At 37.1% G+C, this 96,484-nt stretch carries 95 protein-coding genes and 1 pseudogene (1 of these 96 running past the window's edge); 57 read left to right on the top strand and 39 right to left on the bottom strand.

Going from position 1 to position 96,484, the window contains the following annotated elements:
* Nucleotides 1-258: 258 nt before the first annotated feature.
* The 15 genes from AC59HC_RS13435 (at nucleotide 259) to AC59HC_RS13365 (ending at nucleotide 14,940) form a co-directional block, all read left to right on the top strand.
* Nucleotides 259-867 (top strand): methyltransferase family protein, encoded by a 609-nt coding sequence (locus AC59HC_RS13435; RefSeq protein WP_496558794.1) that lies wholly within the window; start codon nucleotides 259-261, stop codon nucleotides 865-867.
* A 72-nt stretch (nucleotides 868-939) separates the two neighbouring features.
* A complete protein-coding gene (locus AC59HC_RS13430; RefSeq protein WP_089691708.1) occupies nucleotides 940-1,752 on the top strand; it encodes a 2,3,4,5-tetrahydropyridine-2,6-dicarboxylate N-succinyltransferase in 813 nt (270 codons plus the stop codon).
* A 29-nt stretch (nucleotides 1,753-1,781) separates the two neighbouring features.
* Complete coding sequence (locus AC59HC_RS13425) at nucleotides 1,782-2,951, top strand: glycosyltransferase family 87 protein (RefSeq protein ID WP_496558793.1); 1,170 nt, start codon at nucleotides 1,782-1,784, stop codon at nucleotides 2,949-2,951.
* A 5-nt stretch (nucleotides 2,952-2,956) separates the two neighbouring features.
* The gene (locus AC59HC_RS13420) at nucleotides 2,957-3,886 is read left to right on the top strand and encodes a glycosyltransferase family 2 protein (protein ID WP_496558792.1); all 930 of its coding nucleotides are present in this window, start codon (nucleotides 2,957-2,959) and stop codon (nucleotides 3,884-3,886) included.
* A 1-nt stretch (nucleotide 3,887) separates the two neighbouring features.
* Nucleotides 3,888-4,664: a polysaccharide deacetylase family protein gene (locus AC59HC_RS13415; RefSeq protein ID WP_496558791.1), complete on the top strand. Its 777-nt coding sequence runs from the start codon at nucleotides 3,888-3,890 to the stop codon at nucleotides 4,662-4,664.
* The gene (locus AC59HC_RS13410; RefSeq protein ID WP_496558790.1) at nucleotides 4,661-5,758 is read left to right on the top strand and encodes a glycosyltransferase family 4 protein; all 1,098 of its coding nucleotides are present in this window, start codon (nucleotides 4,661-4,663) and stop codon (nucleotides 5,756-5,758) included. Before AC59HC_RS13415 ends, AC59HC_RS13410 begins: the two co-directional genes overlap by 4 nt.
* 245 nt (nucleotides 5,759-6,003) lie before the next feature.
* The gene (hisG, locus tag AC59HC_RS13405) at nucleotides 6,004-6,861 is read left to right on the top strand and encodes an ATP phosphoribosyltransferase (RefSeq protein ID WP_202840133.1); all 858 of its coding nucleotides are present in this window, start codon (nucleotides 6,004-6,006) and stop codon (nucleotides 6,859-6,861) included.
* A gap of 212 nt (nucleotides 6,862-7,073) precedes the next feature.
* Nucleotides 7,074-8,348 carry a histidinol dehydrogenase gene (hisD, locus tag AC59HC_RS13400; RefSeq protein WP_496558789.1) on the top strand — a complete coding sequence of 425 codons (1,275 nt, stop codon included), beginning with the start codon at nucleotides 7,074-7,076 and terminating at the stop codon, nucleotides 8,346-8,348.
* A 406-nt stretch (nucleotides 8,349-8,754) separates the two neighbouring features.
* Nucleotides 8,755-9,780, top strand: a complete 1,026-nt coding sequence (gene hisC, locus AC59HC_RS13395; protein WP_202840136.1) for a histidinol-phosphate transaminase — start codon at nucleotides 8,755-8,757, stop codon at nucleotides 9,778-9,780.
* 2 nt (nucleotides 9,781-9,782) lie between these two features.
* Entirely contained in the window at nucleotides 9,783-10,877 is a 1,095-nt protein-coding gene (gene hisB, locus AC59HC_RS13390; protein ID WP_496558788.1) for a bifunctional histidinol-phosphatase/imidazoleglycerol-phosphate dehydratase HisB, read from the top strand.
* A gap of 2 nt (nucleotides 10,878-10,879) precedes the next feature.
* Complete coding sequence (gene hisH, locus AC59HC_RS13385) at nucleotides 10,880-11,458, top strand: imidazole glycerol phosphate synthase subunit HisH (RefSeq protein WP_496558787.1); 579 nt, start codon at nucleotides 10,880-10,882, stop codon at nucleotides 11,456-11,458.
* A 2-nt stretch (nucleotides 11,459-11,460) separates the two neighbouring features.
* Nucleotides 11,461-12,183: a 1-(5-phosphoribosyl)-5-[(5-phosphoribosylamino)methylideneamino]imidazole-4-carboxamide isomerase gene (hisA, locus tag AC59HC_RS13380; RefSeq protein ID WP_137904062.1), complete on the top strand. Its 723-nt coding sequence runs from the start codon at nucleotides 11,461-11,463 to the stop codon at nucleotides 12,181-12,183.
* Nucleotides 12,176-12,928 carry an imidazole glycerol phosphate synthase subunit HisF gene (hisF, locus tag AC59HC_RS13375; RefSeq protein WP_343638629.1) on the top strand — a complete coding sequence of 251 codons (753 nt, stop codon included), beginning with the start codon at nucleotides 12,176-12,178 and terminating at the stop codon, nucleotides 12,926-12,928. Before hisA ends, hisF begins: the two co-directional genes overlap by 8 nt.
* On the top strand, nucleotides 12,925-13,512 hold the full coding sequence (hisIE, locus tag AC59HC_RS13370) for a bifunctional phosphoribosyl-AMP cyclohydrolase/phosphoribosyl-ATP diphosphatase HisIE (protein WP_411413220.1): 588 nt from the start codon (nucleotides 12,925-12,927) through the stop codon (nucleotides 13,510-13,512). The genes hisF and hisIE overlap by 4 nt, the downstream gene beginning before the upstream one ends.
* A 63-nt stretch (nucleotides 13,513-13,575) precedes the next feature.
* Nucleotides 13,576-14,940, top strand: a complete 1,365-nt coding sequence (locus tag AC59HC_RS13365) for a S41 family peptidase (RefSeq protein ID WP_496558786.1) — start codon at nucleotides 13,576-13,578, stop codon at nucleotides 14,938-14,940.
* A gap of 89 nt (nucleotides 14,941-15,029) precedes the next feature.
* On the opposite strand, the gene AC59HC_RS13360 is transcribed toward AC59HC_RS13365, so the two are convergent.
* From AC59HC_RS13360 to AC59HC_RS13335, 6 genes are all read right to left on the bottom strand, one after another.
* Complete coding sequence (locus tag AC59HC_RS13360) at nucleotides 15,030-16,199, bottom strand: M28 family peptidase (protein ID WP_496558785.1); 1,170 nt, start codon at nucleotides 16,197-16,199, stop codon at nucleotides 15,030-15,032.
* Nucleotides 16,200-16,394: 195 nt separating this feature from the next.
* A complete protein-coding gene (locus AC59HC_RS13355) occupies nucleotides 16,395-17,630 on the bottom strand; it encodes a M28 family peptidase (protein ID WP_496558784.1) in 1,236 nt (411 codons plus the stop codon).
* On the bottom strand, nucleotides 17,630-18,808 hold the full coding sequence (locus AC59HC_RS13350) for a M28 family peptidase (RefSeq protein ID WP_496558783.1): 1,179 nt from the start codon (nucleotides 18,806-18,808) through the stop codon (nucleotides 17,630-17,632). Before AC59HC_RS13350 ends, AC59HC_RS13355 begins: the two co-directional genes overlap by 1 nt.
* 350 nt (nucleotides 18,809-19,158) lie before the next feature.
* Entirely contained in the window at nucleotides 19,159-19,503 is a 345-nt protein-coding gene (rplT, locus tag AC59HC_RS13345) for a 50S ribosomal protein L20 (RefSeq protein ID WP_002979659.1), read from the bottom strand.
* Nucleotides 19,504-19,620: 117 nt separating this feature from the next.
* Nucleotides 19,621-19,818 (bottom strand): 50S ribosomal protein L35, encoded by a 198-nt coding sequence (gene rpmI / locus AC59HC_RS13340; protein ID WP_034694453.1) that lies wholly within the window; start codon nucleotides 19,816-19,818, stop codon nucleotides 19,621-19,623.
* A gap of 230 nt (nucleotides 19,819-20,048) precedes the next feature.
* Nucleotides 20,049-20,870 (bottom strand): alpha/beta fold hydrolase, encoded by an 822-nt coding sequence (locus tag AC59HC_RS13335; RefSeq protein WP_496558782.1) that lies wholly within the window; start codon nucleotides 20,868-20,870, stop codon nucleotides 20,049-20,051.
* Nucleotides 20,871-21,841: 971 nt separating this feature from the next.
* Here AC59HC_RS13335 and AC59HC_RS13330 point away from each other — a divergent pair.
* The 3 genes from AC59HC_RS13330 (at nucleotide 21,842) to AC59HC_RS13320 (ending at nucleotide 27,211) form a co-directional block, all read left to right on the top strand.
* Nucleotides 21,842-24,310: a tetratricopeptide repeat protein gene (locus AC59HC_RS13330; protein ID WP_496558781.1), complete on the top strand. Its 2,469-nt coding sequence runs from the start codon at nucleotides 21,842-21,844 to the stop codon at nucleotides 24,308-24,310.
* Between the two features lie 61 nt (nucleotides 24,311-24,371).
* A complete protein-coding gene (locus AC59HC_RS13325) occupies nucleotides 24,372-26,579 on the top strand; it encodes a tetratricopeptide repeat-containing sensor histidine kinase (protein ID WP_496558780.1) in 2,208 nt (735 codons plus the stop codon).
* Between the two features lie 2 nt (nucleotides 26,580-26,581).
* The gene (locus AC59HC_RS13320) at nucleotides 26,582-27,211 is read left to right on the top strand and encodes a response regulator (protein ID WP_411413214.1); all 630 of its coding nucleotides are present in this window, start codon (nucleotides 26,582-26,584) and stop codon (nucleotides 27,209-27,211) included.
* A gap of 81 nt (nucleotides 27,212-27,292) precedes the next feature.
* On the opposite strand, the gene AC59HC_RS13315 is transcribed toward AC59HC_RS13320, so the two are convergent.
* Nucleotides 27,293-27,859 carry a hypothetical protein gene (locus AC59HC_RS13315; RefSeq protein ID WP_120231060.1) on the bottom strand — a complete coding sequence of 189 codons (567 nt, stop codon included), beginning with the start codon at nucleotides 27,857-27,859 and terminating at the stop codon, nucleotides 27,293-27,295.
* 85 nt (nucleotides 27,860-27,944) lie between these two features.
* Nucleotides 27,945-29,018, bottom strand: a complete 1,074-nt coding sequence (locus AC59HC_RS13310; RefSeq protein ID WP_496558779.1) for a resolvase — start codon at nucleotides 29,016-29,018, stop codon at nucleotides 27,945-27,947.
* 157 nt (nucleotides 29,019-29,175) lie between these two features.
* Here AC59HC_RS13310 and AC59HC_RS13305 point away from each other — a divergent pair, with 157 nt between their 5' ends.
* Nucleotides 29,176-29,739 carry a hypothetical protein gene (locus tag AC59HC_RS13305; protein ID WP_496558778.1) on the top strand — a complete coding sequence of 188 codons (564 nt, stop codon included), beginning with the start codon at nucleotides 29,176-29,178 and terminating at the stop codon, nucleotides 29,737-29,739.
* 101 nt (nucleotides 29,740-29,840) lie between these two features.
* Here the strand turns inward: AC59HC_RS13305 and infC are convergent, their stop codons facing one another.
* Entirely contained in the window at nucleotides 29,841-30,341 is a 501-nt protein-coding gene (gene infC, locus AC59HC_RS13300) for a translation initiation factor IF-3 (RefSeq protein WP_027372223.1), read from the bottom strand.
* Nucleotides 30,342-30,505: 164 nt separating this feature from the next.
* Nucleotides 30,506-32,425: a threonine--tRNA ligase gene (gene thrS / locus AC59HC_RS13295; protein ID WP_227942696.1), complete on the bottom strand. Its 1,920-nt coding sequence runs from the start codon at nucleotides 32,423-32,425 to the stop codon at nucleotides 30,506-30,508.
* A 242-nt stretch (nucleotides 32,426-32,667) separates the two neighbouring features.
* Here thrS and AC59HC_RS13290 point away from each other — a divergent pair, with 242 nt between their 5' ends.
* On the top strand, nucleotides 32,668-33,642 hold the full coding sequence (locus tag AC59HC_RS13290) for a dipeptidase (RefSeq protein WP_496558777.1): 975 nt from the start codon (nucleotides 32,668-32,670) through the stop codon (nucleotides 33,640-33,642).
* A gap of 287 nt (nucleotides 33,643-33,929) precedes the next feature.
* Here the strand turns inward: AC59HC_RS13290 and AC59HC_RS13285 are convergent, their stop codons facing one another.
* Nucleotides 33,930-35,474 (bottom strand): hypothetical protein, encoded by a 1,545-nt coding sequence (locus tag AC59HC_RS13285; protein ID WP_343638591.1) that lies wholly within the window; start codon nucleotides 35,472-35,474, stop codon nucleotides 33,930-33,932.
* Nucleotides 35,475-35,622: 148 nt separating this feature from the next.
* Here AC59HC_RS13285 and AC59HC_RS13280 point away from each other — a divergent pair, with 148 nt between their 5' ends.
* The 4 genes from AC59HC_RS13280 to leuB are packed head-to-tail and all read left to right on the top strand — an operon-like array spanning nucleotide 35,623 to nucleotide 39,933.
* Complete coding sequence (locus AC59HC_RS13280) at nucleotides 35,623-36,786, top strand: 2-isopropylmalate synthase (protein WP_110008824.1); 1,164 nt, start codon at nucleotides 35,623-35,625, stop codon at nucleotides 36,784-36,786.
* A 29-nt stretch (nucleotides 36,787-36,815) separates the two neighbouring features.
* Complete coding sequence (gene leuC, locus AC59HC_RS13275) at nucleotides 36,816-38,204, top strand: 3-isopropylmalate dehydratase large subunit (RefSeq protein WP_496558776.1); 1,389 nt, start codon at nucleotides 36,816-36,818, stop codon at nucleotides 38,202-38,204.
* Nucleotides 38,205-38,219: 15 nt separating this feature from the next.
* Nucleotides 38,220-38,828 (top strand): 3-isopropylmalate dehydratase small subunit, encoded by a 609-nt coding sequence (leuD, locus tag AC59HC_RS13270; protein WP_062669734.1) that lies wholly within the window; start codon nucleotides 38,220-38,222, stop codon nucleotides 38,826-38,828.
* On the top strand, nucleotides 38,809-39,933 hold the full coding sequence (gene leuB / locus AC59HC_RS13265; protein ID WP_496558775.1) for a 3-isopropylmalate dehydrogenase: 1,125 nt from the start codon (nucleotides 38,809-38,811) through the stop codon (nucleotides 39,931-39,933). Before leuD ends, leuB begins: the two co-directional genes overlap by 20 nt.
* Nucleotides 39,934-40,029: 96 nt before the next feature.
* On the opposite strand, the gene AC59HC_RS13260 is transcribed toward leuB, so the two are convergent.
* The 10 genes from AC59HC_RS13260 to AC59HC_RS13215 all read right to left on the bottom strand — a co-directional run bounded on the left by AC59HC_RS13260 (nucleotide 40,030) and on the right by AC59HC_RS13215 (nucleotide 51,136).
* Complete coding sequence (locus AC59HC_RS13260) at nucleotides 40,030-40,215, bottom strand: hypothetical protein (RefSeq protein WP_062669731.1); 186 nt, start codon at nucleotides 40,213-40,215, stop codon at nucleotides 40,030-40,032.
* 72 nt (nucleotides 40,216-40,287) lie between these two features.
* Complete coding sequence (locus AC59HC_RS13255; RefSeq protein ID WP_227944270.1) at nucleotides 40,288-40,893, bottom strand: DUF4230 domain-containing protein; 606 nt, start codon at nucleotides 40,891-40,893, stop codon at nucleotides 40,288-40,290.
* Between the two features lie 3 nt (nucleotides 40,894-40,896).
* Nucleotides 40,897-41,460, bottom strand: a complete 564-nt coding sequence (locus tag AC59HC_RS13250) for a TlpA family protein disulfide reductase (protein WP_202840171.1) — start codon at nucleotides 41,458-41,460, stop codon at nucleotides 40,897-40,899.
* A 3-nt stretch (nucleotides 41,461-41,463) separates the two neighbouring features.
* Nucleotides 41,464-41,931 carry a pyrophosphohydrolase domain-containing protein gene (locus tag AC59HC_RS13245; protein ID WP_110008830.1) on the bottom strand — a complete coding sequence of 156 codons (468 nt, stop codon included), beginning with the start codon at nucleotides 41,929-41,931 and terminating at the stop codon, nucleotides 41,464-41,466.
* 231 nt (nucleotides 41,932-42,162) lie between these two features.
* Nucleotides 42,163-42,582: a hypothetical protein gene (locus tag AC59HC_RS13240; protein WP_343638573.1), complete on the bottom strand. Its 420-nt coding sequence runs from the start codon at nucleotides 42,580-42,582 to the stop codon at nucleotides 42,163-42,165.
* 10 nt (nucleotides 42,583-42,592) lie between these two features.
* A complete protein-coding gene (locus tag AC59HC_RS13235) occupies nucleotides 42,593-43,306 on the bottom strand; it encodes a glycohydrolase toxin TNT-related protein (RefSeq protein WP_202840180.1) in 714 nt (237 codons plus the stop codon).
* Between the two features lie 456 nt (nucleotides 43,307-43,762).
* Nucleotides 43,763-45,982, bottom strand: a complete 2,220-nt coding sequence (locus tag AC59HC_RS13230; RefSeq protein WP_496558774.1) for a zinc-dependent metalloprotease — start codon at nucleotides 45,980-45,982, stop codon at nucleotides 43,763-43,765.
* Nucleotides 45,983-46,171: 189 nt separating this feature from the next.
* Complete coding sequence (locus AC59HC_RS13225) at nucleotides 46,172-49,102, bottom strand: reprolysin-like metallopeptidase (RefSeq protein ID WP_496558773.1); 2,931 nt, start codon at nucleotides 49,100-49,102, stop codon at nucleotides 46,172-46,174.
* A 373-nt stretch (nucleotides 49,103-49,475) separates the two neighbouring features.
* Nucleotides 49,476-49,973: a DinB family protein gene (locus AC59HC_RS13220; RefSeq protein ID WP_496558772.1), complete on the bottom strand. Its 498-nt coding sequence runs from the start codon at nucleotides 49,971-49,973 to the stop codon at nucleotides 49,476-49,478.
* Nucleotides 49,974-49,996: 23 nt separating this feature from the next.
* Nucleotides 49,997-51,136, bottom strand: a complete 1,140-nt coding sequence (locus tag AC59HC_RS13215) for an acyl-CoA dehydrogenase family protein (protein WP_110008837.1) — start codon at nucleotides 51,134-51,136, stop codon at nucleotides 49,997-49,999.
* Between the two features lie 192 nt (nucleotides 51,137-51,328).
* Here AC59HC_RS13215 and AC59HC_RS13210 point away from each other — a divergent pair, with 192 nt between their 5' ends.
* The 6 genes from AC59HC_RS13210 (at nucleotide 51,329) to AC59HC_RS13185 (ending at nucleotide 58,449) form a co-directional block, all read left to right on the top strand.
* The gene (locus tag AC59HC_RS13210) at nucleotides 51,329-53,242 is read left to right on the top strand and encodes an endonuclease (protein WP_496558771.1); all 1,914 of its coding nucleotides are present in this window, start codon (nucleotides 51,329-51,331) and stop codon (nucleotides 53,240-53,242) included.
* Between the two features lie 461 nt (nucleotides 53,243-53,703).
* The gene (locus tag AC59HC_RS13205; protein ID WP_110008839.1) at nucleotides 53,704-54,309 is read left to right on the top strand and encodes a SatD family protein; all 606 of its coding nucleotides are present in this window, start codon (nucleotides 53,704-53,706) and stop codon (nucleotides 54,307-54,309) included.
* Between the two features lie 2 nt (nucleotides 54,310-54,311).
* Entirely contained in the window at nucleotides 54,312-55,007 is a 696-nt protein-coding gene (locus AC59HC_RS13200; RefSeq protein WP_202840186.1) for a DUF3307 domain-containing protein, read from the top strand.
* A 36-nt stretch (nucleotides 55,008-55,043) separates the two neighbouring features.
* Complete coding sequence (gene purC, locus AC59HC_RS13195) at nucleotides 55,044-55,766, top strand: phosphoribosylaminoimidazolesuccinocarboxamide synthase (protein ID WP_110008841.1); 723 nt, start codon at nucleotides 55,044-55,046, stop codon at nucleotides 55,764-55,766.
* A gap of 99 nt (nucleotides 55,767-55,865) precedes the next feature.
* Nucleotides 55,866-57,365, top strand: a complete 1,500-nt coding sequence (gene purF, locus AC59HC_RS13190; RefSeq protein ID WP_110008842.1) for an amidophosphoribosyltransferase — start codon at nucleotides 55,866-55,868, stop codon at nucleotides 57,363-57,365.
* Between the two features lie 136 nt (nucleotides 57,366-57,501).
* Entirely contained in the window at nucleotides 57,502-58,449 is a 948-nt protein-coding gene (locus AC59HC_RS13185; RefSeq protein WP_343638556.1) for a glycerophosphodiester phosphodiesterase family protein, read from the top strand.
* 89 nt (nucleotides 58,450-58,538) lie between these two features.
* Here AC59HC_RS13185 and AC59HC_RS13180 read toward each other — a convergent pair whose 3' ends face one another.
* The 6 genes and pseudogenes from AC59HC_RS13180 to aroB all read right to left on the bottom strand — a co-directional run bounded on the left by AC59HC_RS13180 (nucleotide 58,539) and on the right by aroB (nucleotide 64,124).
* Nucleotides 58,539-59,258: a porin family protein gene (locus tag AC59HC_RS13180; RefSeq protein WP_137904080.1), complete on the bottom strand. Its 720-nt coding sequence runs from the start codon at nucleotides 59,256-59,258 to the stop codon at nucleotides 58,539-58,541.
* A gap of 364 nt (nucleotides 59,259-59,622) precedes the next feature.
* Nucleotides 59,623-60,318 (bottom strand): porin family protein, encoded by a 696-nt coding sequence (locus AC59HC_RS13175; RefSeq protein WP_202840190.1) that lies wholly within the window; start codon nucleotides 60,316-60,318, stop codon nucleotides 59,623-59,625.
* A gap of 446 nt (nucleotides 60,319-60,764) precedes the next feature.
* Nucleotides 60,765-61,358: a porin family protein gene (locus tag AC59HC_RS13170; protein ID WP_110008846.1), complete on the bottom strand. Its 594-nt coding sequence runs from the start codon at nucleotides 61,356-61,358 to the stop codon at nucleotides 60,765-60,767.
* Between the two features lie 194 nt (nucleotides 61,359-61,552).
* Nucleotides 61,553-61,924: pseudogene (locus AC59HC_RS13165) on the bottom strand (porin family protein); the annotation flags it as partial.
* A 230-nt stretch (nucleotides 61,925-62,154) separates the two neighbouring features.
* A complete protein-coding gene (locus tag AC59HC_RS13160; protein WP_202840194.1) occupies nucleotides 62,155-62,802 on the bottom strand; it encodes a porin family protein in 648 nt (215 codons plus the stop codon).
* Nucleotides 62,803-63,077: 275 nt separating this feature from the next.
* Entirely contained in the window at nucleotides 63,078-64,124 is a 1,047-nt protein-coding gene (gene aroB, locus AC59HC_RS13155; protein ID WP_202840196.1) for a 3-dehydroquinate synthase, read from the bottom strand.
* 102 nt (nucleotides 64,125-64,226) lie between these two features.
* Here aroB and AC59HC_RS13150 point away from each other — a divergent pair, with 102 nt between their 5' ends.
* A complete protein-coding gene (locus AC59HC_RS13150; RefSeq protein WP_228449368.1) occupies nucleotides 64,227-65,408 on the top strand; it encodes a pseudouridine synthase in 1,182 nt (393 codons plus the stop codon).
* An 84-nt stretch (nucleotides 65,409-65,492) separates the two neighbouring features.
* On the opposite strand, the gene pncA is transcribed toward AC59HC_RS13150, so the two are convergent.
* The gene (gene pncA / locus AC59HC_RS13145; RefSeq protein ID WP_202840198.1) at nucleotides 65,493-66,098 is read right to left on the bottom strand and encodes a bifunctional nicotinamidase/pyrazinamidase; all 606 of its coding nucleotides are present in this window, start codon (nucleotides 66,096-66,098) and stop codon (nucleotides 65,493-65,495) included.
* 214 nt (nucleotides 66,099-66,312) lie between these two features.
* Between pncA and AC59HC_RS13140 the strand changes: the two genes are divergently transcribed.
* From AC59HC_RS13140 to AC59HC_RS13120, 5 genes are all read left to right on the top strand, one after another.
* Nucleotides 66,313-67,455 (top strand): DEAD/DEAH box helicase, encoded by a 1,143-nt coding sequence (locus tag AC59HC_RS13140; protein WP_343638544.1) that lies wholly within the window; start codon nucleotides 66,313-66,315, stop codon nucleotides 67,453-67,455.
* A gap of 214 nt (nucleotides 67,456-67,669) precedes the next feature.
* A complete protein-coding gene (locus AC59HC_RS13135; RefSeq protein WP_202840202.1) occupies nucleotides 67,670-68,206 on the top strand; it encodes a YfiT family bacillithiol transferase in 537 nt (178 codons plus the stop codon).
* Nucleotides 68,200-68,661, top strand: coding sequence for a DUF1569 domain-containing protein (locus AC59HC_RS13130; RefSeq protein ID WP_262896820.1), 462 nt, complete (start codon nucleotides 68,200-68,202; stop codon nucleotides 68,659-68,661). The genes AC59HC_RS13135 and AC59HC_RS13130 overlap by 7 nt, the downstream gene beginning before the upstream one ends.
* Nucleotides 68,658-69,038 carry a bacillithiol system redox-active protein YtxJ gene (gene ytxJ, locus AC59HC_RS13125; RefSeq protein ID WP_110008852.1) on the top strand — a complete coding sequence of 127 codons (381 nt, stop codon included), beginning with the start codon at nucleotides 68,658-68,660 and terminating at the stop codon, nucleotides 69,036-69,038. Before AC59HC_RS13130 ends, ytxJ begins: the two co-directional genes overlap by 4 nt.
* A complete protein-coding gene (locus tag AC59HC_RS13120) occupies nucleotides 69,035-69,631 on the top strand; it encodes a Crp/Fnr family transcriptional regulator (protein ID WP_110008853.1) in 597 nt (198 codons plus the stop codon). Before ytxJ ends, AC59HC_RS13120 begins: the two co-directional genes overlap by 4 nt.
* A 136-nt stretch (nucleotides 69,632-69,767) precedes the next feature.
* On the opposite strand, the gene AC59HC_RS13115 is transcribed toward AC59HC_RS13120, so the two are convergent.
* Nucleotides 69,768-71,189 carry an aminotransferase-like domain-containing protein gene (locus AC59HC_RS13115; RefSeq protein ID WP_202840204.1) on the bottom strand — a complete coding sequence of 474 codons (1,422 nt, stop codon included), beginning with the start codon at nucleotides 71,187-71,189 and terminating at the stop codon, nucleotides 69,768-69,770.
* A gap of 97 nt (nucleotides 71,190-71,286) precedes the next feature.
* On the opposite strand from AC59HC_RS13115, the gene AC59HC_RS13110 reads away from it, so the two are divergent.
* The 16 genes from AC59HC_RS13110 to AC59HC_RS13035 all read left to right on the top strand — a co-directional run bounded on the left by AC59HC_RS13110 (nucleotide 71,287) and on the right by AC59HC_RS13035 (nucleotide 84,347).
* Nucleotides 71,287-72,171: a DMT family transporter gene (locus AC59HC_RS13110; protein WP_202840205.1), complete on the top strand. Its 885-nt coding sequence runs from the start codon at nucleotides 71,287-71,289 to the stop codon at nucleotides 72,169-72,171.
* A gap of 86 nt (nucleotides 72,172-72,257) precedes the next feature.
* Complete coding sequence (locus AC59HC_RS13105; RefSeq protein ID WP_202840206.1) at nucleotides 72,258-72,491, top strand: hypothetical protein; 234 nt, start codon at nucleotides 72,258-72,260, stop codon at nucleotides 72,489-72,491.
* A 318-nt stretch (nucleotides 72,492-72,809) separates the two neighbouring features.
* Nucleotides 72,810-73,406, top strand: coding sequence for a Crp/Fnr family transcriptional regulator (locus tag AC59HC_RS13100; RefSeq protein WP_202840207.1), 597 nt, complete (start codon nucleotides 72,810-72,812; stop codon nucleotides 73,404-73,406).
* Nucleotides 73,407-73,462: 56 nt separating this feature from the next.
* Nucleotides 73,463-73,861 carry a hypothetical protein gene (locus AC59HC_RS13095; RefSeq protein WP_411413206.1) on the top strand — a complete coding sequence of 133 codons (399 nt, stop codon included), beginning with the start codon at nucleotides 73,463-73,465 and terminating at the stop codon, nucleotides 73,859-73,861.
* 267 nt (nucleotides 73,862-74,128) lie between these two features.
* Entirely contained in the window at nucleotides 74,129-74,926 is a 798-nt protein-coding gene (locus tag AC59HC_RS13090) for a KGG domain-containing protein (protein WP_496558770.1), read from the top strand.
* Between the two features lie 72 nt (nucleotides 74,927-74,998).
* Entirely contained in the window at nucleotides 74,999-75,586 is a 588-nt protein-coding gene (locus tag AC59HC_RS13085; RefSeq protein WP_429814697.1) for a ferritin-like domain-containing protein, read from the top strand.
* A 48-nt stretch (nucleotides 75,587-75,634) separates the two neighbouring features.
* Nucleotides 75,635-75,952 carry a hypothetical protein gene (locus AC59HC_RS13080; RefSeq protein WP_202840211.1) on the top strand — a complete coding sequence of 106 codons (318 nt, stop codon included), beginning with the start codon at nucleotides 75,635-75,637 and terminating at the stop codon, nucleotides 75,950-75,952.
* Nucleotides 75,953-75,967: 15 nt separating this feature from the next.
* A complete protein-coding gene (locus AC59HC_RS13075) occupies nucleotides 75,968-76,345 on the top strand; it encodes a hypothetical protein (RefSeq protein ID WP_110008860.1) in 378 nt (125 codons plus the stop codon).
* Nucleotides 76,346-76,405: 60 nt separating this feature from the next.
* Entirely contained in the window at nucleotides 76,406-78,544 is a 2,139-nt protein-coding gene (locus tag AC59HC_RS13070; RefSeq protein WP_496558769.1) for a catalase, read from the top strand.
* A 49-nt stretch (nucleotides 78,545-78,593) separates the two neighbouring features.
* Nucleotides 78,594-79,772 carry a zinc-dependent alcohol dehydrogenase gene (locus AC59HC_RS13065; RefSeq protein ID WP_496558768.1) on the top strand — a complete coding sequence of 393 codons (1,179 nt, stop codon included), beginning with the start codon at nucleotides 78,594-78,596 and terminating at the stop codon, nucleotides 79,770-79,772.
* A 36-nt stretch (nucleotides 79,773-79,808) separates the two neighbouring features.
* Nucleotides 79,809-80,309: a CinA family protein gene (locus AC59HC_RS13060; protein WP_110008863.1), complete on the top strand. Its 501-nt coding sequence runs from the start codon at nucleotides 79,809-79,811 to the stop codon at nucleotides 80,307-80,309.
* 4 nt (nucleotides 80,310-80,313) lie between these two features.
* Nucleotides 80,314-81,111 (top strand): SDR family NAD(P)-dependent oxidoreductase, encoded by a 798-nt coding sequence (locus AC59HC_RS13055; protein WP_496558767.1) that lies wholly within the window; start codon nucleotides 80,314-80,316, stop codon nucleotides 81,109-81,111.
* A gap of 8 nt (nucleotides 81,112-81,119) precedes the next feature.
* Entirely contained in the window at nucleotides 81,120-81,869 is a 750-nt protein-coding gene (locus tag AC59HC_RS13050) for an SDR family oxidoreductase (protein WP_110008865.1), read from the top strand.
* A gap of 36 nt (nucleotides 81,870-81,905) precedes the next feature.
* Nucleotides 81,906-82,070, top strand: a complete 165-nt coding sequence (locus tag AC59HC_RS13045; protein ID WP_157885741.1) for a hypothetical protein — start codon at nucleotides 81,906-81,908, stop codon at nucleotides 82,068-82,070.
* A 24-nt stretch (nucleotides 82,071-82,094) separates the two neighbouring features.
* The gene (locus tag AC59HC_RS13040) at nucleotides 82,095-83,624 is read left to right on the top strand and encodes an FAD-dependent oxidoreductase (protein ID WP_496558766.1); all 1,530 of its coding nucleotides are present in this window, start codon (nucleotides 82,095-82,097) and stop codon (nucleotides 83,622-83,624) included.
* 66 nt (nucleotides 83,625-83,690) lie between these two features.
* The gene (locus tag AC59HC_RS13035) at nucleotides 83,691-84,347 is read left to right on the top strand and encodes a DUF6766 family protein (RefSeq protein ID WP_496558765.1); all 657 of its coding nucleotides are present in this window, start codon (nucleotides 83,691-83,693) and stop codon (nucleotides 84,345-84,347) included.
* Here AC59HC_RS13035 and AC59HC_RS13030 read toward each other — a convergent pair.
* Nucleotides 84,329-85,132 (bottom strand): AraC family transcriptional regulator, encoded by an 804-nt coding sequence (locus AC59HC_RS13030; RefSeq protein WP_496558764.1) that lies wholly within the window; start codon nucleotides 85,130-85,132, stop codon nucleotides 84,329-84,331. The genes AC59HC_RS13035 and AC59HC_RS13030 overlap by 19 nt on opposite strands.
* A gap of 115 nt (nucleotides 85,133-85,247) precedes the next feature.
* Here AC59HC_RS13030 and AC59HC_RS13025 point away from each other — a divergent pair, with 115 nt between their 5' ends.
* The gene (locus AC59HC_RS13025; RefSeq protein WP_496558763.1) at nucleotides 85,248-86,384 is read left to right on the top strand and encodes an Atu1372/SO_1960 family protein; all 1,137 of its coding nucleotides are present in this window, start codon (nucleotides 85,248-85,250) and stop codon (nucleotides 86,382-86,384) included.
* Nucleotides 86,385-86,608: 224 nt separating this feature from the next.
* Here the strand turns inward: AC59HC_RS13025 and pdxR are convergent, their stop codons facing one another.
* Nucleotides 86,609-88,036 carry a MocR-like pyridoxine biosynthesis transcription factor PdxR gene (gene pdxR / locus AC59HC_RS13020; protein ID WP_429814681.1) on the bottom strand — a complete coding sequence of 476 codons (1,428 nt, stop codon included), beginning with the start codon at nucleotides 88,034-88,036 and terminating at the stop codon, nucleotides 86,609-86,611.
* A gap of 100 nt (nucleotides 88,037-88,136) precedes the next feature.
* Between pdxR and AC59HC_RS13015 the strand changes: the two genes are divergently transcribed.
* The 3 genes from AC59HC_RS13015 (at nucleotide 88,137) to AC59HC_RS13005 (ending at nucleotide 89,873) form a co-directional block, all read left to right on the top strand.
* On the top strand, nucleotides 88,137-88,592 hold the full coding sequence (locus tag AC59HC_RS13015) for a cupin domain-containing protein (protein WP_496558762.1): 456 nt from the start codon (nucleotides 88,137-88,139) through the stop codon (nucleotides 88,590-88,592).
* A gap of 152 nt (nucleotides 88,593-88,744) precedes the next feature.
* The gene (locus tag AC59HC_RS13010) at nucleotides 88,745-89,635 is read left to right on the top strand and encodes a dihydrodipicolinate synthase family protein (protein WP_227942068.1); all 891 of its coding nucleotides are present in this window, start codon (nucleotides 88,745-88,747) and stop codon (nucleotides 89,633-89,635) included.
* A gap of 4 nt (nucleotides 89,636-89,639) precedes the next feature.
* Nucleotides 89,640-89,873: a thioredoxin family protein gene (locus AC59HC_RS13005; protein WP_496558761.1), complete on the top strand. Its 234-nt coding sequence runs from the start codon at nucleotides 89,640-89,642 to the stop codon at nucleotides 89,871-89,873.
* A 101-nt stretch (nucleotides 89,874-89,974) separates the two neighbouring features.
* On the opposite strand, the gene AC59HC_RS13000 is transcribed toward AC59HC_RS13005, so the two are convergent.
* The 5 genes from AC59HC_RS13000 to AC59HC_RS12980 form a co-directional block, all read right to left on the bottom strand.
* Nucleotides 89,975-90,481 (bottom strand): pyridoxamine 5'-phosphate oxidase family protein, encoded by a 507-nt coding sequence (locus AC59HC_RS13000; RefSeq protein WP_227942070.1) that lies wholly within the window; start codon nucleotides 90,479-90,481, stop codon nucleotides 89,975-89,977.
* Between the two features lie 178 nt (nucleotides 90,482-90,659).
* Nucleotides 90,660-91,022, bottom strand: coding sequence for a rhodanese-like domain-containing protein (locus AC59HC_RS12995; protein ID WP_227942071.1), 363 nt, complete (start codon nucleotides 91,020-91,022; stop codon nucleotides 90,660-90,662).
* Nucleotides 91,019-91,321 carry a DUF3817 domain-containing protein gene (locus AC59HC_RS12990; protein WP_227942072.1) on the bottom strand — a complete coding sequence of 101 codons (303 nt, stop codon included), beginning with the start codon at nucleotides 91,319-91,321 and terminating at the stop codon, nucleotides 91,019-91,021. The genes AC59HC_RS12995 and AC59HC_RS12990 overlap by 4 nt, the downstream gene beginning before the upstream one ends.
* A 2-nt stretch (nucleotides 91,322-91,323) precedes the next feature.
* The gene (locus AC59HC_RS12985) at nucleotides 91,324-91,782 is read right to left on the bottom strand and encodes a hypothetical protein (protein ID WP_496558760.1); all 459 of its coding nucleotides are present in this window, start codon (nucleotides 91,780-91,782) and stop codon (nucleotides 91,324-91,326) included.
* Between the two features lie 69 nt (nucleotides 91,783-91,851).
* Nucleotides 91,852-92,442: a TetR/AcrR family transcriptional regulator gene (locus tag AC59HC_RS12980; RefSeq protein ID WP_496558759.1), complete on the bottom strand. Its 591-nt coding sequence runs from the start codon at nucleotides 92,440-92,442 to the stop codon at nucleotides 91,852-91,854.
* A 151-nt stretch (nucleotides 92,443-92,593) separates the two neighbouring features.
* On the opposite strand from AC59HC_RS12980, the gene AC59HC_RS12975 reads away from it, so the two are divergent.
* Complete coding sequence (locus AC59HC_RS12975) at nucleotides 92,594-93,814, top strand: MFS transporter (RefSeq protein WP_496558758.1); 1,221 nt, start codon at nucleotides 92,594-92,596, stop codon at nucleotides 93,812-93,814.
* Between the two features lie 60 nt (nucleotides 93,815-93,874).
* Here the strand turns inward: AC59HC_RS12975 and pdeM are convergent, their stop codons facing one another.
* From pdeM to AC59HC_RS12960, 3 genes are all read right to left on the bottom strand, one after another.
* Nucleotides 93,875-94,519, bottom strand: coding sequence for a ligase-associated DNA damage response endonuclease PdeM (pdeM, locus tag AC59HC_RS12970; protein ID WP_496558757.1), 645 nt, complete (start codon nucleotides 94,517-94,519; stop codon nucleotides 93,875-93,877).
* A 48-nt stretch (nucleotides 94,520-94,567) separates the two neighbouring features.
* Nucleotides 94,568-95,170: a 2,3-bisphosphoglycerate-dependent phosphoglycerate mutase gene (locus tag AC59HC_RS12965; protein ID WP_496558756.1), complete on the bottom strand. Its 603-nt coding sequence runs from the start codon at nucleotides 95,168-95,170 to the stop codon at nucleotides 94,568-94,570.
* Between the two features lie 128 nt (nucleotides 95,171-95,298).
* Nucleotides 95,299-96,484 carry the end of a ligase-associated DNA damage response DEXH box helicase gene (locus AC59HC_RS12960; protein ID WP_496558755.1) on the bottom strand. It continues 1,268 nt past the right edge of the window, so the window shows 1,186 of its 2,454 coding nt (coding positions 1,269-2,454); the start codon falls outside the window, past its right edge; its stop codon occupies nucleotides 95,299-95,301.

Here is a 96,484-nt window from a genome sequence, read left to right as displayed (position 1 = left end):
TGAGTTATTTAGCCAAAACTGTTCTCTCACCCCTTTTGCTTTGTATGTAAATTTATTCTTTTGCAAACATAGGAGCCAAAACTTATAACTATATTCTTTAATCACCCCGTCAAAAATTCAGAGAATTTTTGACACCCCTCCGGTGGAGGCGAATTTCCAGGTTTACAATTTCGCATTTCTGCAAATCAATAATATTCTTGTCATTGCAATAGCATTGCATCCCAAAACTTATGAAATTTGTCCAAAACTATTATCATTATGACAGATTTCATCAGATTCTTCATTCCCTTTTATTTTACTATTTTTTTTACTGTTTCCTTTGTGGGAATAAGTTACAGAATCGCAAAACGGATTGGTAAAAGCCCTAACGTCCTTCCCAAAGATGATTCTGCCTACGGATTGGTAGGATTATACTTTAAGCTGATTTTGTTAGCCTTGTTTATCTATACAATACTTTTGTTACTCTTCCCGGAAGACATTTTTCCGGCTTTTAAAATCAATATTCCGGAACCTGAAGCTTTAAAATATATAGGGCTTGTTATCATGATTTCTGCTTTGATTTGGGTGATTACAGCACAACTGCAAATGAAAAACTCATGGCGTATTGGTATCGATAGTACAATGAAAACAGATTTGATCACTCATGGTTTATTCAGATTTTCAAGAAATCCCATTTTTTTGGGAATGACTGTGAGTTTGTTTGGTTTTTTCCTTGTTTTTCCTACTGTCATTACTTTTTCTTTTCTTCTGACGGGAAATATTTTAATGCAGATTCAAATCAGGCTTGAAGAAGAGTTCCTGCTAAAGGAACACGGAGAAATTTATGTGACCTATAAAAAGAGAGTGAAGCGTATGCTGGGCTATTAATTAAACTAATGTTAAAAACAGTTTTGCTGAACTTTTTTGTATCTTTGGCCGGTATAATTTTAAATAAGAAACATGTCGTTACAACAAACTATTGAAAATATCTGGGACAACAGAGATTTATTGCAGAATGAAGACAGCCAGAAGGCAATTAGAGAGGTTATTTCTTTGGTTGATAAGGGTGAACTTCGTACAGCAGAGCCTACTGAAAATGGATGGCAGGTAAATGAATGGGTGAAAAAAGCGGTAGTAATGTATTTTCCGATCCAGAAAATGGAAACTATTGAAGTAGGTCCGTTTGAATTTCATGACAAGATGCCTTTAAAGAGAAATTATGCTGAAAAAGGAGTGAGAGTTGTACCGCATGCGGTTGCCAGAGAAGGAGCTTATATTGCTCCCGGAGTAATTATGATGCCTTCTTATGTAAACATTGGAGCTTATGTAGATTCAGGAACAATGGTAGATACATGGGCAACAGTAGGAAGCTGTGCACAGATCGGTAAAAATGTTCACCTGAGTGGAGGTGTTGGGATCGGTGGAGTATTGGAGCCGTTACAGGCAGCTCCGGTAATCATTGAAGATGACTGCTTTATCGGTTCAAGATGTATCGTTGTGGAAGGAGTTCACGTAGAAAAAGAAGCTGTATTGGGTGCTAATGTAGTATTGACCGCTTCTACAAAAATTATCGACGTTACAGGAGATACACCTGTTGAAATCAAAGGAAGAGTTCCTGCACGTTCAGTAGTTATTCCAGGAAGCTATACAAAACAGTATCCGGCTGGAGAATATCAGGTTCCATGTGCTTTGATTATCGGTCAGAGAAAGGAATCTACAGATAAGAAAACATCTCTGAATGACGCATTGAGAGAGAATAATGTAGCCGTTTAAGATTAATATTTTAATCTAATACCACAATCTTGAAAGAAAAATTTCTTAAAATACTATTAAACCCTAAATATATATTTGGGGTTTATCTTATTATATCCGTTGTTACAGCAATTTCCAAATACCTGAGAGGAGATTATGCGATCAATAATTATCTGATTTTTAAAAATGTATTCTTTAATACCATTTATCAGAAAAACTTATTTATCCATTATCCTGATCTTTATTTTGATCTGAATCATTATGGTGTATTTTTCAGTGTATTGATCGCGCCGTTTGCCATGATGCCGGATTGGCTGGGAATCTCACTCTGGAATATTGCCAATACTTTCATCTTTATCTACGGAATTTATAAACTGCCGTTTTCAGACAGCAAGAAAGCGATTTTCGGGCTGCTTTGTCTTCAGGAATACATTACAGCAGCATTAAGCCTTCAGTTTAATGTAGCGTTGACAGGACTTTTGCTGTTATCCGCAGTATATATTTACGAAAGAAAAGAAGTAAAATCTGTAACCGCAATTTTAATTGGGGTATTTGTGAAAATCTACGGAATTGTAGGACTAACGCAGTTTTTCTTTATTAAAAACAAAACTAAATTTATTCTTTCAGGAGTTGCTATTGCCCTATTATTTTTCGTGCTTCCAATGGCGTATTCAAGTCCGCAGTTTGTGATTCAGTGCTACTCAGACTGGTTTCAGTCTATTGTAGAGAAGAATAATGAAAATCAGGTTCTTGGAAATATGCAGGACATCTCTTTAATGGGCTTTGTCAGAAGAATTTTAGGGGATGCATCTATTTCAAATCTTGTATTTTTAGCAGGCGGACTACCACTTTTTGTTTTGCCTTACATCAGAATTAAACAGTATAAACACTATGCATTCCAACTGATGATTCTGGCTTCAACATTACTGTTTTTGGTATTATTCAGTTCCAGTTCAGAGTCTCCAACCTATATTATTGCGGTGGTAGGAGTGCTGATCTGGTTTTTCCTTCAGAAAGAAAGAACACCATTGATTATTGGATTGCTTGTTTTTGTCATTATTTTTACCTGTTTCTCCACTTCGGATCTTTTCCCGAAATTTGTAAAAGAGAATTATATCATTAAATATTCATTAAAAGCCGTACCTTGTATTGTGATCTGGTTGAGAGTGACTTATGAACTTCTGACTAAAGATTTTGAGAAAAATTACAGCCTGAATTAATACATATGAAGAAAATTTCAATTGTAATTCCCGCCTATAACGAAGAAGGAAATGTCGTAATGATTCATCAGAAAATTAAAGAAGTTTTTGATGGCTTAAGAAATTACGACTTTGAAATCATATTTGTCAATGATGGCAGCAGAGATAATACCCAGCAAAAATTAGAAGAACTTTCCAGTCAGTATGATGAAGTGAAATTCATCGAATTTTCCCGTAATTTCGGACACCAGCCGGCTGTAAAGGCAGGTATGGACAATGCCCACGGAAATGCAGTCATTTCTATGGATGGAGATCTTCAGCATCCGCCGGCGCTTATTCCGGAAATGATTCAGAAATGGGAAGAAGGCTATGATGTTGTTTTTACTTTTAGAACTTATCCTAAAGAGATTTCTTTTTTTAAAAGAAAAACATCAGACTTATTTTACAAGCTTTTATCAAGCCTTTCAGATGTTAACTTAACAAAAGGCGGCGGCTCAGATTTCAGACTATTGGATGCAAGTGCAGTTGAAGTGATGAGAAATTTTAATGAAGACGATCTGTTCCTTAGAGGATTAACGAGCTGGATGGGTTTCAAACAAACAGGAATCGATTTTACTGCAGCAGAAAGACTATCAGGGAAAAGCAGTTACAATCTTAAAAAAATGTTTACTTTTGCCTTTACGGGAATCACTGCTTTCAGTGTAAAACCCCTTTATCTGGCAGCATATCTGGGCTTTTTATTCTCAGCACTTTCAGTAATCGGATATGGAGCCTACGTAATTCATTCATTTATTGCCAAAACAGAGATTTCCGGTTGGGCATCTTTGATTATGACCATTGTTTTCTTTGGAGGACTTCAGCTGATTATCCTTGGAATCATGGGAATTTATTTAGGTAAAATATTTAAACAGGTGAAAGACAGGCCTAATTATATTATTAAAAACAAAAATTTTTAGAATGGTTTTATTGAGTTTTGACATTGAAGAATTTGATATGCCATTAGAATATAAGGGTGAAATTCCCTTTGAAAAGCAGATTTCAATTTCACAGACAGGATTGGAGAGAATCCTCGATATCCTTAAAAAACATAATGCCAAAGCTACCTTTTTTTCCACGGTAGTTTTTGCAGAAAACAGCAAACATCTTATTGAAAGGTTGCTACATGAAGGTCATGAGCTGGCCTCTCACACATGGTTTCATTCAGAATTTGAAGACAAACACCTGAAAGAATCAAGAGAAAGGCTGGAAGAATTATTTTCCACAAAGGTGACCGGATTAAGAATGCCGAGAATGATGCCGGTAGATGAAAAAGCAGTGGAAGAAGCAGGATACGCATACAATTCCTCCATCAACCCTACATTTTTGCCGGGAAGATATAATAATTTAAAAGTATCAAGGACGTATTTCAAAGAAGGAAATGTAACGCAGATTCCGGCTTCGGTTTCTCCTAACTTCAGAATTCCTTTGTTTTGGCTAAGCTTTCACAATTTCCCTTTGTTTTTCTACAAAAAACTGGCTTCGGACACCTTGAAAAAGGATAATTATCTGAATATTTATTTCCATCCTTGGGAATTTGCAGAAATTAAAGATGATACCTTTAAACTTCCTGGATTTACGGTAAAAAACTCAGGAAAAGAGATGGTGGAAAGGTTTGATTCGTTTGTAGGCTGGCTGAAAGAAAAAGGCCATACATTTGGCACATTTCAGGAATTTCAAAAACAGATCCAACGATGAAGATTGCCTTTGATGCCAAACGGTTTTTCCACAATACATCCGGCCTGGGAAACTATTCGAGAGATCTTGTAAGAATTCTTTCCGAATATGAACCGGAGAATGAATATCTGTTATTGAACAAAAATAAGTCCGAGAGAGGGAAAGATATTCTGGAACGCCCGAATGTTCACTTTATTGAAACCTCAAAAGGAAACTTTTCACGTCAGCTGAAAATGGGTAAAGATGCCCAGAAGCAGGACTCAGATATTTTCCATGGATTATCGGGTGAACTTCCTTTAAAATGGGATTCAAAACCTATAAAAAAGGTCGTTACCATTCATGATCTGATCTTCGTAAGATATCCGCAGTATTATTCTTTTTTTGACAGGAAAATCCATTTCTGGAAATTCAAAAAAGCAGTTGATACCGCTGATAAAATCATTGCGATTTCGGAACAGACCAAAAGAGATATTATTCAGTATTTAAAAGTTTCTGAAACTAAAATTGAAGTCATTTATCAGGGCTGTCATCATGCTTTTAAAGAACAGCAGTCTCCGGAATTGATGAAAGCTGTCAAAGAGAAATTTAAGCTTCCCGAAAGGTTTGTACTGAATGTTGGAACCATCGAAGACCGCAAAAATCTTCTGAATGTTGTAAAAGCGATCAACGGTACAGAAATTCCATTGGTTGTGGTGGGACGAAAAACCGGATACTATCAGAAAATAGAACGCTTTCTGAAAAGAAACAAAATGGAAAAACAGGTGCTTTTCCTTGAAGGCGTTTCTATGGATGAGCTGGCCTGTCTCTATAAACTGGCAGATATTTTTGTTTATCCTAGCTTCTTTGAAGGCTTTGGAATCCCTGTCATTGAGGCACTTTTCTCGAAAACTGTTGTCGTTACCAGCAATACCAGTTGTCTGCCTGAAGCAGGTGGAAAAGACTCTGTGTATGTGAATCCTGAGAACGATCTTGATATCCGAGCCAAATTAAAATTTCTCTGGGAAAATGAATCCGAGCGAAAACGCCGTGAAGAAAAGGGTTTCGAGTTTGTTCAGAAGTTTAATGACGAACCCATTGCAAAGGAGCTGATAAATTTTTATCAAAAAATTCTCTGAAAAAACTTTGCATTTTAAAAATAAATCCTACATTTGCATCATAATTCAAACAATGAAACCAATATTTTTAGCATTACATCATTATCATCATCATCTCTGCTAGACGGAATTGATTGATATAAGTATGTGCTAAAATCAAAAATAATTAAAACCGTCTGAGTAAATAGACGGTTTTTTTGTTTCCTGAATTCTCCTCAGAAATTTCAACAGATCAGTTTTTATTTGCTCGGACCCAAAAAGGCAAAATGAGTAAATTAAAAATTGCAATCCAAAAAAGCGGCCGGCTGTACGAAGAATCTCTTCAGCTTCTCAAAGACTGCGGAATCTTCGTCAACAACGGTAAAGACCAGCTCAAAGTTTCAGTAGATAACTTTCCGATGGAAATCATGTATCTCCGGAACTCAGACATCCCGCAATACCTCGAAGACGGGGTGGTGGATGTGGCCATTCTTGGCGAAAATCTTCTGGTTGAAAAAGGTAAAAACATCAAAACTATCCAGAAGCTTGGTTTTTCAAAATGCCGTGTTTCACTGGCTGTTCCCAAAGAAATAGAAACTGATGAGCTCTCTTATTTTCAGGGTAAAAAAATTGCGACCTCTTATCCTAACACCCTCAAAAACTTTTTAGAAAACCAGGGAATTGTATCAGACATTCACGTCATTTCGGGTTCTGTAGAAATAGCTCCTAATATCGGTCTGGCGGACGGAATATGTGATATTGTGAGTTCCGGAAGTACTCTATTTAAAAACGGATTAAGAGAAACAGTCACTTTGCTGAAATCGGAGGCAGTTTTGGCTCAAACGCCTCAATTATCAGCTGAAAAAGAAGCCATTCTTGAAAAATTTGTATTCAGAATCAAAGCAGTTTTAAAAGCAAAAAATTCAAAATACATTCTGATGAATGTTCCCAACGAAAAAATCCGGAAAGTAGCTGATGTTCTTCCTGTTTTAAAGAGTCCTACGGTGATTCCGCTTGCAGAAGAAGGCTGGAGCAGTATTCATTCTGTGATTGATGAAGAGCGTTTCTGGGAAGTGATTGATGAACTGAAAGAAAATGGTGCTCAGGATATCTTAATCATTCCAATTGATAAAATGGTTATTTAAAAAAATAAGAATGGTTAATGTTGGCCGATGCAAAGACGCAATAGAATAAAAATTAAGACTGTTTTAAGACGCAAAGATTTTATCTGCGATAAAATTGAATACTGTTTAATACTCACATACTTGCTGAAAATCTAAGATTTTCTTGCGCCTTAAAAAGATATAGGAATTAAAAACTTTGCGCCTTTGCGTAAAAAACAATTAAAAATAATACAATGAAAATATATAGATATCCCACAAAAGACAGCTGGAAAGACTTAGTAAAACGCCCTGTTTTGGAACAGAAAGAAATTTCAGGTCTGATCACAGAAATATTTGCAGAAGTTGAAAAAAATGGTGATAAAGCTTTAATAGAATTCAACAAAAAGTTTGATAAAGCAGAAACCTCAATCTTAAAAGTTTCTGAAATTGAGATCAAGGAGGCAGAAAATCAGATTCAAGATGAATTAAAGCAAGCCATTCAACAGGCGAAGGAGAATATTTCAACATTTCACGCCTCTCAGAAACAGGAGATTCAAAAAATTGAAACCACAAAAGGAGTGGTTTGCTGGCGTGAAAATCGTGCTGTAGAGAGAGTCGGGATTTATATTCCGGGAGGAACAGCACCTTTATTTTCTACAGTGTTGATGTTGGCGGTTCCTGCAAATCTGGCCGGATGTAAAGAAATAGTTCTTTGTACGCCGCCGGATAAAGATGGGAATATCAATCCTGCAATCCTATATGCAGCAAAGCTTTGCGGTGTTTCAGAAATCTTTAAAACAGGTGGGGCGCAGGCTGTTGCAGCGATGACTTTTGGAACAGAGAGTATTCCGGCTGTCAATAAGATTTTCGGTCCTGGAAACCAGTTTGTTGTAGCGGCCAAAGAATATGCACAACGGTATGGAGTAGCTATTGATATGCCTGCCGGACCAAGTGAAGTTCTTGTGATTGCAGATGAACAGGCTGTTCCTGAATTCTGTGCTGCAGATCTTCTTTCACAGGCAGAACATGGAAGCGACAGTCAGGTAGTTTTTATCACTACAGATCTTAAAGTTTTTAATGAAACAATAAGTACTGTTGAGCAGCAAATCAAAGAATTACCAAGAAATGAATTTGCGGCCCAGGCCTTGGAAAACAGTTCTTTCATTTTGATCAATACCCTGAAAGAAGCTCTTGAGTTCAGCAATCTTTATGCTCCTGAACACCTTATTCTGGCCATCAATGATTTTGAAAAATATATACCGGAGGTTCAGAATGCAGGTTCGGTTTTCCTCGGAAATTACTCCTGTGAAAGTGCCGGAGACTATGCCAGCGGAACCAATCACACGCTTCCTACCAATGGTTATGCAAAGAATTACAGTGGCGTATCCCTGGATAGTTTTGTGAAGAAAATAACATTTCAGCAACTTTCCAGAGAAGGACTTCAAAATTTGGGAAAAACCATAGAGCTCATGGCTGAAGCAGAAGGTTTGTTTGCTCACAAAAATGCAGTTTCGATAAGATTGAAATAATAAATTGTTGGAAAACGCAAAGACGCAAGAGAATTATAATGAAAACCCTTTTTAAGACGAAAGGATTTTATCTCCGATAAAATTGAATGCCAAATATTTTGATCTCTCACAGATTCTCCAAATGAAGAAGACAAATATAAAAATCTGTGAAATTTATGAAATCTGTGGAAAAAAATAATGACACATCACTTGCTGAAAATCTTTGATTTTCTTGCGCCTTGAAGAAACATAAAGATTAAAAAACAAAGATTAAAAAACTTTGCGCCTTTGCGTTTACCCAAAAAAGAATTTAAACCATTAAGAAAAATGAAACTTTTAAGTAAAATTAAGATTCAAATACATTTGAATTCAGCTCACTGCTTAAAAACGATTTTATATTAATTTTTTTATAAAGAAAGTCAATACAATGAAAAACAACAGTATCAAAACACTCGTAAGAGAAAATATATTACAATTACAGCCATACATCAGTTTCAGGGATCACAATGAATTTAATGCTCCGGTAATGCTGGATGCGAATGAAAGCCCTTTTGGAGAATGCAACCGTTACCCTGATTCTACCCAGAAAAAGCTTAAAAGAAAGCTTGCAGGGATTAAAAAAGTTGCACCTTCACAGATCGCCATAGGAAACGGAAGTGATGAGCTGATAGATCTTATCATTAAAATTTTTTGCGAGCCTAAAAAAGATGCCATTCTGATGATGAATCCGTCCTTTGCGATGTACGGTTTCTATGCAGCAATCAATGAAAATAAAATTCTGAGACTGGATCTGGATGAAAACTTTGAAATCGTTAAAAATGATTTTTTAAAAACAGCAGAAGATCCTTCACTGAAGATTTTCTTTTTATGCTCGCCCAATAATCCTACGGGAAACAGTGTGGATGATATTGAATTTTATATTCAGAATTTCAGCGGAATTGTAGTGGTAGATGAAGCGTATATCGAATTCTCTGGTAAAAAATCAAGTCTTGAGTTGTTGGAAAAATATTCTAACCTGATTGTGCTGCAAACCTTCTCTAAAGCATGGGGAATTGCCGGAGCAAGAGTAGGTATGGCATATGCATCTGAAGAAATTATCAGTCTTATTAATACGGTAAAAGCACCTTATAATGTGAATGTTTTGAGCCAGGAATTGATTTTAAAGACTCTGGCGGAAGAAAACAGACTTCAGGAGAACGTAAGTCGTATTCTGGAAGAAAGAACATGGCTGAAACAGCAGTTTGAAGGAATTCAATGTATTTCAGAAGTCTTTTCAACAGATGCCAATTTCTTTCTGATCAGAATGGAAAATGTTGATAATGTCTATGCAAAAATGCTGGAAGAGGAAGTTTTAACCAGCAGAAGAGATCCGGCCATTCCGGGATGTATCAGGATTAATGTGGGAAACCGTGCCGAAAATGAAAAATTAATTAATCTTTTAAAAAGTATCTAACAATGAAAAAAGTACTCTTTATAGACCGCGACGGAACGCTTATTATCGAACCGCCTACAGATTTTCAGGTTGATTCTCTGGAAAAGCTTGAGTTTTATCCGGGAGTTTTTCAAAATCTTGCAAAAATTTTCAATGAATTAGATTATGAATTGGTAATGGTTACCAATCAGGATGGATTGGGAACTGAGAGTTTCCCTGAAGACGATTTCATAAAACCTCATGAGAAAATGTTGCAGGCATTTGAAAATGAAGGGATAACTTTCAGTGATATTTTGATTGACAGAAGCTTTGAATCCCAAAATCTTCCCACCAGAAAACCCGGAGTTGGAATGCTCGGAAAATATATTTATGGGAATTACGACCTTGAAAATTCCTATGTAATTGGTGATCGAAGTACTGATGTTCAACTTGCTAAAAATCTTGGTACTAAAGCTATTTACCTTAACAAAAACTTAAATAGCGAAGCGGAGCTATCTACTTTAAAATGGTCGGAGATCTATCAGTTCTTAAAATCAGGAATGAGAAAGGCTAAAGTATCCAGAAAAACCAATGAAACAGATATAGAAATTACGGTCAATCTTGATGGAAACGAAAAATCAGATATTTCAACCGGGCTTAAATTTTTTGATCACATGCTGGACCAGATTGCCAGACACGGAAATATGGATCTTACGATTAAAGTGAACGGTGATCTTGCCGTAGATGAACACCACACGATAGAAGATACTGGAATTGTGCTGGGAGAAGCTATTTTAAAAGCCTTAGGAAAGAAAAAAGGTATTGAGCGATATGGTTTCCTGCTTCCGATGGATGACTGTCTTTCTCAGGTGGCTATCGATTTCGGAGGAAGATCATGGCTGGTTTGGGATGCAGAATTTAAAAGAGAAAAAATAGGAGATGTACCTACGGAAATGTTTTTTCACTTTTTTAAATCATTTACAGATGCTTCAAAATCGAATCTGAACATCAAAGCAGAAGGGGATAACGAACACCACAAAATTGAATCCATCTTTAAAGCCTTTGCAAAGGCTGTTAAAATGGCAGTGAATCAATCAGATACTAATTACAGTCTGCCTTCTACAAAAGGAAGTTTATAAATATGATCGCCATAATAAAATACAACGGAGGAAACGTAAATTCCGTTCAGAATGCCCTCAACAGACTGAATGTTGATTCTGTGATCACCGATGATCCCGAACAGATTTTAAAAGCTGACAAAGTGATCTTTCCGGGCGTGGGAGAAGCTTCATCAACCATGAAACTGCTGAAAGAAAAAGAGCTTGATCTGTTGATTCCTGGTCTTACACAGCCGGTTTTAGGAATATGCCTGGGTATGCAGCTGATGTGCGGGGAAAATGAAGAAGGAGATACTGAAGGAATGGGGATTTTTGATATCAATGTCAGAAAGTTTCCGGCAAAGGATATTGTTCCCCATATGGGCTGGAATACCGTTTCCGGGCAGACTTCGCCACTGTTTTCAGGAATTGAAAAGAGTAGTGATGTGTATTTCGTTCACAGCTATTATTGTGAACTGTCAGACTATACAACATCTGTTTGTGATTATATCCTGCCTTTCAGTGCTTCTTTGCAGAAAGACAATTTCTATGCAGTACAGTTTCACCCGGAAAAATCGGGAATAGTGGGAAATCAGATCGTTAAGAACTTTATAAATTTATAATCATGAAAATAATTCCGGCTATTGATATTATCGACGGGAAATGTGTCCGTTTGTCAAAAGGAGATTACAATACAAAGAAAATATACAATGAAGATCCTGTAGAAGTGGCAAAAGAGTTTGAAAGCTTTGGGATTCAATACCTTCATTTGGTGGATCTTGATGGGGCGAAATCAAAGCATATTGTCAACCAGAAAGTTCTGGAAAATATTGCCCGTTCTACTTCGCTGCATATCGACTTTGGAGGAGGGCTAAAAACTCAGGAAGATATTGAAACCGCTTTTAATTCCGGGGCAAAGCAGATCACTTTAGGAAGTATTGCCGTTCAGGATCCTGAATTTTGTTTTGGAATGATTGAAAAATATGGAGCGGAGAAGATCATTTTGGGTGCAGACTGTGAAAACAGAAAGATTAAAACATCCGGATGGCTGGAAGAAAGCGCTCATGATATCATTGATTTTATCCTTCAGTATCAGGAAAAAGGAATACAGACCGCTATTTGTACTGATATTGCAAAAGATGGGATGCTGGAAGGCCCCTCAACAGGGCTCTATATTGAGATTTTATATAAAACATCTGTTCAGCTGGTAGCAAGCGGCGGTATTTCAGGTATTGCTGATGTCTATAAGATGAAGGATATCGGCTGTGCAGGGACGATCATCGGAAAAGCAATTTATGAGGGAAAAATAAGTTTACAACAACTTCAAAATTTTATTGAAAATGCTTAAGAAAAGAATTATCCCATGTCTGGATATTAAGGATGGAGCGACTGTAAAAGGTGTTAACTTTGAAGATCTAAAAAGTGCCGGAGATCCGGTAGAACTTGCCAAAAAATATGAGCAGGAAGGAGCTGATGAGCTTGTTTTTCTGGATATTACAGCGACCATTGAAGATAGAAAAACATTTGTGGAGCTGGTAAAAGATATCGCGAAAGAATTAAGTATCCCTTTTACAGTAGGAGGCGGAATTTCGTCTGTAGAGGATGTGAGAAATCTTTTGGAGGCAGGAGCAGACAAGATCAGCATTAATTCTTCAGCCGTAAAAAATCCGGGTCTTATTTCTGATCTGGCCCAAGAATTCGGAAGCCAATGCGTTGTGGTAGCCATTGATACAAGACTGGTGGGAGATAAAGATCTGGTTCATATCAAAGGAGGAAGAGAAGCCACAGCACTTTTAACGATGGAATGGGCTCAAGAAGCAGCAGCATTAGGAGCAGGTGAAATATTGCTGACTTCCATGGATGGTGATGGTACAAAAAACGGTTTTGATATTAGGATTACAAAGCTGGTTTCAGAAAATATAAGCATTCCGGTGATTGCTTCCGGAGGTGCTGGTACCATTGATGATTTTGTTAAAGTATTTAATGAAACAAAAGCTACAGGAGGCTTGGCAGCCAGTATTTTCCACTTTAATGAAATAGGAATTCAGGATTTGAAACAACAGTTAAAAACTCAAAAAATTGAAGTACGATGAAAATAGATTTTAATAAAGATAATGGCCTTGTACCTGTGGTTATTCAGGACAACAGAACATTGCAGGTTTTGATGCTGGGCTACATGAACGAGGAAGCTTTTGAAAAAACACAGGCAGAAGGAATTGTTACTTTTTTCAGCCGTTCCAAAAACAGACTGTGGACAAAAGGTGAGGAATCGGGTAATTTTTTAACGGTAAAAAGTATTGACATCGACTGTGATCAGGATACCATTTTAATTAAAGCTGTTCCGAAAAATGTGGTTTGTCATACAGGCAGTTTTAGTTGTTTCGGGGAAAAGAATACTAAAGGATTTCTGTATGAACTGGAAGAAAAAATCTCTCAGAGAATAGATACGAAGGCTGAAGACTCATATACTTACTCATTATATCAGAGAGGAATCAATAAAATGGCTCAAAAAGTAGGAGAGGAAGCCGTAGAATTGGTTATAGAAGCAAAAGACAATAATGATGATCTCTTTAAAAACGAAGCTGCAGATCTGCTGTATCACTTTTTAATTTTATTGAAAGCCAAAGGATTTTCAATGGAGGAGATTGAAGAGATTCTTAAAAGCAGGAATAAATAAACAACTTTCTCAACTGTAACAAAAGTAAATATCAAGCCACTAATCCTTCGGAAACGAATATCTATGAAATTAAAATTAACCTTACTTGCAGTTTTGTTTGTTCAATCTGCTTTTGCCCAGAAAAACTGTAACGAACTTTATTCTCAGAAATTTACTAAGCAGCAGCTGGAGCAGGATGTAGACTTTATTAAGGCAAAAATAACCAATGCACACGTCAATCCCTATACAGAAATTTCAAAATCAGAATTTGAAAAAAAATATACAGATATCCGTAATTCTCTGAAAGATGGCATGACGCAGAAGGATTTTTATTACCTAGCAAAGCCTTTGATTGTCACATTGAACGACGAACATAGTTCAATGTCTGACTTTTGCGTTACTGACAGCATTAGAAAAAGCATGAAAGTTTTACCGTTGAAATTCAAATATGAAAATGGCAAAATGCTTCTTACGGAAAACTATTCAGACAGTAAACCTACTATTGGTGACGAAGTGATTTCGCTGAATAATATACCAATTCATGAAGTCCTGGAGACCTGTGCCCAGACTATTCCGGGCGCTAAAGAAGAACGAATACCCATAGCCGTTGATCGGTTTTGGATAATGATTAATAAGTACTGTTACTTTATCACAGATGACTACAACCTGAAGTTTAAAAGCGGTCTGCAAACAGTGGTTAAAAGTATTTCTCTGGAACAGCTGAAAGCCAATGCTTCAAAGTCTCAGCCTAAGAAAAAAGAAGATCTTAAACCTCTTGATTATAAAAAAATAAAGGATTATGCTTATTTGACAGTCAATACTTTTGATGACAGAAATACATTCACTCTGGAAGAATGGAAAACAAAATTGGACAGTATTTTCAGTCAGATCAAAAAAGACAATGCTAAAAATTTAGTCATTGATGTTCACAACAATTCCGGAGGAAATTCTGCGGTTGGAAATTTGCTTATTAACTATTTTTCAGATAAAACGTATTATACTTATCAGGGAAAATTTAAAAAAAGTAAAGAATACGCTGATTATTTAAAAGCAAACAATAAAGAATCTGCAGAATATAGCAAAATAAAAGATGGTGATTACTATCCGATCCGTTCTCGTTCTGTAACAGCGGATGAAAATCCGTTGCGATTCCATGGGAAGACTTATATCATTGTTGGGAAAAATACATTTTCCAGTGCTATGATGTTCAGCGTCATGGTTTTGGATAACAAATTGGCAGAAGTAGTAGGTGAAGCACCTGAAAGAGGACATCCCAATCATTTTGGTGAATTGATTAGTTTTCAGACTCCCAACACCAAACTTGATTTCCTTTTTGGGGTTAAAGAATGGATCAGGTCGGCAGGAAATATATTACCTAACAAGCTTATCCCTATAAAAGTTATTGATTTAAATAACAAAACAAGAGAACAGATTGTTGAAGAACTTTAAAATTCTATGTGGTTGTATTTAATGCATAAAAACAAAACAGCAGAAATAGAATAACCCTGCTGTTTTTTTATTATCAATGAATTGATTTCTTATCTTTCAATCATAATATTCTTAACAAGGGTTTCTTCACCCACTTTCAAAACTCCAACATAGACTCCGTTCTGAAGGGATGAAACATTAACCTTTCTTTCGTTATTTACTTTTAAAAGTGACCTTCCCAAAGAATTGCTGATTTCAAAACTGAAATCCATTCCCTTAAAATCCGGTAAGTCAATATTAATTAGATTATTAGCTGGATTAGGATAGATCTTTACAGCTTCCAGTGAATTTTTTGATGCGGGTCTGCTCATGGTAGTTGATGCTGCTGCAAAATGCTGTAGGGCACCCACGGTTGCTTTTCCGATCTTGTATACGTAAACAGGATCCATATTGGTGAAAGTATCCTTAGAACTGTGAGGATAAGTGCTTCTTATCCTTTCAAAAAATCCGGTAATCACTTCACCTTTCTGTTCGAAAGGAATATAATCCGTATCAGCTGCCGGATCTACGGCAGTCAGAAGAGGTGAGTAGAGTGCAGTACAATTTCTCAGTTGTTGTGTGACAGCTGCAGAAGCTGCATTATTACTGGATACTCCTCCCTGATCTTCATCACAATATACGGTGGTATTATTATTTCCTTTCACGCCGCCTACCTGATCCAGATTGAAAACCAGTTTGATATCCAATTTGCGGACACCTCCCTGATATACTACATTATTCACATAATGGCTGCTTCCTTTTAGCCCTTGTTCTTCCCCGGAAAAATGAATGAACTTTATAGAATATTCAGTAGGAACATTTCTCAGAATTCTTGCGGCTTCCAGTATAATTGAAGTTCCGCTGCCATTATCATTCACTCCCGGGCCATAAATGGTATCGAAATGTCCGCAGATAATAACATATTTGTTAGGATAAAGCGTTCCGGTTTTGGTAATAATTAAATTTTTCGAACTGGTGCTTCCAAAGGTAAAAGGACTTTCTTCTATCTGGCTGGCCGTATAACCGTAAGAAAGATACTTGTTTTTGATCCAGTTCAATGTATTGGTATTCGCTACTGAACCTGTTGTTTTTACCCCTAAATTACTAAACTCCTGAAGATTGGTGGTGATATTGGTTTGGGTAACCATATCTGCTCTGTCTTTGTAAGCCTGAATAAAAGTTTGAGCCGCAATACTCTGCATCATCAATGCTGAGCATAAAAGTGTTGTGAATTTTTTCATATATAATATTATTTGGTGACACGAATGTAGTAAATAAATCACAACGAAGTGTTTAATGTGTTAAAATAAAATAATATTTATTATGAATATCATATTAATTATCGTAATTGCCTTATGAATAGTATAATGCAGTTCTGGCAAAAAAAAAGACCTTTGAATAGCTTCAAAAGTCTTTTTTTCGTATTGTATACTGGTTTATCTTTCAATCATCACTTTTCTGACAACCTTTTGATCTCCAATTTTTAAAATTCCGATATAAGCTCCGTTTTCCAGGCCTGAAGCATTAATACTTGTTTCATTGTTTCTCCTGAAAATGGAACGCCCCTGAAAATCTGTTATTTCAAAAGTGAAATTTTTAATTCCGGAGTCCGGAAGTTCAATATTGATAACATCTTTGGCTGGATTTGGATAGATTTTCACACTTTCCAACGTATTTTTTCCGATGGTTTCATTCGTTCCCAACGTACCGGTGGCAACGGCGAAATGCTGCAATGCTCCCACAGAAGCTTTTCCTATCTTGTAAATATAAACAGGATCAGTGTTGGCAAAAGTATCATTCACTGTATGTGGATAGGTACTTCTTATTCTTTCAAAAAAGCCTGTGATCACTTCACCTTTTTGTTCAAAAGGAATATAATCTGTATCAGCAGCCGGATCTACGGCAGTCAGAAGAGGAGAGTAGAGCGCTGTACAGTTTCTCAGTTCCTGAGTTACAGCAGCCGAAGCGGCATTATTGGAAGAAAGTCCGCCCTGATCCTCATCACAGTAAACGGTATTGTTGTTATTTCCCATAACACCACCTACCTGATCGAGATTAAAAACAAGTTTAATATCCAGAACACGGGTGCTGCTCTGATACGCTACATTGTTGACATAATGTTTGCTTCCCAGAAGTCCTTGCTCTTCCCCGGAGAAGTGAATGAATTTTATAGAATATTCAGTCGGAACATCTTTCAGAATTCTTGCTGCTTCAAGAATGATAGACGTTCCGCTTCCGTTATCATTGATTCCCAGGCCAGTGATACTGTCGAAATGTCCGCAAATGATTACGTATTTATTGGGGTATACCGTTCCTGTTTTGGTAATAACAAGGTTTTTAGAATTATAGCTCCCTGCTGTAAAAGGGTCTTCTCCAATCTGGCTGGCTGTATATCCGTAAGAAAGATACTTGTTTTTGAGCCATGTCAGCGCATTGGCATTAGCTGGTGAACCCGTGGTTTTCACCCCTAGATTAGCAAATTCCTGAAGGTAAGTGGTAATATTGGTTTGATTTACCATATCCGCCCTGTCCTGATAAGCCTGAATGAAACTTTGAGCTCCAATACTTTGCATAGCAACAGAAGCGAATAAAAAAGCAGCGATTTTTTTCATTGTATGAGAGTAATGCTGAATATTCCAGAATGCAACAGATGCGGAATATTCGTCAGACATTATTTATTAATGATAATTTTTTTTGTGGTATTTCCCTTATCGGTTGTAACAGTAAAAGTATAAACCCCGTTTGTTAACCCTGATATATTTATTTTTTCCTGATTTTCAAGGTTTAAAACAGTATTTCCTGCCATGTCATTGACTTCAACTTTAAATTGTTTTACTTTCTCCTGAAATTCCACAGTCACAAGATCTTTAGCTGGATTAGGATAGAACCTGATGGCTTCTGTTGAGTGTTGTGCTGTATCTTTGGTGCTTAAAAGATTGCTGGTTGTAGAGGCAACGGCAAAGTGCTGTAAAGCTCCCACAGCTGCTTTTCCTACATTGAAGACATATACAGGATCCAGGTTGGCAAAAGTATCACTTACTGTATGTTCGTTTTCACTTCTCAGATATTCGTAGAACCCGGTAATGGTGTATCCTTTCGCTTCAAAAGGCATATAATCGGAGCTGTAAGCATACGAAAGATTCGTCTGAAGAGGAGAGTAAAGGGTAGTACAGTTCATCAGTTCCTGTGTTACAGCAGTAGAGGCTGCATTGTTGGAAGACACCCCACCAGTATCTCTTTCGCAGGTAATCGTATTATTGTTATTTCCAATAAGCCCACCCACCTGGTCAATATTTAAAACCAGTTTTATATCCAGAACCTGACTGCCATTCTGATAAGCTACATTATTTACATAATGGTTACTTCCCACAAGCCCCTGTTCTTCCCCGGAAAAATGAATAAACTTGATAGAATATTCCGTGGGAACATTTTTCAATATTCTTGCTGCTTCAAGAATAATGGAAGTGCCGCTTCCATTGTCACTTACTCCAGGGCCTACAATTGTATCATAATGTCCGCAGATAATAACATATTTGTTAGGGTAGACTGTTCCCGTTTTGGTAATAATTAAATTTTTTGAAGTGCTGCTTCCGTAAGTAAAAGAATCTTCGGACATGTTAGTTGCTGTATATCCGTAGGACAGATATTTGTTTTTAAGCCAGTCAAAAGCATTGTTATTGGCTGTTGTGCCAGTTTTTTTAATTCCAAAACCTGCAAATTCCTGAAGGTTTGTACTAATATTGGTTTGGGTAACCATATCTGCTCTGTCCTTATAAGCTTGAATAAAACTTTGTGCACTTATATTCTGCAGTGCAATGGATGTGAGCAAAAAAGCTGCAACTTTTTTCATTTTTGATACTTTCTTTAGAGATTGCTAATATAGCAATAAATCATCATTTATTGTTGATTATTAACTGGAATAGTGTTGATTTGTTTGATTTATCAATAATAATTTATCTTTTTATTAAATTTATTATTGTGTTAGGTTAAAATTCGCTAAATAAATAAAATTTAGGTAAATTTTTCTTTATTATTGAATATGTTTAATGATAAATTCATCTTTTGTGAATTCTAACTCATAAAGTTTACTGTTGATATGGCAATTAGAATGGAATTTACCATATAAGAAATTGAAAAGTATATAACAAAAAAATCCCGGGAAAACCCGGGACTTATATTGATAACAAAATCTATTCTACATTATTTTACTTGATCTACAACAGCTTTGAAAGCTTCAGGGTGATTCATTGCTAAATCTGCTAAAACTTTTCTGTTAAGTTCGATGTTGTTCTTTTTAAGAGCTCCCATAAATTGAGAGTAAGACATTCCGTGCTCTCTGGTTCCCGCGTTGATACGAGTGATCCAAAGTGCTCTGAAATTTCTCTTTTTCTCTTTTCTACCACGGTAAGCATATTGCATTGCTTTTTCTACCGCGTTTTTAGCTACAGTCCAAACGTTCTTTCTTCTTCCGAAATAACCTTTAGCGTGCTTAAAAATTTTCTTTCTGCGAGCTCTTGAAGCTACGGCATTTACTGATCTTGGCATAATTTAAATTGTTTTTTTGAAAAGGGCGGCAGTGTTATTGCTCTTATTTGCACCGTTTCAGGGTTAAAATTGTGAATTTGTTTGAATTCTTATAAACCGAATATAGATTTATAAAAACTACTTAATTGCTAATTGACGTTGAACGCTTTTCTCATCCACTTTAGCTACGTAAGAAGTAGACGTAAGATTTCTCTTCTGCTTAGTTTCTTTCTTAGTTAATATGTGGCTTTTGTAAGCGTTTTTTCTTTTGATCTTACCTGTTCCGGTAAGAGCAAAACGTTTCTTAGCACCTGATTTCGTTTTTAATTTTGGCATTGTTTTGCTTTTTTATTGTTTTTGTTATCAATATCTGTTTTGGCTACTCCTAAAGACATTAGGAATAATAGTGTGCAAAATTACGAAAAAAAAGTGATACACGAAAGGAATTTTTAATGTATATCAACAGGAAGGTCTTTTGGGTTGAATTATAAAGGCAAACCCATATCAATACGGATTTGCCTTCAGTGCTATACGTTCATAAAAACGTAATGATGTTCTTATTCTTATTATGATTTAAAAAACTCCAGAAGATCTCTGTTGATGGTTTCAGCCTCTGTAGTTGGCATTCCGTGTGGAAAACCAGGATAGGAAATCAGTTTTCCGTTTTTAAGAAGGGTAGCAGCTACCTTGCCTGTGGTTTCAAAAGGTACAATCTGATCATCTTCGCCATGCATTACCAATACCGGAACTTCTACGCTTTTAAGATCCTCGGTGAAATCTGTCTCAGAGAATGCTTTCACACAATCATAATGTGCTTTGATAGAACCGCTCATTCCCTGTCTCCACCAGTTTCTCTGAATACCTTCAGAAACTTTGGCTCCTTCTCTGTTGTATCCATAAAAAGGGAAGGTAATATCAATAAAGAATTGTTGTCTGTGTTTCGCCGTATTATTTCGGATATCATCAAAAACAGAGATGGGAACTCCATTAGGATTGTTCTCATTCTGAACCATAATTGGAGTTACTGCACTCACCAGAACAGCTTTTGCAACTCTTCCTCTACCATGTTTTGCTACATACCGGATCACTTCACCGCCTCCTGTAGAATGTCCCACATGAATCACATCTTTTAAGTCCAGCGCTTCAACAATTTCTGCCACATCAGAAGCATAAGTATCCATATCATGTCCGTAAGGAGTCTGTTCGGATCTTCCGTGGCCTCTTCTGTCATGAGCAATTACTCTATAACCCTGTTCCAGAAAGAAGAACATTTGGGCATCCCAGTCATCACTTGATAATGGCCATCCGTGGTGAAAGAAAACCGGCTGTCCTTTCCCCCAATCTTTGTAATAAATTTCTGTTCCGTCTTTTAATGTAAGTGTGCTCATTGTTTCTTTTTTTAATATTAATAAATAGTGTGTTTGATTTTTTATATCACAAATGTAGATAGAAAATCTTTAGAATATCTTGATCTAAGATAATAATTGTTTAAAAATTTGTTAACAATAATAATGTATAGGTAATACTCTTCAAAGAGTAAATAGGTTGAAAATGTTTTTGTTACGAAGAAAACACTCAAAAAAGTAAGGCAGCACAAAATATACCTGATAATCGGGATTGCAGTATTTGACGGTTCTCTCTAATATTGACGATGAATATGAAACATACAATTAAGGCAGGTTTGATCATTTCTATGTTCAGTCGAACCTGCTGAACTTATTGTTAACCTGTAAATTTAAACCCATATGCTTTCATCTGCAGACCTACACCTGGAAAGAGCTTTATTTTTTGCTGTCTTAATTATATTTTTTGGAGCAGGATTCCTGTGCACGCTGATTACTTTCATTATCAATTTTATACAAAAGAAAGATAAAAAAGTGGTGTATTACCTTCTTATATTTCTTATTTCCGGCCTTATTGGAGTAGTTTTAACTGCATTTTATTGTTACATGATCCTGTTTGAACAGGCCGAAACCTACAGGCCATAAAGAAGATGTGATGCATTATATTATGAAACAGACTAAACTAAAAACCACTGATATCAGGGATGTTTTTATACCGTCCCTATTTTTATCTTTGGCCTAAAAATCTAATAAAGATAAAACGGTTAAATCTCTCCGGATAAACAATAATTTATAACTTTTATAGCTTTCTTTTTCACACCCGATTCAACGATAAATTCTTATTTCGAATAAACACTAAAAAACTATGGGTAAAAACACTAGCCAGATACAATGGAGTGAGGAAGAAGCTGTAAAAGTAATATTGCTGCGTATATTTGTAATTTGCAGCTACTCGGGAGGCAACCTTAGGTAACAGGGAATGCTGTGATGCTTTCCGATATGTTAAAATTGAATGAATGGCACACCGGATTTATTTATACAATTACGATCAAAAAACAAATCAGACATTCGATACCTATCTGGGCGAGTGGAATTATGAAATTCCATTATTGCTGTATCCTCTGCTGGCAGAAGATATCAAAGTGGAAGGTGTTGAATTTTTCTCCGATAAAAACCAGGGAATTGTTCAGCTGCGTTACTTTTTCAATCTGCTGGCAGATACTTATCAGCTTCATTACAAGAAGGCTTATTACGAACCCGTTAATAAAATGTTCGAGTTTCTGGAAGCTTTACCTTATGACACTTTTGTATTGAATGCAACAGATGTTTTCAATATGAACGAAGAAGAACATACGGTACAGGCAAAGGAATGGCTGGTAGAAATTCAGCAGAAAAGCAAGCTGTATAAAAAGGCTGTTAAAGCCCGCAATCTTTCGCTGCTGGATTCCTTGTTCTCACAGACAGGATATTCCTCATTTCTTGAAATTTTACAAACCGACTGGATTAATTACGGATTAGGATATTTTGAAGAGCTTGCCTATAAAAAAGCGGCATCTTCTGTATTTGAAGAGAACGGGAAATTCGGCCTTAAAGATGCAAAAGGTGCTGTTTTAGCTCCTGCGGTTTATGACGATATTTTTGAAGCAGATGATTACTACAATATATCGGTAATTCAAAAAGGGGCTTTGTTCGGTTACCTGCAAAGTGACGGAAAAGAATGGATTTCTCCGGTGTATGAAGATGCTTTTGACGTATTCGATTTTGGGCAGGAACCTTTAGGTGAAGTAAAAGTGAATGGCAAATCAGGGATTTTAAAAATCTATTCAAACACCTGGATGATTCCTGCGGAATACGATGCCATTGAAAGGACAGCCTATGGATTTTTTTTGGTAGAAAAAGATGGAAAATTCGGAGTTTACAACGATGAAAACACACTGATTATCCCTATTGAAAGCGAAAATCCATATGAATATGATTATTTCCCTGAATTATTTTTCACCAGACAAAAAGGTACCGGCCAACGAAAGTATTATACGAAAGAAGGAAACTATCTCGGAGACTTTTTAGAAGGCAGCATCTCAAAAGCAAGTACTTGTTTCTGGATCAAACCGAACAAATTTGACAAGAAGGGTAGATTGATTGACGAGAAAGGGCACCTCATTATAGACGAAGCAGATCAGATGATCTTAATTGATAATTATGAAACTCTTGCTGTTCGTAAAGACAAAAGCTGGAAGATCTATCATGCTTTAAAACACCAGTTTCTGCTGGAAAATGAATCTGTTAGTAAAATAAAAGCACAGTACAATGCCGGATATAAAAATAATGTCTTTATCCTGGAAACCAACATAGGATCAGGACTTTTTGATGCAGGTAATGGAAATTGGTTAATCACTCCCCAACCGGAAATTAAGCAGATTCACTATCTGGAAAATGGATTTTTATCGGTTCAAAAAAATGAAGGGTATCAATTGTTCGATTTTGAGAATGGTCTGTCAGCCCAATTGTATGATTATATTTCCAATCCTTTGAATTACAGAACAGAAGAAGGTTTGTTGTTTCTGTATCAGGGTGAAAATATGTTGAGCATGCATGAAGACAAAAGCATTCACCGGGTAGAGGCTTCCGAATATGGTGCCGTTTATCTGGACCGGTATTCATTCCGGGGAAAAGATCTGGAATACTTTACTTCCTTTTATAACCGTTGGAAAAGCCAGAAAGGTAAGAACCCCGAACAATTCATGGAGGTTGGAACGATTAAAAAAATGGCTTTTGACGAAAAGGAAAACCAGAATTACCACGAAGCACTTCGTCTTTTTGAGTTATCTGCTCAAAAGGGTGACATGGATAGTTTGGTAGAAATAGGGTTACTGCTTACGGATCCTGAAATAGAATCATTATTTGATCCGCAAAAAGGCATTGCGTATTACGAAAAAGCAGCACAACGAAACCACCCTGTAGCCTGGAACAATATCGGGGCTTTGTACCATAACGGAATTGGGTATTCTTTTAATATCAAAAAAGCAATTGAGGCCTATGAAAAGAGTGCCGAGCTTGGTGACGAAATGGCTCTTGTCAACCTGGGTGATCTGTATTATTTTGGACAACACGTGAAGCAGGATTACAATAAAGCTTTGGATTTTTATCAGAAAGCTGAGAAAAAATACGCCTACAATTACGATAAAATCTCAGAAATCTATTACCAGTTAAGAGACTATAAAAACCTTTTGGTATACTTGAAGAAAGACTATGATCAATCTTATTCCGGGATTTATTACGGCATTATTTACGAACACGGTATGGGAGTAAAAACGGATCTGAAGAAAGCCATTAAGTATTATGAACAGGCCAATACTTACAGTGCCTACGAATATGCAACTCAACGTTTGATGTATTATTATGGTGAAGATCCGGTCTTTAAAAATGAAAAGAAATACCTGAAGTGGAGTGCTTTTGCTGAAAAGCATGGTTTCGAAACAGATTAGCAGGGATTTGCCTATATTTACGTTCCTTAATGGAATGCAATTTAATAAAGATAAGGGTTTGATGCACAGGTTATTACTTATATTTACTTTACTTATTTGTCCGTTTTTTGTTCAGGCACAGGATGTTTTAAGCAAATTAGAAAGAGAATACAACCATGCCTCAAACAATACGGCAGAACAGCTCAACCTGGCTCCCAGGTACGCTACAGCATTATTCTTTCATAATCTTAAGCCTAAATCTTATCAGATTTTAGACACTAATATTTCCCTTGCTGCAAAACAGGCGGATGGAAAGTATGCCACAATTTTATATGCGGTACAGGCTATGAATTACCGGCTGGATAATAAAACTGCGGAGTCTTCAAAAAGCCTCGATATGGCAAAGGCCTACAGCTTAAAAACGAATAGTAATGAGGCAAAAGGTTATGTACAATACGCAAAAGGCTGGATTCTGGTACGCAATAATAAAACGACCGATGCTGTCGCCGCATACCTGAAAGCGATCGAATATTATGAAAACTCACCAACCACTTCCACACTATATGGAAGATTGGGCAATGCAGCGAAGGAATTATCTGCCATTTATTCTGACCTGAATGAATATCAGCTGGAAGAAAAATACAGCAAACAATTTCTATTGTTAGCTTCCAAACAAAATGATCCCAATCTTATCTTTGATGCTTACATGCGGATGGGGTATGTATATGAACAAAAATATACACAGGAGCCATCCAATACAGTGTTTCGGGATAAAACAGAACAGTATTATTTACAGGCTATTGCTACTTTTAATAAAAATAAAGATGCGATGCTTAGCAGAAACAGCCTTTCATATGCTGCCATCAATTTAGCTAATTTATATACTGGGTTTGACAGTGATAAAGCCATGCAATATGCGCAGTTAGCCAATAAAGTGAGCCTGGAAATTGGTGATGCTATTCACATTGCTTCTTCCTTTGGAATTCTGGCAGAATTGGCATTGCAGGATAAAAATTATGATTTAGCCAAGTCCTACTTTCTGAAAGCCTCCATGGAGATTGGGAAAAGCCCGGTAAGAAATCATATGATAGAATTGTCTATCCTTGAATCTCTATCCAGAATTAGTGAAGAGCAGGGCAATTATAAAGAAGCACTGACTTATTATAAAAGCTATGTTGATCAATACAAGAGCATTTACGATCAGGAAAAACTGGATATCACCAAAAGATTAGAATCACAGTTTGATAAAGAGCGACAGGAGCAGAAATACATAAAGCTACAGCTCGAAAGCGACAAGAAAGCACAGGAAATCAAACTTATTAATATTTTGCGTGCACAGCGTGAACAGGTTTATAACAACTTAAAACTGGTGGAAGAAAACCAGCGTGAAAGACTGAAATTTTCAGAACTTGAATCCGAGAAAAAAGAACAGCAGCTTCGTTTGGCAAAACTGGAAACCCAACAGAAGAATAACGATATTAATACCTTTAAAAAACTCCTGGCGTTCAAGGAAAAGATCAATACGTACTACATTTTTTTTATTATCTTTTTCATTATTTTGATCCTCTTGTTGCTGTATGCCTATAAACAGCGTGCCAGGTCTATTAAACGAAGAGACGAACTGCATGCTTTAGCCATGGAACAGGAAAAACAAAACTCGAAAATATCTACCCTTACTGCATTGCTTGAAGGGCAGGAGCAGGAGCGTGGCCGTCTCGCCCGTGATCTCCATGACGGATTGGGAGGTTTGCTGTCCGGAACTAAGCATCAACTTTCTTATTTAAATCCTCATCAATCCGAAAATATTGAAGAAGGAATTTCAAAATCAATTGAACAGATCGATGGTGCTGTAGAAGAACTGAGAAGGGTGGCACATAATCTAATGCCTGATTTATTAACAAAATACGGTCTGGAAGTGGCTATTCAGGAGTTTGCTTCACGAATTTCCAATCATGCTCTGGAAATCCATACAGAGTTTATCAATTACAGCAATTCCATATCGAAGGAAAAGCAATTGATCATTTACAGGATTATTCAGGAACTGGTCAATAATGCGATAAAGCATGCCGAGACTTCTGAAATAATCATTCAGGTAAGCGAAGAAGAAAACCTAATAAATCTTACAGTAGAGGATAACGGTAAAGGTTTCGATCATACTAATTTAGACGTTAGAAAAACAGCAGGTTTTCACAATATAGAATTGAGAGTCCAGTTTTTAAAAGGAACCATGAATATCACCTCCGAATTAAATATTGGCACCAGTATAGAACTTCAAATCCCTATTCATTAAACATGATAAAAGTAGCCATAACCGACGATCATCCGCTTCTATTGGAAGGACTGAAAAATATTTTAGGCAACAATGAAACAATAGATGTCGTAGATTGTTTCAAAAGTGTCTCCGAAATGAATGCAGGCCTTGCAAAACAGGCGGTTGACATTCTGCTGCTCGACATTAATCTGGAAGATACCAACAGCATTGAACTCATCAAACCTTTAAAGAAAAAGTACAGCAGCCTTCAGATTATTATCCTTAGTGTTCATAACGAACTGCCTGTCATCAACAGTACTCTTACTGAAGGGGCTTTGGGATATATTCAAAAAAATGCTTCAGTTTCCGAAATTATCGAAGGAATTAATGCTGTATATAGCGGTAACAGGTTTTTATGCTCTCAAACCAAAGCTGTTCTGGAGAAAAAATCAACAGACGGATTAAGTCAGGTTCCGAAACTGACACGAAGAGAAAAAGAAATTCTGGGTGAAGCATCAAAAGGGCTTACTACCAATCAAATGGCGGAAAAGCTTTTTATAAGTCCGCACACGGTAGAAAGCCACCGCAAAAATCTTATCGAAAAATTTCAGACCTCCAACCTGAGTTCAGCTATAAAATTAGCTATAGAATACGGCTTGATTATCGAATAAAATAATCATCCCGAAAAAAGGCTGCTCACATCATGTAAGCAGCCTTTTTCTTATATAATCAAATAATTTGGGTGTGTACAGTTAATCTTTAAATTTCAACGCAGCCTGGAACAGATTCTTTTTGTCTACTAAATCATATTCGTCATTGTAAACCGGCTGATACATCAGGATGAAAACGCTGCCGTCAAAATCTTTTAAACTGATGGGCTGATCTACCATGATATCATAAAACCTTGTAATCGTACGGGTTGCAGTCCATTGCTTTGCATTGCCTTTAGGGTTTTTATCAAATCTGTGATCTTTTGCATCTGTATAATACCAGTAAGAAGGTGCGGAATCCATCAGAAACATTTCTTTATCCTTGTTGTAAAGCTCCTCGGCCATACCTGTATTCTGAAACCATGGAACCTCAGTATTCAAAACGCCCAAAGCTCCCGCATAGATGTCTTTATTTGTTGTGGCACCCACTAAAAATCCTTCCAGATTGGAAGACGTGATTTCAAATAAAAAAGGAGATTTTTTCAGTTCATAAACATCATTCACGGGTTCAATTACTTTTCCATCCTGTTTAATAACGACTTTTAACGACTGTGCAAAAGTCATAAAACTTAATAAACAAAAAAGAAGGGTCAAACTTAATTTTTTCATTGTATCTCTTTAAATAATTGCAGCAAAGATATTAGACTTTATTTCCCTGTACACTCGCTGATTTCAGGGTTTTTAGCTCATCAAATTAAAACAGATCAGCCTTTAACTGGATTTTTATATAAGCCGTTTTCTGTTTTTTACCATTTCCAGAAGCTGAATTAAGAGGGTAGACTTCTGCGTAGAAAGTGTCATTATCGGTCCAGAAAGCCTTTTTATCATCTGCTATTTTAAAGTTGGTGAAATTCACATATAAAAGGTTGTCCTGTTTCTTAGTTTGAGGAAAGTATCTGGAAATAACAAAATTACTCCCCACATCATGATTGGATGAGACGAAGGTAACCCAGCCTTTGGAAGGAAGAATTTGCGGATAACCTTCGGTACTCAGTTCAAACATAACTGCATTTTTTAAACTGTAAAAAGAATAGTAGGAATCTGCAATTTCATCAGAATTTTCTTTGAATACTTCCAGGTTTAAATAGGTTGACCTTCCTACATATTCATTGGCAAGCGGTCCGGTCTCGGTAGAGACACTTTCATGTTGCGTAATTACATCTTCTCTGCCGTTTTCTTTATATACCCAGTTCTCTGCCTGCAGTTGTATATTGGGATTTTTTACCAGCTTTTCACCAATTTGTTTTTTTGAACTGGCTTTAAATTCATGTTCTGAAATCTCCACGATGGTTCCGAATTTCTTAAAAGATTTATTCTTAAAATCACTAGATTCTCTAAAAGTGCTGCTTCTGATCTCATAAAGGTCAACCCCATTTAACGTAAGTTCGTATGCCGGTGTGAATTCCGACTTCAGGACAAACGCTTCAATACTGTTCGAAATGTTATTATTAATGCTGTAATGAATAGAATAGAAGTCCTCAAACTCTTCAAATCCATAATAATTATCGAGTTTATTGTATGGTATTTTCAAATGGGCAGCATCTGTACTCGGAGCGGTAAAAAACTGTACAGAATCCAGTTTCGTAAATAATTGAAACGGTACCTCCTGAACATTGTCAACTCCTTGTATTTTTTTGAAATCGGCAAATGTTACCGTTTTCTGCTTTACTTCAGTTTTTACATTATGTGTTTCTGATGTTTTATCCTTCTGGTTACATCCTGCAAGAATTACCAGGGATGATATAAAGAATTGATTGATGACTTTCATTTTTATATTTTTGCGCAAATGTATCAGATTAAGACCAGCAGCCAACAAAACCTCCTGATATAGGGAATAAATGGCCGAAAACAGGGATATTTTGAACGATGGATTTTGGAGAATTTTACAAAATGATAACCCCAATATTGTAATTTACTTTATAAGAATGAAAAACTTAATAATCAGCCTTTCAATGGTGACTGCTTTATTAGCGTCCTGTTCACCTTCTGCAGACAAAAAAGCAGAAACCAATACTTCTCCGGAAACTCAAATAGAAGTGGCAGCATCTCAACCGGAACCCGTGAAGAATGATCCGGAAATAGTAGAGATACCCGGTGATTTTTCAACCCTGGTTCCTATTGACGTATTGAATAGTAAGAGTACTAATGTACATGATAAATATGGTATAGAATTTTCCGGGAACTGTTACTCATGCGATTTGGCCAGTCTGTCTATCACAAAGAAGCAGATCAGATGGAGCAACGTCTGTGATGAAAAAGACACTTTTGAAATTGATGATTTTTCTTATACTACTGAAGGAAATAAAACGATCTTTAAAACTCCGGAAAGAACCTATATTTTAACTCAAATAGATAAAGCACCTGTCTACGAACTCGTAATAGAAGGTAAAAAACTGGAGTTAAAAAACAAGAGAGTTTCGAAATATTTTACCACCAAAAAAGCTTTACCGCTTTTCACAGAGCATGATTGCGGGGATTTTGAGGGATAAGCAATAGAATAGCAGTAGTCAGGAACAGTCTCTTTTGAAAATATAAGCATAAAAAAACCTCAAATTACTTTGAGGTTTCTTTATATAAAATAATGACTTAATTATTTTGCTGGCTTTTTAGGACTCATCATCATAATCATCCTTTTTCCTTCAAGTTTAGGAAGCTGGTCTACTTTACCCACATGCTCAAGTTCCTGAGCAAGTTTTAAAAGCAAAATTTCTCCCTGGTCCTTAAAGATAATCGAACGTCCTTTAAAAAATACGTAGGTTTTTAATTTAGAACCTTCTTCAAGGAATTTTTCAGCGTGCTTCTTTTTGAATTCATAATCATGGTCATCAGTCTGAGGTCCGAAACGGATCTCTTTTACCACCACTTTTACCTGCTTGGCTTTAAGTTCCTTCTGTTTTTTCTTTTGCTCGTATAAGAATTTCTTATATTCCAATACTCTTGCAATAAATGGTTCTGCCTTGTCAGAAATTACTACTAAATCCAATTCCTGTTCCGCAGCAATTTGTCTTGCTTTGTCAATTGGATAAATTCCTGGCTCTACGTTATCGCCCACTAAACGAAGCTCTCTCACACGAATTTTATCGTTGATCAAGTGAGCGTCCTCTTGTACCGGACGTCTCTGTGGGCCCCTGTTGTTAAATCTTTGTGCTATTGTATTATAATTTTATTGGTTAATTACTTAATTTAATTGATTTAAATATTTAAAATTGAAAGACTTTATTAATTTTTTAATCCTTCAATCTTTTTATTTAAAATTTAGATTGCTGCTTCTTTTTTGAAGTAAGCAACGAAATCCTCCAGCTTCATCGCTCCAAGATCTCCTTCTCCACGTCTTCTTACAGAAATCGTGCCTTCTTTCTCTTCATTTTCTCCTACAACAAGCATGAAAGGGATTTTCTTCAATTCAGCATCACGGATCTTTTTACCTGTCTTCTCGTTTCTTTCATCAATCTGACCGCTAATATCGTGATTTTCCAAAAATTGTGAAACTTTTTTTGAATAATCTACATATTTTTCACTGATTGGTAGAATAATAAACTGATCCGGGCTTAGCCATAACGGGAAATCACCTGCAGTGTTTTCCAGCAGAATAGCGATAAAACGCTCCATAGAACCGAAAGGTGCTCTGTGGATCATCACCGGTCTGTGTTTTTCATTATCATTTCCGATATAGTGAAGATCAAATCTTTCCGGTAAGTTATAATCTACCTGGATTGTTCCTAACTGCCATTTTCTTCCTAAAGCATCTTTCACCATGAAGTCAAGTTTAGGACCATAAAATGCTGCTTCTCCGTATTCGATAACTGTTTTTAAGCCTTTCTTTTCTGCTGCATTGATGATCGCACTTTCTGCTTTCTCCCAGTTTTCATCAGAACCGATATACTTTTGTTTGTTTTCAGGATCTCTTAATGAAACCTGAGTCACAAAATCTTCAAAACCTAATGATTTGAACACATAAAGCGTTAAATCAATTACTTTTTCAAATTCTTCAGAAAGCTGATCCGGAGTACAGAAAAGGTGAGCATCATCCTGAGTAAATCCACGAACTCTTGTCAATCCGTGAAGCTCTCCACTTTGCTCATATCTGTAAACAGTACCAAATTCTGCATATCTTTTTGGCAAGTCTCTGTAGCTCCATTGTGAAGTTTTGTAAATTTCACAGTGGTGAGGACAGTTCATCGGCTTCAACAGGAATTCTTCTCCTTCATTCGGCGTTTTAATCGGCTGGAAGCTGTCTTCTCCATATTTGTCCCAGTGTCCTGAAGTTACATACAATTCTTTTGCCCCGATATGTGGAGACATTACGAATTCATAACCTCCTTTTTTCTGAGCATCAGAAAGGAAATTTTCCAGTTTTCTTCTTAAAGCAGTTCCTTTTGGCAGCCAAAGCGGTAAACCTGCACCTACTTTTTCAGAGAATGCGAAGATTCCAAGTTCTTTACCCAGTTTTCTGTGGTCTCTTCTTTTAGCTTCTTCCAGTCTTTCAAGATATTCTGTAAGATCTTTCTGTTTAGGGAAAGAAATACCATATACTCTTGTTAATTGTGGGTTCTTTTCATTACCTCTCCAATAAGCTCCCGCTGCATTTAATATTTTAACCGCTTTTACGATTCCAGTATTCGGAATGTGGCCGCCACGACATAAATCTGTGAAGTTATCGTGGGTTACAAAAGTGATTTCCCCATCATTAAGATTAGAGATCAATTCCACCTTGTAAGGGTTATCTGCATACGTCTTCAAAGCTTCTTCTTTAGAAACCGGATATAAAGAGAAGGTAGAACCTTTTTTCGCATTTTCCAGGATCTTTTTCTCAATCTTCTCAAAATCTTTTTCAGATAAGCTCTCATCCCCGAAATCTACATCATAATAGAATCCGCTTTCGATAGCAGGACCGATGGTCAACTTAGCATCAGGATAAAACTCAAGGATTGCCTGCGCCAGAAGGTGGGCAGAAGAATGCCAGAAAGCTTTCTTTCCAAGATCATCATTCCAGGTCAAAAGCTGTACCGTAGAATCCGTGGTTATAGGTGTGGTCGTTTCTACTTGTTTGTCATTAACAATTGCGGAAATGGTGTTTCTAGCCAATCCCTCGCTTATAGATTTTGCCACATCAAGGGGAGTCACTGCTCCCTCGAATTCTTTGACACTATTGTCTGGAAGTGTAATTTTTATCATTGTTTACTAAGAAATTTTAAGAGGCAAAAATACGGAATTTTTAGATAAAATACTATATTAGCATATATTTAGAATGAGAATTAATATTAAAAATGTAAAAGATGCAGATGGTTTTAGTCTCACTGAATTCCATATTTCGTTTTTCATAGAAAAATACCTTTGATTTTTTATTCAAGATAACACCAATATTAAGATACTTAGTCTATTTGTAAGTCTTTAAAAACAAATTAATTACAATTAATATGAATGCTATAAATGTTGACCTTCACTGCGATTTATTATGCTATTTGCTGGAGCCGGGTTCATTAATTAACGACAAAGAACTTGGATGCTCACTTCCTTATTTAAAAGAAGGAAATGTAAAGCTTCAGGTGATGGCTATATACTCCGCGACAGGGCAAAATAGTACTGCTTACGGAGCAAAACAGAGCGAAATATTTTCAGATCTCCTGCAAAATGAAAGTTTTTTCTTATTCGATGGTAACAATTATAAAAATCCTGAAAATATAGGAAAAGTAGGAGTTATCGCTTCTATTGAAAATGCATCCGGCTTCTGTGGCGAAGATGACACTTTGGAAACGGGTTTTAAAAATCTGGAAGCGATCATTGAAAAAACACAACGAATTCTTTACCTTGGAATAACCCATCATACTGAAAACCGCTTTGGAGGAGGAAATAATTCCGATGTAGGGTTGAAAGATGACGGTAAAGTTCTGCTTGACTATTTCTCAGAAAAAAACATTGCTATTGATCTTGCCCACACCAGTGATCAGCTTGCCTATGGAATTCTTAATTATATTGATCAGAGAAACTACAAAATTCCTGTTATCGCAAGCCATTCCAACTACAGACAGGTACATGATAAAAAGAGAAATCTTCCCGATGAACTGGCGAAAGAAGTGATTAAAAGAAAAGGGCTGATCGGACTCAATTTTATCCGCAATTGTGTCGATGATACAAATCCGGAAATGTTATATGAACATATTCAGTACGGCCTTGATTTGGGTGGAGAAGATGCAGTTGCGTATGGTGCCGATTTTTTCTTCTGTAAAAACCATCCTGATAAATCCCGTCATCCATTTTTCTTTAAAGGATATGATGATGCATCTGCATTTAATGCTATCAATAAAGAAATTGAGAAGCGTTTTTCACATGAACTGATGGAAAAAATCAGCCATAAAAATGCATTGAATTTTATAAAGAAGATGTATAAATAAAATCATCATCCGATTACATCACAGGATAATTAACAGGTCGCTCCTAAGGAGCTTTATTTTACGGGACTTCATCATTTTCTACTAACAGAAGATCCCGACAGGATCATAAGCAGCCCCAATAGGAGCTAACTGTTAAAATATTTGGTTTTAAATCAGAGCTCCGGAGGAGCGACCTGTTAATACCTAAATCTATAAAAGATTATATTAAAAAATTTTTTTTGATGTTTTATTTTACATGAAATAAAACATTGTAAATTATTGAAAAATATATTTTTATATATTCTTATTTAATGCTTTCTTTTATACTTTACTTTCTGCTTGATAATCTCAATTACGTCCACATTCTGAACTTTAGATTTAATCCATCCGTGGATGTCAATATAGAATAACGAACGTCTATAATATTCATTATTGGAATATTCTTCCAGCTTTTTATCAAAGCTTTCAAAAGCTTTTTGTCTCTGATCCGGGATTTGATTATTCAGGTTCTTAAAAAACTGAATGCTTTCAAAATGGAATTCTTCCGGCTTTTTCATTTTCTTCGCAAATTTCAAAGTAGAAGCAATAAATTCATCATAATCTTCATCATTGCCAGACTCATATTTTGCCATTAAGATCAGAATTCTTGTATGGAACAAGAGGTCTTCCTGTACATTTCCTTTGGATTCTATAACCCTCATAGAATATTCAATGGACTTTTCAAACATTTTACTTCCGAAGAACATGGCGGCCATTTTAAGGTAAAGAATCATAAAATGGTGCTCATCAATCCTCTCTCTGAGCTTTTCCATTTTTAATTCCACTTCAGGAATAAGTTTGGTTCCTGTGAAGAATTCTCCTTTTACAAAGTGAATATTCATCAACGTATTGTACTGAGTAAGAAAAATAAGAGACTGAAGGTTCTCATTCTGAACAAAATTCTCCGAATGAACCATTGTATTGAAGTTCTGGAAATGTTCCTCCAGAATATCAATATTTCCGTATAAAAACAAAATTTTCAGCAAATACGTATTCCCTTTGATATACCAGACAGGATGGCTATAGATCATTTCAGGTTTCTTGTGAAAAAGATCGACCCATTGATAAGCATATTTCAAGGTATATTTATAGTCCTGTAAAAGCTGGTTTTTCCAGACATGGGCTTTGTAATACCATAATTTCTCTGTGAAATTCAATTTCTCAGGATTAATGTTTTTAATCTCGGAGTTAAAAACGTCCATGACTTCCTGCCGGTCTGCATCGTTTTTTACATAACCATGGGTCAGCATTTGGCTATATAATTTCAACGAAAGATTGGATAATTTTGTTGTATAACGATTTTGTTTACTGATCTCCTGAGATTGTTTGATAAGCTCTTCTGCACGGCCTTCGATACTTCGTGTAATGAATTGTGATTCAATTACTTTTTCAAGGTCGATAATCTCCGAAGCGATACTTTTTTCATCCAGTTCCAGTGCCGTTTGTTTGGTTTTATCCAATATTTTTAAAGCCTGCTTGTAAAGTCCTTTCTGATACAGAATGTTGGCGAAGTCCAACTGTTCACGAAGCTGGATTCTGTAGTTCTGATGACTCGGGTTCATTCGAAGGCTTACAAGAATCTGTTTATAAAGATGGGCTTTAAGATTAGAAAGCTGTTGTTTTGTAGATATCTTTTTCTCAATAATAATACTTTCATCATATTCTTTCATCTTATCCATCTCAGAAAATAACAATAGGAATTTGGCATCTACGTTAATTCCGAGGCGGTTTACGTAGAGCTTAAACTGTCTTTTTTCAGAGGTCGTCAATGACTTTACCAATACAAACAAAAAATCTTTCTGCAATTCTGCCATTGTAAATTTTGGGGAATTAAATTATTGATTAACAGATAAATACAATTGTTTTCTAAGCTGTTGAGTATTGTAATTTTCAGAAAAAGTAAAAATGAAAAAATATCGCAAGCTGTAGTTTTGATCCAAAATTAAGTAAAAAACTTCACTTATGAATTCCGAAAAAATCGAAATTTTTGATACAACACTGAGAGATGGGGAGCAGGTTCCGGGATGCAAACTGAATACGGAACAAAAACTGGTTATTGCTGAAAGGCTTGACGAATTAGGAATTGATATCATTGAAGCAGGATTCCCGATTTCCAGCCCGGGAGATTTTGAATCAGTTTCAGAAATTTCAAAACTGGTGAAAAATGCAAAGGTATGCGGACTCACAAGAGCGAACAAAAAAGATATTGATGTAGCAGCAGAAGCGCTGAAGTTGGCAAAGAAACCAAGAATCCACACAGGAATCGGGACTTCGGATTCTCATATTAAATACAAATTCAACTCAACAAGAGAAGATATTATTGAGAGAGCAGCAGAAGCAGTAAAATATGCGAAAACATATGTTGAAGACGTTGAATTTTATGCTGAAGATGCAGGAAGAACGGATAATGAATATCTGGCAAGAGTGTGTGAAGCGGTGATCAAAGCAGGAGCAACTGTCCTGAATATTCCTGATACCACAGGATATTGCCTGCCGGAAGAGTATGGTCAGAAAATAAAATATCTGAAAGAAAATGTAAAGGGAATTGAAAAAGCAGTGCTTTCATGTCATTGCCATAACGATCTGGGGCTGGCTACTGCCAATTCTATTGCCGGAGCAATTAATGGAGCCCGCCAGATTGAATGTACGATCAACGGATTGGGTGAAAGGGCAGGAAATACAGCACTGGAAGAAGTCGTCATGATTTTAAAACAGCATAAAAATCTGAATCTGCATACTGATGTGAATTCCAGAATGCTGAATGAAATGAGTGCTATGGTTTCTGATCTGATGGGAATGTCTGTACAACCAAACAAAGCCATCGTAGGAGCTAATGCCTTTGCTCACAGCTCAGGAATTCATCAGGATGGGGTGATTAAAAACAGGGAAACATATGAAATTATAGATCCTGCAGAAGTAGGTGTGAATGCCTCTTCAATCATTCTTACAGCAAGAAGCGGACGTTCAGCATTGGCTTACCGTTTCAAGCATATCGGTTATGAGGTTACCAAAAATGAACTTGATTATCTGTATCAGGAATTTTTGAAAATCGCTGACCTTAAAAAAGAAATAGACAACGATGATCTGAGTGTTATGATGGATTCTTTCGCCAGAAAAATAGGATAGGTTTGATTTAAATCAAGATAAAGTAAACAATGAACAACAGTAAAAAGACACTTTTTGATAAAGTATGGGACGCCCATGTGGTAGAAACCATTCCTGACGGACCTCAGATCATTTATATCGACAAACATCTTATTCATGAAGTAACCAGCCCTCAGGCTTTTGCAGAACTTGAATCCAGAAATCTGGAAATCTTCAGACCGGAACAGATTGTAGCTACCGCGGATCACAATGTACCTACCTTGCATCAGGATCAGCCTATTAAAGATGATCTTTCAAGAAATCAGGTAGAACAGCTTACAGAAAACTGTAAAAAAAATAATATTGAACTTTTCGGATTGGGACATCAATATCAGGGAATTGTTCATATCATCGCTCCGGAATTAGGGATTACCCAGCCGGGAATGAGCATTGTGTGTGGTGACAGCCATACCTCTACCCATGGTGCATTTGGATCTATTGCCTTCGGGATTGGGACCAGCCAGGTAGCTCAGGTATTTGCCAGCCAGTGTTTATTGCTGAACAAGCCAAAATCAATGAGAATTACCGTCAATGGCAAATTAAACGAAAATGTTCAGCCTAAAGATGTTATTCTTTATATCATTTCAAAAATAGGAACAGACGGAGGGACAGGATATTTTTGTGAATATGCAGGTAATGTATTCGAGGAAATGTCAATGGAAGGAAGAATGACCGTCTGCAACATGAGTATTGAAATGGGTGCAAGAGGCGGAATGATTGCTCCGGATGAAACTACTTTTGAATACGTACAGGGAAGAAAATTCGCCCCGGAAGGAGAAGACTGGAATGAAAAAGTAGCCTATTGGAGAACCTTGAAAACAGATGAAGGCGCTGTTTTTGATCAGGAACTCAGCTTTGATGCTGCAGATATTTATCCTATGATTACCTACGGTACTAATCCGGGAATGGGGATTTCAATCCGTGAAGTTATTCCGGCACCGCAAAATGAATCTGAAGAGAAAGCTTTACAATATATGGGACTGGAAGCCGGACAAGCAGTAAACAGTATCAAAGTTAATTATGTTTTCATAGGCAGCTGTACCAATGCAAGAATAGAAGATTTCCGTTCTGCAGCCCAGTATATTAAAGGGAAAAGCAAATCTGAGGCTGTAAAAGCACTGATTGTTCCCGGATCTCAACAGGTGGTTAAACAGATTTATGAGGAAGGTTTGGATAAAATATTCAGTGATGCCGGATTTCAGATTCGGCAGCCGGGGTGTTCGGCATGTCTGGCGATGAATGACGATAAAATCCCGGAAGGAGAATATTGTGTTTCCACTTCCAACAGAAACTTTGAAGGCAGACAGGGACAAGGCTCAAGAACAATTCTTGCCAGCCCGCTTACTGCAGCAAAAGCAGCCATAGAAGGTAAAATATCAGCTTTTGAAAGTTTAAACTAAACAGATTAAAAGTAAATGCAAAAATTAGTTGTTTTAAAATCCCGCGCAGTTCCACTGCCGGCAGAAAATATAGATACAGACCAGATTATTCCGGCTAGATTCCTGAAAAGTATAGACAGAAAAGGCTTCGGAGAAAATCTGTTCAGAGACTGGAGATTCAATATTCATACAGGAGAACCTAATCCGGACTTTGTTTTAAACAATCCCAAATTCGGTGGTGAGATTCTTGTTGCAGGAAATAATTTCGGCTGTGGAAGCAGTCGTGAGCATGCAGCCTGGTCTTTAACGGATTATGGATTCAAGGTCATTGTTTCAAGTTATTTCGCAGATATCTTTAAAGGAAATGCTTTGAATAACGGACTTCTTCCTGTAAAAGTTTCCGAAGAATTTTTAAAAGAAATTTTGGAGGGTATCAATGAAAACCCTGATAATGAAATCGCTATTGATGTGGAATTACAGTCCATCAGCTTTAAAGACACCACAGAAACCTTTGAGCTTGATTCCTATAAAAAAATATGCCTGCTGAACGGCTATGACGATATTGATTTTTTAATCAGCAGAAAGCAGACGATCACAGAATTTGAATTAAAAACACAAAAAGCAAATGAGCGACAATTATTTTAAAATTGCGGTTCTTCCCGGAGATGGGATTGGCCCGGAAATCATCGGTGAAAGCATTAAAATATTAAATGCTATTGCTGAAGCTTTTCAATGTAAATTCCATTTTGAATATGGATTAATCGGTGCAGAGGCTATTTTTAAGACAGGAAATCCTTTGCCCGAAGAAACGCTGAAAATCTGTAAAGAGTCTGATGCTGTGCTTTTCGGGGCTATTGGTGATCCGGTTTTTGATAATAATCCGGAAGCGAAGGTAAGACCGGAGCAGGGATTGCTGAAACTTCGCAAGGAGTTAGGATTGTTTGCTAATATCCGTCCTTTAAAAACCTATGCCTCTCTTATTGATAAAAGCCCATTGAAAAGAGAAATTATTGAAGGCGCTGATATACAGATCTTCAGAGAACTGGTAAGCGGAATTTATTTTGGTGAAAAATTTACAGATCCGGAAGGTGCTTACGCTTATGATGTCTGCAAATACAGCCGTGAAGATATTATTCCGATTGCGCACATGGCGTTTCAGGAAGCACAGAAAAGAAAGAAAAAGCTTACGCTTATTGATAAAGCCAATGTTTTGGATACGTCAAGATTGTGGAGAAAGACGTGTCAGGAAATTGCACCGGAATATCCGGATGTAGAGCTTGATTATATGTTCGTAGACAACGCAGCCATGCAGCTGATCCTTAATCCTAAGCATTTTGATGTCATTGTAACGGAAAATATGTTTGGTGATATTATTTCCGATGAAGCAAGTGTGATCGGAGGTTCTATCGGATTATTACCATCTGCTTCAGTAGGAGAGAAGAATGCTTTGTTTGAGCCTATTCACGGATCTTATCCACAGGCGAAAGGGAAAGGAATTGCCAATCCTGTTGCTTCTATTTTAAGTGTGGCGATGATGCTGGATCATCTTGGTTTAAAGACCGCAGCCGAAAAATTAAGACAGTCGGTAGAGCATGCTATTGAGAATAAGTATGTCACAATCGATCTTAATAGCAAACAGTATTACTCCACAAGTGAAGTGGGAAGTTTTATTGCCGATCATATCAGATATTCTGAAAAGTCTTATTACAATTTTGAAAATATTAAGATCGGAAAATCGACCATTGTATAGAAACAAAAGTTCAGTTAGATAGTTAGAAAGAAAAGTTCCGCCTCGTATGAGACGGAACTTTTCGTTTTTCCTTATAATAAAGCCTTAAAAGCTCTTTTATTTTTTTGTGTTATCCGTTTTTCCTGATTTGTTTTTGGAAGACTTCTGAACATCTTCTTTGTCAATATCAGGTGGATTGGTCTTTTTTGATGCTGCAGGAATATTCTGGAAATCCTGATTTTGCTTTTGGGTTTCTGCGGTATTGGCAGATTCTTTCCTGGTGGTTTTTCCTTTTGTATCCATGAGTTTGAATTTTAAATGTAAACAATATGGATAGTATCATTCAAAGGGTTTGCCAAACAGAAATATTTTAACCTAAAGTCCCAGAATACCAATTTTTCCGGTCTTGTCTTCTATTTCATAATTCAAAGCCTTGGCCAGAACAAAAATATTATTCAGGTTTTCCATGAGTTGTTTGCGGCCTTCACTTCTCAGTTGATTCTGATCAATTGATTTCTCTGCGGTTTCCTTAGCTTTAGCGGTAACATTTTTAATATCCTTCTCCGAAATCCTGTTAAAAAAAGAATCATCCAAAGACTGAATTTCAACGCTAGGTGTAATTCTGATTTCAGCATCAGGAAGCTCGGTAATCACCAGCTTTTTGTTGATGGAATCTACTTCAATCTTCATTTTGTTGAGATCATAAGAAACCTGTGCATTAGTCTTTGTGTAGGTAATAATACTGTTGCTGGAAACTTCTTTTCCAAAAACCTCATAACCCATTTTGGTTTTCTGCATGCTGGATGTATTCTGTTCCATGACCACCATCTTATTCATCTTGGAAATCTGATTGGTCAGGATATAATAATCTGACTTTTCAGTTTTATTTCCAAGGTTCAGGCAGGATTTCAGGCCAAAAAAGAGCAGTACCATTGCGCCGGCACCTGCAGCAAAAGATAATATTGTTCTATAATTTCTCAAAATCTATTTAAAAATTTCTTTGATAACAGACGAATCGTTCTTTTTCAGAATTTGAACCAAATCCCTTTCAATATATCCTGTCGTAGGCATTTCGATAATTCTGCCCACTTCTTTTCCATATCTTTTCAGGATAATGGTAGGAACTTTCTGAAGATTGTAAAGACTTTCATCCCCGGTAGGAGATTCTTTCTTACGGTTAACAGCAATAATATTCAATTTACTTTCCGGATAACTTACGGCTTCCAATATTTTCATCAGTCTTGGAAAATCTCTGTGGCTGTCTTCACACCAGGTTCCCATGAAAACGATAATATCATAGGTTCCGATTTTCTCTTTTTTTAATTCACTGACTGCCTTTTGATCAAGAACATACTCATCATGTTCTTTCACATACCAATCTGCATAAGGAGCTTTTAAAAACTGCTCTTTCAACTGGTTTCCCAAAAGCATTTTGCCATCATTCTGGGTTTCAACTTCACGGTTTACCACTACTTTTTGTGCAGTAAGCTGCTGTGAAGCCAAAAACAAGGTTGAAAAGGCAACAATATTGGTAATAATTTTTTTCATATTTTATTTTTCGATAATTGATTTTAAATCAGCAGGAGAGTAGTATTTGTTTTTTAATACTTTATGATCTGCCTTTCTGTAAACATTAAATTTTTCTCCGGACTTTTCATAAAAAGATTCTACTTCCTTCGCTTTGTAAAATTCTACAGTTTCCTCTGCCTGTTCTTCATTATCACATGCTTTCGACATATTGGAGCGTTGAACTTCGTTGAATAGCTCTACAAATTTGTTGCCAAGTCCGAATTCCAGTACCGCACCACTCAAAACATACTGAAGATCACACAATGCATCAGCAATTTCTACAATATTATTGTCAGCAATTGCCTGCTTCAGTTCGTTTAATTCTTCCTGTAAAAGTTCTACTCTCAGATTGCATCTTTCCGGAGAAGGAATTTGTGGGGTATCTAAAATAGGGGCTTTGAAAGTAGTATGGAATTCTGCTACTTGGTTCAGACTATCAATTTTATCCATGAATTTTTTTATTTCCCACAAAGATAGAAAAGGATTTGCAAAATGTGAAATGTACAGCAGGAAATGTAAAAATAAAGTGTCTGGGAAAATGTTTTTGAATATACAATCCTATCTTTAAACCAAAAACTGCAAAAATCTGTATTATCAATGGGGAAATTTTATCCATGAAAATTAAAAAACCACAACTGTAAAAATTGTGGTTTTATTTTGAAGTGATTCAATTATACTCAATTATTTAGATTCTTCATATTTCCAGACTCCGGAGATGGTAAGTATCATCAAACCCGGCTGCTTTTCTCCATAGCTGAATAGACAGATGAACCTGGAATGACAGGAAGAACAGTCGGTTCCAAAATATAAAGTTGGCAGATCGTTGACTGTCAATTCTCCGAAATGAAACATTCTTTGAGAGGTTCCGTTGATCATTCCGTGGTTTAGCAATTCATTTTTAGATACTACTTTATCTTCATGATACAGCTGCAGAACAGGAAATCCTGATTCATAAGGTGCTATTGCAATTCTATTTTTGTTTCCGCAATGAGAGCAGGTGAAAGTGGTTGTTGCTGATGGGAGAGCTTCATCATTGATAAAGACGTTTTTTTCAACAGAAGCTTTCCCGGTAATGTTTATTTTTTCTGATAATGAATACATCTGAGCAGATTTATGGCTGAATAACTGTGCCTGCTAAGTTAGGATATTTTCCGCTTGGGCTTCTCTTAATGGTAATTTTAATATAGCCTTCTTCTGCCAGCTTATTCCATGTTTTCTGGTAACCTGTATTGATATCGATAGGAATTTTCCACATCGTTTGTTTACCTTTTCCTGCCTGGCTGAACCACGGAATAATGTCTGCTGTCTGGGTTTTAAACTGCATGGAGTTGTTCAGTACATCAATTTCATAATAAAAATCGTATTTGTCTTCAGGCTGGTTTAGAGCTCTTTGTGTAAAAGTATAAACATATCCGTTGATGATAGGGCTTGTAAAGCTTCCTCCTAATGTAGGAACCCCGGTTCCGTTATAACTGCCGACTGCACCGCTGTATCTGTCGAACTTCTGCCCAACCTGTAAAGGAACATCATCAACAATATTATAACCTCCGTTGGCAGGCGGCCATCCGCCATTTAAATTATTAGCCTTAAAAAGAGATTCCAGCTCGCTCCATTTTCCTCTTTTGTATAAATCATAAGCTTGATTTCTTATGGCTTGGCTTACCGAATTATTGGAGTCATAGGTTACTGCCAGTTCATCTGCATTTTTGTAGAATACGGTGGTCACATCCGGATTGACGTCTATTACTTCATCATCGTCAGAGCTACAGGCAACCGAGAACGAAGTAATGGCTAGAAAAAAAATGTACTTAAATAAATGTTTCATATTAAAAATTTTAAATATTTTAAAATTACAGAGGTATTTGAAGGGTACCTTTTTGAAACATCGTTTTCCTGATAAAGATCTTAAGTAAATACTGACGTAAGTATTGCTGATGTTTTCCAATCTATAGCAGAAATTTTAAGGACCGGAATCTGGATTAATAATGTGATTTTTGACCGTAAATAACCAATTCATGCCAAAATAAATTCAAAAGAAGCAATAACATCAGATGTCAAAAACGATCTGGAGCTCCCTTAAATACAATCTGGGTAAACGGTACAATGAAATATTGTTATGCGATAAATTTAAATTAAAAAACTTAAATGCTGGTAGTTTTATCTAAAATAAATTATTATTCTGAAATTAATTGTAATGATAAATAGATTTAAGATCATATTTTGTATTTCACTAAATAAAAAAGCTGCCCAAATGAGCAGCTTATTGTTTGAACTTTATTTTTTACTTTTTAATAAATTGTTTTGTAAATCCTGCGATTTGGATGATGTAAGTTCCATTGGTTAGTTTATTGACATTAACCGTTCCGCTTTCAAGGTTTCCTCCACTTACAAGCCTGCCGGACATGTCGTAGATTTTATATTCTTCATTACTGGTATTGGTAAGGGTAAGAATATTTTTTGCAGGATTGGGATACAGTTTGATTTCTGTAGAGGATGGAGCAGCATCTTCATTAGAATTTTTTACAGAAATATTGGCATTATTGATATCAAAGAAAATATGATGGCTTCCTTTGATCATTATTCTTCCGGAGTTGGTTAAAGTATCAGGAATTGTAATATTCTCCGAACCATCATTAGGAGTTCCGGTCAAAAGTGTCGTCCATGTGCTGCCGTTATCTGTTGACCAGAGGATATCTACATTGGCGGTATTCACACCATTTGCTGTAGTGCCTGCTACATCCCATGTAACCGTTTGTGAGCTTCCTTTTACATAAGAAACAGCAGTGTTTTGTGAGGTTATCATAAATGGTCCGGCTGCCGGATCAACAGTGAGTTTTGTATCATCAGAATTGTTGCCTCCGCCTCCGGCTTTATTATCGCGAACAGTAAGTCTGAAATTTAAAGCTCTGGCTACAGAAGGAAGTGCTTCAACATCTATTTCTGTTCCTGCTGTTTTGAGAGAACCTGCCAGAATGGAGGACATTGTCGGAAAATATCTTACCGGAGAAGCTGAAGGTCTCCATGATCTGAATACTGGCCCCCGAGTTTTTGATTCCTGTGCTGCAGAATTAGCTCCTGTTTCATAAGAAGTTCCTTTATCCATCTGTTCCCAGATATAGGTAAGCTGGTCTCCGTCAGCATCAGTTCCTGATCCGGTAAGCATAAAAGGAGTACTTTTAGGAATAATATAATCAGGACCCGCATTGGCTGTAGGAATTGAGTTACCGGTACTGGTATTTACAGAACAGGTTTTTGCTTTGATATTATTGGTGATCTGTTCAATGCTTATGGCATGAAAAAACGGATCAGAGTTATTCTGAACATCATAACTGGTGACACCCGCATAGCCCATAATGGTAGATCCTGAACCTGGCTCCACAGATTTTAAATCCGGTTCAACGCGATAAGAAGATGTATGATTTCCGCCGAACTGATGTCCCATTTCATGAGCTACAAAATCGATATCAAAAGTGTCTCCCGAAGGATTACCGTTGGCCGGAGAAGTGTATCCGCTTCCCTTATAGCTGCTTGGGTAGGTTATACCCTGACTTTGGTAAGTAGACATGTCATTGTCACAAATACATCCGATACATCCTGCATTGCCGCCACCACCGTCTCTGCCAAAAAGGTGTCCTATGTCAAAATTATTATTTCCGATGGAAGAGCTCAGATTGTTCATCAGCTCCAGATTCCAGTTTTTCATTTGTGAAGAGGAAGAATAAGGATCTGTAGCGGCATCGGTATAGATAAGATCATCATTATTGGCAATCAGGACCATTCTCGCTGCAAAATCATTTTCAAAAATACCATTCACGCGGGTCATGGTATTATTCATGGCTGCTAAAGCCTGAGCTTTTGTTCCTCCAAAATAAGAAGTATATTCTCCTGTGCAGGAAAGTGCAAGTCTGAACGTTCTTAATGTAGCATCATCCGCATTTTTATGGGTTACGACATTTAAATTACCTTTTTGAGCAGCATCAGAAACTGTACATTCGAGTTTGTTCAAATGGTCTTTTCTGTCAGACTTTTTATAAACAATATAAGTGGAAAGGTCTTTGGTATAAGGCTGAATAAAAACGGCAGATTGATCTTTGTAGATTTCCATAGAAGATAATCCTAAAGGAGAGATGCTGAAATAAACTTTTGAAGCAGGATCTTCGACACCTTCACCGATATAAGATTTGATATCCGGATATTTAGAAGCGAGTTCCGGTTCAAAATTAGAATTTTCCGTTACCCTGAAACTTTCCATTCTCCCTGTTGAATTGGGAAAAAAGATAATGACTTCGGATTGCCCTGCTAATCTTTTTGGAGCCTTTGCCAATACATTTTTTAATCCGCTTATATTCAGATGAAAAAGCTGCGGATCTTCAAAAACTGACATATTTTCAAGAACGGGAGAGGATATTTTAATGGAGCTTGAAGTCCATAAACGATCGGTCTGTGCAAAAGAAATACCCGACAATGCGAGCATTCCCGTCATCAATAATTGTTTTTTCACTTACATGTATTTTTGGCAAAAATACTAAAAAAACTTACTGAAAATGTATTCTTTATATGAATTTTTTATCGGATATACCGATACGAAAAGGTGATAAAGTGAGAGATGGTATAAAATTTAAAAAAAAGAAAAACCGTTCTGTGCAGAACGGTTTTTCACATCGTTTAATTTTAAAAAGTCTATTCGTTACTAATTTTTAATAAATCTCTTAGAAGATTCTCCAATTTGAATCATATAAGCTCCTTTGATAAGGTTGCTTACATTCACAGAGCCCCTTTGAAGTTTTCCTGAGTCAATTAGTTTTCCACCCATATCGAAGATCTTATAATCTTCTGATGCTGTATTGGAAATATATAGTATATCTCTCACAGGGTTTGGATAAAGCTTCACATCCGTGATCAGATCATTTGTATTATGAAGATCTCCTTTTCCTGAAGAAACAATATTAAGGGTGTAATCTTCCACCTGTCCGTAAGTGAATGCTTCACATGAAGATGTAGGAATTGAGCTGTACTTCATCATTACTCTCATTCTAGTAGATCCAACTGTGGCAGTAGCAGGAATTGTAATAGATCCTGTAACAGGGCTGGTTGTAGAACCTGCTTTTGTCCATGCCAGCTCTCCGCTGTCTGTGAAGTCTCCGTCTCCGTTATAATCAATATAAACTGCGTAGGCTTCGCTGTATTTTGTAGAAGTCCACACCGGAGTAATGGAAATTGTATAAGCACTTCCTCTTGTAACATTGGTAGAAACTGAAGTGAAGTTTTCGTATCCTGCAGTTCCTGTAGACGTATTATTGATAGATCCGAATGTCACATTTCCAATTCTCTCATCTGCTGTATTTGAGGCCGAAGAAGAACAATAAGTAACTGTTCCTCCGGAAAGAGTTGTAACACTTACGGTGTTGCTGGAAACAGAAGCATTTCCTGCCGCATCTTTTGCTTTCACAGAGAAAGAATACGTAGTTGCCGGTGTAAGTCCTGTTACAGTATATGTAGTAGAAGCCGTAGAACCAATTAATGAAGCTCCCTGGTATACATCGTATCCGGTAACACCAACATTATCTGTAGCTCCAGACCATGAAAGGTTAGTGGTTGTAGCTGTAGTTCCTGAAGCAGCAAGGGTAGGAGCTGTAGGAGCAACCGTGTCAGGAGTTCCGGAACCTGCATTTACAGAGATGTTAGCATTGTTAACATCAAAGAAAATGTGATTTGATCCTTTTACCATAATTCTTCCTGTCGTTGTATTGGCATTAGGAATGGTCACTGCCTGTGAGCCATCATTCGGAGTTCCTGCCAATAGAGTAGTCCATGTATTTCCACTGTCTGTTGACCAGAGGATATCCACATTAGCAGCATTTACCCCGTTGGCTGTAGTTCCTGCCACATTCCATGTTACTGTCTGAGAACTTCCTCCGGCGTATGTTGTTGCAGAGTTCTGTGAAGTGATATTGAATGGTCCGGCAGTTCCGTTAACAGTGATAACAGCATCATCGGAATTATTTCCTGAGCCTCCTGCTTTGTTATCACGAACAGTAAATCTGAAGTTTAATGTTCTGGCAACTGAAGAAAGAGCCTCAACTGTGATTTCAGAACCTGCGGTAGTGGTGGCACCTGCTAAAACAGAAGCCATTCTTGGGAAATATCTTACCGGTGCAGTAGTAGGAGTCCATGATCTGAAGTTAGGTCCTGAAGCTTTTGTAGCACTTGCAGCGGAACTTGCTCCTGTCTGGGAAGAAGAAGCGTTGTCCATTTGTTCCCAGATATAGGTTAAAGAATCTCCGTCAGCATCTGTTCCTGTACCTGTAAGAACAAACGGAGTTCCTTTTGGAATGGTATAATCTAATCCTGCATTAGCTGTAGGAATTGCATTTCCGGTGTTGGTATTAACAGAGCAGGTTTTAGCTTTAATATTATTGGTGATCTGCTGGATGCTTATTGCATGGAAAAATGCGTCAGAATGCGGTTGAATATCCTGGCTGGTAATTCCTGCATAACCCATGATTGTTGATCCTGATCCTGGCTCCATATTGGCACCTGTTCCTTCATTACTCATAGAGAAGGTGTGGTTTCCACCGAACTGGTGTCCCATTTCATGAGCTACGTAGTCAATATCAAAATTGTCTCCTGAAGGAATAGCATCTGCCGGAGAAGTATATCCGCTTCCTTTTGATCCGTTTGTACAGATACAGCCGATACAGCCTGCATTTCCTCCACCTCCGGAAGCTCCGAACAAGTGTCCGATATCATAATTGGCTTCACCAATTACAGAAGTCAGTGTACTTTGTAGCTGGGAATTCCAGTTGCTCATTCCTGAAGCTGCGGAATAAGGGTCTGTAGATGCATTGGTGTAGATGACAGCGTCATTGTTGGCGATAAGAACCATTCTCGCTGCGAAATCTTTTTCAAATACACCGTTTACACGGGTCATTGTAGTATTCATCGCTGCTAAAGCCTGAGCTTTTGTTCCTCCGAAATACGTGGTGTATTCACCTGTGCAGGACAGTGCCAGTCTGAATGTTCTCAGTTTGGCATCATCAGCATTAGGTCTTGCAGCAAGAGAAGAATTGGAAACTCCTTTCTGTGCGGCATCTACCACTGTACATTCAAACTTGTTGAGATCATCTTTTTTGTCAGATTTTCTGTATACTACATACGAAGAAAGATCTTTGGTGTAAGGCTCGATGAAAACGGCCGATTTATCACCATAAATTTCCATGGAGGACAGTCCTAGCGGAGAAACACTGAAATAGACTGTGGAATTAGGATCATCCAGACCTTGTCCCACATAGGATTTGATGTCCGGATATTTGGCTGCCAGCTCAGGGGCAAAATTGGAATTCTCCCTCACTTTAAAATTTTCCATTCTGCCTTCAGAATTTGGAAAAGAAATAATGATTTCAGATTTTTCGCCTGCAGCCAGCCTTTTGGGAGCTTTTGCCAGAATGTTTTTCAATCCGTTGATATCCAGGTTGTAAACCTTTGGATTGCTGATACTGGTTTTGTTTTCAAAGATCTCTGATGAAGTTCTTTTTGAACCTTCAGACCAAAGACGGTCAGTCTGTGCGAAAGAAATACCCGAAATAAGGAGCATTCCAATCAGCGTTAATTGTTTTTTCATATTAAATATTAAATTTGATTGTGGAATGTCAAATCTAATAAAAAATATATTACGAAAAACAAAATTTTTTAAGGAATATTTAGAATTTGTATATAATATATTATGTAATACATTGTATATAATGGAAAATGCTCATTAATAAAAGAAAAATAAAAGTCGTAAAATGAATTATAATTTTTAAAAAATAACATATCGATTTTTTATTTGTTAATTTATTAAATTGAGACAATAAATTTTATTAATAATTCAATTATTCATGAATAAATTTTAATAAATTACATTTAATGAATACTATTGTGCCGCTCTGTGTTCTCCCTACAAAAAAAGCTGTTTCAAAATGAAACAGCTTCTATTATATTGATGCAATGTTTAACTACATTTTATCATCAGCAGTAGGTCCGTAAAGTCCAGAAACTTTGTTTCCGGTTGATCTTAAATAAACAACCAGCTCACCTCTGTGATGGTACAAATGATTATAAAGAAAAGCTCTTATCACCTGAACCTTTGGCATAGGAGGGAAAAGTACATTTCCGTTCATTTCCATTTTCCACTCGTTGAAATAGGTATTTTCATCAGAGTTTTCAAGAGCTTTCTGTGCGTTGGCAACATTTTCCTCAAATTTTGCAAGGATATTTTCTGCTTTGGAAATATCTCCTTTGTCATACCTGTACGTTCCCATATCAAAAACGTCCTGATTGAAAGTAGATTCATACCAGTTGTATACTTCAGCAATGTGAGACGCAAGCTGTCCGGTTGTCCAGTTTTTTTCGGACGGTTTCCAATCCAGTGCGCTATCGGGGATTGCCTGTAAAATTTTTCTGGTGTTTTCTGCTTCATGCAGAAATTCACCTAAAAGTGCCTGTTTAATCATTTGTATCGGTGTTATTTTTAAAATTATTTTGTAATATCTCTTCCAATGACAAGTCTCTGGATTTCAGACGTTCCTTCTCCAATAGTACAAAGTTTGGAATCTCTATAAAACTTTTCAGCAGGGAAATCTTTCGTATAACCATATCCTCCGAAGATCTGAACTGCATTGTTTGAGATTCTTACACAAGCTTCAGAAGCATATAGTTTAGCCATAGCTCCTTCTTTTGTCATTTTTTGTTTTGCATTCTTAAGAGTAGATGCTCTCTGGATAAGAAGTTCAGCAGCATCAATTTCTGTTGCCATATCTGCCAGCATAAAGTTGATTGCCTGGAAATCTGCAATAGGTTTTCCGAATTGATGTCTTTCTTTTGCATATTTCAAAGCTGCTTTATAAGCTCCTCTTGCAGTCCCTAAGCTTAATGCAGCAATAGAAATTCTACCGCCATCCAACACTTTCATAGCCTGCTTGAAACCTTCTCCAACTTCACCTAAACGGTGAGAATCCGGTACGCGTACATTATCAAAAATTAATTCTGCTGTTTCAGAAGCACGCATCCCTAATTTATTTTCTTTTTTTCCGGAAGTAAAACCAGGCATTCCTTTTTCCAAAACAAAGGCTGTAGAATTATTTTTAGCTCCTTTTTCACCTGTTCTCGTCATTACTACGGCAATATCACCTGAAATAGCGTGGGTGATAAAGTTTTTAGCTCCGTTGATGATCCACTCATCACCATCTTTTACAGCAGTTGTAGACATACCTCCTGAATCAGAACCTGTGTTGTGCTCTGTAAGTCCCCAAGCTCCGATTACTTTTCCGGAAGCCAGCTGAGGAAGCCATTTGTGTCTTTGTTCTTCATTTCCAAATTCATAAATATGGTTGGTGCAAAGTGAGTTGTGTGCTGCTACAGAAAGACCAATAGATGGGTCAACCTGAGAAATTTCGTCCAGAATAGTAACATACTCATGATAGCCTAAGCCGGAACCTCCATATTGTTCAGGAACTACAATTCCCATAAAACCCATCTCACCCAACTGGTGGAATAAGTCTTTTGGAAATGTTTGGCTTTCATCCCATTCCATAATATTCGGTCTGATGTTCTTTTCTGCAAATTCTCTAGCCGTCTCCGCTATCATTTTGATGTTGTCAATAGTCTCAGTATTCATATAATAATAGTTAGTTCCCAAAGATAACCAAATTGATGGAATGCTAAAGAAAAATTATTTTCCCAGCATTATTAACGACCAATACATCTAATTTTCAATTTTTTATATTTTGAGAATTAATACTTTCTTAATAAAATATTCTGGCATATTCGTTTTTTATTTCACTATTTTTAGTTTCCCAATTTTTAAGGCATGAAAAAAATTCTACTTCCAATCCTTTTGATTTCTTCTTATAGTGCTGCGCAGGCACCTGCGGGGTATTATGATGGAACAGCCGGACTGACGGGATATGCCCTGAAATCAAAGATCCACGATATTATTTCAGAAAAAATGATCAACTGGCATTATGACGATCTTAAAGTGTTATATGCCCAGACTGATCTGGATAAATATTATGATCATGATGCTTCCAATACTCAGTATCTGCTGGATATCTATTCTGAAATTCCGTCTGGGCCGGATTCTTATGAATATACTACAGATCAGTTGGTAGCAGGTGTTGGTGCGGAAGGTTTGGGGTACAACCGGGAACATATGATGCCGCAGAGTACATTCAGTACAAGCTCATCTATCAGTGATTATCCTATGTATTCGGATCTGAATTTTATAATTCCTGTTGATGGATGGATCAACCAGCGAAGAAGCAATTATCCATATGGAACAGGAAATAATACCAATCATTATATTTTTTCCAACACTTCGAGAATATCTAATGCAGCGATTCCCAATTACCCTTATACTGGAAGAGTGTATGAACCTATTAATGAATTCAAAGGTGATATTGCAAGGTCATTGTTATACTTTGCAGTACGCTATGAAGGAAAGTTAGGTTCATTCAATACCGCTTATACCACATCTGCCAATCTTACTCCTGCTACAGACCAATGTCCGTTGGACGGAACGGAAGAAAGAGCAGTTGATCTTGCCTATATTGCCATGCTGAAACAGTGGAATACGGCAGATCCGGTTTCGCAAAGAGAAATTGACCGGAACAATGCTGTTTATACTATACAAAAAAACAGAAACCCATTTATTGATCATCCTGAGTGGATTGATATGATCTGGTCCGAAACACCTGATACTATTGCTCCTGCGGCTCCCGGATCACTGGTTTCAACCCAGCAGAATGCTTATTTTGTGAATCTGAGCTGGACGGCTTCTCCTGATGCGGATATTTTAGGATACAGGATTTATATGAATGGATCTGTAACGCCTGTTGCCACTACAAAAGGGACTTCCATCAGCATCGATCACCTGAGCCCGTCAACCACCTATACTTTTACGGTGAAAGCCTTTGATAAAGCATACCTGGAATCTCCATTCAGTAATATGGTAACAGCCTCAACAATTGCTTCGGATTCCTATGCCCCGGATCTTATCATTACCAAATATATATCCGGAACAAATACGGAATCTGTGAAAAATAATGCGCTGGAAATTGTCAATAAAACAGGACATGAGGTTAATTTAAATAATTACAGAATTAATATTCAGTTTAAAAATAATATATCAGGAGATTTCTATAATGGCGACACATACGAATTGGAAGGCAAGGTAGGAAACAACGAAACTTTTGTTATCCTGAATCCGAAAGGCACTTTATCATGCTATACTCTTGGCGAGGCAAGATTTGTAACTGCTTCTGATCCTATGATGTTTGCGGGAGAAAATTATGTGGAACTTGCGTATAATAAAACGGTTACAGTGGATGCTATCGGGGTAAAATACACGACCAATAATAACGGGAACGTATCTTTATACAGAAAAAACACCATCAATCAACCCAATAATACTTTTACTAGCAGTGAATGGGATTCTTATCCGTCCAATTACTGTCAGAATCTGGGAGGCACATTGTCTACAGCGGAATTGATGACTGTTAATAATGAGTTTACAATATATCCGAATCCTGTTTATGATTATCTGTATGTGAACGGAGAAGTTACCCATATAAAGACAGCCCAAATCATAGATCTTTCGGGAAAAGTGATTTATACTGAAAAAGATCCTTTCAGGTATAAAAAAGATATTTCTGTACAAGGGATTCCAACGGGAACTTATTTCCTGAAGCTTGATGAAAAGGTACATCAGTTTATTAAAAGGTAAATAAAATCAAATTTGAATACTATAATTTTTGTGACAAGCCAAACCTAACAGGTTTTAAAAACCTGTTAGGTTTATTTTTATATGGTGTAGAAATAATTCAGGAGATTGCTTCGCTTTACCCGCAATGACTGTCCTAGCCCTGATAGCAGCGGTTACCCCGCAGTAGAAGTGGGAGAGTTGTAGGGTTAAGGAGTTGGAATAGATAGGCGCGAGGAGTATGAGCGGATAGCAGGAACAGCTTCTTACTATAAAAAAAGTATAAAAAAGTAGAGTTAAAGTCGACACCATAATAAAAGATTGAACATTTTTTTGCTGTTTTGCTATTCAGTAGTTTTATATAAAGCCTTAAAAACCTTATGTTTACTATATCATTGATATAAGCTGATTCACTAATAATCAATATCTATAAGTGTTTCTGCTTATATTTTTTATATATAAGTAATTATGCTTATATTTGCAGTATGATAGCGGTCATTACCGGTGATATTATAAATTCACAGCATGCGGACACTGAAGTTTGGATTACCAGGCTTAAACATCTTCTCGAAAAATGGGGAAGCGCTCCTCACACATGGGAAATCTACAGAGGAGATGAGTTCCAGTTCAAATGCAGAATTGATGACGTTTTCTGGCGTTTTCTAGCCATAAAATCTCTTATTAAAAGTGTTGAAAATTTAGATGTAAGGATGGCCATAGGTATTGGTGAGGAAAGTTTTTCTTCTGAGAAAATCACTGAATCCAATGGTACAGCCTATGTCAATTCCGGGAGACTGCTTAATGACCTTAAAAGTGACGGGCATACTGTTGCCATCAAAACATCAAGTGATCCGGTGGACAGAGATCTTAATATCCTGTTGAAATGGTCGTCCAAGGATTTTGATAACTGGACAATGGCTACGGCAGAGATCATTCATGAGATGATTATGAATCAGGATATCACTCAGGAAGATCTTGCTAAGAGATTTGCTATTTCACAGTCTTCGGTAAGCCAGAGACTGAAACGAGCCAACTATGAGCTCATCGTGGAAACCAATCAGTATTTCAGAAAGAAAATCTCAGAATTATAGGCATGATCTTCATCAAACTCATATTGGCACATTTACTCGGAGATTTTATACTTCAGCCAAATTCATGGGTTGCAGATAAGGAGAACCATAAACTGAAAAGTAAGTTTTTATACCTTCATATTCTGATTCACACTATTTTAAGCCTTGTTTTCCTTTGGGATCTTCAGCTTTGGTGGGTCGCTGTATTGGTGGGAATTACTCACTTTATGATTGATGCTTCCAAACTTATATTTCAAAATGTAAAGACTAAGAAAAGATGGTTTTTCATTGATCAGCTGCTGCATGTTTCAGTGATTGCCGGAGTTTCTTTTTATTTCCAGGAATTCAGTTTTGGCTTCGTACAAAATCAGGAATTTTTGAAGGTAATTATGGCGGCGCTGTTTCTGACAACACCTGCTTCTATTTTTATCAAAACCTTATTGTCATCCTGGACACCTGCTCCGGATGGCCCCAACACTATTCAAACCGAATCTTTATCAAGTGCCGGAAAATATATCGGAATTTTAGAACGTCTGCTGGTTTTCACTTTTATTATGGTGAATCATTGGGAAGGCGTAGGTTTCATGGTAGCTGCCAAATCTGTTTTCAGGTTCAGCGACCTTGCACAGGCAAAACAGAGAAAACTTACGGAGTATGTATTAATAGGTACACTGCTGAGTTTTGGACTGGCTGTCTTAACAGGAATAATAATAAAATAAATCAATAAATCTAACTACAATTTAGAAAGTAAAATTATGAGTCAAAAGAAAGAAATGTTGTACGAGGGGAAAGCAAAACAAGTATTTGCAACCGATAATCCTGATGAAGTAGTAGTACGTTTCAAAGACGATGCTACAGCATTTAACGCTCAAAAAAGAGGTCAGGTAGACCTTAAAGGGGAAATGAACAACGCAATCACAACCCTTATTTTTGAATACTTGAATGAGAAAGGGATTAAAACTCATTTCATCAAAAAATTAGACGAAAGAGAGCAGCTGGTAAGAAAGGTTTCTATCATTCCTTTGGAAATGGTGGTAAGAAACTACTCTGCAGGAAGCATGGCGCAAAGATTAGGAGTGGAAGAAGGAATTAAATCTCCTGTAACGATCTTCGATATCTGTTATAAAAAAGATGAATTGGGAGATCCGCTTATCAATGATCACCATGCCGTTTTCTTAGGAGCAGCTACTTACGAAGAACTTGACGAAATGTATGAGTTATCTTCAGATATCAATGATATCCTTATCGACCTGTTTGACAAAATCAATATCATCCTGGTAGATTTCAAAATCGAATTAGGTAAAACTTCAGACGGTGAAATCATCTTAGCAGACGAAATCTCTCCTGATACTTGCAGACTTTGGGATAAAGATACCATGAAGAAATTAGACAAAGACAGATTCAGAAGAGACTTAGGAGAAGTTACTGAGGCTTATGTTGAAATCTACAACCGTCTTAAAAATCTTTTACAGAAATAAGATTTAATTTATTTAAAGATTAAACCATTTAAAAATTAAACAGGCTGTAATCTTTTTAATCATTAAATTTTTTAATCTTTTAATTTAGAAAAAATAGAAATGAAAAGTTTAGACATTCATAAAAGTGAATATTTAAAACAGTTTAAAACCCAGACCTACGGAAGAAATCTTTTCAGAACTCAGGAAGAGGAAAGACTGGATGCTCCTAATGAAGAATGTGGGATCTTCGGAATGTATTCGGATAATGATCTGGATACTTTCTCTCTTTCACAGTTTGGCCTTTTTGCATTACAGCACAGAGGTCAGGAGGCTTGTGGTATTTCCGTTTTAAAGGATGGAAGAATCACAAACATGAAAGACGAAGGACTGGTTTTGGATGTTTATAAAGAAATTCAGGAACCTGAAACTTTTATGGGAAATTCTGCAATTGGGCATACCCGTTATACCACTGCAGGAGATAAGAAGAAATATAATTTTCAGCCATTTTTCGCGAAAAACGAATATGACCAGATTATACTTTCTATAGCACACAATGGTAACCTTACCAATGCCAAAGAATTAAAAGCAGAATTAGAAGCTGAAGGCGTAGTTTTCAGAGCGACTTCCGATTCTGAAGTTATCCTGAGACTGATTCAGAAAAACCTTGATTTAGGTCTTCGTGGAGCGATTAAAGCAACCATGGAAAAGATTGAAGGAGCTTATTCTGTAGTAGGGATGACCAGAAACAAATTCTTTGCATTCAGAGACTTCAACGGTATCCGTCCGTTAGTATTGGGGGCTATTGATGAAAAATCTTATGTAGTAGCTTCAGAATCTGTAGCATTGGATGCTGTGGGTGCTCAGTATGTACGTGATATCCTTCCTGGTGAGATCATTTATACCAACGAAAACGAACCTGGAAAACTTCATTCTTATATGATGGATGAAGCGAAAGGTAAGCAGAGAATCTGTTCTTTCGAATATATTTATTTCGCAAGACCTGACTCTACCTTAGAAAATATCAATGTTTACGAGATCAGAGAAAAATCCGGAGAGAAAATCTGGGAACAGGCTCCTGTAGAAGCTGATCTGGTAATTGGAGTTCCGGATTCCGGAGTTCCGGCTGCTATTGGTTTCTCTAAAGCTTCAGGAATACCTTTTCGTCCGGTTTTGATCAAAAACAGATATATCGGAAGAAGTTTCATCGTTCCTACACAGGAAATGAGAGAAAGGGTAGTGAATCTTAAGCTGAACCCGATCATTTCTGAAATGAAAGACAAGAGAGTAGTCATTATTGACGATTCTATTGTTCGTGGAACAACATCTAAAAGACTGGTTAAAATTTTAAAAGATGCAGGAGTAAAGGAAATTCACTTCAGAAGTGTTTCCCCTCCAATTATCGCTCCTTGCTACCTTGGAATTGATACTCCGTCCAAAGATGATCTGATTTCTGCCAATATGACTACGGAAGAACTTAAAAATTACCTGGGAGTAGACTCCTTAGAGTTTTTAAGTATCGATAACCTGAAAGATATTTTAGGATCAGCCAACCACTGCTTCGGATGCTTTACAGAAGAATATCCTGTAGGAAAAGGAGAAGAAGTAGATTTATTCAATTAGTCTCTTTATTGAAATATAAAAAGGACCGGGTGTACAACCTGGTTCTTTTGTTTTAGAAATGTAGCAAAAGCTTAATATTCCTTTATTATACAATATACAGTGGAGTTTTAATTTTGTAAGATTAAAACTTCAGGATATGAAAAATGCACTATTCACGGGTATTTTTATTGTATTTACCCAATTTTATGCTTCACAATCTTTTGACAGGCAGGCACACCGCGGAGGAAAATCCCTTTACCCGGAAAATACAATACCGGCTATGAAAAACGGATTAAAAATGAATGTTTCCACATTGGAAATGGATCTGGCCATAACAAAAGATAAAAAAGTAATTCTTTCCCATGATGCTTTTCTTTCACCTGAATTGGTAACAAAACCAAATGGAACCTATATTCCCAAGGATTCGGGGTTTTATTATAAAATTTATGAAATGTCTTATGCAAAGATCAAAACCTTTGATGTAGGAATGAAAAAACTGGAAAACTATCCTGATCAAAAGAAAATGAAGGTTCAGAAACCTCTCTTTTCAGACGTCATTGATGCATCTGAAGCTTATGCCCGTGAATTGAAAAGGCCGTTACCTTATTATAATATAGAAACCAAAACACGTCCTTTCTCAGACAATATATTCCATCCCGAACCCAAAGAGTTTGTGGATCTGATGATGAAGATCATTATTGAAAAAAAGATCCAGGATAGGGTGATCATTCAGTCTTTTGATCCAAGAACACTGGAAATTCTTCATAAAGAATATCCTGGAATAATGACTGCTTTACTCGTAGAAAAGGTTGATGATAAAAAGCTGGCCCAGCAGCAGGCTTATTTTAAAAATATTCCGGTAGAAAAGTTCAGAATGTATCCTGATCATATGAATGGAGTAGCCGGAGATATGAAGTTCCTGAGTTTTACTCCTACAATTTACAGCCCGGAACATAATCTTGTAACGCCCCAATTAGTAAAGGAATGCCACTCATTAGGCATGAAAGTAATCCCATGGACTGTGAATACCAGAGAAAGATTAAAGGAATTAAAAGAAATGGGAATAGATGGGGTGATCAGTGATGATCCGAGAATATTTGAATAAAACTTTTGATATAAATAGCCGGAAGAAAATCTTCCGGCTATTTTATGCGTGCAAGGTTAATGCACTTCGGTTAAAAAATTGGTTTCTAATTAGAATTTGTAGTTAAGACCTAACTGAAATACTCTGTTGTTGTTTTCAGCAGCAGGTCTGCTTTTATCAATTTTTGTCAAGCTATTTACATATCTTGCGCTGATACCGATGTTAGATGTGATATCATATCCTAAACCAAGACCCAATCCGAAATTGAATTTATTGATCTGATCTTTGTCGATATCTTCAGTATTAGAACTTGTAGTGGTTGTAGTAACACCTCCTGTAGTACTTGCTACACTTCTTTCTCCTTTAGTCTTTCCGTTGATGAAATAACTGAATTCAGGTCCGGCTTCAACGTAAAATTTCTCTGTAGGTCTCATCTGAAGCATCAATGGAACTGAAATATAGTTCATCTTTACTCTACCTTCTTCTTTAGTTTTTACATTCGTAATTCCATTATCAGTTTCTGTAGATGAAATTACATCTTTTGCTCCCATTTGGTTGTATAATACCTCTGGCTGTAAGCTGAAATGTTTTGAAAGTGGAATATTAACGAATGCACCTGCGTGGAAACCTAGTTGTTGTGTGTTGATTCCAAACTTTTGCTCACTGAAATAAGCTGAGTTTCCTCCGGCCTTGATTCCGAATCTAATGGGTTGTACATCTTTTTTTAGTGGTGATGCATTGACTGTTTTAGTTTCCGTCTTTGTTTCTGTCTCCTGAGCGAAAGCTAGTGTACCAGCAGTTAATGCTAATCCTAAAAATAACTTCTTCATAATTTTATTTTTTAATTTTACTATTTGTGTGTCGGATATCTCTCAATCAGACTCCATGTATTTTGCAAATTGCTTGCCAAAGTCGAAAAACGCCTGTTTAAAGGGCTTTTGAGATGGTTTTTGAAAAGTTTATTTTAAACCATTTATCCCTTTTTGATGAATAAATATTTTATATAATGAATGTTTTGTGAAAATAGTTGAAGGCTCATTACACTTTATTATTGATAATTGAAATAATAAAAAAAAATGAACTGGAATTGGCTTTTCCATGAATTAAAAGGACTTCCGGGTACTTTTTAAGAATAAAAATAAAAATACCGGACTTTTTAAAGCCCGGCACCAGTTTTGAAAATAATAAATATCTCTATTTAAATCGGTATACTACTCCTACCTGAAGTGCATTATTTCTTACTTTATCACCGTCGTTGTATTTGTAAACTTCAGTAAGCCCAGCCGTAAATCTTGCGGTTACGCCAAAGTTTTCAGTGAAATAATATCCGGCACCAATACCTAATCCTACATTGAAACGATTAAAAAGGCTTTTTGAAATGCTCTGTGAAATATATTCCGTACGCTGTACTGTAACTGAATTTCCGGTAGTCTCGATAGTGGTTAAATCTCCTTTTGTCTTTCCTCCCAGCAGATATCCGAATTCAGGACCTGCTTCTACATAAAGTTGCGGAAGAATATTGTATTGAACCATTACAGGAAGAGAAAGGTAATTTAATGTTGTCCTATAATCATAGTGTTGTGTCTTTCTGTAGTTTCCCGAGCTGGTTCTGTAGTTATAGTCTGATTTTGATCCCAGCTGACTGAAAAGAAGCTCTGGCTGGATGCTGAATTTCTCAGAAACAGGAATATTCGCAAACACTCCTGCATGAAAACCTGCTTTGATTTTCTCATTGTTATCATATTCATAGCCATCTCCTCTGGTAAGTGTAGAACCGTTAAAACCTGCTTTAACACCAAAAGTGACAGGAGAAGATTTTGACTGATGTTTTTCCTGCGCATTCGCGAAAAGGCAACCTGCAATTACAATTACTGCAAAGAGTTTTTTCATGATTTAAAGTTTAATTTTCTTTTTTGGATCAAAATATCTGCCACAAAAGGATAAAGTGATAAAAGTCATAATAAGCGAAAAAGTCAGGCGTAAACTAATAAACCTGACTTTTTCTATTGAAATCAAAATGTATCTTATTTGAACAGACAAAATATTTTCCATATTCTGTTGTGTACTCATATTGCCAGCTTGGCTGACACAGTTCCGTTAAAGTTTAATGGTAATAGTTAGATTGTAATTCTGATATTCAATTGAATATCAAATGAATCAAAGCATACTCATTGTGAAACATAAACCGTAAGTTGGAAAAATTCCGGATAGAGTACAATCAATTATTCTACAGGCAAATTTCTTGCCAAAATATCGGGACAAATAAAAAAACCGGATTATATTAAATCCGGCTCTGTATTGATGAGAAGTCTGCTTTAAAAAGCTAAACTGATTTCTTAAAATTTATATGCTAAACCTACCTGGAATACTCCGTTTTTAGCTTTGTCTTCAGATAGATCCGGTCTGTCTTTGGCAACATCCGTTAAACCAGCCACATATCTTGCGGTAATACCGATATTGTCTGTGAAATAATATCCTGCTCCAAGACCAATTCCGAAGTCGAAACCTTTGAACAGATCTTTAGCATCTGCAGAATTGGAATCAGCTTTCAGTTTTGAGTTAATCAAAAAGCTGAACTGAGGTCCTGCTTCCAGATATAGGTTAGGCAAGGCATTATACTGAAGCATTAACGGTACAGAAATATAATCCAGATTTACTTTTATATCATTAGTACCTTTAATTTTTGCACCCATTCCGTTGTATAACACTTCTGGTTGGAAAGAGAAGTCCTGAGCTACAGGAATATTAGCAAATAACCCTCCGTAGAATCCCGCTTTTGAATTGAAGTCATTCTCGGTAAGAGTTGAAATATTAAGACCTGCTTTCACACCAAATCTAACTGGAGAAGAAGAAGCAGTAGAAGTTGAAGTCTTCTGAGAGAAAGCAAAAGTACCTGCAACAAGCGCAAGGCCTAAAAAAATCTTTTTCATAAGTTTATTTTTTAATAGTTATTAAGTTTTATTTAACATTTCTTTAAGAAACAAAGTACGTGCCAAAAATCAATATATGTTCTTAATTTTCTACTTAGTATACATTTTTTAAGAATATTTTTTTATCTGCAGTAAAAAAGCCAGATTAAAATTAATCCGCCCACCTTGTCATTATAAAAACTTAGTAAACTTTAGAATTTGTGGCCTGCTTCTACATATAGATTAGGAAGTGCCTTATATTGGAACATGACAGGAACAGAAAGATATTCTAAATTAAGCTGGGTATTATTATCTCCTTTTCCTTTTGCTCCCGTAGCGCTATATAAAACTTCCGGCTGCACTGAAAAATCCTTAGCTACAGGAATATTGGCAAATACACCACCATAGAATCCTGCTTTTGACTTCATATCCATATTGGAAAGGGTAGAAATGTTCAGACCTGCTTTCAAACCGAATTTGATTTTAGAAGATGTGGATGGAGTAGTAGCTTCAGTAGATGCAGAAGTGCTCTGAGCAAAAGTGAAAGTACCTGCGATAATGGCCAGGCCTAGAAAAATCTTTTTCATAGATTAGTTTAATTTTTATGTTATTTAACGTTCGGAAAGCAACAAACAACATGCCGTCAACCCTTATGAATAAAGACTTTATGTATTTTTAACGAATGAGAAAATCAACTATATGGGAGGTATTGATGGTGAATTATTAACTCCATATTATTTTAACATAAAAAAAGACCAGATTAAAAAATTAATCTGATCTTTTCTATTGAATATAAAATTTGTTAGTGAATGTAAGCTTATTTGAATCTATAAGCTAAACCTACCTGGAATACATTGTTTTTTACAGCATCACCAGAATTATTCTTGTAAATGTCAGTAAGACCTGCAGTATATCTTGCTGTAATTCCTAAATTAGGAATGAAGTAATATCCTGCACCAATACCTATACCAAAGTTAAAAGTCTGGAAATCATCTTTGTCAAGAGTGGCAACTTGTGTATTGTTACTGTTGTTTGTTGAACTTTTTAACTTATCTTTAGCGCTTACAAGAAATCCAAATTCAGGACCTGCTTCAAGGAAGAACTCAGGTGTTGCATTATACTGGAACATTACCGGTACAGCAACGTATCCTAAATTTCTTGAATATTCGCTCTTATAATTATTACCAAGTACTGAATATTCTCTTGTTACTTTTGAACCTAAGTCATTATAAAGAACTTCCGGCTGCACACTAAAAGAACTTGCTAATGGGATGTTGGCGAAAACTCCTGCATTAAAACCAATTTTTGATTTAGAATCACTTAAATCTGCACCGTTAGAAAGTGAAGAAACGTTCATTCCTCCTTTTACCCCAAATGTTACCGGATTAGAAGATGTGTTTCCTGTCTGTTGAGCGAATGCGAATGTTCCTGCAGTTAACGCTAATCCTAAAATTAACTTTTTCATAACTTTAATTTTTTAATTTTACTCTTTCTTAATTTTAAATTTTACTACTGTTCAGCATTTTCAGTTGAACGCTGAGTATCTTTCAAATTGCTTGCCAAAAATATTTTTTATGATTAAAATCAATAAAAAAACCACTTAGCGTTTAAGTGGTTTTAATTTTATGCATTTGATTATTAATGACTTAAATCTTTAAATAAACATTTGTTTAGATGTTGTCTAAATTGACATTTTTGTCAAAAGTGGTATTCTAAAATGAAATTATTTTATGAAAATTACTAGGCATCATTCAGTTTTCTATAAAAAGATAAAGCTTCAATGATATTTTTCTGGCTGCACTGATGATCATAGTTGCAGAAACCTATCCCTGTAAGCAGAGAAAAGTTGATTTTACTGTCTGTATTCTTTTTATCATTCAGTAATAATGCGGTAATATCTTCATCTTTAAAATCGCTGATGTCGAGGTATGGATAGTATCTCTGGATGTTTTCAATGATAATTTTTGAATCTTCTTTAGAGATAAGATTTTCAAGATATGCCAGATGAGCTTCGGCAATCATTCCCATCGCAACTGCTTCCCCGTGAAGAATAGGATTTTCCTGCTGTAAACATAAACTTTCCACAGCATGTCCGATGGTGTGCCCGAAATTAAGCGTTTTTCTGATATTCTGTTCGTGGAAATCCTGATCTACTACATTCTGTTTAATATTCATAGAAGCCTGGATATGAGGAACAACGGTTTCCACTTCCAGTTTACGGATCTGAATCAGCTGGTCCCAATGATTTTTATCAGCAATTAGTCCATGTTTCAGCATTTCTGCAAATCCGCTTCTTAATTCTTTAAAAGGCAGTGTCTCTAAGAATTTTGGATAAATAAAGATTTGTTCAGGAAAAGCAAAAGTTCCCACCATATTTTTATAGTGCATCAGATCAATCCCTGTTTTTCCTCCTATGGAAGCATCACACATCGATAAAAGGGTAGTAGGGATATTAATGAATTGGATTCCTCTTTTATAAGTAGAGGCAACAAATCCTCCCATATCGGTAATTACACCACCACCAAGGTTGATAACCAGTGCTTTTCTGTCTGCCTGCATTTCCGTAAGAATTTCCCACAGCTGATTGGCTGTCTGGATATTTTTCATTTCTTCTCCGGCTTCGATCTCTAAAATTTCAAAGCCAAGATCGGTTTCCATATTGCCCAGAAGAACCGGAAGACAGTATTCATGAGTATTTTCATCTACAAGAATAAAAATTTTACTGAAAGATTTCTGGTGAAGAAACTCGTTGAGCTGTGAAAAATTATCGTTTAATATTGTTATCATCTTTGATTGTATGTAAAGTTAAAAATGTAAACTATAGTGCAAAGTTATGATTCTTAATTTTTAACTCGTAACTAAATTACTATCTTTGCATAAATTTTTAGAATGAGCAGAGATAATAATAATTCAGATAGACCAAAGAGACCAAGAATTTCAACCAAGAAAAGTTCTGATGATTCTCGTGCTTCCAGATCTGGAAATTCTTCAGGATCAAAACCTTTTAAAAAGCCTTTCTCTAAAGACGGAGGAAAAAAAGGGCCGGAACATAAAGGATCCAACTCAAGATTTGAAAAGAAACCTTTTAAAAGAAATACGGACAGTTTCGAAAATTCCAATGACGATTTTGGTTCAAAATCTGAAAGAAAACCTTATATCACCAACAAAAGTGAGAGCTATGAGAAAAAATCTTTCGGAAAACCTAAGAGAGGCGGAAAAAATTTCGATACAAGAGATAAGTATGAAAGAGGCAGTCTGAAATACGGAAGAAGACCTTCCAGCGGTGATGACAGAAATGATGACAAAACGAGATCTTTTGTTCAGAAAAGGAGATTGAATAAAATTGAAAAAGACGTTAACAAAGACAGTATCCGTCTTAATAAGTATATCGCTAATTCCGGAATCTGCAGCAGAAGAGAAGCTGATGAGCTGATTACTCAGGGATTGGTAGAAGTCAACGGAAAGGTGGTAACTGAAATGGGATATCAGGTACAGAAAACAGACAGAGTTGTTTTTGACGGACAAAGCATTACTCCTGAAAAGCCTGTATATGTACTGTTGAATAAGCCGAAAGGGTATATTTCTACTACCAAAGATGATAAAGCCAGAAAAACTGTAATGGATCTTGTTGCGAATGCTTCTCCATACAGACTTTTCCCTGTTGGAAGACTGGATCGTTCCACAACAGGAGTTATCTTACTGACCAATGACGGTCACATGACTAAAAAACTGACGCATCCTTCTTTTGATGCCAAAAAGATTTATCATGTAACATTAGATAAAAAACTTACCGGTGAAGATTTACGTCTTATTGCAGAAGGTATCCGTCTTGATGAAGGAGTAGCTGTTGTTGATCAGATTTCATATATTGAGGGGAAACCTAAAAATGAAGTCGGAATTGAGATCCACATCGGATGGAACCGTGTTATCAGAAGAATTTTCCAAAGATTAGGATACGAAGTGGAAGCTTTAGACAGAGTAATGTTTGCCGGATTAACGAAGAAGAATATCAAAAGAGGACACTGGAGAATCCTTACAGAACTGGAAGTAAACAACCTTAAAATGCTTTAAACAGTACTTTTGAGAGTAAAGAATAAAAAAGCGCAGAAAATAATTCTGCGCTTTTTGTTTTTATATCGTTGTACGTCTTATTTATTATCCCAGAACAGTTACTCCTTTCTCAATCATTTCATAGATGGCATCTCTGGCATTGTCTGGTTTTACATTTACTGCACGTGTTCCATTGAAATGAAGACAGGTTATATATCCATTAGCTACTGCATCCTGTGCAGTGAACTTAACACAATAATCTAATGCCAGTCCTACGATTTCTACCAATTGAATGTCGTGATATTTTAAGAAATCATCCAAACCGGTTTTCATAAAGTGATTGTTATCCTGAAAACCGCTGTAGCTGTCAATTTCAATATTTTTACCTTTTTGTATAATATGGGTTACTTTATCTCTGTTCAGATCTTTATGGAATTCTGCTCCGAAAGTCCCCTGAATGCAATGATCCGGCCACATAAATTGCGGAACTCCATTGAGAATAATGCTTTCCCCCACCTTTCTTCCATTGCTGCTTGCAAAACTTTTATGACCTGCAGGATGCCAGTCTTGTGTAAGAACCACCTGATCATATTCATTTTCCTCCATCAAGAGATTGATGTATGGAATAATTTCGCTGGCTCCAGGGACAGCAAGTGCTCCGCCTTCACAAAAGTCATTCTGTACATCGACTATTATTAACGCTTTTTTCATATATTGATTTCTCGAATTTTTGATAAATTTACAAAACTAATCTTCAAAAATTTGTCCAAACCCTAATTATCGGACAAATCGGCAACATAAATTTTTCAATGCTTATCAACGAAGAACTTAACACTTAAAATAATTGAATTTTGTCTGCAACGTATGCTGTTTTGAGGCATGAACCAAATATCAATAGCGTATCTTTGCGGGAAATAAGTATTTTATGTCATTTGAATCGTTAGGATTATCACACAATATTATTCGTTCTGTCAAAAAGTTAGGGTATTTAAAACCGTTTCCAATCCAGGAGCAGGCTGTTCCTGTCATTTTGCAGGGAAAAGATCTGATGGGAATTGCGCAGACAGGTTCCGGGAAAACGGCGTGTTTTGTGATGCCGATTTTAGAAAAATTACAGAATGCAGAAGTAAAAAAAGATCGTAATGTTCAGGTTCTGATATTGGTTCCTACCCGTGAACTGGCTATTCAGATCGATGAAGTTTTCAGGGCATTCACTGATAACCTAAAGAGAGAAGTCCGTACAATGGCAGTGTACGGAGGTGTTTCTATCAATCCACAGATGAAAGGAATGTTTGGTGTGGAAGTTTTGATTGCCACACCGGGACGTCTGTTAGACCTAATTGATCATAATGCATTGAGTATTTCAGGAATTAAGCATTTGGTGATTGACGAAGCTGATAAAATGTTTCAGCTCGGCTTTGGCGAAGAAATGAATAAACTTTTTGCCATGATGCCTGTGGCGAAACAGACTACTTTATTTTCAGCAACCCTGAATGATAAAGTTTCAGAAATGAAAGAACGTCTTTCCATCAATCCTGCGATTATAGAAATTAAAAAAGAAGAGGTTGAAATTGATAATATCGAACAGCTGGCATACCATGTTGCTCCCGAAAATAAAGGACCTTTTTTACGATATTTAATTAAAGAAAAGAAAGTTGAAAAAGCACTTGTTTTCGTCTCATCTACAAGGTCTGCGGATAATCTGGTAGAGAAACTTAAAAAGAATAAAATAAAAGCTGTGGCCATTCATAGCCAGAAGTCACAGGGAGCGAGAAGAAACAACCTGGAAGAATTTAAAGTAAACGGAGCCCAGATTTTGGTGGCTACAGACTTAATTGGACGAGGAATCCATATTGAATCTCTGCCATGTGTTATCAATTATGAATTGCCGCGTTCACCTCTGGATTATATTCACCGTATTGGAAGAACAGGACGCGCTAACGAAAAGGGAATCGCAATCAGTATTCTGACGGATGATGAATTACAGCATTTCCGGGTGATTCAAAAGAAAATGGGTAGAAAAGTAACCCTGCAAAGAACAGAAGGTATTGATTTACATGGATATTAATCATTTATAATAAATAAAAAGGGTTTCAGTGTATACAATTGAAACCTTTTTTAATAAAAAAATCGGTACCACAAAAATTATTATCGGTACAATTAATGCTTTATTCACTTTAAATTCTTGAATTTTTGATAAATTCGCACAAGCTGAAATTCGTATATTATTCTAATAAATAATAATACAGATCGGCAATCATTAAAAAATTAAAACCTGAGCAATGAGTGATTTAGAGAAAAAAAAGTTCCCGATAGGACCGTTTGAAGTGCCAGAAAACATCTGTGATATCACATTGGATACTTATATCAAAGTCATTAAAGACTTTCCCGGCCGGCTAAAGAATCTCATTGAACACTTTACAGACGACCAACTGGATACACCTTACAGAGAAGGAGGCTGGACGGTAAGACAGCTGATAAATCACCTTTCAGACAGTCATATGAACAGTTTTATCCGCTTTAAACTGGCTCTCACAGAAGATAACCCTACCATAAAACCGTATAACGAGGCAAAATGGGCAGAGCTTCAGGACAGCTTTCATATGCCTGTAAAACCTGCTATGAGAATGTTAAAAGGAACCCACCAGAGATGGGTAGTGCTTCTTAAAAGCCTTACCAATAAACAGTTTGAAAGGACTTTCCATCATCCCGAGCATCAGAAAAATTATAATTTAAGAGAAAGTCTTGCATTGTATGTGTGGCACTGTGATCATCATTTTGCTCATATTGAAAACCTGAAGATTGAGAAAGGTTGGTAAGGAAGAGTCTCAATAATCCAATATACTATCAGGAAATTATAGATAGAATTTCTTTGTTATCTGAAAACTCCACCGGAAGATGGGGAAAAATGAACGTGTGCCAAATGCTAAAACATTGTGATCTGGTTCTTCAGGTAGCTTTGAAAAATCTGGAACTTCCCCGTATCAATCTCTTGTTTGGAACAATAGGGGTTTTTACTAAAATAGAAATGTATGTTTTCAATAATGGAATTCCGAGAAACATGCCTACTTTTCAAAAACTAATCGTTAATTTTGAATGTGATTTTGATGAATCAAAAACCAATCTGCTGAAAACGCTGGAAGAATTCCGGGAAGCCTGTGAAAATGGCAATTTGCCGGATCACCACAGACTATTCGGAAACATGACTGAAAAAGACTGGACATTTTTAGAATACAAGCATCTTGATCATCATCTAAAACAATTTAATGTATGAGTTTTTTTGATAAAATATTCGGTGGGAAAAGTGAAAACCCTGAGCAAAAAACATTCTGGAAAAAGATAGAATCTGAAGAGGATCTTACCAAAGCTATAGAAGATTCTTTTCAAAATAAGATCGCCATATTCAAGCATTCTACAAGCTGTTTTATCAGCAGAACTGTTCTGAAAAATTTTGAAAAAGAAGTAGAGAATTCAGAGCAGCCGGTACATGTATACTATCTGGATTTATTGGCTCACCGACCTGTTTCCAACAAAATAGCCGCAGATTTTGAGATCAGACACGAAAGTCCGCAGCTGATTGTCATAGAGAACGGAAAACCTGTTAACAGTGCTTCACACCAGGATATTTCTTTAAGCCAGATTGTATCATGAAGAATATAAATAATTATTTAGCCAAAGTTTTAAATGTTCCACTTCAGAATGTGAACACCTGCAGCCTGCACTATGAGGTAAAGAAAATTCCAAAAAATCAGTTTCTTCTTCAGTATGGTGAAATTTGCCGTCATATATTCTTCGTAGAAAAAGGGCTTTTAAAAATGTATTCCATTGATAAAAACGGAAAAGAACATATTATACAGTTTGCTCCGGAAAGCTGGCTGATTTCTGACAGAAGCAGTCTTTATTTCAATGAAAAGTCTATTTATTATATAGAAGCCGTGGAGGATTCTGAGGTTTTGTTTCTCCATCCTGACTTCTTCAACAAACTGGTAGAACAATTTCCGAACAGTATTGAAAGAAGTGATTTTCTCCTTCAGAAACACATCAGAAGCCTTCAGAACAGGATCAACTCTTTGCTGGGAGAGACTGCAGAAGAAAGATATATGAAATTCATCAAAATGTATCCGGATTTACTGCTGAGAGTTCCGCAATGGATGATTGCATCTTATCTGGGAATTACTCCTGAGAGTCTGAGCCGAGTAAGAAAAGAACTGGCAAGGAAAAATTTCATCCCGGATAATAAATAAAAAAAGCTGGAAGATGGGAGAGGGAAGCCAGAAGTTCTGATCAATACAAAGAACTGTTAAACACCCTTATTAATAAGAATTGAAAAAATCTATTCTTAAAACTATAATCACTTCCATCTTCCAGCCTCTATCTTCCTTACCTCAAATCAATCTTTTTGGCTAGCTGTCCAACCTGTCTGAGTTTGGCCTGTGTATTTTCCGACCATGGAAGCCCTATGCAGAGTCTCATACAATTTTCAAACTGCTCCTGAAAAGTAAACATTCTTCCGGGCGCGATACTTATGTTCTGTTTGATAGCCAGATCATATAATTCTGTTGTACGAATATTTTTATCAAATTCTATCCATAAAGACAAGCCTCCCTGTGGACGGCTGGTTTTCGTACCTTCCGGAAAAGATTCTGCAATGGTCTGAACATAATTCTGATAATTGATCTGTAATGTTCTGCGCAGCTGCTGAAGATGTTTTTCATATTTTCCGGATTTCAGGAAATTAGCCACCGCTTCATTCACAATGGAAATAGAAGAGGTAGAGTGCAGAAGCTTCAGCTTCATGATTTTGTCTTTATATTTTCCAGGAGCAATCCAACCTACGCGGTAACCAGGAGCCAGAGTTTTTGAAATAGAGCTGCAATACAGTACATTTCCGTCTTTATCAAAAGATTTACAGCATTTCGGACGGCTGGAACCAAAATAAAGGTCTCCATACACATCATCTTCTATCAACGGAATATTATTTTCAGAAAGTATTTTTACAATTTCTTTTTTATTTTCATCAGGCATACAGCTTCCCAACGGTGAATTAAAATTGGGAATCAGGAGACAAAGATCTATTTTGGGAATTAACTTTTTTAAAGCCTCAATTTCTATTCCTGTAGTAGGATGTGTAGGAAGCTCCAGTACCTTTAATCCCAGCCCGTTGGCCAGCTGAAGAATTCCGGGATAGCAGGGACTTTCGATCGCGACGGTATCTCCTGGCTTTCCTAAAGCCATCAAACAGAAAGAAAGGGCATTCATTCCTCCATTGGTGGTGATAAGATCATTTTCGCTCAGATTGCCTCCCCATTGTAAGGAACGTACCGCAATCATTCTTCTTAATTTCAGATTTCCCTGAAGTTCTTCATATTCGGTACCACCATCTTTTAATTCCCTGGTGGCATTCACAATTTCTTTTTTTAGTTTAGCCTGCGGCAAAAGATCTCCCGACGGAATTCCGATAGAGAAGAAGGTAAGATCCTTTTTACCCATATTTTCATATACTTTACTGATCAGCTCATCCGGTTCATCATTATTGGCGATCAATGACGGACGGCTTACTTCCGGCAAAGGGAGTTTTGCTGAAAGCAGCTGACTTACAAAATAGCCGGACTGCGGTTTGGATTCTACCAAAGACTGGGATTCCAGTTCCAGAAAGACACGCTTGGCCGTATTCATGCTTACCTGATGTTCCTGACATAGCATTCTCACTGAAGGAAGCTTGTCTCCGGCCTTAAGAATACCATTTCTGATCTGTCCTGCAATACCGTCTGCAATTTCCGTGTACAAAAATTCTTTACTCATATTGTTAAACTGTGCTCATGCAAATATACAAAACTGATACTGTGTTTATCGGATTATCCTTTCTAATTTTGAACATCAGTTAAAAAGTTTGAATACCATGTTGACAAAACAAATATCAAAAGATGAAAATATAAGTGGCTGGATCAATGGCTTTATAGGTGTCGTATTATTTAGTGGAGGTTTGCCGGCCACAAAGTTAGCCGTAATGGAAATGAGCCCCATTTTTGTAACGATTGTTCGTGCGGCTGTTGCAGGAATTCTTGCGCTTATCGTATTATGGCTGGGTAAAGAAAAACGTCCTGTTAAAAAAGATTTAATTCCATTACTTTTGGTTTCCCTTGGCTGTGTGGTAGGTTTTCCGCTTCTTTCTGCATTGGCACTTCAATATCTTACTTCAGCACATTCTATTGTATTTCTTGGAATGCTGCCTTTGGCAACAGCTGTATTTGGAGTGATGCGTGGTGGCGAAAAACCCCATCCTATATTTTGGTTTTTCTCTATTACAGGAAGTCTTTTGGTGATTGGCTATGCTGTTTCGCAGGGGATATCAGCGTCACCTGTTGGCGATATTCTGATGCTGCTTGCCGTTATTTTATGTGGTATGGGTTATGCTGAAGGCGCGAAGCTATCTAAAACATTAGGCGGCTGGCAGGTAATTTCCTGGGCTTTGGTATTGGCACTGCCTGTTATGATTCCTTTATTTTTTATCTATTTTCCTGATGATATTGAAAATGTTAGTTTTCAGGGATGGTTTGGAATGGCTTATATTTCGATTTTCAGCATGTTTATCGGGTTTATATTTTGGTATAAAGGACTGGCACAAGGCGGAATTGCTACTGTTGGACAGCTGCAGCTGCTTCAGCCTTTTTTTGGCTTGGCACTCGCAGCCTGGCTTCTTCATGAGCAGGTAAGTGTGGGAATGCTGGGGGTGACAGTGGGCGTCATCTTATGTGTTGCAGGAACTAAAAAATTTGCAAAATAATTAAATATAAAGCATTATGACTCAAGTCATAAGAAAACGGCTTCACAATAGTCTATTTTTGATACATCACCACAAAATAGAGCATTATGAAGTTTATTATATCAAGCCTGCTTATAGGATTTATGGTCCTGAGCTGTAAAAAAGAATCCAAAACAGAAACCAATGTTACAACAGATACTGTCATAGCTGATACCATCAGAACGGATTCTGTTTCCACGGTAAATCCAATCCCTTCCGATACAGTACACAGTGATACGGTTTCCTCAGAAAAACTTACAGATACCACGACAACCCCTAAAAATAAAATTCCAAAGAAATAGCAGTTTTTTCTGTTATTACTTTGAAAAACCCGTTTTTATTAAGTAAAAATGGGTTTTATTATTTTGTATTTCTACAAATTGTTGAAATTACAGCTTAAATATGTGGTATCAAAAAATCAATTTAATTGCATTTTTAGTGGTAATACTTAACCAATAAATAAAATATACAATTAGAGTTATTAATATTTTTAACTTTTTTTAACTTTTAAAACAATCATTAAGGTGTACTTTTTGCACTCATTAAGTATCGATTACCAATATATATTTTACTAAGATTAAGAAGAGGAGAAGAAGAAAACAACACCAAAAACAACTATTATGGTTATCGACGAAAACATTTTGATTTCAGCGGGAGCAGAAACGAGACACTATAACCCTTCAGAAGTGATATTCTGCGAGGGGGATATACCCAATTACTACTACCAGATTATTAACGGAGAAGTAAAACTCAATAATTATAATGAGGAAGGAAAAGAATTTATTCAGAATATTTTATCCGACGGAGAAAGCTGTGGAGAATCTATTCTTTTTATAGAAAAACCTTATCCTATGAATGCTGAAGCTATTACAGAATGTACTGTTTTAAGGCTTCATAAATCCATTTTTTTCAATCTGCTGAACCAAAACCCCGAATTATACATGGAGGTCAACAGTTTTCTCTCCGAACGCCTTTACTATAAATTCATCATGATGCAGAATCTTTCATCGCAAAATCCTTCGATACGACTTAGAGGACTGATGGATTATTTGAAGAGTTTCCAGAAAGATGCACGTCCTTATTCATTCCTGATTCCTTTAACTAGACAACAGATGGCTAGTCTTACAGGTTTGTGTGTAGAAACCGCAATAAGGACCATCAAACATATGGAAAGGGATAAAATCGTAAGAATTGAAAATCGTAAAATTTTATATTAGCATTCATTTGACATAGAAAATTTTGTGATTTTTTTCATTTAAATCTTTCTGAAGATATGAAAACGATAAGCTGTATGAATATTGATGAAAGTCTCCTGTACTCCATGAGTGCAGAGGACAGGAACTATAAAAAACGGGAATCAGTTTTCAAAAAAAAGGATTCCCGTATTATAAGACTTTCCAAAAATATTTTCTTTGAAATGACAGACGGGAATCCTTATCTTTCAATGGAAGTGAATGCCTGCTTATCGCAGGAAATCTATTATACTTTAAAAATGGGACAGAGTCTTGCATCAGAAAATGCTGTGCGGAGGCTGAAAGGTTTACCGGATTACCTGAAAAGCTATCACCATGAAGACTGTCTAAAATATTCCACATTGAATTGGCAGGACAACAGATTGTCAATCCTACGGACATGCATATGGAAAATGTATTCCGGGCTCTTGAAAAGATGAAAAAATCTGGCAGAATTATCATAAATGACTGAAAAATTTTGTATTAATCCGCATTAACATGATCCAGGTCATAAAAAAGTGAATTATTCTGACGTACATTTGAAATATAAATTTTCAATCCAATTTTCTAAACCTTAGTAAAAAAGGAACGTAAAAAGCATTTGCTTTTATTATCATTTTAAAATTACCGACATCCAACTGTTGCCGTCTAATACTAGTCACGGGCTGCAATACACATCACTAAATATTAATAAAAAAAATTCAGTTATGAACACTAGAAATTCAAGAAACCGCAGTTCAAGAGGACAGTCACATTCATCAGAAAACCTTGAAGAAGTATATCAGTTAGGATATGATCATGGTTTCAACGATGCAACCAGAGATGAAGATTATGATGATGATTTTTCAGAATATGAAAATTATTTTGATAATGAAAATGAGGATTATGACGATGACTACGATGAAGATGATTATGATGAATACGACGACGATTATGATGATGAAGAAGATGATGATTATGACGACGAAGAAGAAGACGATGATGATGATCAGAGAGGCCGTAGAGGAGGAAGAGGTGGTTCCAGAGGCGGAAACGGTAACCAGCAGAGAGACAGCCAGGGAAGATTTACTTCTGGTAGAGGTGGTTCTCGTGGAGGAAACTCCGGTGGTGGTTCCCGCGGACGTTCAAGTTCTGGTTCCGGCTCCAGATCAGGAGGCAGAGGCAGGTCATCATCAGGAGATGGTACTTCAAGAAGAGGTTTCGCTTCCATGAGTAAAGCTGAGCGTACAAGAATAGCCAGAATGGGAGGTCAGGCTTCTCATGGAGGAGGCAGATCTTCAGGTTCCAATTCAGGAAGAGGAGGTTCATCCAGATCAGGAAACAACAGTAACAGCTCAGGAAGAGGAGGCTCGAACTCCAACTCTAATTCAGGAAGTTCAAGAAGAGGATTTGCTGCAATGAGTAAATCTGAGCGTACAAGAATAGCCAGAATGGGAGGCCAAGCTTCCCACGGAGGCGGAAGATCTTCAGGTCGTTCCGGATTCGGAGGCAGACGTAATTCATAATTCTTTTTCCAGGATTGCCTCTTTAGCCATATATAAAGAGGTAATCCTTTAATAACAAACACCATTTACACCATGCCCAATAAAATATTAGAAACCAATACGGCAGTTTCTGCCACCAAAAAAGGTACGGCAGACAAGACAACTGTCAACCAGGATGAAATGAAAAATTCACCCCTTCACAAGTTCTTTGTGAGTGCCCTGAAGGACATTTATTTTGCTGAAAATGCCATTCTGGATGCATTGGAAAAAATGCAGGAAGCAGCTACTGCTGAAGAATTGAAAGATGCTTTTGAAGACCATCACCTTCAGACTCAAAAACATGTTAAGCGTTTGGAAAAAGTTTTCAAACTCATTGATGAAAAGCCTGAACAGAAAGAATGCAAGGCTATCAAAGGGATTATTGAAGAAGGGGAAGAAGTCATCAAAGCTACAGAAGACGGCACTGCAACAAGAGATGTTGCCCTTATTATTGCAGCACAGAAAGTAGAACATTACGAAATTGCCACTTATGGCGGATTGGCCCAGCTTGCCATAACTATGGGACATGATAAGGCAGCCGATTTGCTTGAAAGAACGCTTCAGGAAGAAGAAGACACCGATTCTTATCTTACAGATATTGCAGAAACATCCATCAACTTTGATGCAGAACAGGAAGACTAAAACTATGTAATAAGCCATGTAGCTTGTTCTATATGGCTTATTTTAATCATGAAATCAAAATATATGGAATGCCAGAAAATAATAAAGACACTGAGACATAAGGATTTTATAAAAATACCGAATACCGGGAAGTGTTTTGAAGACGGGGCAGCAATCTATGCAAAAGAGATCAAAAAAAATATTTTTCTTTTATTTATTATTCTGAAAGATATTGATATTGAAAATATACAGGCATTAATTGCTCACTTCGACTGCTTCGGCAGTATCGGATTAAAAGAACCGGAACAGATCATGTTTTATTTATCCATAAAAGATAAAAATGACCTTCATTATTTTGAAAAATATCTGGAAGCTTCTAATAACTAAAAACCATTCTTAAATATGACTTTTGAAAACGACACTTTACAACATTCCGGCCTGAATGATAAAAATAATGCAATAGAGAATGAGTCTTTATTTCCGTCTATTATGAATTCTTACGGAGTTACAGCTTTTCTGATCAAGTCTTTAGAAAAGATTAAAAATAATGCTACCTGTGAAGTCCTGAAAGGAGTGATAGACAATTATATGGAAGAATACATCCTCAATATCCGTGAGTTTCATTTTAATAACACAACGAAAACCACAGATTTGGATGCTGAAATAAGATATGAGTCTCCTGCCTTCACCTTGTATGCCAAAACAGCGTATTACAAAGTTCTGAAGGAAGAAGAATATATCAACAGACTTCTTGAAATTCTGGGAAATAAGACAGATTAATTGCTGCGGCCCCATTATTTAACTGCTTTTGAAAGAAAATACACCAACCACAAAAAGATTATGAATATGAACACCAACGAACACAACAAAAAAGCAGAACAGCTGGATCTACACAGCACTTCCAATGAAAATGAAAAGCTGACCACCAATCAGGGCTTAAAGATCAACAACAACCAGGATTCTTTAAAAGCTGGCGAACGTGGCCCTTCATTGCTGGAAGATTTTATCCTGCGGGAAAAAATTACCCACTTTGATCATGAGAGAATTCCTGAAAGGGTAGTTCACGCCAGAGGCTCCGGTGCACATGGCGTTTTTAAGCTTACTAAAAGCCTTGCAGAATACACCAAAGCAAAATTTTTAACAGAGCTGGGAAAAGAAACACCTGTTTTTGTACGGTTTTCAACCGTCGCAGGGAGTAAAGGAAGTACCGATCTCGCGAGAGATGTCCGTGGTTTTGCGGTAAAATTTTATACCGAAGAAGGAAATTATGACCTGGTTGCCAATAATATGCCGGTATTTTTTATTCAGGATGCTATTAAGTTTCCTGATCTTGTGCATGCTGTAAAACCAGAGCCGGACAATGAAATTCCGCAGGCTGCATCTGCTCATGATACATTCTGGGATTTTATTTCACTGATGCCCGAAAGTATGCACATGATCATGTGGCTGATGAGTGACAGAGCAATTCCGAGAAGTCTGAGAATGATGGAAGGCTTTGGAGTACATTCTTTTAAATTCATCAATGAGGCAGGAAAAGTACATTTTGTAAAATTCCATTTTAAACCCAGATTAGGCGTTCATTCCGTAGCCTGGAACGAAGCTCAGATGATTTCAGGAGTAGATTCTGATTTCCATAAGCGGGATCTTTGGGAAGCCATAGAAAATGGCGATTATCCGGAATGGGATTTCGGGGTACAGCTCATACCCGAAGAGGATGAACACAAATTTGATTTTGATCTTCTCGACCCTACCAAAATAGTTCCTGAGGAAGAAGTCCCTGTAGAAATCTTCGGAACGTTAACACTTAACAGAAATCCGGATAATTTCTTTGCAGAAACCGAGCAGATTGCATTTCACCCGGGACATATCATTCCTGGGATAGATTTCACCAATGATCCGCTGCTACAGGGAAGATTATTTTCATATACCGACACCCAGCTTTCAAGACTGGGTTCTCCCAATTTCCATGAAATACCGATCAACAGATCTATCAACACGGTTCATAACAACCAAAGAGATGGTCATATGAGACAGCAGATCGTAAAAGGAAAAAGCAGCTATGAACCAAATTCCATAGGCGGCGGATGTCCTTTTCAGGCAATGATGTCTGAAGGCGGCTTTACCTCCCAGCAGGAAAGAGTTTCCGGAGTGAAGATCAGAGAAAGAAGTAAAAGTTTTGTGGATCATTATTCACAGGCAAAATTATTCTATAACAGCCAGTCTGCACCGGAGAAAACACACCTTCAGAATGCATTGGTCTTTGAATTATCAAAAGTAACCCGTCCTGAGATCAGGGAAAGACTGGTAGGACAGCTTGCCTATATTGATACGGATCTTGCCTGGAAGGTAGCAGAAAAATTAGGAGTGGAAGTTAAAAAACTGGAATGGCTCAATCAAAGTCTGCCGGCAGATAGTAATATGATAGAACTTCAAAGCGAAGAAAGAGAACCTCATACAAAGATATCCGATGCTTTAAGTATGAAGAATACGGTAAAAAATACAATTAAGAGCCGGAAAATAGGCTTTATTCTGGCTAACCGTGCTGATGGTGGAGCTGTCAATGATCTTAAAGCAAAGCTTGAAGCAGAAGGTGCCAGAGTTGAACTGATTGCAACAAGTGTTGCTCCCGTAAAACTGAATGACGGTTCAGAACTGACTCCGAAACATTCTCTTAGCAGTACGGCAAGTGTCTGTTTTGATGCCCTTGCGATCTGCCCGGGAGAAGATTCCGTAAAAGAGCTGATGATTGCTGAAAACAAACATCTGGTTCTGCATTTCATCAATGAAGCTTATAAACACTGTAAAGCAATTTACTTCGGAAAAGACACGGAGGTGCTTTACCACAATTCCAATGTAGCCGCTAAACAACATGAGGATCCCGGAATCATTACATGGGAAGACGGAGATCCGGCAGATAAATTCATCCAGGCTATTGCCCAACACAGAGTCTGGGATCTTGAAAAGGAGAGAAACGCGTAATCATAAAACACCCTTCACACCAACACCAATCACTTTAAATATTTAGATTATGAAAGCAGCCGTTTTTCATTCACCAGGTAATATTACCTGTGATACCGTAGAAGATCCCAGAATTCTGGATGAAAATGATATTATTCTGAGAGTAACTTCCACAGCGATTTGTGGCAGTGATCTCCATATGTATTCAGGAGGAATTCCGCAGGCCAGACCCATGGTAATGGGACATGAATTTATGGGTATCGTAGAAGAAACCGGGAAAAACATCAGTCACCTGAAAGCAGGCGACAGGGTAGTAGTTCCTTTTCCCATTGCTTGTGGAAGCTGTTTCTTCTGCCAGCATGATCTTCCCACCGCATGTGAACATAGCAACCCCGATTATTACGGCCCGGAAGGAGGTATTTTTAAAGAAAAAGGCGGAGCTCTGTTCGGATATACCGACCTGTATGGAGGATATGACGGTGGCCAGGCCCAGTATGTAAGAGTTCCCTACGCGAATTTTGGGCCCAGAAAAGTTCCGGAAAACCTTAGTGATGAACAGGTTTTATTTCTTACTGATATTTTCCCCACAGGCTACACAGGAGTGATGTGGGGAGAGCTTAAAGGAGGAGAAACCGTTGCGGTTTTTGGAGCAGGCCCGGTAGGGACAATGGCCACGAAAAGTGCTGTTCTTCATAACGCAAAGAAAGTTATTGTAATTGATACCCTTCAATACAGATTAGACAGAATCAAAATGCTTACAGGATGTGAAACCATTTTGTGGGAAGATGCTGAAAGCACTATTGAACAGATCAGGGATATGACAGACGGGCGGGGTGCAGATCTATGTATTGAAGCCGTAGGTTTTGAACCGGAAAGAAGTTTTATAGACCGTGCAAAAGCTGTTTTAAACTTTGAGAAAGGCTCTGTCAAAGTACTGGAAGCATGCATGAGTGCGGTAAGGAGAGGTGGCATTGTTTCTGTTCTGGGAGTTTATCCCGTTAATTATGACAATTTCAGACTTGGACAGATTTTTGACAAGGGAATTACACTTAAAGCAGGACAGTGCAATGTTCATCCTATTATAGACAAGCTCATGGATTATGTGGTGACAGGAAAAATCACTCTTGATGATGTTATTACCCACCGTTTATCTCTTGATGAAGTAAGCAAAGGATACGAAATTTTTGATAAAAAAGAAGACGGATGTGTAAAGGTCGTTCTTGACCCATGGAAGCTGACAGGCTTTTAAAATAAATTATCAACCAATCACTCAAAATTTAATAGTATGGACTTTCAAAAAAATCTTCTCGAATATATAAGTCAGTCACTGATGACCACGGATGAAACCATTTCAATTGCAGAAAGTGTCACTTCAGGATGTTTGCAGCTGGCTTTTTCACAGATGCCTAATGCTTCTATGTTCTACAAAGGAGGAATGACAGCCTACACATTGCCGGAAAAAGTAAAACTACTAAAGGTTAACAGACAGGAGGCCGAAGAATGTGACTGCGTTTCAGAGAATATTGCAGAGACGATGGCTTTAAATGTCGCAAAACTTTACGAATCCGACTGGTCTATCGCTACAACCGGATACTGTACACCAATCCGGAATTCCGGGTATAAAATTTTTGCCTATTTCTCATTCTCTTACAAAGGTGAGATCATCCTGACTAAAAAACTGGAATTACATCCTAAAACTCAAGCCCTGAATGCCCAGCTATATTACACCGAATTTATTTTGGGGTGTTTTAAAAGTGAACTTAACAGGCTTTTAATCTTAAAATAAATCTATGGAACGCAAAAATCAATATGCACTCATTACAGGTGCTACCAGCGGTATAGGCTACGAACTGGCAAAGAAATTTGCCAGTAACGGATATGATCTTGTTATTGTGGCCAGAGATCATGAAGAGCTGAAAAGAAAAGCCGATGAACTCAAAAATTATGGAGTGAATGTAATCAGCATCTCCAAAAATTTATTCTTACAGGAAGAAGTCTATTCTCTTTATTCCGAATTAAAAATGAATGGAATAAGCCCTGAAATATTAGTGAATGATGCCGGGCAGGGAGTGTACGGGAAATTTCAGGATACGGATATCCACAGGGAAGTAGACATTGTTCAGTTAAATATCATTTCAGTCATCATATTGACCAAACTGTTTTTAAAGGACCGGCTGCCCGAGGGGTCAGGAAAGATTTTGAATCTGGCATCTGTAGCCAGCAAAGCTCCCGGCCCGTGGCATTCGGTATATCACGGTACTAAAGCATTTGTATTATCATGGTCTGAGGCCATCCGTGAAGAGCTGAAAGATTCCGGAATTACAGTGACGGCTCTGTTACCGGGACCTACCGATACCGATTTCTTTAATAAAGCGGATATGAACAGAAGTAAAGTACTTGAAGACCCAGATAATCTGGCATCGCCGGAAGAAGTGGCTGCAGATGGTTACCATGCTCTGATGAATGGTGATGATAAAATAATATCAGGGTTAAAAAACAAACTTTCTGTAGCAATGGCGAATATAGCCAGTGACAGTATGGCGGCTCATAGAATGGCAGAAATGCAGAAACCTTCAACAGAAAAATAAAAAGACTTATGATAGGAAAATTAGACAATAAAACAGTTTTGATTACCGGTGCAGACAGCGGAATAGGAAAGGCTGTTGCCCTTCTTTTTGCCCTGGAAGGTGCAGATATTGCCATTATTTATCATTCCAGTGACAACGACGCCGGAAGAACAAAAGCGGAAATTGAGAATCTGAATAGAAAATGTATCATTTTCAAAGGAGATATCAATGATTACGATTTTTGTGAAGAAACGGTAAAAGAAGTGATCTCGGCATTCGGAAAAATTGATATTCTCATTAATAATGCCGGAATTCAGTTTCCTGCAGAAAGTATTGAGCAGCTTGAAGAGAAAAACATCAGACAGACTTTTGATTCCAATATTGTCGGAATGATTTTGTTAACAAAAGTAGTATTCCCCTATTTAAAAGAAGGAAGCTGCGTTATCAATACCACTTCCGTTTCCGCCTATCAGGGACATCCTGAACTCCTTGATTATTCTGCAACAAAAGGCGCTATTGTTTCCTTCACCCGTTCTCTGGCACTGCAGGCAAAACCCAGGGGAATCAGGATCAATGCCGTTGCTCCGGGACCAGTGGCTACACCACTTACCGAAGAAACTTTTGATGAAAAGAAAGAAAACCCCAATAAACCTCCTTTGGAGAGAAATGCTACTCCTGAAGAAATCGCTTTAAGTTTCCTGTTTCTGGCAGGTGATGATGCGTCACAGATTACGGGCCAGGTACTGCACCCCAATGGAGGACTGATAGTAAATGGTTAAAGTATATAAAAGTATAAACATCAAAATAGTTAAAATATGAAAACTACAGCACTTATTTTAGGCGTTATCAGCCTTTTTGCTTTTACTTCCTGCCGATGTAATATTGATGAAGACGAAAACAAGAAAAGGGATCAGAAAAGCAGTTCGTCCAATACCGATAAATCCGGTCTGCCCGAAAGTGATACCCTGAGTATCAGATAAGTTTAACAATAAAATATTCTGATAATGTACAGAGACGGTGCAAGAAAAAGTATTTGGCAGGAAGAGATCAGAAAATTTTCTACAGAAACGGATCTCAGCTCATTATTTGATGTTGCCATTGTAGGAGGTGGAATTACAGGAGTTTCAACAGCACTTAAACTTCAGGAATCCGGAAAGAAATGTGTTATTCTTGAAGCAGCCAATATAGGATTTGGAACTACAGGTGGCACAACAGCTCATTTGAACGATTTTTTTGATACAACCTTTAATCAGGCTATCCGTGATTTTGGACTGGATAATGCCAAACTGTATGCACAATCCGGAACTGATGCCATCAGTATTATTGAAGGTAATATTCAGAAATATCAGATCAGTTGTGATTTCACAAGAAAGTCAGCTTACCTTTTTGCCCTAGATGAAAAACAGGAAGAACAGTTGAAAGATATTGTAGAAGGAGCAGCCAAGGTAGGTCATGAAATGAGTTATGTGAATGAAATTCCTTTTCCCATTCCATTCAGAGAAGCGGTGCTTATTCCCGGGCAGGGGCATTTTCATCCTGTAAAATATAGTAAGGCGCTCTGCGAAGCTTTTATAAAACTGGGCGGCTCTATTGTAGAAAACTGCCATTGTGAAGAACATGATGAGCAAAATGATTTTGTAGTTTTAAAAACTTCAAAAGGGGAAATAAAGGCCTCAAATGTAGTCTATGCTACCCATATTCCGCCTGGAGTCAATCTTCTTCATTTTACAAATGCTCCCTACAGAAGTTATGCCATGGCTTTTACCATGAAAAATGACAAATATCCGTGGGAGCTTGGTTATGACCTTTGTGAACCCTATCACTATTACCGTATTCAGAATATTGAAGGCGAAAATCTATTGATTGCAGGAGGTGAAGATCACAAAACAGGACATGCTGATGATACCGGAGAATGTTTTTCAAGACTTGAAAATTATGTCAGAAAATATTTTGAGGTAGAAACGGTCCATTACAGCTGGTCCAGCCAATATTACGAACCCGTAGACGGGCTTCCGTACATTGGAAAACTTCCGGGAAGCAAGGGAAGAATTTTTACCGCTACAGGCTTCAGAGGAAACGGAATGATCTTCGGAACACTTTCGTCACAAATCCTTCATGACCTTATCCTCACAGGAAAAAGTAAATATGGAGATCTGTTCAATCCTTCCAGAATCAAACCTGTTGCAGGATTTTCAGATTTTGTGAAAGAAACGGCAACTATGGCCTTTGATTTTATAAAAGATAAGATTTTAACCGAGAAAATTGAGTCTTTTTCTGAAGTCGGTGAAGGTGAAGCGAAAGTGATCAGATATGAATCAGAATCTTATGCTCTTTACAAAGAAAATGACGGCACTTTACATCTGCTCAGAAGTACCTGTCCACACGCAGGATGTGAAGTCCGGTGGAACAGTGCGGAGCTGAGCTGGGATTGCCCATGTCACGGTTCACGGTTTAATGTCAACGGAAAAATCCTTACCGGACCCACCACAAAGAACCTCCAGAAGGCATTCCCTTATCAAAAACGTGATTCATAAACGCCAAACTTTAAACTTTAAACTTTAAACTTTAAATATTGAACTCTAACCTTTAAACTCAGAAATATGTCACGCACCAGTTTCCTGTATCGCAACAGCTTAAGTATTGTTCTGATTACTCTGATGATTATTTTTCTTGCAGGACAGTTTTTTATGGGCTGGAAAACAGAAAATAAAGAACTCATTGAAAACGGCCAGCCTGTTTTAAAGATCGGTGAATACATCCATAGCGGTCACTTTATACAGGCTACTTTTGAAAACTGGGAAAGCGAATTTCTCCAGATGATGCTGTATGTTTTATTAACGATTTCTCTGAGGCAAAAAGGCTCCAGTGAATCAAAATCTATGACAGAAGAGGAAGATGTTGACAAAGAACCTGTACCACATCCCAAAGCGCCATGGCCTGTAAAAAAAGGCGGAATATGGCTGAAACTCTACAAACATTCTTTATCACTTGCTTTTGCAATTCTATTTCTGGCAAGCTTTATTTTGCATTTCTATGGCAGTCTTAAGGATTTTAATGATGAACAAATGATGAAAGATAAACCTGCTGTAACGGCCATTCAATACATTTCAGAATCTCGGTTCTGGTTTGAGTCTTTTCAAAACTGGCAGAGTGAATTCCTGGCGGTTGCTTCCCTGGTTCTTCTCTCTATATGGCTTCGCGAAAAAGGTTCTCCGGAATCAAAACCCGTTGATATGCCTCATGATGAAACGCCTTGATTTTTATTCACTTTCGGCTTTGTCTGCATAATGGCAAAATACGACGATGTAAAGGCTGATAAACTCTGATAGCCCACTTTATAGGCTACTTCACTCAACGTGTACTGTCTGGTATCTATCAGTTCAATACTTTTTAAAATCCTTGTCAGCTGAAGGTATTTCTGTATCGTAATTCCCGTTTCATTTTTAAAAATTCTCTGGAGGCTCCTCACAGACATTTGTGCTTTTTCGGCAAGAGCATCCATGTCCGGATTATATTTAAAATTGGAATTAATTTCATTGCATACAGGAATCAGTCTTGAATCCGTAGGAACAGGAATCTGCAGACTGCTGCTTTCTTTGCAGAAATTGGGAAGGCTTTTTAAAATAGCTTTAAAAAACAGATCCTGTTCTTCGTTTTCATCCAATAACTGGTTCCATTTTGAGGCATACAAAAGCATTTCCTTTAAAACAGCAGGAACAGCAAATACCTGAACATGCCGGTAAAATTCATCTTCAAAAACGGATTTGAACAGGAATACCATCAGATTTACAGTTTGTGCCTCAGAAGTGATCTTATGCGCTTTTTCCGAAGGAATCCATATGACATGATGCTGGGGGACAAGATAAATTTTCTGGCCGATATGGAAGTATTGGTAGCCTTCTTCCACAAAAGTGAGCTGAGCCCGGCTGTGCTTGTGCTCATAATCATCATGTTTCCAGTTTTTTTCACACCATACATAAGCTTCCTTGTTGATAGAATCTACAAAGTGGCTTTCCGTTTTTTCAATCAGTCCGCATTTCATTTTGTCGTTTTGAATGTATATTTTGGCAAATTTAATAAAAACGACAATAGTAATTTTGTACTGTCACTGTCATGGTACAGGATTTAACACATAAAAAACCTATATCTTATTCAGAATGAAAAAACTATGTCTTTTTTTTATCTTAATTTTATTATCAAATACCACCCACATCATGGCACAAAATAAAGCTAACATACTGGTTCTTATTCATTCGGACAATGGCGGAACCTACGAACTGGCTAAGGAACTCGCCAAAGGAATTGAAAGTGAAAATAACGCAGTTTCCCATATAAAACTTGTCAAAGCCTCACAAAATCCAAACCTGAAAAATCTTCCGGTTGCAACACCAGATGAGCTGGCCCATTATGATGGAATCGCTTTTGGTTCCCCGGTTTATTTCGGAAATATCAGCACAGGAATGAGTGAATTTTTATCCGGAACTGTTCAGCTCTGGACCAATCATGCGCTGGAAGGAGTTCCGGCTACTGTTTTTATGTCTGCCGGAAGCGGAGCAGGAAAGGAGCTTGCTCTTCAGGCGTTCTGGAACAGCCTTGCCGTCCACGGAATGGTTCTCGTGTCTAATGGAATACGTGGAACAGAAGAACTGAACAAAGCCATTCCGCAAGGAAATACTGTTTTGGGAATTACCAGCATGGCTTCTTTAAAAGATGTGGAAAGACCTACGAAAGGAGAGCGGAATATGGCTGAAATTCAGGGAAGAAATTTTGCAAAAATAGCATTGGCATTAAAAGATACGCAATCTAAAAAAATGGTGGCTGTTAAGGAAAATCATCAGAATTTCAGTGAAATATTAAAACAGAAAAACATTATTCTTCCACAGGTTCCAAAGCCGGCGGGAAATTATCAGCCGTTCGTCCGTTCCGGAAATCTTGTATTTATCAATCAGGTTGCTTTAAAAGACGGTAAAATTTTCAATCCGGGTAAATTAGGTGTTGAAGTGAATGAGCAGCAGGTAAAAGATGCTGTAAAAGTAACCATGCTGAATGTGATTTCAGTGTTAAATGAAGCTGTAGGAGGAGACTTGAGCAGAGTAAAACAATGCGTGCAGCTCACGGGAATTTTCAATACAAAAGATGATTATACAAAACATGCTGATCTGATGAATGTGGCTTCTGATCTGGCTGTTGAAATTTTCGGGGAAAAAGGAAAACATGCCAGAGCTACCTTGGGAGCTTCTTCCATTCCTGTGGGCTCTTCCGTAGAGATTCAGGCGGTTTTTGAAGTGGAATAGTTTTCCAATCTAAACAACAAAATCACAAATATTTAAAACACTTAAGTTAGCTTAAAAAAGTATACAGAAAAATCCGTGTAAATCTGCGAAATCTGTGGGAGAAAATACTTCTTTAACCACAAAAGTTAAAACACTTAAGTGACAGATAGCTGCTGAGAAGTTCAAATAAGTTTAAAAAATATTTGATTTTTTGATTATATAAATATCGTGTAAATCTATGGAAGTTAAAAACCCGAGATAATCTCTGCGATAACAGGGATACTTTGCTCCAGCTGCTCTTCAGAAAGTGCTCCATAGCTTAACCGGAATCCGTTTGCCTGGCTTTTACTGTATTGTTTAGGATGAATAATCTTAATATTTTTTTCCAGTAAAAGCTTTGTTACAGCATCCCAATCCAGCCTTGTTTTGGGAACAATCCAAAAGGCAAGGCCACCTTCAGGCAATGTAAAATCGGCAATATCTTTCATATATTTTGTCAACAGTTCAAAGACAAAATCCCTTTTGTTTTTGTAATGAACGGTTGCTTTTCTGATGTGCTTTTTTATGGCTCCTTCTTTAATCAGCTGGAGAACTGCCTGTTCCATGATAACATCTCCATGTACATCAATAATTTTTCTCAGATCACCAATTCTTTTTAATAATTCCTGATTTTTAGTGGCCAGATAACCGATCCTTAAAGCCGGAGCTACCACCTTGCTTAAAGTTCCGATGTATACATAATTGTTCAGTTCAGGAAAGCTTGAAATGGGGAGAATAGGGCGGTATCCGAAGTGAAACTCATTATCATAATCATCTTCAATAATGGTTATATTGTATTGGTTGGACAGCTCAATTAATTGTAATCGTCTTGCCAGACTCAAAGTAACTGTAGTAGGGTATTGTCTGTGAGGAGTAATATACAGGGCTTTAATATTCTGATGTTGCTTTAAAAGCTTTTCAACAGTCTCCATATGGATTCCTTCCTGATCTACAGGGACCGACAAAAGCTTTGCTCCTGCATACTCAAATGCCTGCCATGCAGGCTGATACCCTGGATCTTCTACAATAACCATGTCTCCGGGATTTAAAAGTGTCTGAGCGGTAAGGAACATTCCCATCTGGCTGCCCCTTGTAATGGAAATTTCATTTTCATGAATATGCATTCCACGCTGGTGGTTGAGCATCTGAGAAATCATTTTTCTAAATTCTGTGTCACCGTGTTCATTTCCATATCCCATCATCTGCCACTTGGCTTTGATGCCGAAAATTTGTCTGTAGGCTCTGGCCAGCTCTGTCACAGGGGCAATTTTACTGTCGGGATGTCCATCATCGAAATTGATTACAATTCCATTAGACATTACCTGCTGATGAGATGGGTTATGTAATGCCTCTGCATTCTTTTCATGCAAAGCCGGGAGTCTTTCCGATACGAAAATCCCTTTCCTTTCTCTGGAAATTACCCATTCTTCATTGATCAGTACCTGATAGGCTTCTACAACAGTATTCCTGTTAATTTTCAAGGTCTGGGCAAGATTCCTGCTTCCCGGAAGTGCATCTCCCGTTTTTAACCTTCCTGAACGTATATCAGAGATGATCGTATCCGCAATCTGTAGATAAACTGCTTTTTCAAGCTTTTTATCAATTTCTAATTCTAATTTCCAAGGGCGCAACATCTGGACTATCTATTTATATAAAAACTGAATCATTTAAACAGTCCAAAGATAGAATAATTTTGTCATGCAATAAAGCACAAAACCCTAATAATTTAAAATCATGGACAAGAAACAATTCAGTTCTAAAGACTTCCACGAAACCTTTGCAAGACCAAAGTATGTAAAACCGAGTCATCTGATTCATAAAAATGTAGAAAATGCAGGAGAACACAATCAGTTTTCAACAGAAAGGAAACACCCGGTTTTTTTTGTAGATCTTCCGAGTAAAAATGTAAGCATGACGATTGGCGGACTTATCCCAGGACAACAAACCAACAGACACCGCCATACCTATGAAACCGTTTTGTTTGTCATTGAAGGGAAAGGATGGACAGAAGTAGAAGATGAAAGAGTATATTGGGAAGCCGCAGATGCGGTATATATTCCTTCGTGGGCATGGCATAAACACCAGAATCTCAGCGATACGGAACCTGCCAAATATATCGCCTGTGAAAATGCGCCTCAGCTGCAGAACTTGGGAGTTGCCTTAAGAGAGGAAGAAGGCAGAGACCTTTAATATCAGAGCTTTAAGCCGTTAAGAATTTTGTATGTTAATTATTGATATCGGATATGACTTTTCCTTTCAAAGCGTAGCTTACTTAATCCTCTTAACAGCTTAATACTTTCTTAATGGTTTAAAATTATTTTCAAATTTTAAAATCAGTAAACATGAAAAATGTTCCATTCAAAGGGATAATTGCTTATCCCATAACACCTTTTGACCAAAATGAAAAAGTAGATATTCCTCTTTTTAAACACCTGGTAGAAAGACTGATCACTTCCGGAAGCCACGGAATTGCTCCATTGGGAAGCACAGGGGTAATGCCTTATTTATCTGACGAAGAAAAAGAAGAAGTTACGGAAGCTACTTTACAGCAGGTAAAAGGCAGAATTCCAACGCTTGTAGGCGTTTCCAACCTTACAACAGAGAAAACCATTCATCATGCTCAGTTCGCAGAAAAAGCAGGAGCCGATGCGGTGATGATCATTCCTATGAGCTACTGGAAACTTACCGATGACGAAATTGTAACGCATTATGATGCGGTAGCACGCAAAATATCTATTCCGATTATGGCATACAATAATCCGGCAACCAGTGGAGTAGATATGTCTCCTGCTTTGTTGAAAAGGCTGCTTGAAATTCCCAACGTAACGATGATTAAAGAAAGTACAGGAGATGTTCAGAGAATGCATTACCTGAGAAGAGAACTGGGGGAAGATGTTGCATTCTACAACGGTTCCAATCCTTTGGCTCTGGCGGCATTTTCCGCGGGAGCAAGAGGCTGGTGTACAGCAGCTCCTAATCTTATTCCTGAACTGAATATCAGCCTTTATCATGCGGTGGAAGAAGGTGATCTTGAAAAAGCAAAAACGATTTTCTATCAGCAGTTTGACCTTTTAAAATTTATTGTAAACAAAGGATTGCCGCGAGCAGTGAAATCAGGTCTGAATATTCTGGGTGAAGATGGGGGAAATCTGAGAAGCCCTCTGAAACCGCTTCACGAAAAAGAAACCGAAGAATTAAAAAATATTATGAAAACCCTTATCAATCCAGTATAATCTTATGAAAAAATCCATTTTTTACCACGCAGGATGCCCTGTATGTATCAGTGCTGAGCATGATATCGTTAACCTTATAGGTTTGGAAAATGTAGAAATTATCCATTTGGGTAATGACAGAAGCAAAATTGAGGACGCGGAAAAGGCTGGAGTAAAATCTGTACCCGCTTTAGTGACCCCTAACGGCAATGTGCTTCATATTAATTTTGGAGCTTCTATGGAAGAGGTGAGAAATTAACAGTATTAATTTTGTAGTATAAACGGCTCAATTTCTTGAGCCGTTTTTTTGTTTTCCTATTGTAAAATCTGTGGGAAAATGTATTGCTTATTCAGAGCTTTCTAAATCGTTGCATTTCCTTCCACACCGTCGGAATTATCGGTTTTGTTGCCTGTGATTGCGGCCGCAACAAAACTAAACAGGCTTACCAGTTTTCCTGCTTTAGTATCCCAGTAATAGGTTTCTTTAGGTTCTACACGGATAATCGTAACATTGGGATCGTCTTTACCATCAAACCAGGCCTTAGCCATTGGAGACCATTTATCTTCTATGGTTGCTTTGTCCTTATAAACAGAAGCTTCTCCATACACCGAAAGATACTGGGAGTCGCTGTTGTTCATAAAAAACAACTGTACTCTCCGGTCTTCTTTGATTTCAAAATTCTTATTGCTGGTTCCACTGCTGATAAACCACAAATTTCCGCTGTCGTCTGTTTCCTGAAGGGTCATAGGTCTTGAATTGATGGGAGTGGTTTCCAGTTCTGTACAGAACATACATATTCTTGCTTTTTCTGACAGTTCTTTGATCTTTTTGATCGCTTCAAGGTGGGTAAGGTTTTCTGTTGACATATTAAATATTTTAAGTGATTAATGTAAATTAAAAGAAATTTATTCAGCAGAATGATGAATAATTTGCTTAAGTCTTTCAAATACCCGACCAAAAAGAAATAAAATGTGGTACCTAAGCTTAATTTATTTATAAAATTCGGCTCAAAGTTAATCTCTCCTTAAAATTATGATCGAAAGATTATTGTTTCTTGCTTAATGTTGTCTGAAGATCACTCCACGCGCCTCCGTTGTATACACGTTTAAATCCTTTTTCTTTCAGAATAATTTCAACTTTTACACTTCGAAGTCCGTGTGAACATACTGTTATATATGTTGTTTCAGGATCCAGTTCTACATACCGTTCTCTGATTGTCCCTAATGAAATATTAATGGAACCTTCTATATGTCCTGTCTGGAATTCCTTTTCAGTTCTTACATCAAGAATAACAGCTCCTTTTCTGATGAGTTTGGGCAATCCGTTGTCCAAGGTCTGCAACCGGTAAACTCTATACACAATGTACAGAATAAAAACTGCACCCAAAATGAGGAGAATACTTTTCATAGCTTGCTCAGTATTTTTTTGTCAATATAAAAGGTTCCGAACGGAATAAAGCAGGCAAGAATTACCTTCCATGTTATTTCTTTAAATTTCCAGTTTTGTTCTACACCCACACTCAACGTATTGAATAGGAAAAGCAGGAATAATGTTCCATGAACAGGGCCGATAAGCCTTACAAACAAGGGATTTCCCATCCAGTATTTCACCGGAACAGCAATAAATACCAAACTCAGGAGTGAAATTCCTTCCAGGATCGCCAGAATTCTCAGTCTGCCGATTTTTGTTTTAAATAAATTGATCATAATTATCTGAAATAAGGTCTGTTTGCAAAAGGAGAAAATGGCCAGGGAATGGCAATGAAAATAATGATCAGCGCACAGGAAAACCAAATGCCCATCGTTTTGAATTTTTCTTTATCTGAAAGCTTTCTTTTAGCCAGCGCAGAACCAATTGTGATAATGACAATCGCTGTAATCATCAGTACGATATGGATTAACCCGAAAAACAGATGTTCAAATGAATCTTTAGCTTCATTAAAATGTTTCCAGAAGTATTGAATCACAGGGCTTTTGAGATAAAAAATCATTCCTGTAATCAGTTGGATATGAGCAATTGTAGCGGTCCAGTGTCTCACAGAATTATCTGTTGCTGTAAATTTCCTGTCTGAGAAATATCCTTTAAAAGCCCGGAAAATTGCGTAGACTAAACTTATTAAAACCAGCCAACGGGTTTGGGAATGTAAAAAAGTCAGGGTTTGATACATGGGTTATTTTTTGAACAGAGCAAAGGTAAAACAAAAACATACTAATTAGTATGTTTTTTAATAAAAAAATTACTGAAGGCTTTTAAAATAAGACTTAAGCCCTTTTAAATAAGTGAGATATACTTCTTTTGAATTTTCAAGTTTGCCCAGATTTCTTACTCCCCAATACCCTGAAATCACAAAAACACTCACTTCTTTTGCACTTACTTCTTTTTTGATTAATCCGGCATTTTTACCTCTTTCAATACTTTCTGCAAGCGCCAGTTCCCATTCTTTTGACAGTTCATGAAGAGCGTGGGTAAAGGCGTTATGCCATGGAGCCATTTGCTGCACAAAATTGGAAGTAGGGCAGCCGTATTCCACTTTTAAAAAATCATTTTCCATCAAAAGATGGTGCATGATATCATAAATGCTTTTTAAAGGATCCGGATTGTTGTGAAGAGTGTTAATGAAAGTTTTTCTGAAGTTGGGTTTCATCAGATCTGTGATAATTGCCAGCCCCATTTCATCTTTGGTTTTAAAATGATAATAGAAAGCACCTTTCGTCACCTGAGTCGTTGCAATAATTTCATCAATGCTTGTAGTCTGAAAACCTTTCACATAGATCAATTCGAACGCTTTCTGGAGAATAGTAAGACGGGTTGCTTCTGATTTCTTCATTAAAACTGCTGATTATTGTTGCAAAGAAACAAATTTTACAGGGAAAATAAAACTATCATTATTCTGATACTTTGATAGAATTTAAATAATTTTTATAATACAAATATTCATCGGAAATTTGCCTTGTCAATATCAACAAAATTACAAGACAATGAATTTTCAAAAAGAAATACAGATCAATACTGAAGCACAGACAGCCAAAAGAGGTCTTCCTGCTGCTTTATGGGCATTAACAATAAGTGCCTTCGGAATAGGAACTACGGAATTTGTCATTGTAGGACTTCTTCCCACAGTAGCTTCAGACCTTGGAATTACCATTCCTTCAGCAGGGCTTCTGGTAAGTCTTTATGCGATAGGAGTAGCTATCGGAGCACCGATCTTAACAGCACTCACAGGGAAAATGCCGCGTAAGATGCTGCTGGTATCGATCATGCTGTTATTCGTTATTGGAAACGGGCTGGCTTCTATTGCTCCCAGCTTTATAACTTTAGTGCTGGCCAGAATACTTACAGGATTGGCCCATGGGGTTTATTTTTCTATAGGTTCTACCATTGCAGCTTCACTGGTTCCTGAAGAGAAAAGAGCTACCGCAATTTCCATCATGTTTGCCGGGCTTACACTCGCCATAGTAACGGGAGTTCCCCTGGGAACATTCATAGGACAGCATTTCGGCTGGAGAGCGACTTTCATCGGCGTTTTGATCCTTGGAATTATCGGATTGTTTGCCAGTTTATTATTGGTGCCTAAAAATCTTAAGAATGGAAAAACAGCTTCTTTAAAAAGCCAGTTTAAAGTACTGGGCAACAAGCGTTTGATATTTGCTTTTTTAATGACCGCAATGGGATATGGAGGTACGTTTGTGGTATTTACGTATCTGTCACCTATTTTACAGAAAATTACAGGATTTCAGGAATCTACAGTCACTTTTATTCTTTTGATTTATGGAATTGCGATTGCTTTAGGAAACCTGATTGGAGGAAAAGTAGCCAATAAAAATCCTCTGAATGCCCTTTTATGGATGTTTGCTGCACAAGGACTGGTACTGCTGGCATTTTATTTCACCGTAAACAGCCCGGTTTTCAGTATCGTTACACTTTTTCTTCTGGGAGCATTATCATTTGCTTCGGTTCCCGGACTTCAGCTGTTGGTAGTCCAGATTGCAGAAAAAGAACTGCCCGGAACTGAAGACGTTGCTTCGGGGATTAATATTGCTGCTTTTAATATTGGTATTGCCATCGGATCTTATGCAGGAGGAATGATTGTGACATCCTCTTTAGGACTGGCAAGTACACCATGGATAGGAGCTTTGTTCCTGTTGGTTACGGTTTTAATAACCATCTACAGTATCCGTTTAAGCAAGAAAAATATATAGTTTTTTACCCATGTCAAGGTTTGAAACCTTGACATGGGTATTTTTAGATAATAAAAAAAATTAAATCTCATAAATATCCGCATCCGTAAACACAAAAAATGTACTTTTCTTAGGCAGATTTTTCGTGTCCAGCCCTGTGAATTCACTGAATGCAGGCAGTAATAACTGATTGCTGCTTAAAGCAAAACAGGGAAGCCTGATATTCTTTACTGCAGAATTCAGTACAATTCCCGGATGGATATGTCCGGTAATCTGAAATCCGGATCTGGATACATCAAAATCATGAATGAACGTAATATCATTTATTTCCAGCCATTCAGCTTTATGATTAAAACATAACTTTTTTTCCAGCGTTTTTGAAATCCGGTCATGGTTTCCTTCAATAAGATAAAACTGAATATCAGGATATTGATTTTTCCATATACAGAATTCATCCACATCAGAATTGTCTCCGGCATGAAGTAAATCTCCGACCACTAAAAACTTTTCCGGCTGAAAATATTCAATCAAAGCGGACAATCTTTCCAGATCACTTTTCATAATATGATTGGCCAGTGCAATACCGTTTTTTCGGAAATGAGCGGTCTTTCCAATGTGAAGATCGGAAAGAATCAACGCTTTTTCTTTTTGCCAGAATGCCGCCCGCTGATTGGTCAGAATGAAAGTCTCATTTTGGATGGAAATATTTTTAGTTGCTATAAACACTTGATAGATTGAAAATTGAAGGTTTAAAGGTAAGCTATTTAAACCGGATCAGCTAACTTTCCGGCTGACGTGAAATTTTTCATCAAAAATATAGGTCAGAGGAAAACCGGTAGCAATCTCTCTTTCTAAAATCTCTTCGGGAGAAAGATGCTCCAGATACATAATTAAGGCACGAAGGCTATTTCCGTGGGCTACAATTAATACATTTTTGCCTTGTTTCAATAACGGCTGTATCTCTCTTTCAAAATAAGGGATCACTCTGTTATAAGTATCTTTAAGACTTTCTCCGCCTGGCGGAACTACATCATAAGATCTGCGCCAGACGTGAACCTGTTCGGCTCCATATTTCAGCGCGGTGTCTGCTTTATTTAATCCTTCAAGGTTTCCATAACGGCGTTCGTTGAGTGCTTTATCTTGAATGACAGGAATATCAGGATTTCCAATGACATCCAAAATGATAGAGAGGGTATGCTGTGCTCTGATGAGTGCAGAAGTAAAAGCGATATCAATTCTTTCTCCTTTCAAGGCAATACCTGCTTTTTTTGCTTCTTCGATACCCACTTCTGTTATATCGATATCTTTCCAGCCTGTAAATCTGTTTTCAAGATTCCAGAGTGACTGTCCGTGACGGACCAGGAACAACTTCTCCATTCTAAATTGTATTAAACTTCTATAAGATATATTCTAAGTTACGATGATTATTTAAGCTTATCAAGAAAATTAACATAGAATATTAGGCTAAGAATAGGATTAAAATTGAAGGAAACTTAGGAATTCATTTATGAAATATCACTTATATCAGACAGTTTCAACATTCTTTTAATTCTCGCATCCAGACCTTCGCTGGACAGCGTTTGTCTTAAGCTGTCTACTTTAATCGGAAAACTCAGTGGTGTAAAGGAACGGGAATGTTTTAAAATAATTTCCGATTTTTCAATTCTTTTAAAAGCCTCTACAAGCCTTTGTTCCTGAAGCTGCATATTAAAAACTTCTGTATACGCCTGCTTTATTAAAAAATGATTGGAATCATGATCCTCCAGTACTTTAAAAATTAATCCTGCAGAACTTTGCAACGATTTGTTGGAGCGTTGCTGTCCGGCATAATTTTGAATGACCATTCCTGAAATGACGGCAATATCACGGAACTTCCTTCTTGCCATTTCCGCAGAATTGATGCTTGCAATGACATCATTCATCAGGTTTTCTCTGGTTAAAATCTGCTGTAGATTATCCTCATTTAAAGGGATTTCCTTATCGCTGAACAGCTCAAATCCATAATCATTCATGGCCATGGAAAAGGAAATAGGAGCGAGCTTTGAGATACGATAGGCAATCAGAGCGGCCATGACTTCATGCACAAGACGCCCTTCAAAAGGATACATGAACAAATGGTAACCTTCACGGTTCTTGATCATTTCCACCAGAAATTCATCTTCTTTGGGAATATGGGAACGGGTTTCCTGATTGATCAGTAAAGGATGCAGAAACTTCAGTTCTTTTTCAGAAGCTTTCGGACTTAATGCATGGGAGAGTTTTTCTCTTAAAAAATGACCCAGATTGGAACTTAGCGGCAGCCTTCCGCCAAGATAACTTGGAACTAAAGCTCTTCCCTTAGCGGCTCTTACATAGACTGTCATATCTTTAATCATGGCGACCTCGAGCGTTCGTCCGGCCAGAATAAATTTTTCTTCTTTTTTAAGTTTTGAAATAAAATATTCTTCAATCATTCCAATATAGCCTCCGGATATGAATTTCACTTTCAGCATGGCATCACTTACAATCACGCCCATATTCATCCGGTGAAGCATTGCAATTTTCCTTGAAGTGACTTTATACAGACCGTCTTCCATAATGACGATCTTGTGGAATTCTTCATAGTTTTTTAATACAGTGCCGCCAATGGTCAGGAATTCGAGAATGCTTTTCCATTCCTCATCCAGCATTTCCTGAAAAGCATACACTTTT

The sequence above is a fragment of the Chryseobacterium sp. DZ-32 genome (assembly GCF_059587025.1).
The sequence above is the reverse complement of the archived record's forward strand: the minus strand, read 5'-3'. Positions and strand labels throughout refer to the sequence as shown.

Bases quoted from the DNA above. Each gene is read 5' to 3' on its own strand.
- AC59HC_RS13435 (WP_496558794.1), top strand. From the start codon at position 259: ATGACAGATTTCATCAGATTCTTCATTCCCTTTTATTTTACTATTTTT.
- AC59HC_RS13430 (WP_089691708.1), top strand. From the start codon at position 940: ATGTCGTTACAACAAACTATTGAAAATATCTGGGACAACAGAGATTTA.
- AC59HC_RS13420 (WP_496558792.1), top strand. From the start codon at position 2,957: ATGAAGAAAATTTCAATTGTAATTCCCGCCTATAACGAAGAAGGAAAT.
- AC59HC_RS13415 (WP_496558791.1), top strand. From the start codon at position 3,888: ATGGTTTTATTGAGTTTTGACATTGAAGAATTTGATATGCCATTAGAA.
- AC59HC_RS13410 (WP_496558790.1), top strand. From the start codon at position 4,661: ATGAAGATTGCCTTTGATGCCAAACGGTTTTTCCACAATACATCCGGC.
- hisG (WP_202840133.1), top strand. From the start codon at position 6,004: ATGAGTAAATTAAAAATTGCAATCCAAAAAAGCGGCCGGCTGTACGAA.
- hisD (WP_496558789.1), top strand. From the start codon at position 7,074: ATGAAAATATATAGATATCCCACAAAAGACAGCTGGAAAGACTTAGTA.
- hisC (WP_202840136.1), top strand. From the start codon at position 8,755: ATGAAAAACAACAGTATCAAAACACTCGTAAGAGAAAATATATTACAA.
- hisB (WP_496558788.1), top strand. From the start codon at position 9,783: ATGAAAAAAGTACTCTTTATAGACCGCGACGGAACGCTTATTATCGAA.
- hisH (WP_496558787.1), top strand. From the start codon at position 10,880: ATGATCGCCATAATAAAATACAACGGAGGAAACGTAAATTCCGTTCAG.
- hisA (WP_137904062.1), top strand. From the start codon at position 11,461: ATGAAAATAATTCCGGCTATTGATATTATCGACGGGAAATGTGTCCGT.
- hisF (WP_343638629.1), top strand. From the start codon at position 12,176: ATGCTTAAGAAAAGAATTATCCCATGTCTGGATATTAAGGATGGAGCG.
- hisIE (WP_411413220.1), top strand. From the start codon at position 12,925: ATGAAAATAGATTTTAATAAAGATAATGGCCTTGTACCTGTGGTTATT.
- AC59HC_RS13365 (WP_496558786.1), top strand. From the start codon at position 13,576: ATGAAATTAAAATTAACCTTACTTGCAGTTTTGTTTGTTCAATCTGCT.
- AC59HC_RS13360 (WP_496558785.1), bottom strand. From the start codon at position 16,199: ATGAAAAAATTCACAACACTTTTATGCTCAGCATTGATGATGCAGAGT.
- AC59HC_RS13355 (WP_496558784.1), bottom strand. From the start codon at position 17,630: ATGTCTGACGAATATTCCGCATCTGTTGCATTCTGGAATATTCAGCAT.
- AC59HC_RS13350 (WP_496558783.1), bottom strand. From the start codon at position 18,808: ATGAAAAAAGTTGCAGCTTTTTTGCTCACATCCATTGCACTGCAGAAT.
- rplT (WP_002979659.1), bottom strand. From the start codon at position 19,503: ATGCCAAGATCAGTAAATGCCGTAGCTTCAAGAGCTCGCAGAAAGAAA.
- rpmI (WP_034694453.1), bottom strand. From the start codon at position 19,818: ATGCCAAAATTAAAAACGAAATCAGGTGCTAAGAAACGTTTTGCTCTT.
- AC59HC_RS13335 (WP_496558782.1), bottom strand. From the start codon at position 20,870: ATGAGCACACTTACATTAAAAGACGGAACAGAAATTTATTACAAAGAT.
- AC59HC_RS13330 (WP_496558781.1), top strand. From the start codon at position 21,842: ATGGCACACCGGATTTATTTATACAATTACGATCAAAAAACAAATCAG.
- AC59HC_RS13325 (WP_496558780.1), top strand. From the start codon at position 24,372: ATGCACAGGTTATTACTTATATTTACTTTACTTATTTGTCCGTTTTTT.
- AC59HC_RS13320 (WP_411413214.1), top strand. From the start codon at position 26,582: ATGATAAAAGTAGCCATAACCGACGATCATCCGCTTCTATTGGAAGGA.
- AC59HC_RS13315 (WP_120231060.1), bottom strand. From the start codon at position 27,859: ATGAAAAAATTAAGTTTGACCCTTCTTTTTTGTTTATTAAGTTTTATG.
- AC59HC_RS13310 (WP_496558779.1), bottom strand. From the start codon at position 29,018: ATGAAAGTCATCAATCAATTCTTTATATCATCCCTGGTAATTCTTGCA.
- AC59HC_RS13305 (WP_496558778.1), top strand. From the start codon at position 29,176: ATGAAAAACTTAATAATCAGCCTTTCAATGGTGACTGCTTTATTAGCG.
- thrS (WP_227942696.1), bottom strand. From the start codon at position 32,425: ATGATAAAAATTACACTTCCAGACAATAGTGTCAAAGAATTCGAGGGA.
- AC59HC_RS13290 (WP_496558777.1), top strand. From the start codon at position 32,668: ATGAATGCTATAAATGTTGACCTTCACTGCGATTTATTATGCTATTTG.
- AC59HC_RS13285 (WP_343638591.1), bottom strand. From the start codon at position 35,474: ATGGCAGAATTGCAGAAAGATTTTTTGTTTGTATTGGTAAAGTCATTG.
- AC59HC_RS13280 (WP_110008824.1), top strand. From the start codon at position 35,623: ATGAATTCCGAAAAAATCGAAATTTTTGATACAACACTGAGAGATGGG.
- leuC (WP_496558776.1), top strand. From the start codon at position 36,816: ATGAACAACAGTAAAAAGACACTTTTTGATAAAGTATGGGACGCCCAT.
- leuD (WP_062669734.1), top strand. From the start codon at position 38,220: ATGCAAAAATTAGTTGTTTTAAAATCCCGCGCAGTTCCACTGCCGGCA.
- leuB (WP_496558775.1), top strand. From the start codon at position 38,809: ATGAGCGACAATTATTTTAAAATTGCGGTTCTTCCCGGAGATGGGATT.
- AC59HC_RS13260 (WP_062669731.1), bottom strand. From the start codon at position 40,215: ATGGATACAAAAGGAAAAACCACCAGGAAAGAATCTGCCAATACCGCA.
- AC59HC_RS13250 (WP_202840171.1), bottom strand. From the start codon at position 41,460: ATGAAAAAAATTATTACCAATATTGTTGCCTTTTCAACCTTGTTTTTG.
- AC59HC_RS13245 (WP_110008830.1), bottom strand. From the start codon at position 41,931: ATGGATAAAATTGATAGTCTGAACCAAGTAGCAGAATTCCATACTACT.
- AC59HC_RS13240 (WP_343638573.1), bottom strand. From the start codon at position 42,582: ATGTATTCATTATCAGAAAAAATAAACATTACCGGGAAAGCTTCTGTT.
- AC59HC_RS13235 (WP_202840180.1), bottom strand. From the start codon at position 43,306: ATGAAACATTTATTTAAGTACATTTTTTTTCTAGCCATTACTTCGTTC.
- AC59HC_RS13225 (WP_496558773.1), bottom strand. From the start codon at position 49,102: ATGAAAAAACAATTAACGCTGATTGGAATGCTCCTTATTTCGGGTATT.
- AC59HC_RS13220 (WP_496558772.1), bottom strand. From the start codon at position 49,973: ATGATTAAACAGGCACTTTTAGGTGAATTTCTGCATGAAGCAGAAAAC.
- AC59HC_RS13215 (WP_110008837.1), bottom strand. From the start codon at position 51,136: ATGAATACTGAGACTATTGACAACATCAAAATGATAGCGGAGACGGCT.
- AC59HC_RS13210 (WP_496558771.1), top strand. From the start codon at position 51,329: ATGAAAAAAATTCTACTTCCAATCCTTTTGATTTCTTCTTATAGTGCT.
- AC59HC_RS13205 (WP_110008839.1), top strand. From the start codon at position 53,704: ATGATAGCGGTCATTACCGGTGATATTATAAATTCACAGCATGCGGAC.
- AC59HC_RS13200 (WP_202840186.1), top strand. From the start codon at position 54,312: ATGATCTTCATCAAACTCATATTGGCACATTTACTCGGAGATTTTATA.
- purC (WP_110008841.1), top strand. From the start codon at position 55,044: ATGAGTCAAAAGAAAGAAATGTTGTACGAGGGGAAAGCAAAACAAGTA.
- purF (WP_110008842.1), top strand. From the start codon at position 55,866: ATGAAAAGTTTAGACATTCATAAAAGTGAATATTTAAAACAGTTTAAA.
- AC59HC_RS13185 (WP_343638556.1), top strand. From the start codon at position 57,502: ATGAAAAATGCACTATTCACGGGTATTTTTATTGTATTTACCCAATTT.
- AC59HC_RS13180 (WP_137904080.1), bottom strand. From the start codon at position 59,258: ATGAAGAAGTTATTTTTAGGATTAGCATTAACTGCTGGTACACTAGCT.
- AC59HC_RS13175 (WP_202840190.1), bottom strand. From the start codon at position 60,318: ATGAAAAAACTCTTTGCAGTAATTGTAATTGCAGGTTGCCTTTTCGCG.
- AC59HC_RS13170 (WP_110008846.1), bottom strand. From the start codon at position 61,358: ATGAAAAAGATTTTTTTAGGCCTTGCGCTTGTTGCAGGTACTTTTGCT.
- AC59HC_RS13160 (WP_202840194.1), bottom strand. From the start codon at position 62,802: ATGAAAAAGTTAATTTTAGGATTAGCGTTAACTGCAGGAACATTCGCA.
- aroB (WP_202840196.1), bottom strand. From the start codon at position 64,124: ATGATAACAATATTAAACGATAATTTTTCACAGCTCAACGAGTTTCTT.
- AC59HC_RS13150 (WP_228449368.1), top strand. From the start codon at position 64,227: ATGAGCAGAGATAATAATAATTCAGATAGACCAAAGAGACCAAGAATT.
- pncA (WP_202840198.1), bottom strand. From the start codon at position 66,098: ATGAAAAAAGCGTTAATAATAGTCGATGTACAGAATGACTTTTGTGAA.
- AC59HC_RS13140 (WP_343638544.1), top strand. From the start codon at position 66,313: ATGTCATTTGAATCGTTAGGATTATCACACAATATTATTCGTTCTGTC.
- AC59HC_RS13135 (WP_202840202.1), top strand. From the start codon at position 67,670: ATGAGTGATTTAGAGAAAAAAAAGTTCCCGATAGGACCGTTTGAAGTG.
- ytxJ (WP_110008852.1), top strand. From the start codon at position 68,658: ATGAGTTTTTTTGATAAAATATTCGGTGGGAAAAGTGAAAACCCTGAG.
- AC59HC_RS13120 (WP_110008853.1), top strand. From the start codon at position 69,035: ATGAAGAATATAAATAATTATTTAGCCAAAGTTTTAAATGTTCCACTT.
- AC59HC_RS13115 (WP_202840204.1), bottom strand. From the start codon at position 71,189: ATGAGTAAAGAATTTTTGTACACGGAAATTGCAGACGGTATTGCAGGA.
- AC59HC_RS13110 (WP_202840205.1), top strand. From the start codon at position 71,287: ATGTTGACAAAACAAATATCAAAAGATGAAAATATAAGTGGCTGGATC.
- AC59HC_RS13105 (WP_202840206.1), top strand. From the start codon at position 72,258: ATGAAGTTTATTATATCAAGCCTGCTTATAGGATTTATGGTCCTGAGC.
- AC59HC_RS13100 (WP_202840207.1), top strand. From the start codon at position 72,810: ATGGTTATCGACGAAAACATTTTGATTTCAGCGGGAGCAGAAACGAGA.
- AC59HC_RS13095 (WP_411413206.1), top strand. From the start codon at position 73,463: ATGAAAACGATAAGCTGTATGAATATTGATGAAAGTCTCCTGTACTCC.
- AC59HC_RS13090 (WP_496558770.1), top strand. From the start codon at position 74,129: ATGAACACTAGAAATTCAAGAAACCGCAGTTCAAGAGGACAGTCACAT.
- AC59HC_RS13085 (WP_429814697.1), top strand. From the start codon at position 74,999: ATGCCCAATAAAATATTAGAAACCAATACGGCAGTTTCTGCCACCAAA.
- AC59HC_RS13080 (WP_202840211.1), top strand. From the start codon at position 75,635: ATGAAATCAAAATATATGGAATGCCAGAAAATAATAAAGACACTGAGA.
- AC59HC_RS13075 (WP_110008860.1), top strand. From the start codon at position 75,968: ATGACTTTTGAAAACGACACTTTACAACATTCCGGCCTGAATGATAAA.
- AC59HC_RS13070 (WP_496558769.1), top strand. From the start codon at position 76,406: ATGAATATGAACACCAACGAACACAACAAAAAAGCAGAACAGCTGGAT.
- AC59HC_RS13065 (WP_496558768.1), top strand. From the start codon at position 78,594: ATGAAAGCAGCCGTTTTTCATTCACCAGGTAATATTACCTGTGATACC.
- AC59HC_RS13060 (WP_110008863.1), top strand. From the start codon at position 79,809: ATGGACTTTCAAAAAAATCTTCTCGAATATATAAGTCAGTCACTGATG.
- AC59HC_RS13055 (WP_496558767.1), top strand. From the start codon at position 80,314: ATGGAACGCAAAAATCAATATGCACTCATTACAGGTGCTACCAGCGGT.
- AC59HC_RS13050 (WP_110008865.1), top strand. From the start codon at position 81,120: ATGATAGGAAAATTAGACAATAAAACAGTTTTGATTACCGGTGCAGAC.
- AC59HC_RS13045 (WP_157885741.1), top strand. From the start codon at position 81,906: ATGAAAACTACAGCACTTATTTTAGGCGTTATCAGCCTTTTTGCTTTT.
- AC59HC_RS13040 (WP_496558766.1), top strand. From the start codon at position 82,095: ATGTACAGAGACGGTGCAAGAAAAAGTATTTGGCAGGAAGAGATCAGA.
- AC59HC_RS13035 (WP_496558765.1), top strand. From the start codon at position 83,691: ATGTCACGCACCAGTTTCCTGTATCGCAACAGCTTAAGTATTGTTCTG.
- AC59HC_RS13030 (WP_496558764.1), bottom strand. From the start codon at position 85,132: ATGAAATGCGGACTGATTGAAAAAACGGAAAGCCACTTTGTAGATTCT.
- AC59HC_RS13025 (WP_496558763.1), top strand. From the start codon at position 85,248: ATGAAAAAACTATGTCTTTTTTTTATCTTAATTTTATTATCAAATACC.
- pdxR (WP_429814681.1), bottom strand. From the start codon at position 88,036: ATGTTGCGCCCTTGGAAATTAGAATTAGAAATTGATAAAAAGCTTGAA.
- AC59HC_RS13015 (WP_496558762.1), top strand. From the start codon at position 88,137: ATGGACAAGAAACAATTCAGTTCTAAAGACTTCCACGAAACCTTTGCA.
- AC59HC_RS13010 (WP_227942068.1), top strand. From the start codon at position 88,745: ATGAAAAATGTTCCATTCAAAGGGATAATTGCTTATCCCATAACACCT.
- AC59HC_RS13005 (WP_496558761.1), top strand. From the start codon at position 89,640: ATGAAAAAATCCATTTTTTACCACGCAGGATGCCCTGTATGTATCAGT.
- AC59HC_RS13000 (WP_227942070.1), bottom strand. From the start codon at position 90,481: ATGTCAACAGAAAACCTTACCCACCTTGAAGCGATCAAAAAGATCAAA.
- AC59HC_RS12995 (WP_227942071.1), bottom strand. From the start codon at position 91,022: ATGAAAAGTATTCTCCTCATTTTGGGTGCAGTTTTTATTCTGTACATT.
- AC59HC_RS12990 (WP_227942072.1), bottom strand. From the start codon at position 91,321: ATGATCAATTTATTTAAAACAAAAATCGGCAGACTGAGAATTCTGGCG.
- AC59HC_RS12985 (WP_496558760.1), bottom strand. From the start codon at position 91,782: ATGTATCAAACCCTGACTTTTTTACATTCCCAAACCCGTTGGCTGGTT.
- AC59HC_RS12980 (WP_496558759.1), bottom strand. From the start codon at position 92,442: ATGAAGAAATCAGAAGCAACCCGTCTTACTATTCTCCAGAAAGCGTTC.
- AC59HC_RS12975 (WP_496558758.1), top strand. From the start codon at position 92,594: ATGAATTTTCAAAAAGAAATACAGATCAATACTGAAGCACAGACAGCC.
- AC59HC_RS12965 (WP_496558756.1), bottom strand. From the start codon at position 95,170: ATGGAGAAGTTGTTCCTGGTCCGTCACGGACAGTCACTCTGGAATCTT.